Annotated in this window: 101 protein-coding genes, 2 tRNA genes and 3 pseudogenes; 54 read left to right on the top strand and 52 right to left on the bottom strand. The window is 64.5% G+C overall.

The genetic code is table 11. The features are described 5' to 3' along the window. Nucleotides 1–8: 8 nt before the first annotated feature. From H3H39_RS01985 to H3H39_RS01950, 8 genes are all read right to left on the bottom strand, one after another. The gene (locus tag H3H39_RS01985) at nt 9–434 is read right to left on the bottom strand and encodes an organic hydroperoxide resistance protein (protein ID WP_182151573.1); all 426 of its coding nucleotides are present in this window, start codon (nt 432–434) and stop codon (nt 9–11) included. 225 nt (nt 435–659) lie between these two features. Further along, complete coding sequence (locus tag H3H39_RS01980) at nt 660–1,703, bottom strand: histone deacetylase family protein (RefSeq protein ID WP_182151572.1); 1,044 nt, start codon at nt 1,701–1,703, stop codon at nt 660–662. 16 nt (nt 1,704–1,719) lie between these two features. Beyond that, complete coding sequence (gshA, locus tag H3H39_RS01975; RefSeq protein WP_182151571.1) at nt 1,720–3,318, bottom strand: glutamate--cysteine ligase; 1,599 nt, start codon at nt 3,316–3,318, stop codon at nt 1,720–1,722. 237 nt (nt 3,319–3,555) lie between these two features. Further along, nucleotides 3,556–4,386 (bottom strand): peptide chain release factor N(5)-glutamine methyltransferase, encoded by an 831-nt coding sequence (prmC, locus tag H3H39_RS01970; RefSeq protein ID WP_182151570.1) that lies wholly within the window; start codon nt 4,384–4,386, stop codon nt 3,556–3,558. Continuing rightward, nucleotides 4,383–4,856, bottom strand: coding sequence for a disulfide bond formation protein B (locus H3H39_RS01965; RefSeq protein WP_182151569.1), 474 nt, complete (start codon nt 4,854–4,856; stop codon nt 4,383–4,385). Before H3H39_RS01965 ends, prmC begins: the two co-directional genes overlap by 4 nt. 111 nt (nt 4,857–4,967) lie before the next feature. Further along, a complete protein-coding gene (gene prfA, locus H3H39_RS01960) occupies nt 4,968–6,044 on the bottom strand; it encodes a peptide chain release factor 1 (RefSeq protein WP_182151568.1) in 1,077 nt (358 codons plus the stop codon). Between the two features lie 102 nt (nt 6,045–6,146). After that, nucleotides 6,147–7,421: a glutamyl-tRNA reductase gene (gene hemA / locus H3H39_RS01955; RefSeq protein ID WP_182151567.1), complete on the bottom strand. Its 1,275-nt coding sequence runs from the start codon at nt 7,419–7,421 to the stop codon at nt 6,147–6,149. A gap of 94 nt (nt 7,422–7,515) precedes the next feature. Beyond that, nucleotides 7,516–8,223, bottom strand: a complete 708-nt coding sequence (locus tag H3H39_RS01950; RefSeq protein WP_182151566.1) for a response regulator transcription factor — start codon at nt 8,221–8,223, stop codon at nt 7,516–7,518. 241 nt (nt 8,224–8,464) lie between these two features. Here H3H39_RS01950 and H3H39_RS01945 point away from each other — a divergent pair, with 241 nt between their 5' ends. Then, nucleotides 8,465–8,977 (top strand): hypothetical protein, encoded by a 513-nt coding sequence (locus tag H3H39_RS01945; protein WP_182151565.1) that lies wholly within the window; start codon nt 8,465–8,467, stop codon nt 8,975–8,977. A gap of 130 nt (nt 8,978–9,107) precedes the next feature. Here H3H39_RS01945 and minE read toward each other — a convergent pair whose 3' ends face one another. From minE to metE, 4 genes are all read right to left on the bottom strand, one after another. Beyond that, nucleotides 9,108–9,359 (bottom strand): cell division topological specificity factor MinE, encoded by a 252-nt coding sequence (gene minE, locus H3H39_RS01940; RefSeq protein ID WP_173594320.1) that lies wholly within the window; start codon nt 9,357–9,359, stop codon nt 9,108–9,110. 1 nt (nt 9,360) lies between these two features. Beyond that, nucleotides 9,361–10,176: a septum site-determining protein MinD gene (gene minD / locus H3H39_RS01935; RefSeq protein ID WP_182151564.1), complete on the bottom strand. Its 816-nt coding sequence runs from the start codon at nt 10,174–10,176 to the stop codon at nt 9,361–9,363. Nucleotides 10,177–10,204: 28 nt separating this feature from the next. Next, on the bottom strand, nt 10,205–10,987 hold the full coding sequence (gene minC, locus H3H39_RS01930) for a septum site-determining protein MinC (protein WP_182151563.1): 783 nt from the start codon (nt 10,985–10,987) through the stop codon (nt 10,205–10,207). Nucleotides 10,988–11,191: 204 nt separating this feature from the next. Next, nucleotides 11,192–13,525: a 5-methyltetrahydropteroyltriglutamate--homocysteine S-methyltransferase gene (metE, locus tag H3H39_RS01925; RefSeq protein ID WP_182151562.1), complete on the bottom strand. Its 2,334-nt coding sequence runs from the start codon at nt 13,523–13,525 to the stop codon at nt 11,192–11,194. A 109-nt stretch (nt 13,526–13,634) separates the two neighbouring features. On the opposite strand from metE, the gene H3H39_RS01920 reads away from it, so the two are divergent. The 5 genes from H3H39_RS01920 to pip all read left to right on the top strand — a co-directional run bounded on the left by H3H39_RS01920 (nt 13,635) and on the right by pip (nt 18,101). After that, a complete protein-coding gene (locus tag H3H39_RS01920) occupies nt 13,635–14,543 on the top strand; it encodes a LysR family transcriptional regulator (RefSeq protein ID WP_182151561.1) in 909 nt (302 codons plus the stop codon). Between the two features lie 115 nt (nt 14,544–14,658). Then, entirely contained in the window at nt 14,659–14,865 is a 207-nt protein-coding gene (locus H3H39_RS01915) for a hypothetical protein (protein WP_182151560.1), read from the top strand. 172 nt (nt 14,866–15,037) lie between these two features. Beyond that, a complete protein-coding gene (locus H3H39_RS01910; RefSeq protein WP_182151559.1) occupies nt 15,038–16,216 on the top strand; it encodes an acetyl-CoA C-acetyltransferase in 1,179 nt (392 codons plus the stop codon). A gap of 77 nt (nt 16,217–16,293) precedes the next feature. Next, entirely contained in the window at nt 16,294–17,034 is a 741-nt protein-coding gene (gene phbB, locus H3H39_RS01905) for an acetoacetyl-CoA reductase (protein WP_182151558.1), read from the top strand. Between the two features lie 113 nt (nt 17,035–17,147). Beyond that, on the top strand, nt 17,148–18,101 hold the full coding sequence (pip, locus tag H3H39_RS01900) for a prolyl aminopeptidase (protein ID WP_182151557.1): 954 nt from the start codon (nt 17,148–17,150) through the stop codon (nt 18,099–18,101). A gap of 13 nt (nt 18,102–18,114) precedes the next feature. Here pip and H3H39_RS01895 read toward each other — a convergent pair whose 3' ends face one another. Together H3H39_RS01895 and H3H39_RS01890 are read right to left on the bottom strand one after the other, a co-directional pair. Further along, nucleotides 18,115–18,435, bottom strand: a complete 321-nt coding sequence (locus H3H39_RS01895; RefSeq protein ID WP_182151556.1) for a helix-turn-helix domain-containing protein — start codon at nt 18,433–18,435, stop codon at nt 18,115–18,117. Then, nucleotides 18,416–18,762, bottom strand: a pseudogene (locus tag H3H39_RS01890) (type II toxin-antitoxin system RelE/ParE family toxin). Before H3H39_RS01890 ends, H3H39_RS01895 begins: the two are co-directional and overlap by 20 nt. A 154-nt stretch (nt 18,763–18,916) precedes the next feature. Here H3H39_RS01890 and H3H39_RS01885 point away from each other — a divergent pair. Together H3H39_RS01885 and H3H39_RS01880 are read left to right on the top strand one after the other, a co-directional pair. Next, entirely contained in the window at nt 18,917–19,360 is a 444-nt protein-coding gene (locus H3H39_RS01885; RefSeq protein ID WP_182151555.1) for a DUF2721 domain-containing protein, read from the top strand. A gap of 55 nt (nt 19,361–19,415) precedes the next feature. After that, nucleotides 19,416–19,868, top strand: coding sequence for a hypothetical protein (locus H3H39_RS01880; protein WP_182151554.1), 453 nt, complete (start codon nt 19,416–19,418; stop codon nt 19,866–19,868). 114 nt (nt 19,869–19,982) lie between these two features. Here the strand turns inward: H3H39_RS01880 and H3H39_RS01875 are convergent, their stop codons facing one another. Then, nucleotides 19,983–20,549: an SRPBCC family protein gene (locus H3H39_RS01875; protein ID WP_182151553.1), complete on the bottom strand. Its 567-nt coding sequence runs from the start codon at nt 20,547–20,549 to the stop codon at nt 19,983–19,985. Between the two features lie 193 nt (nt 20,550–20,742). On the opposite strand from H3H39_RS01875, the gene H3H39_RS01870 reads away from it, so the two are divergent. Then, nucleotides 20,743–22,779: an NADPH-dependent 2,4-dienoyl-CoA reductase gene (locus H3H39_RS01870; protein WP_182151552.1), complete on the top strand. Its 2,037-nt coding sequence runs from the start codon at nt 20,743–20,745 to the stop codon at nt 22,777–22,779. 107 nt (nt 22,780–22,886) lie between these two features. Here the strand turns inward: H3H39_RS01870 and H3H39_RS01865 are convergent, their stop codons facing one another. Further along, a complete protein-coding gene (locus H3H39_RS01865) occupies nt 22,887–24,008 on the bottom strand; it encodes a beta-ketoacyl-ACP synthase III (protein ID WP_182151551.1) in 1,122 nt (373 codons plus the stop codon). Between the two features lie 150 nt (nt 24,009–24,158). Continuing rightward, nucleotides 24,159–25,607 carry a S41 family peptidase gene (locus tag H3H39_RS01860; RefSeq protein ID WP_182151550.1) on the bottom strand — a complete coding sequence of 483 codons (1,449 nt, stop codon included), beginning with the start codon at nt 25,605–25,607 and terminating at the stop codon, nt 24,159–24,161. A 373-nt stretch (nt 25,608–25,980) separates the two neighbouring features. Between H3H39_RS01860 and H3H39_RS01855 the strand changes: the two genes are divergently transcribed. From H3H39_RS01855 to H3H39_RS01835, 5 genes are all read left to right on the top strand, one after another. Then, a complete protein-coding gene (locus tag H3H39_RS01855; RefSeq protein ID WP_182151549.1) occupies nt 25,981–26,538 on the top strand; it encodes a hypothetical protein in 558 nt (185 codons plus the stop codon). Between the two features lie 168 nt (nt 26,539–26,706). Then, the gene (locus H3H39_RS01850) at nt 26,707–29,004 is read left to right on the top strand and encodes a TonB-dependent receptor plug domain-containing protein (RefSeq protein WP_182151548.1); all 2,298 of its coding nucleotides are present in this window, start codon (nt 26,707–26,709) and stop codon (nt 29,002–29,004) included. Nucleotides 29,005–29,179: 175 nt separating this feature from the next. Then, complete coding sequence (locus tag H3H39_RS01845; RefSeq protein ID WP_311196827.1) at nt 29,180–31,231, top strand: M13 family metallopeptidase; 2,052 nt, start codon at nt 29,180–29,182, stop codon at nt 31,229–31,231. Between the two features lie 183 nt (nt 31,232–31,414). Further along, nucleotides 31,415–33,493 carry a M13 family metallopeptidase gene (locus H3H39_RS01840; protein ID WP_311196826.1) on the top strand — a complete coding sequence of 693 codons (2,079 nt, stop codon included), beginning with the start codon at nt 31,415–31,417 and terminating at the stop codon, nt 33,491–33,493. A gap of 96 nt (nt 33,494–33,589) precedes the next feature. Then, complete coding sequence (locus H3H39_RS01835; protein WP_311196825.1) at nt 33,590–35,662, top strand: M13 family metallopeptidase; 2,073 nt, start codon at nt 33,590–33,592, stop codon at nt 35,660–35,662. 238 nt (nt 35,663–35,900) lie between these two features. Here H3H39_RS01835 and H3H39_RS01830 read toward each other — a convergent pair whose 3' ends face one another. After that, complete coding sequence (locus tag H3H39_RS01830) at nt 35,901–36,461, bottom strand: c-type cytochrome (RefSeq protein ID WP_182151547.1); 561 nt, start codon at nt 36,459–36,461, stop codon at nt 35,901–35,903. Between the two features lie 201 nt (nt 36,462–36,662). Between H3H39_RS01830 and H3H39_RS01825 the strand changes: the two genes are divergently transcribed. Continuing rightward, a tRNA-Arg gene (locus H3H39_RS01825) sits at nt 36,663–36,738 on the top strand. 109 nt (nt 36,739–36,847) lie between these two features. Here H3H39_RS01825 and pdxR (H3H39_RS01820) read toward each other — a convergent pair. Then, a complete protein-coding gene (pdxR, locus tag H3H39_RS01820; RefSeq protein ID WP_182151546.1) occupies nt 36,848–38,377 on the bottom strand; it encodes a MocR-like pyridoxine biosynthesis transcription factor PdxR in 1,530 nt (509 codons plus the stop codon). A gap of 353 nt (nt 38,378–38,730) precedes the next feature. On the opposite strand from pdxR (H3H39_RS01820), the gene H3H39_RS01815 reads away from it, so the two are divergent. The 10 genes from H3H39_RS01815 (at nt 38,731) to H3H39_RS01770 (ending at nt 51,021) form a co-directional block, all read left to right on the top strand. Beyond that, nucleotides 38,731–39,999: a 4-aminobutyrate--2-oxoglutarate transaminase gene (locus H3H39_RS01815; RefSeq protein ID WP_182151545.1), complete on the top strand. Its 1,269-nt coding sequence runs from the start codon at nt 38,731–38,733 to the stop codon at nt 39,997–39,999. 90 nt (nt 40,000–40,089) lie between these two features. Then, entirely contained in the window at nt 40,090–41,208 is a 1,119-nt protein-coding gene (locus H3H39_RS01810) for an ABC transporter ATP-binding protein (protein ID WP_229217852.1), read from the top strand. Between the two features lie 47 nt (nt 41,209–41,255). Continuing rightward, nucleotides 41,256–42,281: an ABC transporter substrate-binding protein gene (locus H3H39_RS01805; protein WP_182151543.1), complete on the top strand. Its 1,026-nt coding sequence runs from the start codon at nt 41,256–41,258 to the stop codon at nt 42,279–42,281. 111 nt (nt 42,282–42,392) lie between these two features. Continuing rightward, nucleotides 42,393–43,673 (top strand): ABC transporter permease, encoded by a 1,281-nt coding sequence (locus H3H39_RS01800; RefSeq protein ID WP_182151542.1) that lies wholly within the window; start codon nt 42,393–42,395, stop codon nt 43,671–43,673. Nucleotides 43,674–43,682: 9 nt separating this feature from the next. Next, the gene (locus H3H39_RS01795) at nt 43,683–44,519 is read left to right on the top strand and encodes an ABC transporter permease (protein WP_182151541.1); all 837 of its coding nucleotides are present in this window, start codon (nt 43,683–43,685) and stop codon (nt 44,517–44,519) included. Nucleotides 44,520–44,662: 143 nt separating this feature from the next. Then, the gene (gabD, locus tag H3H39_RS01790) at nt 44,663–46,135 is read left to right on the top strand and encodes an NADP-dependent succinate-semialdehyde dehydrogenase (RefSeq protein ID WP_182151540.1); all 1,473 of its coding nucleotides are present in this window, start codon (nt 44,663–44,665) and stop codon (nt 46,133–46,135) included. Between the two features lie 73 nt (nt 46,136–46,208). Further along, nucleotides 46,209–47,165 (top strand): porin, encoded by a 957-nt coding sequence (locus H3H39_RS01785; protein ID WP_182151539.1) that lies wholly within the window; start codon nt 46,209–46,211, stop codon nt 47,163–47,165. Between the two features lie 56 nt (nt 47,166–47,221). Next, the gene (locus tag H3H39_RS28605; protein ID WP_182151538.1) at nt 47,222–48,793 is read left to right on the top strand and encodes a methyl-accepting chemotaxis protein; all 1,572 of its coding nucleotides are present in this window, start codon (nt 47,222–47,224) and stop codon (nt 48,791–48,793) included. A 93-nt stretch (nt 48,794–48,886) separates the two neighbouring features. Beyond that, entirely contained in the window at nt 48,887–50,395 is a 1,509-nt protein-coding gene (locus H3H39_RS01775; RefSeq protein WP_182151537.1) for a HAMP domain-containing sensor histidine kinase, read from the top strand. Beyond that, nucleotides 50,392–51,021 carry a response regulator gene (locus H3H39_RS01770; protein WP_182151536.1) on the top strand — a complete coding sequence of 210 codons (630 nt, stop codon included), beginning with the start codon at nt 50,392–50,394 and terminating at the stop codon, nt 51,019–51,021. Before H3H39_RS01775 ends, H3H39_RS01770 begins: the two co-directional genes overlap by 4 nt. Before the next feature lie 30 nt (nt 51,022–51,051). On the opposite strand, the gene H3H39_RS01765 is transcribed toward H3H39_RS01770, so the two are convergent. Beyond that, nucleotides 51,052–51,504: a cupin domain-containing protein gene (locus H3H39_RS01765; RefSeq protein ID WP_182151535.1), complete on the bottom strand. Its 453-nt coding sequence runs from the start codon at nt 51,502–51,504 to the stop codon at nt 51,052–51,054. A gap of 249 nt (nt 51,505–51,753) precedes the next feature. Between H3H39_RS01765 and H3H39_RS01760 the strand changes: the two genes are divergently transcribed. The 3 genes from H3H39_RS01760 (at nt 51,754) to H3H39_RS01750 (ending at nt 53,830) form a co-directional block, all read left to right on the top strand. After that, nucleotides 51,754–52,332, top strand: coding sequence for an SEL1-like repeat protein (locus H3H39_RS01760; protein WP_182151534.1), 579 nt, complete (start codon nt 51,754–51,756; stop codon nt 52,330–52,332). Nucleotides 52,333–52,396: 64 nt separating this feature from the next. Further along, nucleotides 52,397–53,278 carry an RNA polymerase sigma-70 factor gene (locus tag H3H39_RS01755; RefSeq protein WP_182151533.1) on the top strand — a complete coding sequence of 294 codons (882 nt, stop codon included), beginning with the start codon at nt 52,397–52,399 and terminating at the stop codon, nt 53,276–53,278. A gap of 87 nt (nt 53,279–53,365) precedes the next feature. After that, nucleotides 53,366–53,830: a carboxymuconolactone decarboxylase family protein gene (locus H3H39_RS01750; protein WP_182151532.1), complete on the top strand. Its 465-nt coding sequence runs from the start codon at nt 53,366–53,368 to the stop codon at nt 53,828–53,830. Nucleotides 53,831–53,878: 48 nt separating this feature from the next. Here H3H39_RS01750 and H3H39_RS01745 read toward each other — a convergent pair whose 3' ends face one another. The 3 genes from H3H39_RS01745 to pdxR (H3H39_RS01735) all read right to left on the bottom strand — a co-directional run bounded on the left by H3H39_RS01745 (nt 53,879) and on the right by pdxR (H3H39_RS01735) (nt 56,895). Then, entirely contained in the window at nt 53,879–54,541 is a 663-nt protein-coding gene (locus tag H3H39_RS01745) for a hypothetical protein (protein ID WP_229217819.1), read from the bottom strand. A gap of 28 nt (nt 54,542–54,569) precedes the next feature. Beyond that, nucleotides 54,570–55,334, bottom strand: a complete 765-nt coding sequence (locus H3H39_RS01740) for a hypothetical protein (protein ID WP_182151531.1) — start codon at nt 55,332–55,334, stop codon at nt 54,570–54,572. 67 nt (nt 55,335–55,401) lie between these two features. Continuing rightward, nucleotides 55,402–56,895 carry a MocR-like pyridoxine biosynthesis transcription factor PdxR gene (gene pdxR, locus H3H39_RS01735; protein ID WP_182151530.1) on the bottom strand — a complete coding sequence of 498 codons (1,494 nt, stop codon included), beginning with the start codon at nt 56,893–56,895 and terminating at the stop codon, nt 55,402–55,404. A 225-nt stretch (nt 56,896–57,120) separates the two neighbouring features. Here pdxR (H3H39_RS01735) and H3H39_RS01730 point away from each other — a divergent pair, with 225 nt between their 5' ends. Next, nucleotides 57,121–58,533, top strand: a complete 1,413-nt coding sequence (locus tag H3H39_RS01730; protein ID WP_182151529.1) for a glutamine synthetase family protein — start codon at nt 57,121–57,123, stop codon at nt 58,531–58,533. Nucleotides 58,534–58,597: 64 nt separating this feature from the next. Here the strand turns inward: H3H39_RS01730 and H3H39_RS01725 are convergent, their stop codons facing one another. The 4 genes from H3H39_RS01725 to H3H39_RS01710 form a co-directional block, all read right to left on the bottom strand. Next, a complete protein-coding gene (locus H3H39_RS01725; RefSeq protein WP_182151528.1) occupies nt 58,598–59,077 on the bottom strand; it encodes a nucleoside deaminase in 480 nt (159 codons plus the stop codon). Nucleotides 59,078–59,204: 127 nt separating this feature from the next. After that, entirely contained in the window at nt 59,205–60,290 is a 1,086-nt protein-coding gene (locus tag H3H39_RS01720) for a BMP family ABC transporter substrate-binding protein (RefSeq protein ID WP_182151527.1), read from the bottom strand. A gap of 31 nt (nt 60,291–60,321) precedes the next feature. Next, nucleotides 60,322–61,182 (bottom strand): outer envelope protein, encoded by an 861-nt coding sequence (locus tag H3H39_RS01715; RefSeq protein ID WP_182151526.1) that lies wholly within the window; start codon nt 61,180–61,182, stop codon nt 60,322–60,324. 328 nt (nt 61,183–61,510) lie between these two features. After that, the gene (locus H3H39_RS01710) at nt 61,511–62,365 is read right to left on the bottom strand and encodes a GntR family transcriptional regulator (RefSeq protein ID WP_229217817.1); all 855 of its coding nucleotides are present in this window, start codon (nt 62,363–62,365) and stop codon (nt 61,511–61,513) included. Nucleotides 62,366–62,694: 329 nt separating this feature from the next. Here H3H39_RS01710 and H3H39_RS01705 point away from each other — a divergent pair, with 329 nt between their 5' ends. The 5 genes from H3H39_RS01705 (at nt 62,695) to H3H39_RS01685 (ending at nt 68,626) form a co-directional block, all read left to right on the top strand. Beyond that, on the top strand, nt 62,695–64,296 hold the full coding sequence (locus H3H39_RS01705) for an ABC transporter ATP-binding protein (RefSeq protein ID WP_182151525.1): 1,602 nt from the start codon (nt 62,695–62,697) through the stop codon (nt 64,294–64,296). Continuing rightward, nucleotides 64,283–65,392: an ABC transporter permease gene (locus H3H39_RS01700; protein WP_182151524.1), complete on the top strand. Its 1,110-nt coding sequence runs from the start codon at nt 64,283–64,285 to the stop codon at nt 65,390–65,392. Before H3H39_RS01705 ends, H3H39_RS01700 begins: the two co-directional genes overlap by 14 nt. Further along, nucleotides 65,392–66,315 (top strand): ABC transporter permease, encoded by a 924-nt coding sequence (locus H3H39_RS01695; protein WP_182151523.1) that lies wholly within the window; start codon nt 65,392–65,394, stop codon nt 66,313–66,315. The genes H3H39_RS01700 and H3H39_RS01695 overlap by 1 nt, the downstream gene beginning before the upstream one ends. A 274-nt stretch (nt 66,316–66,589) precedes the next feature. Further along, a complete protein-coding gene (locus tag H3H39_RS01690) occupies nt 66,590–68,263 on the top strand; it encodes a methyl-accepting chemotaxis protein (RefSeq protein WP_182151522.1) in 1,674 nt (557 codons plus the stop codon). A gap of 78 nt (nt 68,264–68,341) precedes the next feature. After that, nucleotides 68,342–68,626, top strand: coding sequence for a 2Fe-2S iron-sulfur cluster-binding protein (locus H3H39_RS01685; protein WP_182151521.1), 285 nt, complete (start codon nt 68,342–68,344; stop codon nt 68,624–68,626). Between the two features lie 69 nt (nt 68,627–68,695). Here the strand turns inward: H3H39_RS01685 and H3H39_RS01680 are convergent, their stop codons facing one another. Then, the gene (locus tag H3H39_RS01680) at nt 68,696–69,376 is read right to left on the bottom strand and encodes a GNAT family N-acetyltransferase (protein ID WP_182151520.1); all 681 of its coding nucleotides are present in this window, start codon (nt 69,374–69,376) and stop codon (nt 68,696–68,698) included. Between the two features lie 153 nt (nt 69,377–69,529). Between H3H39_RS01680 and H3H39_RS01675 the strand changes: the two genes are divergently transcribed. After that, nucleotides 69,530–70,945, top strand: a complete 1,416-nt coding sequence (locus H3H39_RS01675) for a hypothetical protein (RefSeq protein WP_182151519.1) — start codon at nt 69,530–69,532, stop codon at nt 70,943–70,945. Here the strand turns inward: H3H39_RS01675 and H3H39_RS01670 are convergent. From H3H39_RS01670 to H3H39_RS01650, 5 genes are all read right to left on the bottom strand, one after another. Then, nucleotides 70,935–71,672, bottom strand: coding sequence for an SDR family oxidoreductase (locus tag H3H39_RS01670; protein ID WP_182151518.1), 738 nt, complete (start codon nt 71,670–71,672; stop codon nt 70,935–70,937). The two genes, H3H39_RS01675 and H3H39_RS01670, sit on opposite strands and share 11 nt — an antisense overlap. After that, nucleotides 71,669–72,979, bottom strand: coding sequence for an FAD-binding oxidoreductase (locus H3H39_RS01665; RefSeq protein ID WP_182151517.1), 1,311 nt, complete (start codon nt 72,977–72,979; stop codon nt 71,669–71,671). Before H3H39_RS01665 ends, H3H39_RS01670 begins: the two co-directional genes overlap by 4 nt. Beyond that, nucleotides 72,976–73,404, bottom strand: coding sequence for a GtrA family protein (locus H3H39_RS01660; protein ID WP_182151516.1), 429 nt, complete (start codon nt 73,402–73,404; stop codon nt 72,976–72,978). Before H3H39_RS01660 ends, H3H39_RS01665 begins: the two co-directional genes overlap by 4 nt. Beyond that, nucleotides 73,401–74,879: a UbiA family prenyltransferase gene (locus tag H3H39_RS01655; RefSeq protein ID WP_182151938.1), complete on the bottom strand. Its 1,479-nt coding sequence runs from the start codon at nt 74,877–74,879 to the stop codon at nt 73,401–73,403. The genes H3H39_RS01660 and H3H39_RS01655 overlap by 4 nt, the downstream gene beginning before the upstream one ends. A gap of 214 nt (nt 74,880–75,093) precedes the next feature. Next, nucleotides 75,094–75,399, bottom strand: coding sequence for a hypothetical protein (locus H3H39_RS01650; protein WP_182151515.1), 306 nt, complete (start codon nt 75,397–75,399; stop codon nt 75,094–75,096). Nucleotides 75,400–75,493: 94 nt separating this feature from the next. Here H3H39_RS01650 and H3H39_RS01645 point away from each other — a divergent pair, with 94 nt between their 5' ends. The 3 genes from H3H39_RS01645 (at nt 75,494) to H3H39_RS01635 (ending at nt 77,964) form a co-directional block, all read left to right on the top strand. Then, on the top strand, nt 75,494–75,763 hold the full coding sequence (locus H3H39_RS01645; protein ID WP_182151514.1) for a ubiquitin family protein: 270 nt from the start codon (nt 75,494–75,496) through the stop codon (nt 75,761–75,763). Nucleotide 75,764: 1 nt separating this feature from the next. Further along, a complete protein-coding gene (locus tag H3H39_RS01640; RefSeq protein ID WP_182151513.1) occupies nt 75,765–76,853 on the top strand; it encodes a WD40/YVTN/BNR-like repeat-containing protein in 1,089 nt (362 codons plus the stop codon). A gap of 91 nt (nt 76,854–76,944) precedes the next feature. Beyond that, the gene (locus H3H39_RS01635; RefSeq protein WP_182151512.1) at nt 76,945–77,964 is read left to right on the top strand and encodes an MBL fold metallo-hydrolase; all 1,020 of its coding nucleotides are present in this window, start codon (nt 76,945–76,947) and stop codon (nt 77,962–77,964) included. A 40-nt stretch (nt 77,965–78,004) separates the two neighbouring features. On the opposite strand, the gene H3H39_RS01630 is transcribed toward H3H39_RS01635, so the two are convergent. Then, on the bottom strand, nt 78,005–78,343 hold the full coding sequence (locus H3H39_RS01630; protein ID WP_311196823.1) for a hypothetical protein: 339 nt from the start codon (nt 78,341–78,343) through the stop codon (nt 78,005–78,007). A 314-nt stretch (nt 78,344–78,657) separates the two neighbouring features. Here H3H39_RS01630 and H3H39_RS01625 point away from each other — a divergent pair, with 314 nt between their 5' ends. Then, nucleotides 78,658–79,671 (top strand): substrate-binding domain-containing protein, encoded by a 1,014-nt coding sequence (locus tag H3H39_RS01625; protein ID WP_182151511.1) that lies wholly within the window; start codon nt 78,658–78,660, stop codon nt 79,669–79,671. Nucleotides 79,672–79,770: 99 nt separating this feature from the next. Here the strand turns inward: H3H39_RS01625 and icmF are convergent, their stop codons facing one another. The 3 genes from icmF to H3H39_RS01610 all read right to left on the bottom strand — a co-directional run bounded on the left by icmF (nt 79,771) and on the right by H3H39_RS01610 (nt 88,031). Beyond that, the gene (gene icmF, locus H3H39_RS01620; RefSeq protein WP_182151510.1) at nt 79,771–83,070 is read right to left on the bottom strand and encodes a fused isobutyryl-CoA mutase/GTPase IcmF; all 3,300 of its coding nucleotides are present in this window, start codon (nt 83,068–83,070) and stop codon (nt 79,771–79,773) included. A 213-nt stretch (nt 83,071–83,283) separates the two neighbouring features. Further along, nucleotides 83,284–86,868, bottom strand: coding sequence for an indolepyruvate ferredoxin oxidoreductase family protein (locus H3H39_RS01615; protein ID WP_182151509.1), 3,585 nt, complete (start codon nt 86,866–86,868; stop codon nt 83,284–83,286). Between the two features lie 227 nt (nt 86,869–87,095). Next, nucleotides 87,096–88,031, bottom strand: a complete 936-nt coding sequence (locus H3H39_RS01610; RefSeq protein ID WP_182151508.1) for a LysR substrate-binding domain-containing protein — start codon at nt 88,029–88,031, stop codon at nt 87,096–87,098. 148 nt (nt 88,032–88,179) lie between these two features. On the opposite strand from H3H39_RS01610, the gene H3H39_RS01605 reads away from it, so the two are divergent. Beyond that, nucleotides 88,180–89,400 (top strand): HD-GYP domain-containing protein, encoded by a 1,221-nt coding sequence (locus H3H39_RS01605; RefSeq protein ID WP_182151507.1) that lies wholly within the window; start codon nt 88,180–88,182, stop codon nt 89,398–89,400. Nucleotides 89,401–89,418: 18 nt separating this feature from the next. Here the strand turns inward: H3H39_RS01605 and H3H39_RS01600 are convergent, their stop codons facing one another. Continuing rightward, the gene (locus H3H39_RS01600) at nt 89,419–90,462 is read right to left on the bottom strand and encodes a GGDEF domain-containing protein (protein WP_182151506.1); all 1,044 of its coding nucleotides are present in this window, start codon (nt 90,460–90,462) and stop codon (nt 89,419–89,421) included. A 499-nt stretch (nt 90,463–90,961) separates the two neighbouring features. Here H3H39_RS01600 and H3H39_RS01595 point away from each other — a divergent pair, with 499 nt between their 5' ends. The 11 genes from H3H39_RS01595 (at nt 90,962) to H3H39_RS01545 (ending at nt 101,265) form a co-directional block, all read left to right on the top strand. Beyond that, nucleotides 90,962–91,150, top strand: a complete 189-nt coding sequence (locus tag H3H39_RS01595) for a Flp family type IVb pilin (protein ID WP_182151505.1) — start codon at nt 90,962–90,964, stop codon at nt 91,148–91,150. 57 nt (nt 91,151–91,207) lie between these two features. Continuing rightward, a complete protein-coding gene (locus H3H39_RS01590) occupies nt 91,208–91,738 on the top strand; it encodes an A24 family peptidase (RefSeq protein ID WP_182151504.1) in 531 nt (176 codons plus the stop codon). A 107-nt stretch (nt 91,739–91,845) separates the two neighbouring features. Beyond that, nucleotides 91,846–93,204 (top strand): DUF8689 domain-containing protein, encoded by a 1,359-nt coding sequence (locus tag H3H39_RS01585; RefSeq protein WP_182151503.1) that lies wholly within the window; start codon nt 91,846–91,848, stop codon nt 93,202–93,204. Further along, nucleotides 93,201–94,058 (top strand): Flp pilus assembly protein CpaB, encoded by an 858-nt coding sequence (gene cpaB, locus H3H39_RS01580; protein ID WP_182151502.1) that lies wholly within the window; start codon nt 93,201–93,203, stop codon nt 94,056–94,058. Before H3H39_RS01585 ends, cpaB begins: the two co-directional genes overlap by 4 nt. Next, a complete protein-coding gene (locus H3H39_RS01575) occupies nt 94,055–95,638 on the top strand; it encodes a type II and III secretion system protein family protein (protein WP_311196822.1) in 1,584 nt (527 codons plus the stop codon). The genes cpaB and H3H39_RS01575 overlap by 4 nt, the downstream gene beginning before the upstream one ends. Before the next feature lie 14 nt (nt 95,639–95,652). Next, nucleotides 95,653–95,958, top strand: coding sequence for a hypothetical protein (locus tag H3H39_RS01570; protein ID WP_229217816.1), 306 nt, complete (start codon nt 95,653–95,655; stop codon nt 95,956–95,958). A 57-nt stretch (nt 95,959–96,015) separates the two neighbouring features. Then, a complete protein-coding gene (locus tag H3H39_RS01565; protein WP_182151501.1) occupies nt 96,016–97,188 on the top strand; it encodes a CpaE/TadZ family protein in 1,173 nt (390 codons plus the stop codon). Nucleotides 97,189–97,213: 25 nt separating this feature from the next. Further along, nucleotides 97,214–98,560: a TadA family conjugal transfer-associated ATPase gene (locus tag H3H39_RS01560; protein ID WP_182151500.1), complete on the top strand. Its 1,347-nt coding sequence runs from the start codon at nt 97,214–97,216 to the stop codon at nt 98,558–98,560. A 9-nt stretch (nt 98,561–98,569) separates the two neighbouring features. Continuing rightward, a complete protein-coding gene (locus H3H39_RS01555; protein WP_182151499.1) occupies nt 98,570–99,547 on the top strand; it encodes a type II secretion system F family protein in 978 nt (325 codons plus the stop codon). Between the two features lie 11 nt (nt 99,548–99,558). Then, on the top strand, nt 99,559–100,500 hold the full coding sequence (locus H3H39_RS01550; RefSeq protein ID WP_182151498.1) for a type II secretion system F family protein: 942 nt from the start codon (nt 99,559–99,561) through the stop codon (nt 100,498–100,500). 15 nt (nt 100,501–100,515) lie between these two features. Further along, complete coding sequence (locus H3H39_RS01545; protein WP_182151497.1) at nt 100,516–101,265, top strand: LytR C-terminal domain-containing protein; 750 nt, start codon at nt 100,516–100,518, stop codon at nt 101,263–101,265. 11 nt (nt 101,266–101,276) lie between these two features. On the opposite strand, the gene H3H39_RS01540 is transcribed toward H3H39_RS01545, so the two are convergent. From H3H39_RS01540 to H3H39_RS01530, 3 genes are read right to left on the bottom strand one after another with little or no spacing between them, the layout of a single operon-like run. Next, nucleotides 101,277–102,035, bottom strand: coding sequence for a GIN domain-containing protein (locus tag H3H39_RS01540; RefSeq protein WP_182151496.1), 759 nt, complete (start codon nt 102,033–102,035; stop codon nt 101,277–101,279). Between the two features lie 40 nt (nt 102,036–102,075). Further along, nucleotides 102,076–102,276: a hypothetical protein gene (locus H3H39_RS01535; protein ID WP_182151495.1), complete on the bottom strand. Its 201-nt coding sequence runs from the start codon at nt 102,274–102,276 to the stop codon at nt 102,076–102,078. Nucleotides 102,277–102,329: 53 nt separating this feature from the next. Then, nucleotides 102,330–102,662 carry a hypothetical protein gene (locus tag H3H39_RS01530; protein WP_182151494.1) on the bottom strand — a complete coding sequence of 111 codons (333 nt, stop codon included), beginning with the start codon at nt 102,660–102,662 and terminating at the stop codon, nt 102,330–102,332. A 35-nt stretch (nt 102,663–102,697) separates the two neighbouring features. Here H3H39_RS01530 and H3H39_RS01525 point away from each other — a divergent pair, with 35 nt between their 5' ends. Then, on the top strand, nt 102,698–105,022 hold the full coding sequence (locus H3H39_RS01525; RefSeq protein ID WP_182151493.1) for a TonB-dependent receptor: 2,325 nt from the start codon (nt 102,698–102,700) through the stop codon (nt 105,020–105,022). Between the two features lie 74 nt (nt 105,023–105,096). Here the strand turns inward: H3H39_RS01525 and H3H39_RS01520 are convergent, their stop codons facing one another. Then, nucleotides 105,097–105,378, bottom strand: a complete 282-nt coding sequence (locus H3H39_RS01520) for a helix-turn-helix domain-containing protein (RefSeq protein ID WP_182151492.1) — start codon at nt 105,376–105,378, stop codon at nt 105,097–105,099. After that, nucleotides 105,375–105,706 (bottom strand): annotated as a pseudogene (locus H3H39_RS01515) (type II toxin-antitoxin system RelE/ParE family toxin). The gene H3H39_RS01520 and the pseudogene H3H39_RS01515 overlap by 4 nt, the downstream one beginning before the upstream one ends. Nucleotides 105,707–106,047: 341 nt before the next feature. Between H3H39_RS01515 and H3H39_RS01510 the strand changes: the two are divergent. Next, complete coding sequence (locus H3H39_RS01510; RefSeq protein ID WP_182151491.1) at nt 106,048–106,812, top strand: ADP-ribosylglycohydrolase family protein; 765 nt, start codon at nt 106,048–106,050, stop codon at nt 106,810–106,812. 288 nt (nt 106,813–107,100) lie between these two features. Here the strand turns inward: H3H39_RS01510 and H3H39_RS01505 are convergent, their stop codons facing one another. After that, nucleotides 107,101–107,424 carry a hypothetical protein gene (locus tag H3H39_RS01505; protein WP_182151490.1) on the bottom strand — a complete coding sequence of 108 codons (324 nt, stop codon included), beginning with the start codon at nt 107,422–107,424 and terminating at the stop codon, nt 107,101–107,103. A gap of 286 nt (nt 107,425–107,710) precedes the next feature. Here H3H39_RS01505 and H3H39_RS28480 point away from each other — a divergent pair. Continuing rightward, nucleotides 107,711–107,836: pseudogene (locus H3H39_RS28480) on the top strand (recombinase family protein); the annotation flags it as partial. A 73-nt stretch (nt 107,837–107,909) separates the two neighbouring features. Here the strand turns inward: H3H39_RS28480 and H3H39_RS01500 are convergent. The 8 genes from H3H39_RS01500 to petA form a co-directional block, all read right to left on the bottom strand. Next, nucleotides 107,910–108,626, bottom strand: a complete 717-nt coding sequence (locus H3H39_RS01500) for a hypothetical protein (protein ID WP_182151489.1) — start codon at nt 108,624–108,626, stop codon at nt 107,910–107,912. Then, on the bottom strand, nt 108,623–109,558 hold the full coding sequence (locus H3H39_RS01495) for a hypothetical protein (RefSeq protein WP_182151488.1): 936 nt from the start codon (nt 109,556–109,558) through the stop codon (nt 108,623–108,625). The genes H3H39_RS01500 and H3H39_RS01495 overlap by 4 nt, the downstream gene beginning before the upstream one ends. A 192-nt stretch (nt 109,559–109,750) precedes the next feature. Then, nucleotides 109,751–109,826: transfer RNA gene (locus tag H3H39_RS01490), tRNA-Thr, on the bottom strand. Nucleotides 109,827–109,852: 26 nt separating this feature from the next. Then, nucleotides 109,853–110,326: a ClpXP protease specificity-enhancing factor gene (locus H3H39_RS01485; RefSeq protein WP_182151487.1), complete on the bottom strand. Its 474-nt coding sequence runs from the start codon at nt 110,324–110,326 to the stop codon at nt 109,853–109,855. Nucleotides 110,327–110,406: 80 nt separating this feature from the next. Further along, nucleotides 110,407–111,018 (bottom strand): glutathione S-transferase N-terminal domain-containing protein, encoded by a 612-nt coding sequence (locus tag H3H39_RS01480; protein WP_017877976.1) that lies wholly within the window; start codon nt 111,016–111,018, stop codon nt 110,407–110,409. 118 nt (nt 111,019–111,136) lie between these two features. Further along, nucleotides 111,137–111,901 (bottom strand): cytochrome c1, encoded by a 765-nt coding sequence (locus H3H39_RS01475; protein WP_182151486.1) that lies wholly within the window; start codon nt 111,899–111,901, stop codon nt 111,137–111,139. A 33-nt stretch (nt 111,902–111,934) separates the two neighbouring features. Continuing rightward, on the bottom strand, nt 111,935–113,347 hold the full coding sequence (locus H3H39_RS01470; RefSeq protein WP_182151485.1) for a cytochrome b: 1,413 nt from the start codon (nt 113,345–113,347) through the stop codon (nt 111,935–111,937). A gap of 1 nt (nt 113,348) precedes the next feature. Beyond that, nucleotides 113,349–113,957: a ubiquinol-cytochrome c reductase iron-sulfur subunit gene (gene petA / locus H3H39_RS01465; RefSeq protein ID WP_182151484.1), complete on the bottom strand. Its 609-nt coding sequence runs from the start codon at nt 113,955–113,957 to the stop codon at nt 113,349–113,351. Nucleotides 113,958–114,118 lie beyond the last annotated feature (161 nt).

The following is a 114,118-nucleotide window of genomic DNA, read 5'->3' as shown; positions in this document are numbered from 1 at the left end:
GGACTGGCTTATACCAGCGTCAGCGTGACGTCGATGTTGCCGCGGGTGGCGTTCGAGTAAGGGCACACGATGTGAGCTGCCGCCACCAGTTGTTCCGCTTGCGCCCGTTCCAGGCCCGGCAGCGAGATTTTCAGTTCCACTTCGATCCCGAAGCCCGTCTCGATGGCGCCGATGCCCACCGTGCCTTCCACCGACACGTCGGCCGGCACAGCGATCTTGTCGCGTCCGCCCACGAATTTCAGGGCGCCGATGAAGCAGGCCGAGTAGCCGGCCGCGAACAGTTGTTCCGGGTTGGTACCGACGGCGCCGGCGCCGCCCAGTTCCTTGGGCGTGGTCAGTTTCACATCCAGCACGCCGTCCGAGGACACGGCACGGCCTTCACGGCCACCGGTGGCTTTGGCGTTGGCACGGTACAGAACTTGTTTGATCGACATGATGATTTCCTTTAGCGAGAGTTAGACTGCGTTCGATTAAATCGTGTACTACTTATTTGCAATATGAAGCGCTGCGCGTCCACCGGTTCAGGCCAGCGTGTCGGCCAGTCCGGGGCAGGTCTGCGTGTTTCAGTGTGATCGCGTCGCCCATGAACACACTATAGATCGTGTGCGATTAAATAGCAAGCGATTTTATTCGGGTTTTTTTCGCGCGCACGGGCACGCCTACAGCGCCGTCTCGAACCCTTCCAGCACGTTGATCACGTTCACGCCCAGTTCCTTGACGGCGTGGCCGCCTTCGAAGATGAAGGCGGTGGGCAGGCCCAGCCAGGCCAGCCGTTCGCCCACCCGCAGGTAGTCGGCGCTGTGCAGCGCGAAGCGCGACGACGGGTCGCCGGCAAAGGTGTCCACCCCCAGCGACACCACCAGCGCGTCGGCGCCAAAGCTGCCCAAGCGGATGCAGGCCGTTTCCAGCGCGGCCATCCAGGCCGTGGCCGTGGTGCCGGCCGGCAGCGGCAGGTTCAGGTTGTAGCCGAGGCCCGCCCCTGCACCCCGTTCGTCCGCGTGGCCCAGATAATAGGGGTAGGCGAAGCGCGGGTCGGCGTGCAGCGAGATGACCAGCACGTCGTCGCGCTGGTAAAAGATGCTCTGGGTGCCGTTGCCGTGGTGGTAGTCCAGGTCCAGGATGGCGACCTTGCGGGCGCCGTCATCGAGCATGTGCTGGGCCGCCAGCGCCGCGTTGTTGAGGAAGCAGTAGCCGCCGTAGAAATCGGCGCCAGCATGGTGGCCCGGCGGGCGGCTCAGCACGAAGGCGCCCCGTTCGCCCAGGCGCAGCGCGTGGGCCGCGTTGACGGCGCAATCGGCGCCGGTCTTGGCCGCGCTCCAGGTGCCGGCCGTGAGCGGGGTGCCGCTGTCCATCGAATACAGGCCCAGTTTGGCGCGGAAATTGTCCGGCTCCACATCCGAACGCAGGGTGCGCACCGGCCACACGGAGGGCACGGCGTCCTGGCCGGCGTTGGCCGGATCGAGCGCCACCCAATCGCTCCACGCGTTGCGCAGGAAGTGCAGGTAGCGCGGCGTGTGGATGCGCTCCAGCGACATCAGCGGCACGCCGTGCGGGGTGACGATGCGGCCCAGGCCGCGCCGCCCCAGCTCGGCCAGCACGGCGTCGACCCGGGCCGGCGCCTCGGCGCAGGGCACGGGCTGGCCGCGCACTACCGCGTCGCGGCCCTGGTGTTGGCTGTGCTGTTCGTTGTAGAAGGTGAGCAAGGCGGTTCCGTGGGCGTCAGTCGCAGTCTGGCGTGGAATGGCACAGGTTGCTGGCGCGGTAGGCCGCCACGTAGTCGTCGAAATTGCCGGTCGAGGTGCGCTCCATTTCCGCCTGCTCGGCCAGCGAGGCCGCTGCCAGGCCGTCGAAATACGCCGCTTCCGCCGCCGTCGGCGCCGGGCTGCGGAAGTGGGCCGCGTGCAGCCGGCTTTGCGCCAGGCCGAACGCGCCGAACGAACCGCCGTGTTCGCGCAGCGCGGCCAGCACGCGGGCCGACGGCGTCAGGTCCGGGTCGGCCAGCTTGCGGGCCGCGTCGGCCAGCGCGGCCGCGTGCTCGGTGCCGCCGTGGCGCTGGTCCAGCAGGGCGGCCACAGGCGCCAGCCGTTCCAGCAGTTGCTGGCCCCACTGTTGCAGGCTGATTTCGCCTTCGCTGTTGTGGAGCATGAGGCCGGGACGGCGGCCTTCCTTGACGGTGCGCGCGAAGTTGTCCGTGTAGCGCGCGCCATCCTGTTCCGAGATGGGGCCGCTTTCCTCCAGTGCGCAGAACAGCAGGAAGGTGTCCAGGAAGCGGCCCGTGGCCAGGCTGATGCCGACCGGCTGGAACGGGTCCACGTCCATGCAGCGCACTTCGATGTATTGCACGCCGCGCGAGCACAGCGCCTGGATCGGACGCTCGCCGGTGCGGATCACGCGCTTGGGGCGGATGGTGGCGTAGTACTCGTTTTCAATCTGCAGCACGTTGGTGCTCAGCTGCACCCATTCGCCATTCTGCTTGGTGCCCAGCTTGGCATACGGTTCGTAGGGCTGGTTGACGGCCTTGGTCAGCGCGGCCACATAACTGTCCAGGCAATTCTCGCGCGGGCTCAGGCCGGACTGGGCGTCGTTCTGGTAACCGAGGTCGCTCATGCGCAGGCTGGTGGCGTAGGGCAGGTACAGCGTGTCGTCCGACAAGCGTTCCAGCTGGTGCGGACGGCCGCGCAGGAAGTTGCTCGACAGCGCGGGCGAGGCGCCGAACAGATACATCAGCAGCCAGCTGTAGCGGCGGAAATTGCGGATCGTGGCCAGGTAGGCTTCCGACTGGTAAGCCATGGCGGACTGGCGCGCCGGCTTGCCTTCCTGCTCGGCCAGCACGCGCCACAAGTTTTCGCTCAGCGAGTAGTTGTAGTGGATGCCGGCGATGCATTGCATGGCCTTGCCGTAGCGTAGCGCCAGGCCGCGCCGGTACACGTGCTTGAGCATGCCCATGTTGGAGCTGCCGTACCAGGCGATGGCGATGTCCTCTTCGGCCGGCAACTGGCAGGGCATGGATTCGCTCCACAGCAATTCGTCGCCCAGCTTGCTGTAGGCGTAGCGGTGGATGCCGTCCAGCTTGTCCAGCGTGGTGGCGATGTCGGCCTCGGCCGGCGTGATGAATTCGAGCAGCGTTTCCGCGTAGTCCGTGGTGATCTGCGGGTGCGTCAGGGCCGAGCCCAGCGCCGCCGGATGGGGCGTGCTGGCCAGGTGGCCGGTGGCGTCCACGCGCAGGGTTTCCCGTTCGATGCCGCGCAAGCCGGTCAGCACCGCGCGGTGCGTGTCCTGTCCCAGCAGGGCCAGACGGCGTGTCAAAAGATTGGACAATTGGATCTTCCTTTCGTGCAGCACACAATGATGGGTGCGAGAGTAACCGAAAACGGCAAACCGCGCCGGGGACTGCCAAAAGCGGTTGGCGCGCCCATGATCGGGATCATGACGCCGCACCGCCATCACTGCAAAGATCGATGTTTATTTTATCAAAGCGCTATCGAAGCGCGCTCAAAGCGGTATTAAATCGCCGTCAAAGCGCCAGTCAATGCGCCATCAAAAGCGCGCACCGCGTCAGGGCGCGCGCCCGCCCGTGACCCGCGCGATGCCGGCCAGGTCGGCCCAGCTTTGCACCTCGGCATATCCTTGAGTACTCAACAATTGCTGTACGGCGGCCGATTGGTCGTAGCCGTGCTCCATCAGCAGCCAGCCTTGCGGCGCCAGATGGCGCGCGGCGCCGGCCACGATGGTGCGCAGGGCCGACAGGCCGTCCGCATGGTCGGTCAGCGCGCCGGCCGGTTCGAAGCGCAAATCGCCTTCGCCCAGGTGGCGGTCGCCGCTGGCGATGTAGGGCGGGTTGGACACGATCAGGTCGAAGCGCTCGTGCGCCAGCGCGCCGTACCAGTCGCTGCGCATGAAGGTGACGCGGGCGCCGTTGGCGTTGGCGTTGCGGCGCGCCACGGCCAGCGCGTCGGCCGACACGTCGAGCGCCGTCACGGCCGCATCGGGCCGGCTGTGGGCCAGCGCGACGGCGATGGCGCCGCTGCCGGTGCCCATGTCGAGCACGCTGCCTTGCGGCGGCAAGCGCTCCAGCGCCAGTTCCACCAGCAATTCCGTTTCCGGGCGGGGGATCAGCACGGCCGGGCTCACTTCAAACGGCAAGCCGAAAAATTCGCGCTGGCCCACCAGGTAAGCCACCGGCTCGCCGGCGAGCCGGCGCTGCACCAGCGCGGCCAGCCGCTGCGCCTCGTCCGCCGTCAACGCCCGTTCCGATTGCGTGATCAAGCCCACGCGCGACAAGCCCAGCGCGTGGCACAGCAAAATGCGGCGGTCCACCGCATCGAGCAGCGGCAGGCGTTGCAGCTCGGCCAGCGTGACGCCGGCCTGGATGGCGGATGTGCTCATGCGCGGCGGCGGCGTACCAGCAGCCAGCCCAGCGCGAGGGCGAACAGGCCGAACCACAGGAACGACCACTGTGGAATGGACAGGCCGAACCACGGCGCCAATGCGTCTTCGCACAAGCCGTCGGCGCGGAACACGGAGGGCAGGTATTGAGCCAGGAAGATCTTGTTGAGCGCCGTTTCCATCGGGTCGATGCCGCACGACAGGCCGGGATGGGCCAGCACCCACAAGTGTTTGCCGGCCGTGCCCAGGCCGCCCAGCGCGCTGGCCAGGCCCAGGCCGGCGCCCAGCACGGGCTTGCCGGACCAGGCGCCCAGCAGGCAGCTGAAGCCCACGCCCAGGAACAGGTAGCGCTGGATCACGCACAGCGGGCAGGGCAGCATGTCCAGCCCGTGTTGCAGGTAGAGCGCGACCCCGATCAGGCCGAAGCAGGCGAAGGCGATGGACAGCAGCAGAGGACGGGGTGAAGTCATAGGGCGGTTCCGTTCGAGTTAGTGGTGGCCGCAGGGTCGAGGCGCCGCGCGGCGCGCTTATTCTCGCACAAAGCATCGCGGGCGGTAGCGGCCGGGGCCGCCTGCTTGACCTTACTCACCCAGCGCCGCCAACTGCTCGGCCTGGTGCTCGGCGGCCAGCGCGTTGGTCAGCTCCGTCAAGTCGCCGTCCATGATGAAGTCCAGCTTGTACAGCGTGAGGTTGATGCGGTGATCCGTCATGCGGCCCTGCGGGAAGTTGTAGGTGCGGATGCGCTCGCTGCGGTCGCCCGAACCGATCAGGCTCTTGCGGGTGGCCGCTTCCTTCGATTGCTGCTCGCGCAGTTGCACGTCCTTGATGCGGGCCGCCAGCACCTTCATCGCCTGCGCCTTGTTCTTGTGCTGGCTACGGTCGTCCTGGCACTCGACCACGATGCCGGTCGGCAGGTGGGTCAGACGCACGGCCGAATCGGTCTTGTTGATGTGCTGGCCGCCGGCGCCCGAAGCGCGGAAGGTGTCGATGCGCAGGTCGGCCGGGTTGATGTTGACGTCTTCCACCTCGTCCGCCTCCGGCATCACGGCCACCGTGCAGGCCGAGGTGTGGATGCGGCCCTGGGTTTCCGTGGCCGGCACCCGTTGCACGCGGTGGCCGCCCGATTCGAACTTGAGCTTGGAATACACGCCATTGCCGATCAGGCGCACGATCACTTCGCGGTAGCCGCCCAGGTCGGACGGCGATTCGGACACCATCTCCACCTGCCAGCGGTTGCGTTCCGCGAAGCGGGTGTACATGCGCAGCAGGTCGCCGGCGAACAGGGCCGATTCGTCGCCGCCGGTGCCGGCGCGGATTTCCAGGAAGATGTTGCGTTCGTCATTGGCATCCTTGGGCAGCAGCATTTTCTGCAGCTCCAGTTCCAGCGCCGCCATGCGGCCCTTGGCCCCTTCGATCTCGTCCTGCGCGAACTCCTTCATGTCGGGATCGGCCAGCATTTCCTGGGCCGCCGCGATGTCGCCGTTGGCGCCCTGGTAATCGTGGTACAGCGCCACCAGCGGGCCCAGCTCCGCGTGTTCGCGCGTCATCTTGCGGTAGCTGTCCATGTTGGCGGTGGCGCCTTCGGACATCAGCAGTTCGTCGAGTTCGACCAGGCGATTGGCCAGTTGGTCCAGCTTGGCCAGCATTGATGGTTTCATAGCGTATGCGTTTCAAGTAATCGGGGTGGGGCCGGCGCGGGGGCCGGGCGGTCGCGGCCGGGGCCGGACGGGGTGCTGCCAGTGGATGCCGCGGCAGGTCCGCTAACGGCGGCCGCGGAACAGCTGGGGCAGCAGCGTGGCGAGCTGGGCCCGCTCGTCGCCCTGGGCGCGGTGCAGCGCCTGCTGCGGCCCGTGCATGAATTTGGCCGTCAGCCCCTTGGACAGGGCTTCCAGCACGGCGTCGATATCCTCGCCCTTGGCCAGCATCTTGCGGGCCCGTTCCAGTTCCAGCTGGCGCAGCGCTTCGCCGCTTTCATGCAGGCTCTGGATCACGGGCACCACGGCGCGGTCGTCGATCCAATGCATGAAGGACTGGACCCGGGTTTCGATGATGGCTTCGGCTTGCGCCACGGCCGCCTGGCGGTTTTCCAGGCCCGTCTGCACCACCTTGCCCAGATCGTCCACCGTGTACAGGAACACGTCGTTCAGGCGCGCCACTTCCGCTTCGATATCGCGCGGCACGGCCAGGTCGACCATGAAGATGGGCTTGTGGCGGCGCGCCTTGATGGCCCGTTCCACCAGCCCCAGCCCGATCAGCGGCAGCGACGAGGCGGTGCAGGAAATGACGATGTCGTACTGGTGCAGCTTGTCGGGCAGTTCGGCCAGCCGGATCGCCTTGCCGCCGAAGCGGTGGGCCAGCACTTCACCGCGCTCCATGGTGCGGTTGGCGATGGTGATGCTTTTCGGATTCTGGGCCGCGAAGTGGGTGGCGCACAGTTCGATCATCTCGCCGGCGCCGATGAACAGCACATGCTGCTCGGCCACCTTGTCGAAGATGCGCTGCGACAGGCGCACGGCGGCCGCCGCCATCGATACGCTGTGGGCGCCGATCTCGGTGGTGCTGCGCACTTCCTTGGCGACGGAAAAACTGCGCTGGAACAGTTGGTGCAGATAGGTGCCCAGGCCGCCGGCCTCGTCGGCCGTGCGGATCGCGTCCTTGATCTGGCCCAGGATCTGGGTTTCGCCCAGCACCATCGAGTCGAGCCCGGAGGCGACCCGGAACGTGTGGCGCACGGCGTCGTGCTGGGGCAGCATGTACAGGTGCGGCCGCAGTTCGCTGTAGTTAAGCTGGTGGAAGTCGGCCAGGAAGTGGGCGCCCGCGTCGAGCGGATTGGGCACCGGGCTGGCCGCGTACAGTTCCGTGCGGTTGCAGGTGGACAGGATGGCCGCCTCGTCGGTGCCGCTGGGGGCGATGCGGTCGAACCACGCGCGCGCCGCCACCACGGCCTGCCCCAACTGGTCAGGGGCGAACGCCAGCCGTTCGCGCAAGGCGACCGGCGCGGTGGTGTGATTGAGGCCGACGGCAAGCAGTTGCATTTCGGAGCGGGACGATAGGTTGTTAGCCGACATTATAGCGTGTTGTACCCCTATTCTGTCCGGGGAGCGCCCCCGTCATCCGCACGAGCTTGATCTAGGCCGTTCGGGCTAGCTCAGGCCCCAGCTTTTCCAGCCGGTAACCATAGCTGTACACGGGCACCAGGCGGTAACCGTTTTCCGGTTTCAATTGCAGCTTGTTGCGCACCCGCGAGACGTGGGTGTCCATGGTGCGCGAGGGCACGGCCGTTTCCCGTATCCACACGGCTTCGTGGATGTAGGCGCGCGACAGGGGCCGCCCGATGTTGCGGAAAAATAACAACGCCAGGTAGAACTCCTTGTGCGTCACGTCCAGCACGATGCCATCCATCAGCAAGCGGCCGGGCCGGGTTTCGAACGTGTATTGGCCGAATTGCAATTGTTCGGCACCGTTCTGGGACGGGTAGGCGCGCCGCAACAGGGCCTGCACCCGGGCCACCAGTTCGCTGCGCCGCAGCGGCTTGATCATGTAGTCGTCGGCGCCGGCGGCCAGGCCGGCCACGATATCGTCCTCGCCCGAGGTGGTGGTGAGGAACAGCATGGGCGCGTTGTCGGGCAGCTTCTCGCGGGCGCGGCGCATGACTTCGGTGCCGCTCAGGTCGGCCACCTGCCAATCCAGGATGAGCATGTCGTAACTGTCCTTGCGCAAGTGATTGAGCAGCTCACGGCTGGTCTGAAAACTATGGCAAGCGTGGCCGGCCGAAGTGAGAACCTGGCAGATCAGATCAGCCTGGCTGCGGTCGTTGTCAAGTACGGCGATTCTCATGGTTGTGCAGGGCGTGTTCGGCCGGCGGCGCCATTGTTCGCCACCCGCCAGTAAATGTTAAGGAGAAGTCACATTGAATATAACAGAGATTTACAAAAATAGTTAGTAAAAAAGCTAAATATTTCCGATTGGATATAGTTATTTTCTGTCCGCGCGTCTCCTGCACCATTACACGGTACACTTACATCACCCTGATTTCAATACGCAACATAGCGGGATGTCAGCCCGGAGGAGGGGCGTGATGGCGAGCAACAATGATACGCAATGGGTGCTGGTGCCCGGCTCGGTCCAGGACATCGCGGCCGTACGCGAGCGTTGCCGGCGCCTGGTGCGGCGGCGCGCCGTGTGGTCGGCCGGCATGGCGGCGGTGCCGATACCGGGCGTGGACGTGGTGTCGGACTTGCGCCTGTTCGCGCTCCTGATCGAGGACGTGAACCAGGAATTCGGCCTCAGCGCCGAGCAGATCGCCCGTTTGCAGCCGCAATGGCGCATGCTGGCCTACGAGGCGGCCGTCGGGGCTGGCGGTATGCTGGTGGGGAAAATCGTCACGCGCGACGTGGTGACGGCGTTGCTGCGGCGCAGCGGCGGCAAGCTGCTGGCGCGCCAGGCGGGCAAGCTGGTGCCCATCGCCGGGCAGCTGGCGTCGGCCGCCATCGGCTTCGCCGTGTTCCGCCAGCTGGGCTACCAGCATGTGGAAGCGTGCGCCGTCGTGGCGCAGCAACTATTGGCCGGCCGCATGGCGGCCGCCAACTAAGAAGTCATTTCAAAAAGCCCATGGCGTCGTTGTGGCGCCTTGCCGTGCGGAACGGCAGTGCCGTTCCCACTGTCTTCGGCTCCACGCCTAGCCACGGTCATGTTGAAACGACTTCTGAGGGGACAGCGACTCAGGCGTCCGGCAGCACCACGTTTACGTCCAGCACCTCCAGGTTGCCCTGGCGGTCCAGCGAGATCTTGATGTCGTCGGCGTTGACCTTGGTGTACTTGGAGATCACCTCGATCAATTCCCGGTGCAGGGCTGGCAGGAAGTCGGGCCCGCCGCGGCCGTTGCGCTCACGCGCGATGATGATCTGCAACCGTTCCTTGGCCGCCGACGCGGTCTTGGGTTTGGACGGGAACAGAAAGGAAAGCAGAGCCATGTCACTTGCCCCCAAAAATGCGCTGCAGCAGGCCGGGCTTTTCGTAGGTGGTGAAACGCAGCGGCAATTGCTGGCCGAGGAAGCGCGCCACCACATCCTCGTAAGCTTCCGCCACGTCCGTACCCTTGAAATGGATGGCCGGGTTACCCTGGTTGGAAGCATGCAATACCGACTCCGACTCGGGAATGATGCCGATCAGGGGAATGCGCAGGATTTCCTGCACGTCCTCATGTGACAGCATCTCGTCCGCCTCGACCCGCTTGGGCGAATAGCGCGTGATCAACAGGTGTTCCTTGACCGGTTCGCCGCCCGTCTGGGCGCGGCGCGACTTGGCCTGGATGATGCCCAGGATGCGGTCCGAATCGCGTACGGACGACACTTCCGGGTTGGTGACGATGATGGCTTCATCGGCGAAGGTGAGCGCCATCAGCGCGCCGTGCTCGATACCGGCCGGCGAATCGCAGATGATGTACTCGAAGCCCATGTTGATGAGCTCGTTGAGCACCTGTTCCACGCCATCTTCCGACAGCGCATCCTTGTCGCGCGTTTGCGACGCGGGCAGGATGAACAGGTTGTCGCAATGCTTGTCCTTGATCAGGGCCTGGGTCAGCGACGCTTCCTGGTTGATCACGTTGATCAGGTCGTACACCACGCGCCGTTCGCAGCCCATGATCAGGTCCAGGTTACGCAGGCCCACGTCGAAGTCGATCACGGCCGTCTTGTGGCCGCGCATGGCCAGCCCCGTCGAGAAGCTGGCGCTGGAAGTCGTCTTACCGACACCGCCCTTACCGGACGTTACAACAATAATTCTTGCCACAAATAATCCTTTTCAGAGAGCCCGGTGCTTAAGCGCGGGATGCGGAGTTGACAGATAGTATATCGATTCGGTCGCCCACCAAGCGAATTTGTGCCGGTACGCGGGAAAACTCGGCCGGGAAACCGTCCTCGAAAGTGCGGTACACGCCAGCGATGGAGAGCAATTCCGGTGCCATGGCCATGGCGAAGATGCGGGCGTCGGCGTTGCCGGAAGCGCCGGCCAGCGCGCGGCCGTTCAAGGTGTTGTAGACATGGATGCTGCCGTCGGCGATGAGTTCGGCGCCATTGTTGACGACGGCCGTGACGATCAGGTCGCAGCCGCGCGCGTAGATGCGCTGGCCGGCCCGCACCGGGGTATCGATGATCAGGGCGCCGGGGCTGACGACGGCCGTGGCTGGCACTGGTGCGGCCACCGGGGCGGGGGCGGGCGCCGGTGCCGGAGCAGGCGCGGCCGGCGTGGCGGCCGGCGCCTCCGCCTCCTTGCGCGGCTTGGCGGCCGTTTCCAGGCTCAGGCCGTGGGCCAGGATGGTGGCCGCCATTTCGGGCGGCGCGTTGCGCACGGCCACCGGATTGAGGCGGTATTTCTTCAGCAGCGCGATGATGCCGTCCCAGTCGATGGCCTCGCCGCCCGCGGGCAGCGCGCCGATGTCGATCACGGTCAAGTCATCTTCGAAAAAGTCGGCCGAGCCGCCCGTCATATCGTTGAGCGCCGCGCCCAGGGCGATGCGGTCCGCGGTGGACAGGATGGCGGACACGGCGACCACGGTGGAAATCTTGATTTCGATGGGCTTCTGGAACAGGCTGTTGGACATGGGCGACAGGGATAGAGTTAGCCCGCGCGCATGCGCAGGCGCACACATTCTACTGTGGAAAGCCCGGAAATGGGAGAGCCGCACAACATCAACAGTGGCTGATGGCGCGGCTTGCGGGGTGGTTGGGCGAAGAATTGGGGGAATTGGAGACGCAACACTATTTTTAGTGTGTTACGTCCCCCTTTTGGCTTGACTGTTTTGGTCTTAGTAGATGGCCTGTTCCTCACGCAACTGGCGGGCGGCGGCCACCATGTTGCGCAGCGCCTCTTCCGTTTCGTGCCAGCCGCGTGTTTTCAGGCCGCAGTCCGGGTTGACCCACAGCTGGTCGGGCGCGATCACGGCGCTGGCCTTGCGCAGCAGGCGCACCATCTGTTGCGTGTCCGGCACCCGGGGCGAGTGGATGTCGTACACGCCCGGGCCGATCTCGTTGGGGTAGCGGAACTGGCCGAAGCCGGCCAGCAACTCCATGTCCGAACGGCTGGTTTCGATCGTGATCACGTCCGCGTCCATGGCCGCGATCTGGGGCAGGATGTCGTTGAACTCGGCGTAGCACATGTGGGTGTGGATCTGGGTGCTGTCCGCCGCCACGGCGGCCGTCAGGCGGAACGCGCCCGTGGCCCAGTCCAGGTACTCATCCCAGCGGGCGCGCCGCAGCGGCAAGCCTTCGCGCAGGGCCGGTTCGTCGATCTGGATGATGGCGATGCCGGCCTGTTCCAGGTCCGCCACCTCGTCGCGGATGGCCAGCGCGATCTGGCGCGCGGTGGTGGCGCGCGGCTGGTCGTTGCGCACGAATGACCATTGCAATATGGTCACCGGCCCCGTCAGCATGCCTTTCATGGGGCGTTCGGTCAGGCGCTGGGCGTGCGCGGTCCAGGCCACCGTCATCGGCTGGGGCCGGGCCACGTCGCCGTAGATCAGCGGCGGCTTGACGCAGCGCGAGCCGTACGATTGCACCCAGCCGTATTGCGTGAAGGCAAAACCGTCCAGTTGTTCGCCGAAATACTCGACCATGTCGTTGCGTTCCGCTTCGCCATGCACCAAAACGTCCAGTCCCAGCTGTTCCTGGCGGTGCACGGCGTCGGCGATATGCGCCAGCATGGTGCGTTCGTAGCTGGCCGCGTCCAGCTGGCCGCGCTTGTGGCTGGCGCGCGCGGCCCGGATCTCGGCCGTCTGCGGGAACGAGCCGATGGTGGTGGTGGGGAAGGCGGGCAGGCCCAGCCGCTCACGTTGCACAGCCTGGCGCTGGGGGAAGGGCGAGGCGCGCTGGTCCGACTGCGGCGCCAGGCTGGCCAGCCGGGCCGCCACGGCGGCGTTGTGGACCCGCGGGCTGGCGTGGCGGCTGGCCACGGCGGAGCGCGCCGCCGCCAGCGCGGCGGTGGTGTCGGCCGCGCCGGCGCCGGCCAGGGTGGCGCGCAGCACGGCCAGCTCGTCCAGTTTTTCCGTGGCGAAGGCCAGCCAGGAACGGATGTCCGGGGCCAGTTGGGTTTCCCGCTCCAGGCTGAACGGCACATGCAGCAGCGAGCACGAGGTGGACAGCCACAGCGCGCCGGCGCGCTTCTCGCGCAGGGGGCGCAGCACGGCCAGCGCCGCGTCGAGGTCGGTGCGCCACACGTTGCGGCCATCGACGATGCCCACCGACAGCACCTTGTGGCCGGGCAGCCAGTCGGCCACGCTGGTCAGTTCGTGGGCGGCGCGTACGCCATCCACGTGCAGGCCGGCCACGGGCAGGCGGCAGGCCAGGCTCAGGTTTTCCTCCAGCGGCGAGAAATAGGTGGCCAGCAGCAGGGACGCGCCGGCCTGGCTCAGTTGCCAGTAAGTGGGCTCGAAAGCGTTGCGCCACGCCGACGGCAAGTCCAGGCCCAGGATGGGTTCGTCGATCTGGACCCAGTCCACGCCCGCGCCCTTCAGTTGCGCCAGCAGGGCGCCGTACACCGGCAGCAGGCTGTCCAGCAGGCTCAGGCGGTCGAAGCTGACTGCCCCTTTTTCCTTGCCCAGCCACAGGAAAGTGAGCGGGCCCAGCAGCACGGCCTTGGCCGGGTGGCCCAGCGCCCTGGCTTCCGCCACTTCCGCCAGCAGGCGCCCGGCATGCAGGGAAAACGCCGTATCGGCCGCGAATTCGGGCACCAAATAGTGGTAGTTGGTGTCAAACCATTTGGTCATCTCCAGCGCCGCGCCTTGCTGGCAGGCATGGCCGTGGCCGCAGTCGGTATGGGCATCGTGTCCCGTGTCGCCGCGCGCCATGGCGAAGTAGCGCTGCAATGCGTCCTGCTCCGGCGTGAAGCCGAAACGGGCCGGCTCGCAGCCCAGCAGCTGGATGTGATTGGCCACGTGGTCGTAGAACGCGAAGTCGCCCACCGTCACGTGGTCCAGGCCGGCCGCGCGCTGCAGTGCCCAGTGGCGGGCGCGCAGTTCACGGCCCGTCTGTTCCAGTTCGGCGGCCGGCGATTCGCCGCGCCAATGGCGCTCCAGCGCCGTCTTCAATTCGCGCGCCGCGCCGATGCGGGGGAAGCCAAGGATGTGAATTTGTAAGTTTGTCATGTTTTGTCATGTGGATTTCATATTGGTGCGATAAAGTGTGCGGCATTCTGGTCTATAATCAAAACGAAAGATTTTGCGGCTTCACATGAAAAAAATTCATATATAGACCATGCTCGAAATACGCCACCTCCGAACCTTGAGCGCCTTGCGCTCCGCGGGCAGCCTGGTGCGTGCGGCCCAGCTGCTGAACCTCACGCAATCGGCCCTGTCGCACCAGATCAAATTGCTGGAAGACCGCTATGGCGGCCCTTTGTTCGAACGCAAGTCGGTGCCGATCGGCTTCACGGCCACGGGCGCGCGCCTGCTCAAGCTGGCCGATATGCTGTTGCCGGAAATCGAACAGGCCGAGCGCGACGTGGCCCGTTTGTCGCAAGGTGACCAGGGCCAGTTGCGGGTGGCGCTGGAATGCCATACCTGTTTCGACTGGCTGATGCCGGTGATGGATGCGTTCCGCCAGCGCTGGCCGGACGTGGAGATCGACCTGGTGTCGGGCTTTCACAGCGAGCCGTCCGAACTGCTGCGCAGCGGCGCGGCCGACCTGGTGATCGGCTCCGACTACAGCCATGAATTCGCCACCTTCCCCCTGTTCCGCTTTGAAATCCTGGTGGTGATGGCGCAGAAACACCGGCTGCAAGCGGTGCGCCGGCTGGCCGCCGCCGACTTCGAGGGCGAGACCTTGATCACCTATCCCGTGCCCGAGGAACGCATCGACCTGATCCGCGAAGTGCTGCGTCCGGCCGGGGTCCATTTCGAGCGCCGCACGGCCGAGCTGACGGTGGCCATCCTGCAACTGGTGGCCAGCCGCCGCGGGGTGGCGGCCTTGCCCAACTGGGCCATCAAGAACTACGTGGATTACGACTATGTGATCGCCAAGCCGGTGGGCGAGCTGGGCTTGTGGAGCGATTTGTTCGTGTCCGTCCCGGAGCCGTTGCGGCAAAAAGCCTATGTGCTGGACTTCGTCAATGTGATACGGGAGCAGTGCGCGGGCAGCCTCGACGGTATCAAATTATTATCGTGACAAATTAGCATCTATTCTTCAAAATGATTAACTCGTTTTGATGCAGATCAACGCGGCCATTTGCATGCCGCCTACGATGCAGGGCTGGGGTCAACAGTGCAAACGAAAGGACATCATGTTTGATATCGCTCAACAATGTACACAGGCTGGCAACGCGTTGCTGGCAGCGCAACTGGCGGCCCTGCGGGCCTACGCGGAAGCCATGCTGGATGGGGGCATGTTGTGCGCCGAGCGTCATGCCGATGTCTACCGCACCACGCTGGCCACTGGCACGGTTGCTGCTAGACAGATTATGTGGGCGCCAGTTGATCCGGTGTGCTAGAAGCGGGCGCCGTCGTGCGGACGAGCGGCGTATCATCGGACCGCAGGCTTGTCGATATGACATCCCACGCGATGTCGAAATGAATTTGTAATTGAGCAACCAGTTGCTTGATGGAGTCCTGAAGTTTGTGGCATAACTAAGCCGTTTACCCCTTGGCGCATTGGAGAAATACATGGAAGACGTAGTGATCGTGGCCGCAGGCCGCACCGCAGTCGGCAAGTTTGGTGGCAGTCTGGCGAAAATCCCCGCATCGGAATTGGGCGCGCATGTGATCAAGGGCTTGCTGGCCAAGACCGGCATTGCGCCAGAACTGATCAGTGAAGCCATCCTGGGACAAGTGTTGACGGCCGCCGTGGGCCAGAACCCGGCCCGTCAGGCCGTGATCAAGGCCGGCCTGCCCAACAGCGTGCCCGCCTACACCATCAACAAGGTGTGCGGCAGCGGCCTGAAGGCCACCCACCTGGCGGCCCAGGCCATCAAGTGCGGCGACGCCAGCATCATCATCGCCGGCGGCCAGGAAAACATGAGCGCCGCACCGCATGCCATGAACGGCTCGCGCGACGGTTTCCGCATGGGCGACGTCAAGATGGTCGACACCATGATCGTGGACGGCCTGTGGGACGTCTACAACCAGTACCATATGGGCATCACGGCCGAGAACGTGGCCAAGAAATACGAGATTTCGCGCACCGAGCAGGATGAGTTCGCGCTGCAGTCGCAGCTGAAGGCGGAAGCGGCGCAAAAAGCCGGCAAGTTCAAGGATGAGATCCTGCCGCTGGAAATCGCCCAGAAGAAGGGCACCATCGTGTTCGACAATGACGAATACGTGAAACCGGGTTCCACCATCGAATCGCTGCAGGGCCTGCGCCCCGCGTTCGCCAAGGACGGCACCGTCACGGCTGGCAACGCCTCCGGCATCAACGATGGCGCCGCCGCCGTGATCATGATGCCCGCCTCGCAAGCCAAGGCGCTGGGCCTGACCCCGCTGGCGCGCGTGAAAGCCTACGCCTCGTCCGGCATCGACCCGTCCGTGATGGGCATGGGCCCCGTGTCGGCCGCCCGCCTGTGCCTGAAAAAGGCTGGCTGGACCCCGCAGGACCTGGACCTGATGGAAATTAACGAAGCGTTCGCGGCCCAGGCCATCGCCGTCAACAAGGAAATGGGCTGGGATACCAGCAAGATCAACGTCAACGGTGGCGCGATCGCCATCGGCCATCCGATCGGCGCGTCCGGCGCCCGCATCCTGGTCACGCTGCTGCACGAAATGGTGCGGCGCGACGCCAAGAAGGGCCTGGCTTCGCTGTGCATCGGCGGCGGCATGGGCGTGGCGCTGGCGGTCGAGCGCGCGTAAGAGATGAGTGGTGAGCGGCCCGCGTACCGCGCGGGCAATGATTTTTATTGTAGTTGTTGAAAACGAGGGGACGAAAAATGGCAAGAGTTGCATTAGTAACGGGCGGCATGGGTGGTCTGGGCGAAGCGGTATGTTTCAAGCTGGCGGCACTGGGCTACACCGTCGTCACAACGTATTCCCCTGGCAATACCAAAGTCAATGACTGGCTGGCCACCACCCGTGATCAGGGCTTCAACTTCAAGGCCTATCCATGCGACGTGGCCGATTACGATTCGGCGGCGGCCTGCGTGGCGGCCATCACCGCGGAAATCGGTCCGGTCGATGTGCTGGTCAACAACGCCGGTATTACGCGCGACATGACGTTCAAGAAGATGGACAAGACCAACTGGGACGCCGTCATGGCCACCAACCTCGATTCCGTGTTCAACATGACCAAGCCGGTGTGCGATGGCATGGTGGAGCGCGGCTGGGGCCGTATCATCAACATTTCCTCCGTCAACGGCCAGAAGGGCGCATTCGGCCAGACCAACTATGCGGCCGCCAAGGCCGGCATGCACGGCTTCACCAAGTCGCTGGCGCTGGAAGTGGCCCGCAAGGGCGTGACCGTCAACACCATCTCGCCAGGCTACATCGGCACCAAGATGGTGATGGAGATCCCGCAGGAAGTGCTGGACACCAAGATCATTCCGCAAATTCCGATGGCCCGCTTGGGCAAGCCGGAAGAAGTGGCTGGCCTGGTGGCCTACCTGTCGTCGGACGAAGCGGCTTTCGTCACCGGCGCCAACATCGCCATCAACGGCGGCCAGCACATGTCCTGACCGGCGTCGTTCGCGACCGCAAAAGCGCTGCCTTCGGGCGGCGCTTTTTTTATGGGCGACGAGCTCAAGTACAATGGGCGTATCACCCGTTTCGCCCACGCAAAGGATACGCCATGCCCGATACGTCGCCCCTGTTCCCGCCCATCACCCCGCGCCGCCAGGGCATGCTGCCGGTCGACGACCTGCACACCATCTACTGGGAGGAAGTGGGCAATCCGGCCGGCGTGCCGGTGATCTTTTTGCACGGCGGCCCCGGCGCCGGCCTGTCGCCGCAACACCGCCGCTTTTTCGATCCCGACCATTACCGCGTGATCCTGTTCGACCAGCGCGGCGCCGGCAAGTCCACCCCGCTGGGCGAATGCCGGGCCAACACCACCCAGTTGCTGGTGGAGGATATCGAACGGCTGCGCGAACTGTTCGGCATCAACCAGTGGCTGGTGTTCGGCGGCTCGTGGGGTTCCACGCTGGCGCTGGCGTACGGCCAGGCCCACCCGCAACGCTGCCTGGGCTTCGTATTGCGCGGCATTTTCCTGTGCACCAAAGCCGAGATCGACTGGTTCATCCATGGCGTGCGGTGGTTCTATCCCGAGTTGTACGAGGAATTCGTGGCGCCGATTCCGCCGGCCGAGCGGGCCAATCTGCTGCAGGCGTACGTGGACCGCATCATGAGCGACGATCCGGATGTGTATTGGCCGGCCGTGCGCGCCTGGAGCCGCTTCGAGGGCCGCCGCGTGTTCCTGCTGCCGCAGCCCGACGAGGCGTCGTCCGACGCACTGGACCTGGGCGTGGGCCGGCTGGAATCGCACTACATGGCCAACCTGGGCTTCTTCACGGACGACCAGCTGATCCGCGACATGGGCCGCATCGCCCATCTGCCGGCCATGATCGTGCAGGGCCGTTACGACGTGATCTGCCCGCCGCTGTCGGCGCACCGCCTGCATGCGGCCTGGCCCGGCGCTGTGCTGGAGATGATCCCGGACGCCGGCCACGGCGCGCTGGAGCAAGGCATCGCGCGCATGCTGGTGGCGGCCACGGAACAGTTCCGCCGCCATGGGCGTTTTGAATAGGCGGGGGCAGGTTTTACAGCACCGCGTCAAGGCCTTTGCGCTCGATCAAGTTGAGCAGCTTCAGCGCTGGGCCGCTCGGTTTCTTGTCGCCCGCTTCCCATTTTTGTACGGTGGACAAACTGATGTTCAGCACAGCGGCGAACACCGCCTGACTGAGACGCACGTGCTCGCGTAGCGATTTGATTTGCTCGGGCGGCATGCTGTCAACGCCGAGATCGCAGAGGGCGTCAAATTCAGCCATGCGTCGCTTGCTTATCCGGCCGGCGCTGTGCAGCCCTTGTGCCGTCTCATGCATCTCGGCCAGAATGCGGCTCTTATGCTTGATTGCTGCCATTACACACCTCCACAATCTCTCCCGCCACCAGCGCGGTCGCCAGTTGGCGATCATCAAGCGTCAGCAATTCTTTCGCCATTTCCTGCAGCACTTTCAATTCATCACTGCTGATATTAGCCCGCTCATTTTTGCCAAATCCGAAGAGAAAGAACCAGCGATCAGCCAATTTGGTGGCCACAATGGTTCTGACTGCACCGCGTTTGCCTTGGCCAGGCAGAGCAATCCGCTTCTTGATGACATGGCCGCCCAAGTCAGCGTCGATAAGCCCACTGGCATCTCGGCGACAGATTTGCACAATGCATCGTCTGTCAGACCCGTCTTCCGCATCCAACGGCTAAAGGTTCGGGTCCTGAACACTTTTCTCATTAATAAATCATACCACTTGGTGCGATAGTTTTCCGATCAAATGGCCGGCCGCCGGTGCCGCCTGCTACACTACAGCCTGCACCACAATCAGTATCGAGGAACCATCATCGCACTCATGAATATACAGATCGGCGACATCGGCCACATCATCCAGCTCTCCATCGCCCCGGTTTTCCTGCTGACGGGCGTGGGCACCTTCCTGATGGTGCTGATCAACCGTTTGGCCCGCATCATCGACCGTTCGCGCGTGCTGGAGGACCGGCTGGACGTGGGTTATAACGATACCTACCTCAACGAACTCGATACCTTGTACCGGCGCTCGCACCTGATCAATGTGTCGATCACGCTGGCCACTTCGTGCGCCTTGCTGATCTGCCTGATCATCGCCATGCTGTTCCTGGACGATATCACCAACCTGCCGCTCGACAAGTACATCGCCGGCATGTTCGTGCTGGCCATGATCTGCCTGATCGTCAGCCTGGTGTCGTTCCTGCGCGAGATCTTTATCGCCTCGGCCGCCATGCGTTCCCACCGCCATGTGCGCCAGCCGGTAAAATAACAAACATGCAGTCCGGCGCCCGCCGCCACCTTCTTACACCGAATCGAATACCATCATGCACGATTATCAACGCCCCCCCACCCTGTACCGCTACGGCGTACGCGAAGACCTGGAACTGGCCCTGAGCCAGGGGCAATTCGTGCTGCGGCCGGCGTCGAATTGCCTGACGCTGAGTTTTTCCCAGGTATGGGACGGCAAGCTGTTCGAACAGTTCAGCGCCGACTGCTGCCTGATCATCCACAACACGGAAGAATTCGGTGAGCGCGTGCACCGCGCCGTGCAGCGTGCCTTGCCCAGCTGGGCGGGCATCGACGGCGCCGTTGAATACGGCACCCGCGCCGCGTTGGGCGCAGCCTTCACCAAGACGGCCCACGAGGCCGACGAGCACGAGTGGATGTTCGCGTGGCGCGCCATGCAAAGCCAGCTCAGTCTCAATCCGGTCTTGATCAAGGTCGGCAGCCTGGAGAATTTCGCCGAACTGCGCGACCGCGACACCTACCTGGCCTAACCGGGTATGCCGCCCGCACCGCAGCCGGCCACGCCGGCCGCCGGCGCTGGCTGCCGCGCTGGTCGCTGCGTTCTTCCCCGCGCTGTTCGCTGACCCGCGCGCGCTGACCTTGAGCTATTCGCGCTTGCTGTCGATGCGCGTGAGCACGGCCGCCATCATGCGTTCGATGTCGTGGCGGATGATCTTGGCGCCCAGGATGCCCGGCACGTAGAAATTCGGCACCAGCCGGCCCGTGTAGATCACCTTGGTGCCGCCCGTCTCCGGCACGGGCACCAGTTCCCAGTGCGATTCGTAGTGCTTCATGTCGCCCGAGATGAGGGCGATGTCGATCGACGTCATCGGCTGCTCGGTGGCGCGCACGATCAGGTGGATGGATTTGGACATGAACAGAAAACGGGCCGTGCCAAATTGTTCAATGATGACTTCATTGCCATTGCGGGCCAATACCTTGCACGACTCCAGGTCGGGCACGAATTCGTCCATCCGCTCGTAATTGGTGAGGATGCGCCAGACCGCCTGCGGCGGCGCCTGCACCGTGCCGGCTGCGTTCACCTCGAACAGGTGCCGCACATCGAGTTCCACCCGGTTGACCGACACTTCCAGCTTGGGTAATTCAAGCTTGGGTGTTTGCGCCATGGCGGGGGCGGCCACACCGAGCATCAGGAACAGAAGGAATCGCATCATCTTTCCAGCGTAAGGTAAAGGGTGGCAGAATACAAGAGTAGTACGTTCTGGTTACAAATCTGTCCCCGCGCCAACCCGTGCCGAGGCGATTCGCCAAGGCGGCTCGCCAAGGCGACCCGTTTAGAACCACGGGTCTAGAGATTTCGGTTGTAATGCCGGCATTTCCTTGTCAACCACTCCAATAACGATAATGACTACTCCAAGCTACCCACACCTGCTGGCCCCCCTCGACCTTGGTTTTACCACGCTGCGCAACCGCGTGATCATGGGCTCCATGCACACGGGGCTGGAGGATCGCTTCTTCAACTTCGGCAAGCTGGCCGCCTACTACCGCGAGCGGGCCCGGGGCGGCGTGGGCCTGATCGTCACGGGCGGCTTCTCGCCCAACCGCGCCGGCTGGCTGCTGCCGTTCGGCGGCACCCTCAACTTCAAAGGTGACGTGTTCAACCACCGCCGCCTGACGGGCGCCGTGCACGAGGAGGGCGGCAAGATACTGATGCAGATCCTGCACGCGGGCCGCTATGGCTACCAGCCGTTCGTGGTGTCGGCCTCGGAGCTGAAATCGCCGATCTCGCCATTCAAGCCGCGCGCGCTGACCGAGGCCGGCATCGAATCGACCATCCGCGACTACGCGCGCTGCGCCCGGCTGGCCAAGGACGCCGGCTACGACGGCGTGGAAGTGATGGGCAGCGAAGGTTATCTGATCAACCAGTTCCTGTGCGCCCGCACCAACCTGCGCACCGACCATTGGGGCGGCAGCATCGAGAACCGCATGCGCTTGCCGGTGGAAATCGTCAAGCGCATCCGCGCCGAAGTGGGCAAGGACTTCATCATCATGTACCGCCACTCGCTGCTCGATCTGGTCGACGGCGGCAACACCTGGGATGACGTGGTGACCGTGGCCAAGGCCTTGCAGCACGCCGGCGTGACCATCATGAACACGGGCTTCGGCTGGCATGAGGCGCGCGTGCCCACCATCGTCACCTCGGTGCCGCGCGCCGCGTTCGCCGGGGTGGCGGGCCGCTTGCGCCGCGAGCTGACCATACCCGTGGTGGCCTCGAACCGCATCAACATGCCGCAGGAGGCGGAAGGCGTGCTGCTGCGCGGCGAGGCGGACCTGGTGTCGATGGCGCGTCCGTTCCTGGCCGATCCGCAGTTCGTGATCAAGGCGGCCGAGGGCCGCGCCGACGAGATCAACACCTGCATCGGCTGCAACCAGGCCTGCCTGGACCACACCTTCGCCAACAAGCGCGCCAGCTGCCTGGTCAATCCGCGCGCGTGCCACGAGACGGAACTGGTGTACGCCAAGGCGGCCACCAAGCGCAAGGTGGCCGTGGTGGGCGCCGGCCCGGCCGGACTCTCCGCCGCCACCGTGGCCGCCGAATGCGGCCACGATGTGACCCTGTTCGATTCCAACCCCGGCATCGGCGGCCAGTTCCGCATCGCCATGCAGATCCCCGGCAAGGAGGAATTCGCCGAGACGGTGCGCTACTTCGGCCGCAAGATCGAGCTGACCGGCGTCAAGCTGCGCCTCGGCGAGCGCGTCACGCGCGAGCAGTTGCTGGCCGGCGGCTATGACGATGTGGTGGTGGCCACCGGCATCAAGGTGCGCCGGCCGCCGATCCCCGGCATCGAACACGCCAAGGTGCTGTCGTATGTGGACGTGTTGCAGAACAAGGCGCCAGTAGGCAAGCGGGTCGCCATCATCGGCGCCGGCGGCATCGGCTTCGACGTCAGCGAATACCTGCTGCACGACACCCGCCATCCGCTGCCGCTGGCGCTCGATGTGTGGGCGCGCGAGTGGGGTGTGGACCTGAAGGGCGACACCTCCGGCGGCCTGGTGCCGGCGCACGCGCCGGAGCCGGTGCGCCAGCTCTATCTGCTGCAGCGCAAGACTTCCAAGCTGGGCGCGGGCCTGGGCAAGACCTCGGGCTGGGTGCATCGCGCCACGCTGGCGCGCGCCGGGGTGGTGATGATCGCCGGGGTGCAGTACGACCGCATCGACGACCATGGTCTGCACATCACGGTGGGCGGCGAACAGCGCCTGCTGGCGGTGGACAATGTGGTGGTGTGCGCAGGCCAGGACAGCCTGACGGAATTGATGCCGACCGGGGAACAGGCCAAGAGCGGTCCGCGCTTCCACAAGATCGGCGGCGCCGCGCTGGCGGCGGAACTGGACGCCAAGCGCGCCATCAAGGAAGGCGCGGAACTGGCCGTACGGCTGTAACGACGCGCCATCACCGCTGGCGGCGCACTGTGCGCCGCCAGTGAGAAGCGGGGTCAGTTCCGGCTATGTGCCAATGGTGGCGCGATGCCGGAACTGACCCCGCTTTTTTACAGCTTGCGCACCACCACGCAGCCGATCGAGTAGCCGGCGCCGAACGAGCAGATCACGCCCAGCTGGCCGGCGGCCAGGTCGTCCGAATGTTTGTGGAAGGCGATGATGGATCCGGCCGACGAGGTGTTGGCGTAGGTGTCCAGGATCACGGGCGCTTCACCGGCTTCGGCGTCGCGGCCCAGCACCATGCGGCTGATCAGCAGATTCATGTTCAGGTTGGCCTGGTGCAGCCAGTAGCGGCTCACCTGCGGCACTTCCAGGCCGGCGCTGGCGATGGTGGTCTTGATCATCTCGGCGGCCATCGGGCACACGTCCTTGAACACCTTGCGCCCCTGCTGGCGGAACAGTTTGTCCGGCTGGCCGATGCCCGCTTCGTCGAAGCGGTTCAGGAAACCGAAGTTGTTGCGGATATTGTTGGAGAATGCCGTCTTGAGCTGGGTCTCCAGGATCTCGAAGCGGTGCGGGCCCTGGGCCGTGGCCGCGTCCTCGATCACCATCGCCGTGCAGGCGTCGCCGAAGATGAAGTGGCTGTCGCGGTCGCGCCAGTTCAGGTGGCCGCTGGTGATTTCCGGATTGAGCACCAGCACGGCGCGCGCCTGGCCGCTCTTGATGGCGGCAACCGCCGTTTGGACGCCGAAGGTGGCCGAGGAGCAGGCCACGTTCATGTCGAAGCCGTAGCCATCGATGCCCAGCGCTTGCTGCACTTCCACCGCCATGGCCGGGTAGGCGCGCTGCATATTGCTGCAGGCGACCAGCACCATGTCGATGTCGGCCGGGCTGCGGCCGGCGCGGTCCAGCGCCTGGCGCGCGGCGGCCACGCAGATTTCCGCTTGCAGCGACAATTCGTCGTCGCCGCGCTCGGGGATGCGCGACACCATGCGTTCGGGATCGAGGATGCCGCTCTTTTCCATCACGAAGCGCGACTTGATGCCGGACGCTTTCTCGATGAAGCCGACGCTGGACATTTCCAGCGCCGTCACGCTGCCGTCGGCGATGGCGGCGGCATGATCGGCGTTGAATTTTTCGGCGTAGGCGTTGAAGCAGGTAACCAGCTCTTCGTTGGAGATCGATTGCGCTGGCGTAAAGAGGCCGGTACCGCTGATGACGGCTTGTTTCATGGTTAAGCTTTCAAATGTGATAATATGGCTGGCGCCACAAGTGAGCAAATTCTACACAATGGCGGGCCGGATCAGCGTATTTTCTAATCGCCCGCTTGATTTTCTAGCGGGCCGCGTGCGCGCGCCGGGGAGGGGCCGGCGCGCCGCTGCTTATTTTTTGCTCAGGTCTTTCTTGACGGTGGGGCTTTCCACCTGCACCAGCTTGGATTCCGTCTTGGCCAGCCGTACCGGCAAGCCTTTCAGGTGGTTCAGCGCCTGGCTCAGCTGGAAGTCATCGGTGCTGCCATATTCCAGCGGCTTGCGCTGCTTTTCCATGGCCATCACGCGCAACTGTTCTTCCAGCTCGTCGCGGTTGGTCTTGGCGCCTTCCTGGTCGCGGTCGTTGCTGAGGTGCTTGTCGAGGTCGGCTTCACGCGTGCGCAGGCTGTTCAGGCCGTCGCCGTCGGCGTTTTCATCGACCAGCAAGTCGGGCGAGATGCCCTTGGCCTGGATCGAGCGGCCGTTGGGCGTGTAGTAGCGGGCCGTGGTCAGCTTGACGGCCGTGTCCGGCGTGAGCTGGCGGATGGTCTGCACCGAACCTTTACCAAACGTCTGGCTGCCGATGATGGCGGCGCGCTTGTAGTCCTGCAGCGCGCCGGCCACGATTTCCGAGGCCGAAGCCGAACCGGTGTTGACCAGCACCGCCATCGGCACCTTCTTGATGGCGTCGGGCAGCTTGGCCAGCGCGTCGCTGTCGTTGCGCAGCGCGTAGTATTCGGGCCGGCCGTAGAAGATCTGCTTGGAGTCGGGCAACTGGCCATTGGTGGAGACGATGGCCGAATCGCGCGGCAGGAACGCGGCCGCCACGCCGATCGCCCCTTGCAGCACGCCGCCCGGGTCGTTGCGCAGGTCCAGCACCAGGCCCTTGATATTGGGGTCTTGCTTGTACAGCTCCACGAGCTTGGCGGCCAGGTCGTCGACTGTCGGTTCCTGGAACTGGGCGATGCGCAGCCAGGCGTAACCGGGCTCGATCAGCCTGCCCTTCACGCTTTTCTGGTGGATTTCCTCGCGCGCGATGGCGAACAGCAGCGGTTCCGTCTCGCCCTTGCGCAACACGGTCAGGTTGACCTTGGTGTGCGGTTCGCCGCGCATTTTTTTCACGGAGTCATCCAGGCTCATGCCTTTGACGGGGGTACCGTCGAGCCGCGTGATCAGGTCGCCCGCCTTGATGCCAGCCCGGTAGGCTGGCGAATCCTCGATCGGCGAGACGATCTTGATGTAGCCATCCTCGCTTTGGCCGATCTCGATGCCGAGGCCGACGAACTTGCCTTGCGAGCCTTCGCGCAGCTCGGCGTAGGCTTTCTTGTCCAGGTAGGCGGAATGGGGATCAAGCGAGGCGACCATGCCGGCGATGGCTTCGGTCAGCAGTTTCTTGTCCTCGACCGGCTCCACGTAGTCCGACTTGATGAGGCCGAACACGTCGGCCAGCTGGCGTAATTCCTCCAGCGGCAGGGCCGGCTCCACGGGCTTTTGCGCCATCGCGGAGAACTGCAGCGAAACGGCGATGCCGGCGATGACACCCAGGCCAATCAGCCCGGTATTCTTGAGTTTCTTGCCCATGTTTCACCTGTCGAATCTATCCATCCGGCGTTGCGGCCGCGCGGTCGGCGCCAGCGTAACGCTACGATTCAGTATAAACCTGATTTCTGGCAAACGTAGTATCCAATGCGTAAGCATTTACACGTTTTTTCACTATCGCCCGTGCGGCCAGCTTAGCAGCATGCAGGAGTGTAAATGTTGCGCCAAACCGGGCTTTGTTTGCGGAGTGTAACGCGCAGGTTGACGACGGTAAGTAATTGTAAGAATCCCTGCCTGCCGGGCACTCGCCGCCTACACTGGACTTGTATTTCTCTCTACCCTGAAGTGGTTCTTTGCCTGCGCCCTAGCCGCAGGCATTTTTTTGCGCAGGCATTTTTTTGTCCCGGGAGTGTTCATGCTGTCCAATTTTCTGCCTTTCCGTTTGCGCCACGTCGGCGCGGCCTTGCTGCTGAGCGCAGCCACCTTGCCGGTCTTCGCCTTGCCCGTGATGGAGCTGCGGGCCGAGGATCTGCTGCCGATGGCGGCCGACCTGAAGACCTCGCTGAACCTGAACGCCAACCAGCAAACGCTGTGGCAGCAGACGGAGGGCAAGACCCGCGCGCTGCTGCGCGAACGTCAGGCGCGCCGCGAACGCTTGCAAACGGCCAGCAAGGCCGGGCTGGATGCGGCCGGCGTCGAGTTGCGCGATCTGGCGGGGGCGATGGATGCGGAAACAGCCACCACGGCCGCCGAGGAAAAACAGTTGCGCGAGTGGTGGTTGGGCGTCAACGATGCGCTGAGCGAGTCGCAGCGCCGCGTGGTGGCCAACTTGCTGGCTGAACAGTTGCTGCGCATGCCAGATAACGGTGGCCACGGCGGCGCCGCGCCGCGCGGCAAGGACGAGGGTGGGGACCACAGTCGCGGCGGTCGTCACAAGCAGGGCGGGGCGGGCATGGGCATGCCAGGCGGCTGATGTGCGCGTGGGAACGGGGCCGCTGGCGGCGGCGCCCGGCCATGTTTCAGCCATGTAGAGGGTGTGTATCGTAAAGTAAAAAACAACTTCCGGCGGCCATGCCGGGATGGCTGAGGCGCTAGAATGCGGGCGCGGATGACTGTTCGCGACGATGCCACCCGATACCTTATGAGCAAACTGCTTCCTTACGCCTGCCTGGCCTTGCTGGGCGCCCTGGCCGATAATGCCGCCCTGGCCCAGAGCCAGAACCCATCCGGCCAGCCGGTGGACGCCAGCGCCACCACGCCTGCCACACCCGCCACACCCGCCACACCCGCGACGTCCACTGCGCCCTCCTCGCGTACTACCACCCAGCCCGCAACCGGGCCGGACGGTCACCCTATCCAGCAAGTGACCGTCAGCGGCGGGCGCGCCAGCGATATGGACGAGCGCCGCCGTGCCACGGCCGGCAAGCAGGTCTACGGCCGCGAGGAACTGGACCGCAACGGCGACACCAGCCTGGCCGACGTGCTCAAGCGCCTGCCCGGCGTCACCATCGGCGGCCGTCCTGGCCGCGGCGGCGATATCCGCATGCGTGGCCTGGGCAGCGGTTACACACAAATCCTTGTCAACGGCGAACGGCCGCCGGCCGGCTTTTCCATGGACAGCCTGTCGCCGGACCAGGTGGAGCGGGTGGAGATCATGCGCGGCCCGGTGGCCGAGCACAGCACGCGCGCCATCGCCGGCACCATCAACATCGTGCTGCGCGACGGCTACCAGCTCAAGGACAAGCAGCTCAAGCTGACCGATACGGTGGAGCAGGGCCGCCACGCGCCCAATGTATCGCTGACCGTGCCGGGCAAGGTGGGCAGCCTGAGCTATCTGCTGACCGGCTCCGTGTTCGAGAACCGCCAGCACGACCACAACAGCATCGCCTACCAGGACACGGACGCCACCGGCACCGTGCTCAAGGACCAGCTGGAAACGGATGAAAGCAACCGCAAGACGCGCGGCATCCACCTGACGCCGCGCCTGTCCTACAAGTTCGAGGGCGGCGACACGCTGAACTTCCAACCCTTCCTGATGAGCATGCGCAGCGATACCTCGGCCACCAGCGTGCTGGACCAGTCGATCGGCCAGCAGGCGCCCGAGTACGCCACGGCCGCCACCCGCGGCCATTCCGATACCACGTTCATGCGTGGCTTCGGCAACTGGGTGCACAAGCTGGAGGGCGCGGCTAAGCTGGACGTCAAATTCGGCTTCGGTCTGGGCCACAGCAGCAGCGACGCGCTGCGCCTGCAGTACGACGGCGCCGGCCAGGAATCGAACCGCTTTACGGACAGCGACAGCACGCGCGACCGCAGCGTCAGCAGCGGCGGCAAGTACAGCACGCCGCTGGGCAAGGATCACTCGCTGGCGGCCGGCTGGGATCTGGAAGCGAGCCACCGCGAGCAGAGCAAGACTTCGCTCGACAAGAACGGCGTGGCCCAGTTCGACGATTCCGGCGACAACCTCAGCGCCGATACCCGCCGCTACGCCGTGTTCGCGCAGGACGAGTGGGACATCAGCTCGCAATGGTCGGGCTATGCCGGCCTGCGCTGGGAAGGCATCACCACCACCAGCCGCCGCGCCAGTGGCGACGTGCACAACACCAGCAGCGTGCTCAGTCCCTTGCTGCATGGTGTGTGGCGTATTCCCGGCCACGAGCGCGACCAGGTGCGCGCCAGCCTGACCAAGAGCTACAAGGCGGCCAACGTGCAGGACCTGATCGCCTTGCCTTATCTGGCACACCCGAACAACGCCACCCATCCCGACCGCATGGGCAATCCCGACCTCAAGCCGGAACTGGCCACGGGACTGGACCTGGCCTATGAACATTACCTGGGCCGCAGCGGCATCGTCAGCGTCAGCGGCTTCGTGCGCGATATCGACAACCTGATCCGCCGCACCCTGAGCAGCTACGACACGCCGCAAGGGCCACATTACGTGTCCACGCCGTCCAACGTGGGCCACGCGCGCACCAGCGGCATCGAGCTGGAGGCCAAGTTCCAATTGGTCGAGTTGTTCGAGGATGCGCCGGCCATCGACCTGCGTTCCAACTACAGCCGCTTCTGGTCCAGCGTGGACGGCATCCCCGGCCCCAACAACCGGCTCGACCAGCAAGCGAAACAGACTGCCAATGTGGGCTTCGATTACCACCTCAAGCAGTGGCCGCTGACGGTGGGCGGCAGCCTCAACTGGACCCCGGCCACGGTGATCCAGACCAGCCTCACCCAGCAGGTGTCGACGGGCCGCAAGCGCGCCTTCGATGCATACGCATTGTGGAAGCTCGACAGCCGCAACCAGCTGCGCATCTCCGCCAGCAATTTGTCGCCGCTGGACAGCCTGAGCGGCAACATCGTCACGGCGCGCGGCGTGACGTCCAGCGCGGACTCGGATTACCAGACCTACACGGCCTGGAGCGTGAAGCTCGAAACCAAGTTCTGATAGCGGGCGCAGCGGTAGCGGCAGCGGCGCGGCGGGCAGGGCAAACAGGGCGCACAGGGCGCACACGGAATTGCGTGCCGTGCCTGCCCGCTCGTGCTACATTGCCGGATTCCGGGCTATCCGTCCGGCCGGCCCCGTGCGAACCCACCGCCCCCATGCCCTACAAGGATTTTTCGTGAAACGACATCTGCTGAGCACCCTGACCATGAGCCTGATAATGACCGCCGCCGGCGCCGCCGAACCGGCCGCCCCCGCCCCCCGCTCCGGCATCGACGTGCAGTACATTGACAGCGCCGTCCGGCCCCAGGATGATTTTTTCCGCTACCTCAACGGCAAGTGGCTGCAGACGACGGAAATCCCGGCCGACAAGGCGAGCTGGGGTTCCTTCATCCAGTTGCGCGAGGCCACGCTACCGCAGTTGCGCGTGCTGATCGAGGCGGCCCAACAAAGCCAGCAAGACAAGGCGGCCCGCAAGCCCGGTTCCGAAGCCCAGAAGATCGCTGACCTGTACGCCAGCTACATGGACGAGCACAAGCTGGACGCGCTGGGCATCAAGCCCCTCGCCGGGGAACTGAATCGTATTCGCAGTATCAAGGACAAGAAAGCGCTGCCGGCCCTGATCGCCCACATGGACGAGATCGGCGCGGTCGCACCGTACGGCATCTACGTGAGCCAGGATGCGCGTGAATCGACCAAATATGCCGTCAGCATCGCGCAAAGTGGCCTGGGCCTGCCGGACCGCGATTACTACCTGAAGAAGGATGACGCCAAGCTGGCCGCCGTGCTGGCCCAGTATGAAACCCATGTGGCCAAGACGCTGGCGCTGGCGGGTGTGAAGGACAGCGCCGCCGCCGCCCACGCCATCGTGGGCCTGGAAACGGCGCTGGCCCAGGTCCAGTGGACCAAGGTCGAGAACCGCGATCCCGTCAAGCGCTACAACAAGGTGCAGATCGATAAGCTGGCCGAGCTGGCGCCCGCCTATGACTGGAAGCACGCGCTGGCGGCGGCCGGCGTGGCCAGCAAGGTCGATTACGTGATCGTCAACCAGCCCAGCTACCTGAGTGGTTTCAACACGGTGCTGGAGCAGACCGACCTGGCCACGTGGAAGTCGTATTTCGAGTGGCAACTGCTGCGCAGCCAGTCACCATACCTGTCCAAGCCCTTCGCCGACGCCAGTTTCGCCTTCTACGGCACCGTGCTGACGGGCGTGACGGAACAGCCGCCGCGCTGGAAGCGGGGCGTGGGTGCGGTGGAAGGCGCGCTGGGCGAGGCGCTGGGCAAGCTGTACGTGGCCCAGTATTTCCCGCCCGAGCGCAAGGCGCGCATGGAGCAGCTGGTGGCCAACCTGCTGGCCTCGTACAAATCGAGCATCGACACCCTGGAATGGATGAGCCCGGCCACCAAGGAGCAGGCCCAGGCCAAGCTGGCCAAGTTCACGCCCAAGATCGGCTACACGTCCAAGTGGCGTGACTACAGTGCGTTGGCCATCATACCGTCCGACCTGTCGGGCAATATGATGCGCGCCTCGGCCTTCGCGTCGCAGCGCATGATCAACAAGCTGGGCAAGCCGATCGACCGCACCGAGTGGGGCATGACGCCGCAGACCATCAACGCGTATTACAGCTCGACCATGAACGAGATCGTGTTCCCGGCCGCCATTTTGCAACCGCCATTCTTCGACGCGGGTGCGGACGATGCCGTCAACTATGGCGCCATCGGCGCCGTGATCGGTCACGAAATCAGCCACGGCTTCGACGACAAGGGTAGCCAGTCCGACGGTGACGGCAACCTGCGCGAATGGTGGACGGCGGAAGACCGCGCCAACTTCAAGGCGCGCACCGACGTGCTGGTGCAGCAGTACGCAAGCTACAGCCCGCTGCCCGGCTACCACGTGAACGGTGCGCTGACGCTGGGCGAGAACATCGCCGACAACTCCGGCCTGGCCATCGCCTACAAGGCCTACAAGTTGTCGCTGAACGGCCAGCCGGCGCCGGTGATCGACGGCCTGACGGGCGACCAGCGCTTCTTCATGGGCTTCGCGCAGGTGTGGCGCAGCAAGATGCGCGAGCCGCAGCAGATCGTGCAGATCAAGACCGACCCGCACTCGCCGGGCCAGTTCCGTGCCAACGGCACCATGGTCAACCAGCCGGGCTTCTATGAAGCGTTCGGCGTGAAACCGGGCGACAAGATGTACCTGGCGCCCGAGCAGCGCGTCATTATTTGGTAAATGCGTATCTGATAACGCGCATCAGGTAAGCGCATCAGGTAAGCGTGCCATGTCATCCCAAAAAAAGACCATGCCGGAGCGATCTTGCATGGTCTTTTTGTTACTAATATCACGATGACATGATACAGTTCTGCCGTGTTACTCATAAAAATTGAAATACGACCACTACCTGGGAGAGAGACTTTGAAAGCTCATGTCATCAGCGCCTGCGCGCTGGCCGTGCTGGCCGGTGCTGGCGTCCCGTGCGCGCAAGCGGAAGACGGGGCCGCGCCGGCGCGGCAGGGAACGGCCGCCATCCGCGCCTCCGGCATCGCCATCGCCAACATGGATCCGTCCGTGCGGGCGCAGGACGATTTCTTCGCCAACCTGAACGGTAAATGGCTGGCCAGCACGGCCATCCCGGCCGACAAGGCCAGCTGGGGCGCGTTCGAAAAACTGGACGACGACACCAAGCCGCAACTGCGCGCCATCATCGAAGCGGCCGCCGCCGACACCAACCGCGCACCGGGTTCGGACGCCCAGCGCATCGGCGACTTCTACGCCAGCTACATGGACGAGGCCAGGCTGGAGCAGCTGGGCCTGGCGCCGCTGCGAGCTGAACTGGACCGCGTGGCCGCCTTGAGCGGCAAGCAGGACATCGCCGCCCTGATCGCCCATTTCAACCGGCTGGGCTTCACGGCGCCATACGCCTACGGTGTGCACCAGGACAACAAGGATTCGACCAAATACGTGGCCGACCTGTACCAGGACGGGCTGGGCCTGCCCGACCGCGACTACTACCTGAAGCCGCACGACGCCAAGCTGGCGTCCACGCTGGCCAAGTACCAGCAGCACGTGGCGCGCATGCTGGCGCTGGCCGGCCATGGCCAAGCGCAGGCGACGGACGAGGCGCGTGCCATCGTGGCGCTGGAAACGGCGATGGCAAAGATCCAGTGGACCAAGGTCGAGCTGCGCGATCCCGTCAAAGCCTACAACAAGGTGGCGCTCGATAAGCTGCCCGCGCTGCTGCCCGGCTACGATTGGAGCGGCTACCTGCAACAGACAGGCTTGGCCGGCAAGGTCGATTACGTGATCGTCAGCCAGCCCAGCTACCTGAAGGGCATGGCCCGCTTGCTGGAACAGACCCCGCTGGCCACCTGGCAAGCTTACTTCCGGTGGCAGGTGATACACGCCAACGCGCCCTACCTGTCGCAAGCGTTCGCCGCCGAGAACTTCGCGTTCTACGGCAAGGTGCTGAGCGATGTGCCGGAGCAGCAGCCGCGCTGGAAGCGGGCCGTGAACGCCACCGACAACGCGCTGGGCGAGAGCCTGGGCAAGTTGTACGTGGCCCAGCACTTCCCGCCCGAGCGCAAGGCGCGCATGGAGCAACTGGTGGCCAACCTGCTGGCCGCCTACCAGCAAAGCATCGCCACCCTGGACTGGATGAGCTCGGCCACCAAGGAACAGGCGCAAGCCAAGCTGGCCAAGTTCACCACCAAGATCGGCTACCCCAACAAGTGGCGCGATTATGCCAAGCTGGTGGTCACGCGTGACGACCTGGTGGGCAACGTGCTGCGCGCCACCGAATTCGCCTATGAGCGCCAGTTGGCCAAGCTGGGCCAACCGATCGACCGCGAGGAATGGGGTATGACGCCGCAAACCGTGAACGCTTATTACAACCCGGAGATGAACGAGATCGTATTCCCGGCCGCCATATTGCAACCGCCGTTCTTCGACGCGGACGCGGACGACGCCGTCAACTATGGCGCCATCGGCGCCGTGATCGGCCACGAGATCAGCCACGGTTTCGACGACCAGGGCGCCCAGTACGACGGCGACGGCAACCTGCGCGACTGGTGGACGGCGGCCGACCACAAGCAGTTCGCGGCCAAGAGCAAGATGCTGGTCCAGCAGTACAGCGCGTTCAGTCCCGTCAAGGGCTACCATGTGAACGGCGCGTTGACCCTGGGCGAAAACATCGCCGACAACTCCGGCATCGCCATCGCCTATAAGGCTTACCAGATCGCGCTGGCCGGCCAGCCGGCGCCTGTGATCGACGGCCTCACGGGCGACCAGCGCTTCTACATGGGTTTTGGCCAGGTATGGCGCAGCAAGATCCGCGACGCCCAGCAGATCGTCTATCTGAAAAGCGACCCGCATTCACCGGACCGCTTCCGCGCGAACGGCACGGTGCGCAACCAGGCGCCGTTCTACGCCGCGTTTGGCGTCAAGCCGGGCGACAAGATGTATTTGCCGCCCAAGCAGCGGGTGAGCATGTGGTAAATCAGTCCGCCCGTGGCCGTGGGCTTGTGATAAAGTCAATGTTGGGCCAAAAGTCCAGGGGCGATCTTTTTCGTTACAAACAATGAGGATATTTCTGTGAAACGTTATCTGTTGAGTGCATTAACTCTGAGCCTGATCGCAGGCTACGCCGGCGCCGCCGACAATACCAAGAACATGAGCGTGGCCACCAGCAAGGCCGCCAGCGGCAAACTGTCGTCGGGCATCGCCACCGAATTCATCGAATCGTCCGTGCGCGCGCAGGACGACTTCTTCACCCACCTGAACGGTAAATGGCTGGCCACCACCGAGATCCCGGCCGACAAATCGAGCTGGGGCACGTTCGCCAAGCTGCGCGACGACATCCAGCCGCAACTGCGCGCCATCATCGAGAACGCCGCCAACGCCAAGAACAAGGTAGCCGGTTCGGACGCCCAGCGCATCGGTGATTTCTACGCCAGCTTCATGGACGAAGCCAAGATCGAACAACTGGGCCTGACCCCGCTGAACGCCGAGCTGGCCAAAGTGGCCGCCCTGAGCGACAAGCAACAGATCCCGGCCCTGATCGCCCACTTCAACCAGCTGGGCTTTGGCGCCCCGCTGAACTTCGGCATCCACCAGGACAACAAGGATTCGACCAAATACGTGGCCGACATCTCGCAATCGGGCCTGGGCTTGCCGGACCGCGACTACTACCTGAAGCTGGACGACGTCAAGATGGCCGACACGCTGGCCAAGTATGAACAACACGTGGCCAAGATGCTGACCTTGACGGGCGACGCCAACGCGGCCGCCAACGCCAAGGCCATCGTCGCGCTGGAAACGGCGCTGGCCAAAGTGCAGTGGACCAAGGTCGAACTGCGCGACCCCATCAAGGGTTACAACAAGGTCGAACTGGCCAAGCTGAGCGGCCTGGCCGCCGGCTTCGACTGGACCACCTGGCTCAACGAAACCGGCATCGCCGGCAAGACCAGCTATGTGATCGTGGGCCAGCCGACCTACGTGCAAGGCTTCAACGACGTGCTGGCGGCCACCCCGCTGGAAACGTGGAAAGCCTACTTCCAGTGGCAAGTGATCCACGCCAACGCGCCTTACCTGAGCAAGGCTTTCGTGGACGAGAACTTCGCCTTCTACGGCACCGTGCTGAGCGGCGTGACGGAAATGCGTCCACGCTGGAAACGCGGCGTGAGCGTGACCGAAGGCGCGCTGGGCGAAACCGTGGGCAAGCTGTATGTGGAGCAGTACTTCCCGGCCGAGCGCAAGGCGCGCATGGAACAGCTGGTGAAGAACCTGCTGGCCACCTACAAGACCAGCATCGACAAGCTGGACTGGATGAGCCCCGTCACCAAGAAGCAGGCGCAAGCCAAGCTGGCCAAGTTCACCACCAAGATCGGTTACCCCAACCACTGGCGCGATTATTCCAAGCTGACCGTGGCGGCCGACGACCTGGTGGGCAACGTACTGCGCTCGAACAAGTTCGACTACGACAAGGAGCTGAACAAGCTGGGCAAGCCGATCGACCGCGAAGAGTGGGGCATGACGCCGCAGACGGTGAACGCCTACTACAACCCGGAAATGAACGAGATCGTGTTCCCGGCCTCCATCCTGCAACCACCGTTCTTTGACGCCAACGCGGACGACGCCGTCAACTACGGCGCCATCGGCGGCGTGATCGGCCACGAGATTAGTCACGGCTTCGACGACCAGGGCGCCCAGTACGACGGCGACGGCAACCTGCGCGACTGGTGGACGGCGGCCGACCACAAGAACTTCGCGGCCAAGACCAAGATGCTGGTGGACCAGTACAGCCAGTTCAGCCCGCTGCCTGGCTACCATGTGAACGGCGAACTGACGCTGGGCGAGAACATCGCCGACAACTCCGGTGTGGCCATCGCGTACAAGGCCTACAAGCTGTCGTTGCACGGCAAGCCAGCACCCGTGATCGACGGCCTGACGGGCGACCAGCGCTTCTTCATGGGCTTCGCGCAAGTGTGGCGCATGAAGATGCGTGAACCGCAGCAGATCGTCCAGATCAAGACCGACCCGCACTCGCCCGGCCAGTTCCGTGCCAACGGCACCATGCGCAACCAGCCCGGCTTCTACAGCGCCTTTGGCGTGAAGAAGGGCGACAAGATGTACCTGGAGCCAAAAGACCGCGTGATCATGTGGTAATCGCCGCCTGAGGCAAAACGAAGGGCCGCTCGCGAGCGGCCCTTTTTCATGGGCGCCCGCATCCGGCTCCGGCCCGAGAGAAAGAGGGGAAGGACCCTCGGGTCCGTCCCCGGCTCAGCACCCGCGCGCACGACCAGCCTCCTTGGGCGGGCTAGTGGCAAGGCGAAAAAAAAACCGCTCGTTTAACGGAGCGGTTTTGATGTGGGCGCCGGACTGGCCGGCGCCGCGAGCGGATCGCTTACTTTGCCGAGGCGGCGGAAGCAGCCGAAGCGCCTTCCGCGGCAGCGGCGGCGGGAGCGGCAGGCTCCTTGAACTTGGCGCCAGCGGCGTTTGCCATGTGCACCACGGCGCGTGCGACTTCCACGTCGTCCAGGTCGGGATTGCCGCCCTTGGCCGGCATGGCGCGGATACCGTCGATAGCGTGCTTGACCAGCGTGTCGTAGCCTTGGGCGATGCGAGGACCCCAGGCGCCGGCATCGCCGAACTTGGGCGAACCGGCCGCGCCGGAACCGTGGCAAGCCGCGCAGACGGCGGTGTAGACGGCTTCGCCAGCTTGCAGTTGTTTAGGACCGCTGGCATCTTTCAGGGTGAAGCCTTCATCGGCGACGGGACGGACACGGGTGGCGACGGATTCGGCCGATTGGCTGTCGGAACCACGGCCGGTCAGCTTGTCGGTGGTCACATATTGCACCAGCAGGACGATACCAAAGATGGTCACCGCGAAAAAGCCGATCACGGCGGCGATCAGTTGCTTGGGGGTCTTGATGGCGGATTCGTGTTCGTTGTGTGCGTCGCTCATGATTTCCTTTTTTTAATTTCGAAGCTGGTTGGCGGTGCGAAGAATTGTCTTTGCGTGTAGCCGTACAAACCCTCGCCAAACGGGCGATTATAGACTCAAAAACTGCCCCTTGGAATCGAAATGCTGCCCAAAACGACACTTTCCATGGACGGACGTGACGAAAGACGGTATCCTTCGTGTCGATTCAGACTTTCCCTCCAAGCGGCTGTAGCTCAGTGGATAGAGTATTGGCCTCCGAAGCCAAGGGTCGTGGGTTCGATCCCCGCCAGCCGCACCATCATTCCCTCTTAAATCAAATACTTAGCGAATAATTGATTTCGCGCACTTCCTGTCGCCTGTACCTGTCAGTGCCGGCTGGCGAGCGTCGCCGCAAGAGGCCGTTTCGCTTACTTCACCCTATCAGCCGGCCCTTGCTCCCGCGGCCAGTGCGATTTGATCACCCGCGCCAGGATGTCGAAGGCGGGGCGGATCTGCTCGTCGGGCACGCAACCGTAGCCCAGCATCAGGCCGCGTTTCGCGGTCGCCGGGTCGCTGTAGTACTTCGACAGCGGTCGCACGATGATGCCCTGCTGACCGGCCGCATCGCAGATCGCGATGTCGTCGCATGCGTCGGGCAAACCCAGCGCCAGATGCAAGCCGGCCTCGCCACCGGTGAAGATGATGCTGTCGTCGAAGTGGAAGGTGATGGCCTCGTGCAGCAGCCGCAGGCGCTCCGCATACACCACCCGCATGCGCCGGATGTGCGAGGCGAAGTGGCCTTCGGTCATGAAGTCGGTCAGGATCGCCTGGGTATAGCTGTGCCCGCAGCGATAGAGTTCTGACAGGCCGGTGGAAAACGATTCGGCCAGCACCGGCGGCACCACCAGGTAGCCAACCCGCAGTCCCGGGAACAGGGTCTTGCTGAACGTCCCCAGATACAACACGCGGTCATGCACATCGAGTCCCTGCAGTGAGGCGATCGGCCGGCTGCCGTAACGGAACTCGCTGTCGTAGTCATCCTCCACGATCCAGCTGTTGTTGGCGGCCGCGTATTCCAGCAGGGCGCGCCGACGGGACAAGCTCATCACCATCCCGAGCGGATATTGGTGCGAGGGCGTGGCGACGATGAAGCGGGGCGGATGCCGCAAATCCTCGGGGCGCAGTTGCAAGCCTTCGCTATCGACGGGAATCGCGACCGTCCGCACCCCGACCGAGCGCAGCACGCTGCGCGTCCCCCAATAGCAGGGATCCTCGACCCATGCATGGTCGCCGTGGTCGCTCAACATGCGCGCCACCAGGTCCAGCGACTGGTGTATCCCCGTGGTGATCAGAATCTGGCTGGCGTCGCAGTTCACCGAACGCGCCACCCGCAGATAGTCGGCGATCGCTTCGCGCAGTGGTAGGTGGCCTGCGCCACTGGAATAGGTCAGCAGTTCGGAGCGCGAACGGCGCCAGTACTTGTTTTGCAGCCGGCTCCATATCTTGTTGGGAAATTGCGTCACGTCCGGCACACCCGGCATGAACGCACCCCATTGCGTCTTGCTGACACCGGCCAGGTCAACCAGCTGCAGGCCGCGCGTTGACAGGCACAGTTCGGCATCCTGACGCGGCCCCGCCGTGGCTGTGGCGGACGCCGCGGTGATGATCTGGTCCGGCTCGGTATTGGCGATGAAGGTGCCGGCGCCCACGCGCGACTCCAGGAAACCTTCGGCCAGCAATTGGTCGTACGCGTAGGTCACCGTGTTGCGCGACATGCTCAATTCCTGCGCCAGGAAGCGGGAGGAGGGCAGTTGCAACCCGGCTGGCAGTGACTGGTCCAGGATCGCCTCCCGGATCACCTGGTAGATCTGCCGGTTGACGGCCTTGCGCATACCGTTGTTTTCGCGGCCGCGATCGATGCGCTGCAACAGGAAATCGGACAGGGACGCGATCCGCATAGTGGCCTTATGGGTAAAACGAAATTGGGGCGCTATTGTAGCGCCACTGGTACAGCGTCATGCGGCCAACCGGCCGTCAATTGTTGCTAAAAAACGTCAATCCACGTTATCTGCCGCAGCCCGCATCACCGTTGTCCTTGCCTCCCGGACGGGCGTGGCATAGGGCCGGTGATGTTTCCGTGGCCTGCAGTCGGAGTCATCGTGCCCGCGTGGCGGTCGCGGCGGCGGCGGCGGCCACGTTCAGCATAGTGGCTCCATGAGAAAAACAAAAGTGGCTCTACGTTGAGGCTCCAGTTCAACACTAAGATTCGCTGTCCTTGTAACACTCTGGTAACAACAATTAAGGTGAATTAATGACGAATAACGAACTTCAACAGCGCAAGAACGCCGCCACCCCACGTGGCGTGGGCGTGATGTGCCAGTTTTACGCCGAGCGCGCGCTGAACGCTGAAATCTGGGACGTGGAGAACCGCCGCTACATCGATTTCGCTGCTGGTATCGCCGTGCTCAACACCGGCCACCGCCATCCAAAGCTGATCGCTGCGATCGAGCAGCAGTTGGGCAAGTTCACCCATACCTGCTACCAGGTGGTGCCTTATGCGGGCTACGTCGAACTGGCCGAGCGCCTGAACGCCCTGACGCCGGGCAACCACGCGAAGAAGACCGCGCTGTTCTCGACCGGCGCCGAAGCGGTGGAAAACGCGATCAAGGTGGCCCGTGCCGCCACCGGTCGCTCGGCCGTGATCGCCTTCGCCGGCGGTTTCCATGGCCGTACCATGATGGGCATGGCACTGACCGGTAAAGTGGTGCCCTACAAGGTCGGTTTCGGCCCCTTCCCGGGCGAGGTCTACCACGCACCGTATCCGGTCGAACTGCATGGCGTCAGCACCGAAGCCTCGCTGGCGGCGTTGCAGACGCTGTTCAAGGCCGATGTCGATCCCAAGCGTGTGGCCGCCATCATCCTGGAGCCAGTGCAGGGCGAGGGTGGTTTCTACGCCGCGCCGCCGGAATTCATGCAGGCGCTGCGCAAGATCTGCGACGAGCACGGCATCCTGCTGATCGTCGATGAAGTGCAGACCGGCTTCGCCCGCACCGGCAAGATGTTCGCCATCGAACACGCTGGCGTGATTCCCGACCTGATGACGCTGGCCAAGAGCCTGGCCGGCGGCATGCCGCTGGCAGCCCTGGTGGGACGCGCCGAGATCATGGATGCGCCCCTGCCGGGCGGGCTGGGCGGCACTTACGCGGGCAATCCGCTGGCGGTCGCCTCCGCGCTGGCGGTGCTGGACGTGCTGCACGACGAGCAACTGGTCGAACGCGCCTGCGTGCTGGGCCAGCGCCTGAAGGACAAACTCAACCAGCTGCGCGAAGTGGTGCCGCAGATCGCTGATGTACGCGGCCTGGGCGCAATGGTGGCGGTCGAATTCGCCCAGCCCGGCAGCGGCGCGCCTGACGCTGAGTTCACCAAGCTGGTCCAGACCCGTGCATTGGCCAAGGGCTTGATCCTGCTGACTTGCGGCGTGCACGGCAACGCGATACGTTTCCTGTTCCCGCTGACCATTGAAGATGCCCTCATGGACGAGGCGCTGGCGATACTGGCTGACGCCTTGCTGGGAAAATAAGAAAAGAATGTCATGCCGGCCTTCCTGGCCGGCATAGTCTACATCTGTGGAGATAAGATTTTGGAAAGCACAACGGTGAAGCGCCCCCCCCTGGCCGCGGTCAGGAACGGCCAGCAAGCGGCGGCCAAGCGCGAGACTCTGGTGGAGTTTCGGGGTGTCAAAAAAACCTACGACGGTGAAAACCTGGTCGTCAAACAGCTCGACCTGAACATCGAACGTGGCGAGTTCCTCACCTTGCTGGGGCCTTCCGGTTCCGGCAAGACCACCTGCCTGATGATGTTGGCCGGATTCGAGTTTCCCACCGGCGGCGAAATCCGCCTCGATGGCAAGCTGCTCAACAAGGTTCCGCCCCACAAGCGCGACATCGGCATGGTGTTCCAGAACTATGCCCTGTTCCCGCACATGACGGTGGGCCAGAACGTGGCTTATCCATTGCAGGTGCGCAAGGTCGATGCCGCCACTCGTGCGGACAAGGTCAAGCGTGCGCTGGACATGGTGCAGATGGGGCAGTTCGCCGACCGTTATCCTGCCCAGTTGTCGGGTGGCCAGCAGCAGCGTATCGCACTGGCGCGGGCACTGGTGTTCGATCCCAAGCTGGTGTTGATGGATGAGCCGTTAGGCGCGCTCGACAAGCAGTTGCGCGAACGCATGCAGATCGAGCTCAAGGATCTGCACCAGCGGCTGGGCGTGACCTTCGTCTACGTGACCCACGATCAGAGCGAGGCGCTCACCATGTCGGACCGGGTCGCCGTGTTCGAGCACGGCATCATCCAGCAGTTGGCGCCGGTCGATCAACTGTATGAACAGCCGGACAACCAGTTCGTGGCCGGTTTCATCGGCGACAACAACCGCTTCCATGGTGTGGTCGAGACGCCCGACAGCGGCCTGTGCCGCCTGCGCATGCAGGATGGTTCGTCGCTGCTCGGCGTCAACGTCAATGGCCTGGGCGCCGGCCACGCGGCCGTCGGCTGCGTCCGTCCCGAACGCATCCGCCTGCTGGCGCGCGGCGCGGCCGCTTCCAATGGCGTGGCGGCGCGCATCACCAGCCTGATCTACTTTGGCGACCATGTGCGGGTCCGTTGTGCGCTGCCGAACGGCGACGAGTGTTTCGTCAAGCTGACCCTGAACGATCCGGCCCTGCCCGGTTTGTCCGAGGGAACGCCGGTGTCGCTCGACATCGAGCCGACGCATTTGCGGGTGTTCATTTAATCGCTGTTCCGTTGTCTCCGAAATCTCTCTCACCTTGAAAGACTGATATGAAAAAAGTGTTTTCCCCTGTCTTGCTGAGCACTCTCCTGGCGGCTGGCGCTGCACATGCCGATGTCACGCTGGTTAATTTTGGCGGCGCCAATGGCGCGGCGCAAAAAGTGGCGTACATCGAACCGTTCCAGAAGACCGGCAAGAAAGTGGTGATGGTCGAATACAACGGCGAATTGTCGAAAATTAAGGCCATGGTCGAAACCCACAACGTGACCTGGGACGTGGTGGAAGTGGAATCGGGCGTGATCGGCCGTGCCTGCGAAGAGGGCCTGATTGAAAAAATGGACCTGGCCAAGATCGCCAAGAAGGCCGACCTGCTGCCGGAAGCGGTGCACGAATGCGGCGTTGGCGCCTTCGTCTGGTCGACCGTGCTGGCCTACAACGCCGACAAGCTGAAGGCGGCGCCCACCAGCTGGGCCGATTTCTGGAACGTCAGCAAGTTTCCCGGCAAGCGCGGCATGCGCAAGGGCGCCCGTTACAACCTGGAATTCGCGCTGATGGCCGATGGCGTGCCGACCAAGGACGTCTACAAGGTACTGGCGACCAAGGCCGGCGTCGACCGCGCCTTCAAGAAGCTGGAAGCACTGCGTCCGCACATCCAATGGTGGGAAGCGGGCGCCCAGCCGGCCCAGTTCCTGGTGGCTGGCGACGTGGTCATGTCGACCGCCTACAACGGCCGGATCGACGCTGCCCAGCGCGAGGGCAAGAACCTGCAGGTGAACTGGAGCGGCGGTATCTATGACCTCGACTACTGGGTGATTCCGAAAGGTTCGCCGAACAAGGCCGAAGCCGAGAAATTCATCGCTTTCGCCAGCACGCCGGAAGCCCAGAAGGTCTACGCCGGCAAGATCGCCTACGGCCCGACCAACAAGAACACGCTCAAGCTGCTGGATGCGAAGACCCTGGCCGGCTTGCCGACCGCGGCGGCGAACGTCAAGGACGCGGTGCAGAACAACCTGCAGTTCTGGACTGACCACGGCGAGGACCTGGAACAGCGCTTCACCGCCTGGGCCGTCAAATAAGTCGTAACAGAATTGGGTGCCGCGGCGGGGCAGCAGTCCGCCACGCGCGGTTGGTCCGCTCGCCCCGGCACCCGTTTTATCCAGCCATTCACTTTTGAAAACGCTCTCGCCATGACTTTTTTGGCCTCCACCGCCCCGCTTTCCATGCCGCTTGCCGAGCCCAGTACGGCCCAGCTCAAGCGCGACCTGCACCGCGCCCTGCTGCGTAAGCGGGTCACGGCCCTGGCGCTGATCGCGCCGCTGGCGGTGTTCCTGCTGCTCACCTTCGTGGTGCCGATCGCCGCGCTGCTGATGCGCTCGGTCGAAAATCCAGAGGTCGCCACCACCTTGCCCCATACGGTGGCCGCGCTGTCCACCTGGGACCGCCATGGCATGCCGCCTGACGCCGCCTACGCGGCACTGGCGGCCGACCTGGAGGCGGCGCATGCCGCCAACACCGGTGGCGCCCTGGCGCGCCGCATGAACGTCGACCTGCCGGGCGCCCGCTCGGTGGTGCTCAAGACCATGCGCGCCACGCCGCTGGTGGACGACGATGGCAAGCCGCTGTCGGGCAGCGCCATCAAGCCGGCCCTGATCGCGCTGGACGAACAGTGGGGCCAACCGGAATTCTGGCAAGTCATCGCCAGCAACGGCGCGCGCTACTCGCCGTATTATCTGCTGGCCTCGCTCGACCTGAAACAGGATGCCTTCGGCCATATCTACCAGGCCGATGCGGACCAATCCGTGTACATCCAGATCTTCGGCCGCACCTTCTGGATCAGCCTGGTCGTCACGGCGTGCACGCTGGTGATCGCCTATCCGCTGGCCTACTGGCTGTCAACCATGCCGGAACGGCGCGCCAACCTGTTCATGATCCTGGTGCTGATCCCGTTCTGGACTTCGGTGCTGGTGCGCATCGCGGCCTGGATCGTGTTGCTGCAATCGGAGGGCCTGGTCAACCAGGCGCTGATGAGCCTGGGCCTGACCAAGGCGCCGCTGGAACTGCTGTTCAACCGCGTCGGCGTGTATGTCTCGATGACCCACATCCTGCTGCCGTTCATGATCCTGCCGCTCTACAGCGTGATGAAATCGATCCCGCCGACCTATGTGCGGGCCGCCGTCTCGCTGGGCAGCCATCCATTCGCCGCGTTCTGGCGCGTGTATGTGCCGCAGACCTATCCCGGCATCGGCGCGGGCGCGCTGCTGGTGTTCATCCTGGCGCTGGGCTACTACATCACGCCGGCGCTGCTGGGTGGACCGAACGAACAGATGGTCAGCTATTACGTGGCTTACTTCACCAACGTGACCATCAACTGGGGCATGGCCTGCGCCCTGGGCGCGCTGCTGTTCGGCGCCACCCTGGTGCTGTACAGCGTGTACCGCCGTTTCGCCAAACTCGAAATCAGTATGTAAGGGACCACCATGAAGACCACTCTGCCATATTTCCCCCCCTATCTGTCGCTGGCTGAACGGGCCTGGTTTTTCCTGTTGCGCGGCTTTAACGGGCTGGTGCTGGTATTCCTGATGGTGCCGGTGCTGGTGATCATACCGCTGTCGTTTTCCGACAGCACTTTCCTGGCCTATCCGATGCCGGGACTGTCGCTGCGCTGGTACCAGAACCTGATCGAGTCGGACGAATGGATGCGCGCCGCGCGCAACAGCTTCATCGTCGCGCCGCTGGCGACGGTGGTGGCGACCGTGCTGGGCACCTTGGCCGCCGTGGGCCTGAACAAAGCCAACTTCCCGGGCAAGGGCTTGCTGATGGCGATCCTGATCGCGCCCATGGTGGTGCCGGTGGTGGTGGTCGGGGTCGGGGTCTACCTGCTGTTCGCCCAGGTCGGCCTGACCGACACCTACGTGGGCCTGGTCGCGGTCCACGCCGCGCTCGGCGCGCCGTTCGTGGTGACCACCGTGTCGGCCACCTTGCAAGGCTTTAACCACAATCTGGTGCGTGCCAGCCTGAGCATGGGAGCTTCGCCGCTGATGACCTTTTTCCGGGTCACGCTGCCGGTGATCGCCCCTGGCCTGATCTCGGGCGCGCTGTTCGCCTTCGCCACCTCGTTCGACGAAGTGGTGATCACCAAGTTCCTGGCTGGTCCCAACCAGGTGACCCTGCCGTTCCAGATGTTCACCGGTATCCGCGAGAACATCAGTCCGACCATCGCGGCGCTGGCGACCATCCTGATCGTGTTTTCCACCGGCTTGCTGCTGGTGCTTGAGTGGCTACGCGGCCGCAATAAGGCCGCCGCCAAATTCTAGCGGCCTGCGGCCGCCCCGACGGGACGTAGGCCGGCCATGCCGGCGGCAGACAACGCGCGGCACGCAGCGCGCGTTGTGGCCCCGCTCGTCCCGTCATCAGTGGCCGCCGCCCCGCTAGCCTGACTATTCCTTGGAGATTTACCATGCTGCAATTAACAGACCCGACTCTGTTGCGTCAACACGCCTATCTGAACGGCGTATGGTGCGCCGCCGACAGCGGCGACACGCTGGACGTGACCAATCCCGCCACCGGCGAACTGCTGGGCACCGTGCCGAAAATGGGCGCGGCGGAAACGGCGCGCGCCATCGCCGCCGCCAATAAGGCCTTCCCCGCCTGGCGCGCCAAGACCGGCAAGGAGCGCGCCGCCATCCTGCGCAAGTGGTACGAGCTGATGCTGGCCAACGCCGACGACCTGGCGCGCATCATGACCGCCGAACAGGGCAAGCCGCTGGCCGAAGCCAAGGGCGAAGTCGGCTACGCCGCCTCGTTCATCGAATGGTTCGCCGAGGAAGCCAAGCGGGTGAGCGGCGATACGCTGCCGTCGCCATGGGCCGACAAGCGCCTGATCGTGACCAAGGAGCCGATCGGCGTGTGCGCCGCCATCACGCCGTGGAACTTCCCGGCCGCGATGATCACCCGCAAGGTGGGTCCGGCGCTGGCCGCCGGCTGCCCGATGATCGTCAAGCCGGCCGAGGCGACGCCGTATTCGGCGCTGGCGCTGGCGGTGCTGGCCGAACGGGCCGGCGTGCCGGCCGGCGTATTCAGCGTGCTGACCGGCGACGCGCGCGCCATCGGCGGCGAAATGACCAGCAACCCGGTGGTGCGCAAGCTGTCCTTCACGGGTTCGACGCAAGTGGGGCGCACGCTGATGGCGCAGTCGGCGTCCACCATCAAGAAGCTGTCGCTGGAACTGGGCGGCAACGCGCCGTTCATCGTGTTCGACGACGCCGACCTGGACGCGGCGGTGGAGGGCGCGCTGATCTCGAAATTCCGCAATGCCGGCCAGACCTGCGTGTGCGCCAACCGCATCTATGTGCAGGACGGGGTCTACGAGGCGTTCGCCGCCAAGCTGGTGGCGGCCGTGGCCGCGCTCAAGGTGGGCGATGGCCGCGAGGCCGGCGTCACGCAAGGCCCGCTGATCGATGCCAAGGCGGTGCGGAAGGTGGAACAGCACGTCGAGGATGCGCTGGCCAAGGGCGGCCGCCTGCTGCTGGGCGGCCGCCGCCACGCGCTCGGCCACAGCTTCTTCGAACCCACCGTGATCGCCGACGTGCACGCCGGGATGCAGGTGGCGACGGAGGAAACCTTCGGCCCGCTGGCGCCGCTGTTCCGCTTCCGCGACGAGGCCGAGGTACTGGCGCAAGCGAACGACACCGAGTTCGGCCTGGCCGCGTACTTCTACGCGCGCGATATCGGCCGGGTGTGGCGCGTGGCCGAGGGGCTGGAGTCCGGCATGGTCGGCATCAATACCGGCTTGATCTCCAACGAAATCGCGCCGTTCGGCGGCGTGAAGCAGTCCGGCCTTGGCCGCGAAGGTTCCAAATACGGCATGGATGACTATCTGGTCATCAAGTACATGTGCCTGGGCGGCATTCAGGCCCAGCCATCGGTGTAGCAGCAAGCAGCAAAGCAGAGCAGGTGTCTCACTATCCAAAGCAGCACTTAACTATCAGAAGAAGGAATACACAGTGAACAAGAACGCAATTGCCGTCGCCATCCTTTTCGCCTGCGCCGGCATGGCCCAAGCCCAGTCCAACGTCTCCATCTACGGCGTGCTCGACGTCGGCCTGATCAAAGGCACCGGCAGCACCCTGCAGGAAGGCAAGGGCGACTTCAACCGCCTCGGTTTCAAGGGCACCGAAGACCTGGGCGATGGCCTGAAAGCCAACTTCCGCCTGGAAATGCGCTTCCTGCCCGACACCGGCACCACCGAAGCGAACGGCCAGCGTCCGCTGTTCCAGGGCCGTTCGTGGGTTGGCCTGTCGGGAGGCTTCGGCGCGATCCGCTTCGGCCGCGACATGACGGCGGTGCAGGATGCGGCTTCGGATTTCGATCCGTTTGGCTTCCAGACCGTGGGCGCGATTGACGCCATCACCGGCAACTACATGTCCGATACCTCGACCGCCTCGTCCGGCAACCGTTTCTCCAATGCCGCGTTCTACAGCACGCCCGTGATGAACGGCTTCCAGGTCAACGTCTCGGTGGCTACCAAGGAACCGCTGAACGGCGTGCCGGTGGTGAAGTCCAATCCTTACTCGATCGCCACCGTCTACACGGGCGGCCCGCTGGCGGCGATGGTGGGCTATGAGCGCAGCACCAACGAAGACACCTTCCTGAGCCTGAACGGCTCCTACAAGGTGGGTGCGGCCAATCTGATGGCGTCCTACTCGCGCTTCAACCGCGTGCTCGGCGTCGATGAGCGCAACTGGCTGGTGGGCGCCGACATCGCCGTGGCGACCGGCGCCATCAAGGTCGGCTATGGCCAGATCAAGCCACAGGGCAGCGGTTCGGATAAACAAACCTCGCTGGGTTACTGGCACACGCTCTCCAAACGCACCATGCTGTACACCGACGTGAGCAGCCGCAAGCCGGCCGCCGGTTCGACCAATAACACGGTCGACGTGGGCATCCATCACACGTTCTGATGGTAGTGGCGGCGGGCCAGGCGGCCCGCCGCCATCGTTCATATTCAAGCAAGGACATGATGAAATTTGCGAATCTCGCCATCGGTACCCGCATGGCCCTGGGCTACGGACTGGTGCTGCTGTTGCTGGCCGGTGTGGCCGCGTCGGGCCTGTATGGCATGGCCCGCTCCAACGCCGCCTTGCAGGACGTGGTCGAGGTCAACGCTGTGCGGATCGCCATGTTGGAACAGATGGAAGGCTCGACCCACGTGGTGGCGCGCGTGATGCGCACCATCGCGCTGCTGTCGGACCAGGCGGCGATGGACGCCGAACGCAAGGAGATCGCGCGTGCGCGCGAGCAGTACACCCGCGCGCAGGCGGCGCTCGAGGCGACGGGGCTGGACCAGGCCGGGCAGGCGTTCGTGGCCAGGATCAAGCGCTATCAGGCGGTGGCGCGGCCGCTCAACGACCAATTCAACGCGATGATGTGGGACGACAAGGATGGCGCGGTGGCTTTGCTGCTGCGGCGCGCCGGTCCGGCGACGGAAACCTGGCGCATGGAAATCGACGCCTTCATCGCCGTGCAGCGCGAGAAAAGCCGGCACGACGCGGAGCAGGCCGCGCTGGCCTACCGCGAGGCGCGCTGGCGGATGCTGGCCTTGAGCGGCATCGCCATCGCGCTGGGCGCTGGCGCCGCGTGGCGCATGACGGGCTCGGTCACGGTGCCCATAGTCACGGCGGTGCGGGTCGCACAATCGGTCGCGCGTGGCGACCTGTCCAGCCACGTCGCGGCGCGCTCGGACGATGAAGCGGGCCAGCTGTTGCGAGCATTGACGGAGATGAACGGCAACCTGGTGCGGATCGTCGCCCAGGTGCGCGGCAGCGCCGACAGCATCGCCACCGCCTCGGCGCAGATCGCCGCCGGCAACCAGGACCTGTCGTCGCGCACCGAACAACAGGCGGGCGAGCTGGAGCAAACGGCCGCCTCGATGGAGGAGTTGACCAGCACCGTCCGCCACAACGCCGACAACGCGCAGCAGGCCAATCAATTGGCGATCGCCGCCTCGCATGTGGCGCAGGAGGGCGGCGCCGTGGTGTCGCGGGTGATCGAGACGATGACGGGCATCCATGCCGCTGCCGGCAAGATTGCCGACATTATCGGTGTGATCGACGGCATCGCGTTCCAGACCAATATCCTGGCCTTGAACGCGGCGGTGGAGGCGGCGCGGGCGGGTGAGCAAGGCCGGGGCTTCGCGGTGGTGGCCGGCGAGGTGCGCAACTTGGCCCAACGGGCCGCCGCGGCGGCCAGGGAGATCAAGGAACTGATCGGCGACTCGCTGTCCAAGGTGGATGCCGGCACGGAGCTGGCCGGCCAGGCCGGCACGACCATGCAGGACGTGGTGGCCAGCATCGCCAGCGTGACTGCCATCATGGCGGAGATCAGCGCCGCCAACCGCGAGCAAGCGATCGGCATCGAACAAGTCAACCTGGCCGTGGTGCGGATGGACCAGAGTACCCAGCAAAACGCGGCACTGGTGGAGCAGGCCACGGCCGCCGCCGGCGCGATGGAGGAGCAGTCCGCCAGGCTGGCGCAGGTGGTCAGCGCGTTCACGCTGCCCCAGCGGCTCGCCCTGGGCGGCTTGTCGTAACCGTTCGGCAGGAACTGCCGATGGCGACGTCGGGCAATTTTCCCGGCGCTTTTGTGGCATGATCGGCACTCCGTCAGCCATCGCTACCCGCCCATGCCCGCCAGCGCACCGCCGCGTCCCCTCGATCTCAAGCGCCAGTTGTTGTTGCGGGTTGGCTGGTTCACGCTGGCGCTGCTGGCGGTGAGCACCACGGCCGCGCTGCTCGAAACACGCCACCGGGTGCGCGGCGACATCGAGCGTACCGGCCCCCTGATCGGCCATTTGATCAGCGACACCGTGGGCCGCAGCGAGAACGCCTACAGCCGCACGCTGGGCGAGGATGACCTGCAGTCGGCGCCGTTGCAACCGATCGCCAAGCTGATCCATGTTTGCGTGCGCCTGACCGACATCTATTCCCATCCGGTGGCCCAGCGCTGTTTCGCCGGCGAGCCGCGCCTGCCGGCCGTGCTGCGCCACATGATGCGCGCCGTGATCGGCGCCGACGCGGTCTACCAGGGCGCGGTCGGGCGCTTTCCCGGCATCGCCATCGGCCAGTTGACCGTCACGCCCGATTACGACCGCGAATTGCTCGACCTGGCCGGCAAACTGGCCCGGCTGCTGGCATTGAGCGCCATGCTGCTGTTGCTGAGTTTTTTCATCTACCGCCCGGTGCGCAACGCGCTGGCGCCGTCGGCCGATATCCTCGACACCCTGTCGCGCATGGAGGCGGGCGACCTGCGCGCGCGCATGCCGGCCTTCGCCCTGATCGAATTGAATCGCATCGGCGCCGCCTTCAACCACTTGCTCGACCGCCTCGACCACACTATCCGGGGCCAGCAACACCTGGCGCATCGGCTGTTGTCGGTGCGCGAGGAGGAACGCGCCCATCTGGCGCGCGAGCTGCATGACGAATTGGGCCAGTACCTGGCCTCGCTCAACGCCGAGGCAGCCTTCGCCCGAGAACTGGCGCAGGAGGGCGTGCCGGCGCTATTGCCCTGCGCCGAATCGATCAGCAGGACCAGTGGCCACATGATGGAGGTGCTGCAGCAAATCCTGCATCGCCTGCGCCCCAGCGGCCTGACGGAATTTGGCCTGCTGCCCAGCCTGCACCAATTGATCGCCGACTGGAATACGCGCAGCCGTGGCCGCACTGTCTTCACGCTCGCGGCCGACGATTTGCCGGCCGACTTGCCCGATGATGTGGGTGTCAGCGTCTACCGCATCGTGCAGGAAAGTCTCACCAACGCCGTGCGCCATGGCCGCGCCACGCGGGTGGACGTCACGCTCGATTGCGGCAACGCCGGGCTGCATCTGGCCATCGGCGATGACGGCCAGGGCGGCGCCTCGCCACGGCTGGTGCCGGCGGCCGCCGGCGCGGACGGCGCCAACGGCACCACGGACACCAACGGCACTTCCTGCACCGCTAGCACCACCGGCACCATCGGCGCCAAGGTCGATGCCGCCGCCGGCACCAGCGGCGGCTACGGCCTGCTCGGCATGGAGGAACGGGTACTGGCCCTGGGCGGCAGCTTGCGGGTGCGCTCCAGCGCCGGCGGCGGCACCATGGTGCGGGTCGAGCTGCCGCTGGCGCAGCCGGTGCGCGCGGGCGAGGTGTTGCCATGATCCGCATCTTCCTGGTCGATGACCATGCCGTGGTACGTGAAGGCTATCGCCGCCTGCTGGAACGCCGTCCCGACCTGCGGGTGGAAGCGGAAGCGGGCAGCGCGGAAGAAGCCTTGCGCCGCTTGCGTGAACTCAGTGTCGATGTCGTCGTGCTCGACTTGTCGCTGCCGGACATGGGGGGCATCGAACTGATCCAGCGCATCGCGCCGCGCCATCCGCAGTTGCGCATGCTGGCCTTTAGCATGCACCGCGATCCCCTGTTCGCCGCGCAGGCCTTGCGCGCGGGTGCGCTGGGCTACGTCACCAAGAGCAGCAGCCCGGACGTGCTGATCGATGCCATCTACCGCATTGCGCGCGGCGAGAAGGTGCTCAGCCCCGACATCGCGCCGGCGATCGCGCTCAGCCTGTTGCAGCGCGAGGCCAATCCGCTCGACGAGCTCAGTCCGCGCGAATTCGAAATCCTGCGCCTGCTGCTCGACGGCCATGGCGCCGAGCAGATCGGCAATACCCTCAACATCAGCCCGAAGACGGTGCAAAACAGCCACTACCAGATCAAGGCCAAGCTGGGGGTGAAAACCGATATCGAGCTGACCCGCCTGGCCGTCCGGCTCAAGCTGATCGCCTGAACCGGACGGGGAAGGGGCCCTGGTTCCGCCTTAGCCGGGAACGGCGGCCAGCTGGGCCTGATACAGCTCGGCCAGCATCGGGAACGTCACCGTGCCCAGCGGCTGGCTGGCGTCGTCGAGCAGCTCGTACAGCAGGTCGTCGGCGTCCGGCCGGATGCTGAACGCGATGATCACATCCTGGTCGCCGCCGCCTTCCCGGTGCGGCCGTTCGCTGGCCGGCGACACGGTGTAGCTGCCGGCCGGGCGAATCTCGCGCAAGCTGCCGTCCGTTTCGTACAGGCGGTGTTCACCCTGTACGACGAAAGTGTGGTTCAGCGCCCGGTGCCGGTGCAGCACGATCTGCCCATGGGCGGGCAACTTGAACAGCACGTCGGCGATGCGGCTTTGCCGGTCCAGATGCAGTATGTGGAAGTGAAATGGCGGCTCGAACTCGCCGAAACGGTTCCAGTGGATGGCGCGGTCGTCGAACTGGTAGCTAGTCATCTGCAATATCTCCTTGGGTTGTGTATGGACTTCAACGCCATTACAACCCGCCACCGGTCCTGGTTCATAGGGGCCTTTGCCCGCATCGGGCTGGGCGTTTTGCCCGTGCCGCCAGGCCGGCTGGCGCCGGGCAGATTGCCCGCCCGCCGACGGGTGGTTCTCCGTGTCGGCGCGCCGTCCGGCTGCCTACACTGGCGACAGATGCGGCGTGAGGCACGCGTCACCAACCACGGAGAGGGATGGACGATCATGAGAATATTGGCGCGACCTGGCCTGCTGGCCCTGGGTTTGAGTGTGAGTCTGGGTTTGAGCGCCGTTGGCGCGCACGGGGAGGACCTGCGCTTTTGCGGCGGCGCGGTGCAGCGATCGGACCTGCCGTCCGACCTGGCCCACGTGGTGGGCGATCAGACGGTGGAGTATGCCGTCGACCAGCCGGCCAGTGCGGTCGTCTGCAGCGCCGGTTACGAGGCGGCGAAGTGTGGCGATTTCACCTCCGCCTACAGGATCTTCGACAAATGCATCGCGGCGGGCTATGTCGGCGCCATGATGTGGAAGGCGTCGGCGCTGGAGAACGGCGCCGGCGGCGCGGCTCCCGATCTGCAAGGCGCGGCCGAACTGGTGCGCCGTGCCGCCGTGAGTGGCGTATCCGGCTACGCCACGCTGGCCAAGCTCGATTATGCCCGCGCGCTCTACCTGGGCAAAGGCGTGCCCAGGGACGAGACGGCGGCGCGCCAGTGGTTCGAGGCGGCGGCCAAAGAGGGTAACCAGGATGCCATCGCCACCCTGCGCGACTGGCCCGCGTCGTCGCCGGCGGCGCCAGTCCGGTAAGCAACCGTCACAAAACGGCTGGCCACTGCGTCTAAGCAGTTCGATCGCTACAATTGGAACTGCCATGACCGCCACCGCCTCCGACCTCGCCACCTTCGCCGCCCTGCGGCCCCGGCTGTTTTCTATCGCCTACCGCATGCTGGGCACGCGCGCCGACGCGGACGACGTGGTGCAGGATGCCTGGCTGCGCTGGCATGGCGCCGACGCCGGCCAGTTGCAGTCGGCCGAGGCCTGGCTGGTGACCGTCACCACCCGCCTGGCCATCGACCGCCTGCGCAGCCGCAAGGCCGAGCGCGAGGCCTATTTCGGCTGGTGGCTGCCGGAGCCATTGGTGGAACTGGATGAGCGTACCCCGGAATCGGCGGCCGAACTGGCCAGCGACGTGTCGGTCGCCTTTCTATGGCTGCTGGAGCGCTTGTCGCCCGAGGAACGGGCCGCCTTCCTGCTGCGCCAGGTGTTCGAGCAGGATTACGCCGACATCGCCGCCATGCTGGAAAAGTCGGAAGCGGCCTGCCGCCAGCTGGTGCACCGCGCGCAAGGCCGGGTGCAGCAGGAACAGCCGCGTTTTGATATCCCCCGCGCCCAGCATCACCAGTTGCTGGGCCAGTTCATGCAGGCCGCCGCCAGCGGCGACCGCGCCGCCATGAAGGCCATGCTGGGCGACGATGTGCAACTGGTCAGCGATGGTGGCGGCAAGGTGGCGTCGTTCGGCCGCATCCTGCGCGGCGCCGGCCGCATCGCCGGCCTGTATTGGTCGCTCGAACATGCCTTCCCGGGCAAGGTCGGCTATCGGCAAGCGCTGGTCAATGGCGAACCGGGGCTGCTGCGTTATGTGGATGGCAAGGTGGAGTCGGCGCAGTCGTTCATCGTCGATGACGGGCGCATCGTGGCCGTGTTCATCATCCGCAATCCGGACAAACTGGCCGCCATCGCGCCGTTGTATTGAGATGGCTGTCACAAACGGCGGGGCGGCCACGTCTTACAGGTGAGGACGGCGCATTGGGCGCCGGCCGCCACCTGGAAAAACATCATCATGAGCCAACCTTCCCGCCTCGCCTTTTTCGAACTGTCCCCGACCTGCCTGCAGGCCATGATCAACCTGTCGGCCACCGTCAAGAAAAGCGCGCTGGGGCCGCGCCTGATCGAGCTGGTGCTGCTGCGCGTGTCGCAGATCAACGGCTGCGGCGTGTGCGTCGACATGCACTGGCGTGACCTGATCCGCCAGGAGGCCGATCCGCGCCATGTGAACGCCGTCGCGGCCTGGCGCGAGGCGCCGTTCTTCAATGCGCGCGAACGCGCCGCCCTGCGCTGGGCCGAAGCGGTGGCGGGCATCCCGCTGCGCACGCCGGACGATGCCGATTTCGCGGAACTGCAGCAACACTTCAGCGATAACGAGATCGCGGAACTGGGGTATGCGATCGCCGTCGTCACGGGCTGGAACCTGCTCAACGTCAGCTTCCGCAACCAGATTCCCTTGAATCCGCCGCCGGGCTTCTGAGCGGCGGGCCGGCCCGCATGGGGGCACGAGCCGGTCTTGTGGTCTGGTCTATTTGTGCTGGTAAGCGGCCAGTTCCCACTGGTCGCGGTTGTAGACGTGGCCCTGCCAGTCCGTGTCCTGGTATTCCAGCTTGACGAAGTTGTTGACGGCCGGCGCGAACCACAGCGTTTCATTCAACTGGCCGCTGCCGCCGTTGGTGCCCACCTGCTCGCCATGGTAATAGCCGGTCACTTCGATCTTCATGGCGTCGAATTCGCCGGCTTGCACCTTGACCTTCTCCCAGCCCAGCGCCTTGCCCTTGAAGCGGTAGCGCCAGCGCTTGCCCTGCGACGTATTTTCGCCGGTCGCATCGCTGCTCCATTCCTTGCCCGGCTCCAGCGGGAAGGCATAGCGCTGGAACGCGGGGTCGAAATGCATGCGGCCACGGTCAATGGGATTGAGTTCGCGGCTGAAGCGCTGTTTGCTCACCAGCGCGCCGCTGGCGGCCCGCTTGATGTCGACCTGGATGCCGCTGTCGTCCACGGCCGTCACTTCCATCCGGTTCAGATTGCCGGGCAGTTTCTTCCAGACGTCGGTGTACTGGTAGGTCCAGCTGTCGCCCACGGCCACCTGGGGCGCGGCGATGGGGGCGTGTTCGTCGGCCGCTGCCCCGTGCATGATGGAGAGGGTCAGGCCAAGACCCAGGACACTGCCGGCTAATAGGCGTTTCATGGTGATCTCCTGGAGGTGGCGGTGGTAATCAGCGGGTGCCGAAGAAACCGGCGGAACTGGTGCGGCTGGCATCGAGCCCGGCGATGAGCAGCTGGCGCTTGCCGTTGTTCAGCATGAAATCGATGCCGATGCCGGCCAGGGTCTGCCCTGGCAGTACGCAGGGCGCGGGGCCGAACGTCATGGTCACGTCGAACACGTTTTTGCCGGAACTGCGCGGCTTGAAGCTGCCGTTGAAGGCGCAGGCGCCGGAAGTGGCCGTAAAGGCGCCCGAGGCGGCGATGGTGAAGGTGCTGGCGAAGCCCCGCAACGAGGTGGTGTTCCAGGTGCCCGCGATATCGCTCAGATTGGCGGCGGCGTTGTAGTCGTAGACGGAAGCGAGCAGCGGCGTGCCGGTGAAATTGACGGTGTTGCTGCCCTCCGTCAGGGTGCCAGTCAGGTTGTTGCTGGCCGTGTAGCTGGCGCTCAGCGTACCGGTCAGCAGCTGGCCGGCGGCGGTGGCGTCCTTGACGTCCGACGCCGTGAAATTGCCGCCGCTGGCGTTGCCATTACCTTGCAGGAAGCCTTCCACGCTGAATGCGCCAGCCACGGTGCTGCCGTAGATCGTGTAAAACTGGTTGTTTTCAAGAATCAGCGTGTTGTGGCTACCGCCATTTGAGAACGTGCCCTGATAGACGCCCTGTGGACTGGCCACCGTGGTGCCACCGGCGACGGTGGTGCCGCCGCCACCGCCACATCCGCCCAGCGCCGTGAGCATGAGAAGAGTCAGAGCTGAAACCGCTGGCTTGATATACATGACGCGTCCTTACGTGAGGTATCGGAGTGGCCGATTATAACGTCTAAATTATCAAAAAAACACTAACTTATTCCAGCAAGTTGGCGATCACGGCGCCCAGTTGGCGCGCCAGCGGCACGATCTGTTCGGCCGTGGTGGCGGCGTAGGACAGCACCAGGCCGCTGCGCCGCGTGCCCAGGCAGTAGCCCGACAGCGGCATCACGCTGATACCGGCATCGGCCGCCGCCTGGGCCACGGCCTGGTCGTCCACCGTGTCGGGCAGGCGCAGCGTGCAGTGCACGCCCACGTCCTCGCCGGTGAAGGCGACCGCGCCGGTCGCGAACCATGGCGCCAGCGCCGCCTTGAGGGTGTCGGTCAGTACCTGGCGCCGCTCGGCGTAGATCAGGCGGGTGCGCCGCAGGTGGCTGTCGTAATGGCCTTCGCGGATGAAGGCGGCCAGCACGGCCTGGCCCACTTGCTCGCCTTCGCGGTACAGGTCGGCCGAGGCGTGCGCGAAGTCGCTGGCCAGCGCCGGCGGCACCACGAAGTAGGCCAGCCGGATGCCGACGAACAGCGTCTTGCTGAAGGTGCCCAGGTAGATCACGCGGTGATTCCGGTCCAGCCCTTGCAGCGATTGCAGCGGGGCCGCGCCGAAACGGTATTCACTGTCGTAGTCGTCCTCCAGCAGCACGCTGTCGTGGCGTTGGGCGAAGTCCAGCCAGTCCTGGCGCCGTTGCAGTGGCATCACGCCGCCCAACGGGAACTGGTGCGACGGCGTCAGGTAGACCAGGCGCGGCGCCGTGCCATCGCCGCTGTTGCCGGGGCAGGGCATGCCCTGTTCATCCACATCCACGGGGCGCAGGCGCAGGCCGTTACCGTCGAACACTTTACTGGCGGCCCAGTGGCCGGGGCTTTCGAACCACACTTCGTCGCCCGTGTCGGCCAGCAGGCGCGCGATCAGGTCCAGCGACTGGCTGGTGCCGTCCGTGATGATCACCTGTTCGGCCTCGCAGCGCACTCCGCGCGAGACGCGCAAATGCTCGGCGATGGCTTGCCGCAGCGCGGGCAGGCCGCCCGGCTCACCCTCCACCAGCGAGGAGGTTTCGGCCTGTTTCCAGTGCCGCTGCTGCAACTGGTTCCACACCTTCAGCGGGAACAACGTGAGGTCATGCACGCCGGGGCAGAACGGGCGCTTGATGTAGTAGCGGTTCAGCGGGTGGGACACGATGCCCCGGCCGCGCGTGGAAAAGGCCGGCCCCGCGGGCGTGGCCGCTTCCTGCCGCGCGCCGGCCACCACGTCCGGCTCGACCCGGCACACATAGGTGCCCGAGCCATGGCCGATGACGACGAAACCTTCATCCTGCAGCGTCTCATAGATGCTGACCACGGTGTTGCGGGCGATGCCCAGTTCCGCCGCCAGCATGCGGGTGGACGGCAACTGCACGGCGGCCGGCAGCGTGCCGTCCAGGATGGCGTTCTGGATCAGGCGCAGGACCAGGTGCTTGCGCGACAGCGTGGGCCAGGCGGCCTGGCCACCGGGCAGCTGCTGGTTCAGCCATTCATGGAGCGGCAGGGAGAACATCGGGTCAGGCGTGCTGCGTAGCGGCGGTGGGCATGGCGGAAGGTGGCCTACGGTTGCTGAGTCAGCCGCCAGCGTGCGGCCGGCGGGGCCTTCCTGTCAAGTGGCGCGGCACCCAACTGGTCCTCCCGAACGGGCGCCCAGTGGTTCTTGTGCGCGGGCGCGTCCCCCCGCTATGCTGGCGCCATCCTGTATCGATTTCAACAACATCAGCCTGGAAAGCCCGCCGTGTCAGCCTATCCAACCATTACCGTCGCCGAACCCTTCCCCGCGCCGCATGCCGGGCATGCCGAAAACGAGGCGCTGCGCGTGTGCCAGTTACGCGACATCCGCACCGTCGAATGCGCGCTGTCGGACCTGGCCTCGGTGGCGCGCGGCAAAATCCAGACCACGGCCGAATTCTCGGAACAGCGGGGCACGCGGCTGCCATCCATCATTTTCGGCACCACCGTGGTGGGCGGCGAGCCGCGCTCCGTGTACGAGGACCTGATCCCCTGCACCTACCCGGACGTGGCCCTCACGCCGGACTGGGCGACTTTCGCGCCCGACCCGCTGATCGCGCACCGCGCCACGGTGCTGTGCGACGTGGGCGGTGGCTTCACCACGCCCAAGGGGATCGCGGTGGAGGCGGCTGCGCTGTCGCCGCGCAGCATCCTCAAGCGCGTGCTCAAGCGCCTGGATGAACGCGGGCTGGCGGCGCTGGTGGCGCCGGAACTGGAATTCTTCCTGGTCGCCATTCCCGGCGCGCGCCACGGCACCAGCCTGCCGCCTGCACCGAGCCCGTTCCATCCGAACGTGCGGGAAAGCTTCATCGACATCTTTTCGCTGGAGCGCACCTCGGCCTTCGAGCCGTTTTTCACCACCCTGTTCGCGGCCTGCCGCGCGCAGCGCATTCCCGTCACCGGTTTTTCGCACGAGGCGGCGGCCTCGCAGTATGAAGTCAATTTCGCGCCCGCGGCGCCGTTGGCCCAGGCCGACGCCGTGTTCCGTTTCAAGCGACTGGCGCGCGACGTGGCGCTGCGCTACGGGTTCGCCGCCACCTTCCTGGCCAAACCCTATGTGGAAGGTCCGGGCTCGGGCATGCATTGGCACATGAGCATGCAGCATCGCGACAGCGGCCGCAACGTGTTCAGCGGCGCCGATGGCGCGGCGTCAGCGGAGTTGCTGGCGTTCGTGGCCGGCATGCAGCGCCACGCATTGGCCACGACGGCCTTGATCGCGCCATATCAGAACTCTTACATGCGTTTCCAGAAGCACGAAGCGGCGCCGGCCGCCGCCAGCTGGGGCCAGGACGACCGCTCGGTGGCGTTCCGCATTCCCGTCTCGAACGCGGCCAACCGCCGCATCGAGAACCGGCTGCCGGGCGCGGACGCCAATCCCTACCTGCTGCTGGCGTCGATGATCGCGGCGGGGCTGGACGGCATGGAACACCAGCTGTCGCCCACGGCCGAACCGGATCCGCTGCCGCTGTCGCTGGACGCGGCCCTGCAGGCGTTCCGCCACGACGACTGGACGCGCGCGCTGTTCGGCGCCCAGTTCGTCGATACCTACGCTGCGCTCAAGGGCCACGAGCTGGCGCAGCGCGAGCAGGCGCCGTCCGGGCTGGAATGGGATATCGCCAACCTGCTGCACCACGCTTGAGCGGGCCCGTTCGCCCGCGCTGATTTCGCTGATTGCGACGCGGGCTTGCCGGCTGGCGGCCGGCTTACCTGTGCCAGAACCCCGCGTGCGCCTGGCGCGCCTCGTCCTCGCGCAGGGGGCCTAGCACTTCCGTGGGCCGCTGGCCGCGCGCGAACACGTCGCGGCAGGGCAGGGAGAGTGTTGGATTTTCCGGGTCGCTGCCCGTCAGTTGCAGCAGGCTGGCCTCGGACAGCGCGTACACCACCCGCCCCACGCCGCTCCAGTAGGTGCCGCCAGCGCACATGGCGCAGGGTTCGGCGCTGGAATAGAGCGTGGCGCCGGCCAGTTCGGTCGGGCTATGGCGCGACGATGCCTGGCGCAGCGCGTTCATTTCCGCGTGCGCCGTGCGGTCGCTGCTGGACGCGTTCATCGCTTCGGAGAGGATGGTGCCGTCGGCGCCCACCACCATGGCGGCGAACGGATGGTGGCCCTCGTCGCGCGAACGCTGGGCCAGGGCCAGGACCTGGGTCAGGAATTGCTGGTCTTGCGGGGTGGCTGTGCTCATGCGTGCTCCTGGGTGGATCCGGCGGGACGTACTGGCCGCCCCGCCGCTTGCGGATGATGCACACATGGTATGCCGGCCATGTGATGTGATATACGGTATAAACGATATATACCGTATATTCAAACCATTACTTCGGAATGCTGCCTTCCACGCCTTGCACGTAGAAATTCATCGACATCAGGTCCTTGAACGGCATCACGGAACCGGCCGCCACCTTGATGGCGCCCGACTGGTCCTTGATCGGACCCTGGAACGGGGTGAACTTGCCGCTGGCGATCAGGGCTTTCTTCTCCTCGAAGGCCTTGGCCGCATCCGGCTTGACGGCCGCGTTCAGGGGCGACATCTTGATCATGCCTTCCTTGATGCCGCCGTGGATGTCGGTCGGCTTCCAGGTGCCGGCCATCACGGCCTTGGCGGTGTCGGTGTAGTAGCCGCCCCAGTTGTTGGTGGCGGCCGTCAGGTGCGCCTTGGGTGCGAACTTGAGCATGTCGGAATCCCAGCCAAACGCGTAGATGCCTTTTTCCTGCGCCACTTGCAGCGTGGCCGGCGAATCCGTGTTCTGGTTCAGCACGTCCGCGCCCTGGGCGATCATGGTTTCGGCGGCCTGGCGTTCCTTGGCCGGGTCATACCACGAGTTAACCCAGATCACCTTGGTCTTGATGGCCGGGTTCACGCTTTGCGCGCCCAGCGTGAAGGCGTTCACGTTGCGGATCACTTCCGGAATCGGGAACGAGGCCACCACGCCCAGGATGTTGGACTTGGTCATCTTGCCGGCCACGACGCCCAGCAGGTAGGCGCCTTCGTAGATCCGGGTTTCATAGGTGCCCATGTTCTTGCCCGTCTTGAAGCCGGTGGCGTGTTCGAACACCACGTTGGGGAAGGCCTTGGCCACTTTTTCCGTCGGGTTCATGTAGCCGAACGAGGTGGTGAAGATCAGCTTGTTGCCATCGGCGGCCAGCTTGCGGATCACGCGCTCGGCGTCCGCGCCTTCCGGCACGTTTTCCACGAAGGTGGTCTTGACCTTGTCGCCCAGTTCCTTTTCCATGGCCAGCCGGCCCTGGTCGTGGGCATAGGTCCAGCCGGCGTCGCCGACCGGGCCCACGTACACGAAGCCGATCTTGAGCGGTTCGGCCGCTTGCGCGGGCGCGGCGGCGGCCAGGCCCAGGGTGGCCGCCAGGGAGGCATAGGCCAGCAGAGTACGACGTTTCATCATGGCGTTTCCTGTTCTAGAGTGAGGACGGGGATCAGAAATGGTACTCGGCGCGGATCATCGGGGTTTTTGCCGTGGCGCCTGGGTTGTTGTGGTCCGAGTTGCCGAACTTGTTCTTCCAGTATTGGTACTCGACGCCGACCTTGAACACGTTCTTGCCCGAACCCATGGCCGCGCCCACATCGTACATCAGCTGCATGTCGATGTTGGTTTCCGTGGCCGTGTCGCCGCCGAATTCATCCTTGCCCTTGGTGCCGATGAAGTTGGCAAAGCCTTCGAACGACAGCGGAATGGCGGTGCCGATCGGGATGCCCCAGGCGGCCGTCAGCATTGGGTGGGTCTTGTAGCGGTAGCGGTCCACCGCCGTGTTGCTATAGCCGTTGTAGGGCGCGTTGCTTTCCCACAGGGCCAGCAGGCTGACGTTGAGGAAACCGGGCACGTCGAGCATCAGGGTGGGGCCGGCCACCAGCATGCGCTTCTTGGAGTTGTAGCCGGCGTCAGTCTTGCTGTTGAAGTCAAAACCAGCCGTCAGGCCGACGCCGCGCACGGGGCCGAAGGCGTAGTTGGCGCCCGTCACCTTGCCCAGGTCCAGCGTGTGGCGGTACAGGACGTAGGCTTCGTGCGCGCCCGTCTTGGCGCCCACCGACGATGGGTCCTTGTCGTCCGACATCAGCAGGTCGGCGCTGACGAAGTTGGTGCCGTACTTGTAGCCGCTCACACTGGTCAGGTTGACGATGCTCTTGCTGATGTCCTGGTTGTTGAACGGCTCGGCGAATTTGGTGCCGTAGCGGTAGCTGAGCGAGGTGTCGCTCCAGTCGGCCGCCTGGGCGGCGGTGCAGGCGCTGGCGGCGAGCAGGGCGAGGATGGCGGTGCGTTTGTATGGCTGTGGCTTCATGCGGACTCCTGGAACTGAGGTTAACGAAATCGGACGGCAGGGATGATACCGGTTGTGTCGCGGTTTGAATCCAATCGTTGGCGCTAATTGGATTCAATTCTTGATTGAGTGAACTAGCAAATAGTAGGCCAGAGTGTCATCGAAATGAAATAAATGCTGCATTTCGTTATGCCCATTGTGGTTTTTACGTCATGCCGTGTGGCCCGCCGGGGCAGGCCAGGACTGGCTTTCCGCCTCGCGATCGGGCGCGGCGCGCACCATGGATGGGCGGTTGGGCGCGCCACGCCACACCGTGGTGCGGACTCCGCGCAGGTGTATGCAATCGGACTTAGAAACCCGACAACGCTTCGGCCAGGTTGATCTTGCGTTCCGGTTCGCCCAGCCGCAGCCGGCCTTCGATTTCCAGCAGGTGGTGTTCGATCAGGGCCGTCGCTTCGGCCACCTTGCGCTGTTCGATCAGGGACATCAAGTCCTGGTGCTCGTCGTTCTCGCACATGGCCGCGCCGGGGCTTTCATACAGGGCGATGATGAGCGAGCAGCGCGACACCAGCTCCGACATGAAGCGCAGCAACACCTGGTTGCCGGCCAGTTCGGCCAGCAGGATGTGGAATTCGCCGCCCAGCCGTATCCAGCTGGCGCGGTCGCCCGTGTGGCGGGCCTGGTCTTCCGCCTCCAGCGCGGCGCGGATCTGCTGCAGCGAAGCGGGGGTGGCGTTGCGGATCACCAGCGGCACGATCTCGCGCTCCACGGCGCGGCGCGCGGCGAAGATGTCGCGCGCCTCCTCCGGCGTGGGCGAGGCGATCACGGCGCCGCGGTTGGGGCGCAGCTCGATGATGTGGTCGTGCGCCAGCCGTTGCAGGGCCTTGCGCACGGTGGTGCGGCTGACCTGATACAAGTCGCAGAAATCCGCTTCGCCCAAATGGGTGCCGGGCGGCAGCCGGTGGCTCATGACGGCGTTCACGACAGCCCGGTAGATGCGCAGGTCGACGGCCGTGGTGCCGCGCTTGAGGCGGGCGGCGGGCGCGGACGCCGCCGTGGTTGCGCCCGCGGTGGTGCCCGTGGCGCCTGTCGCGGCCATGCCGGTGGCGGTAACGGCCGCCGTGCCAGTGGCGACCGCCGGTTCGGCCGGCGCGCCGGCTTTGCGCTTGCCCGCTGGACGGGGCGCGGGGGTGAGGCTGCTCATGTGTCATTCTCCTGTAGCGTGCGCGGGCCAGGCCCGGCGCAGGTTGTCTGCGCCATGTAAAGCAGGATTCGTGCTCATATTGTGTACGAAAGTGGCCACGATTTGGTGGCGGGTGGATACAATTTCGCACGTTTGTGGTGAATCCGCACGCCCTATATAGTGCGTTTTTGCCCACAGGCTGCGCAAAAAAAGTGCGTGCAGTCATGCATGAGAGCGTATGCTTTTAACCATCGCGCGCAGAGGGCCTGCCGCCGGGCGGTGGCACGGAGCTTGCGTAGTTCGATGACGATGCTCACAAGCATTTGTATACAACATGGAGGTTCCGCCCAATGAATGACACCGCCGCCCCGGCCACGGCGCCGCGCCACGAGCCGCGCTTGCAGCTGCGGGGCATTTCCAAGATTTATCCATCCGTGGTCGCCAACGCCGAAGTGGACTTGACGGTGATGCCGGGCGAGATACATGCCGTGCTGGGCGAGAACGGCGCCGGCAAGAGCACGCTGATGAAGATCATCTACGGCGTGACCAAACCGGACGCGGGCCAGATCCAATGGGAAGGGCGGGAAGTGGCGATCCACTCGCCGCACGACGCGCGCAAGCTGGGCATCGGCATGGTGTTCCAGCATTTCGCGCTGTTCGAAACGCTGACGGTGGCGCAGAACATTTCGCTGGCGCTGGACGAGAAGGTGTCGCCGGAAGAGCTGGCGCCCCGCATCCGCAGCGTGTCCGAACAATATGGCTTGCCGCTGGACCCGCAGCGGCTGGTGCACAGCATGTCCGTGGGCGAGCGCCAGCGGGTCGAGATCGTGCGCTGCCTGCTGCAGTCGCCGCGACTGCTGATCATGGATGAACCGACCTCGGTGCTGACCCCGGACGCCGTGCTCAAGCTGTTCGAATCGCTGCGCCGGCTGGCGGCCGAAGGCATGAGCATCCTCTACATCAGCCACAAGCTCGACGAGATCCAGTCGCTGTGCGACAAGGCCACCGTGCTGCGCGCGGGGCGCGTGTCCGGCACCGCCAACCCGAAAGAGGAAAGCGCCCGTTCGCTGGCCGAACTGATGATAGGCCGCGAGCTGCCCACCTGCCGCCATCTGCCGCGCGCGCCCGGTGAAGTACGGCTGGCCATCGAACACTTGAACGTGGCCAGCGACGACCCGTTCGGCGTGCATTTGCAGGACATCAGCCTGGAGCTGCGCAGCGGCGAGATCGTCGGCATCGCCGGCATTTCCGGCAACGGCCAGCAGGAACTGTTGAAAGCCATCTCCGGCGAACGCCTGCTGGCCCAAGGCGACGCGATCCGCATGCAGGGCCAGCCCGTGGGCCGGCTCAACGCGGCCCAGCGCCGCCAGCTGGGCCTGGGCTTCGTGCCCGAGGAACGGCTGGGGCGGGGCGCCGCGCCGGCCCTGTCGCTGGCCGACAACGCGCTGCTCACCGGTTACATTCCGGCCGGCGGGGCCGGCATGGTCAGGCGCGGCCTGATCCAGTTCGGCGCCGTGCGCACGTTCGCGCGCGAAGTGATCGCGCGCTTCAAGGTCAAGTGCGGCGGGGAGGCGTCGGCCGCCGCCAGCCTGTCGGGCGGTAACCTGCAAAAATTCATCGTCGGGCGCGAGATCATGCTGGCGCCCAAGGTGGTGGTGTTCGCCCAGCCAACCTGGGGCGTGGACATCGGCGCGGCCATGTTGATCCGCCAGGCCATCATCGACTTGCGCGACCAGGGCGCGGCCGTGCTGGTGCTGTCGGAGGAACTGGACGAACTGTTCCAGATGAGCGACCGGCTGGCCGTGCTGGCCCAAGGGCGCTTGTCGCGTGCCGTGCCGGCCGCCTCCACCACCATCCACCAGATCGGCGTGTGGATGAGCGGCGACTTCGATCACGTCGACCCGCCCGCCGACCAACCCGCACCAGGAGCTGCCCACCATGTCACGGCTTGAATTACGTCCCGAACCCTCGCGCGCCATGATGCTGGCCTCGCCGCTGATCGCGGCGCTGGCCATGCTGGCCACCGGCTCCGTGCTGTTCTCCTTGCTGGGGCAGGACCCGCTGCACGCCTTCTTCGTTTATTTCATCAAACCCGCCACCACGCTGTATGGCGTGGGCGAGCTGCTGCTCAAGGCTACCCCGCTGATCCTGTGCGGCGTGGGCTTGGCGCTCGGTTTCCGCGCCAACGTGGCCAACATCGGCGCCGACGGCCAACTGACGGTGGGCGCCATCGCGGCCGGCGCCGTGGCCCTGTATTTCGACGACGTGCAGGCCGGCTGGCTGCTGCCGCTGATGGTGGTGGCCGGCGCGCTGGGCGGCATGGCGTGGGCCGCCATCCCCGCGCTGCTGCGCACCCGTTTCAACACCAGTGAAATCCTGGTCAGCCTGATGCTGGTCTATGTGGCTTACCTGTTGCTGAGCTACCTGGTGCACGGCCCGTTGCGCGATCCGGCCGGCTTCAATTTCCCCCAGTCGAAAATGTTCCAGGACGCGGCCATGCTGCCGCTGCTGGTGGAAGGCTTGCGCGTGAACGCGGCGTTCCCGCTGTCGCTGCTGGTGGCGGCCGGTGCCTGGTTCTTCTGCGCCCGCACTTTCGCCGGCTACCGCATGCAGGTCAGCGGCATGGCGCCGGCAGCCGCCGCCTATGCCGGTTTCAGCGAACCGCGCAATGTGTGGGTGGCGTTCATGATCAGCGGCGCGCTGGCCGGTATCGCCGGCGTGGGCGAAGTGGCGGGGCCGCTGGGCCAGCTGCAACCGTCCGTGTCGCCCGGCTATGGCTTCGCCGCCATCATCGTCGCCTACGTGGGCCGCTTGCATCCGCTGGGCGTGCTGCTGTCGGCGCTGCTGATGTCGCTGCTCTACATCGGCGGTGAGACGGCCCAGATCGAGCTGCAACTGCCGTCGGCCATCACGGGCCTGTTCCAGGGCTTGCTGTTGTTCTACCTGCTGGCGGCCGACCTGTTCATCCATTACCGCTTCAAGCCGCGCCACCGCGTGCTGCCCCCCGTGGCCGCCGCCGCACCCACCCCAACCGGAGAGACTGCCTGATGAATACCGAGTTGTTGATCGCCTTCCTGGCCAGCACGGCCGGCGCTGCCACGCCGCTGATCCTGGCTTCCATGGGCGAACTGGTGACGGAGCGCTCCGGCGTGCTCAATCTGGGCCTGGAAGGCATGATGCTGGTGGGCGCCGTGAGCGGTTTCGCCGTCACCCTGGGCACCGGCAGCATGACGCTGGGCTTGCTGGCCGCGATGGCGGTGGGCATGGCGCTGGCGCTGATCTTCGGCTTCCTGGTGCTGACGCTGCAAACCAACCAGGTGGCCACCGGCCTGGCCCTGACCTTGTTCGGGGTGGGTTTGTCGGCCTTCATGGGCCGTGGCCTGGTGGGGCAAACCATCGCGCCGCTGCCGCACCTGCATTTCCCCGTCCTGTCGGAATTGCCGTTCGTGGGGCCGCTGCTGTTCCGCTTCGATATCATGGTGTACGGCTCGGTGGCGCTGGTGGCCGTGGTGGGCTGGATGCTGGCCCGCACCCGTCTGGGCTTGCTGATCCGTGCCGTGGGCGAGTCGCCCGACAGCGCCCACGCCATCGGTTTCCCCGTGATCGGGCTGCGCTACGGCGCCGTGCTGTTCGGCGGCGCCATGGCCGGCCTGGGCGGCGCCTACCTGTCGATGGCGCTCACTCCCATGTGGGTGGAGGGCATGACGGCGGGACGCGGCTGGATCGCGCTGGCGCAAGTGGTGTTCGCCACCTGGAAGCCGCGTGGCGTGCTGGTGGGAGCCTACCTGTTCGGCGGCGTGACGGTGCTGCAGTTCCACGGCCAGGGTATGGGCATCGCCGTGCCGTCCGAGTTCCTGTCCATGCTGCCTTACCTGGCCACCATCGTGGTGCTGGTGATCATTTGCCGCAATCCGCAAACCATCCTGCTCAACAAGCCCATGTCGCTGGGCCAGAACTTCCGCGCCGACTGACCGCGCTGTGGTGGGCGCGCGACGCCCGCCCCGCACGCCAGCCAGGCCCGCCCCATGCCCGCCCCCCTGTGGCGGGCATTATTTTTTTCTGCTCGCAATAATTGGAGATAATTGTTGCGATAGATACTGAATATACTAAATCCATAGTTACGGCAGGTATCTCAGCCGGGCGGGCCAGATTGCCCGCGCAACGTGTAAGGCGACCCCCGACCCCGGCTCGCGGCTCCGATGTGCTTCCCTTTTGCCTGACGGTTCTTCCACGAGGAATACGACAATGCGCAACAACACGCCGATCACCGAACACGAGTACCTGCTGGACGATGACAAGACCATCGTTTCGACCACGGATTTGCAGGGCAATATCAACTACGCCAATCCCTATTTCATCGAGGTGAGCGGCTTCACGGCAGCGGAGCTGATGGGCGCGCCGCAGAATATCGTGCGCCATCCGGACATGCCGGTGGAGGCGTTCGCCGACCTGTGGGCCACCATCAAGGGCGGCATGCCGTGGACCGGGATGGTCAAGAACCGCTGCAAGAACGGCGACTTTTACTGGGTGCTGGCCAATGTGACGCCCGTGATCGAGCACGGCAAGCCGGTCGGCTACATGTCCGTGCGCAGCAAACCCAGCCGCCAGCAGGTGGCCGAGGCCGACGCGCTGTACCGTCAGTTCAAGGCCGGCAATCCGCGGCGGCTGCGTATCATCAACGGCCGCGCCGTATCGACCGGCGTGCTGGCACGGCTGCGGGCGCTCTCCAGGTTGTCGTTCAGCGGCCACATCGCGCTCAACGCCAGCTTCATGACGGCCATGATGGCGCTGTTCGCCGTCGCCTTCTGGCAAGTCGATGGCACCACCACGGATGGCACGCGCTTGGCGCTGACGGTGGCGGCCGGGGTGGCGGCGGCCGTGATGCTGCTGTTCTGGCGCAGCCTGCAGCGCACCGTGGCCGATCCCCTGCGGCGCGCCACCAGCGCGGCCCGCAAGATGGCCGGCGGCGACCTGACGGGCGTGATCGAGGTGCCGCGCGACGACGAGATGGGCCAGTTGCTGGCCGCGCTGCGCCAGACCAATGTCAACCTGCACAGCATCATTGGCGACGTGCGCCGCAATTTCGACGAGATCACGCTGGCCACGGGGGAAATCGCGACCGGCAATATGGACCTGTCGGGCCGCACGGAGTCGCAGGCGTCGAGCCTGCAGCAGACGGCGGCCAGCATGGAGCAGCTCACCACCAACCTCCAGCAAAGCGCCAGCAGCGTGGCCAGCGCCAACGAACTGGCGGGGCGCGCCTCCAAGGTGGCCGAGCATGGCGGCGAAATCGTCGAGCGCGTGGTGCACACGATGGACGAGATCAGCGCCTCGTCGCGCAAGATCCAGGACATCATCGGCCTGATCGACGGCATCGCGTTCCAGACCAATATCCTGGCCCTGAACGCGGCGGTGGAGGCGGCCCGCGCCGGCGAGGAAGGGCGCGGTTTCGCCGTGGTGGCGGGCGAGGTGCGCACCCTGGCCCAGCGCGCGGCCACGGCGGCCCACGAGATCAAGGAGCTGATCGACCTGTCCATCACCAAGGTCAACGCGGGGGCGGAGCTGACCAGTAGCGCCGGCGCCACCATGCATGAAGTGATCGCGTCCGTGTGCCAGGTGACGCAGGTGATGGACGAGATTTCCACCGCCACCCGCGAGCAGAGCCACGGCATCGGCCAGGTCAACCTGGCGGTGATCCAGATCGACGATTTGACGCAGCAGAACGCGGCGCTGGTGGAGCAGGCCGCTGCCGCCGCCGGCAATCTGGCGCAGCAGGCGCAGCATGTGGCGCAGGCCATGGCCGTGTTCAAGCTGCAGGCTGCGCGCGCGGCCGCCGCCGGCCACCAACCGCCGCCCCGGCACCGTGTGCCGCCACGGCCGCACGGCCCGGCGAAGCAGCAGGTGCGTCAACTGGCCTAGTAGCCTGGTACGCTGCGCGCCGTTTGCCCTTATCATGTCGCTTCAACGACAACGGGGCGGTACGGGATGGATACGGCGATGCGGCGGATCACGCTGGAAGGCAAGGGTTGGCAATTCGACGCGGGGCCGGACACCACGCTGCTGGTGGCGGCCGAGCAAGCCGGCATCCGGCTGCCCAGCTCCTGCCGCAACGGCACGTGCCGCACCTGCCTGTGCCAGTTGCGCGGCGGCAGCGTGCGCTATCGGATCGAATGGCCGGGCCTCAGCCTGGATGAGAAACGGGAGGGCTACATCCTGCCCTGCGTGGCGCTGGCTGAGACGGACCTGAGCATCCTCGCCCCGGCGGCCAAAAAGATCGCCTGACGCGTTCTCGCCAGCGTGGGCGCGCGTGAGCCGGTGCCCGCCGCTGTCCGCGGCTGTCCGCCGTTGTCCTTAACCAGTCCTGGCCACCACCCGTACCACCGTCTGCCGGTGATCCGCGAAGCCCATGCGCAGGTAGAGCTGGTGGGCCGCATCGTTGGCCGCCATCACATGCAGGAAGGACTGTTCATCGCGCAGCATGTGGCGCCGGATCAGCTTATCCATCAGGCGCCGCGCCAGGCCCCGGCCCTGGTAATCGGGATCGGTGCACACGCCGCTGATTTCGCGCAGGCCCTGGGCGCAGGTGCGCTCGCCGGCCATGGCGATCAGGCGTTCGCCATCAAAATACCCGTAGTAGTCGCCCAGTTCGATGGTGCGCGGGCCGAACGGACCGGGTTTGGTCAGCGCGGCCAGCGCCACCGCCTGTTCCACATGCTGCGGTCCCAGCGCGATGGCGTCCGGCGCTTCGTCCGTGGCGGGCAGGGCGCCGCGCCACACCATGCAGATCATCATCGCCTCCACTTCCACCGTCCAGCCGGCCGGCGCGGCGCCGGACCAGCCGGCGCAGTAGAAACGTTCGCCCGGCGCGCAGAACGGCGCCAGCGCGGCGAAGTCGGGTTGCTCGGGGACGGCGAAGCCGATGATGGGGGAAAAGCCGGGCGCGTAGCGGCGCGCGGCGCCGGCGCCGGTGGCGAACTGCGCCTGCGGCCCGTTCAGGGTGTACCAGAAAATATTGTCGAGTTGATCAAGCATGGCCGGTCCGGACGCGATCGTGGGGCACCAGTGTACACCGGCGCCGGCTGGCGCACCGCTAGGGCAATCCAGACGACTAAGGTATGATGCGTGGTATTTAAAGCATGCATGCTGATTTGCCATGTTGGCTGCATGTGGCACGACCTGTGAACCATGAAAAAATACGCGATTCCCTCCATTCTGCTCATTTACTGCGTGTGTGCCCTGGGGCTGTTTTCCCTGTGGCGCGATGCCAATTTCAACGGCGTGACGGGCGACGAGCCCCATTACCTGATCATGGCCAACGGCCTGGCGCAACATGGCGCGTTGGAGCAGACCGTACCTTACACGGAGGCGTTCCTGCCGTCGGGGCGGGAGAAATTCGGCATTCCACCCCAGAGCGCCAAGTTTTCGCCGGAGAACATGCACACCATCGTGGGCCAGCATGGCCACTTCAATATGCACAACCTGGGCCTGCCTTTGCTGCTGGCCATGCCGTTCGCGGCCGGCGGCATCGTGGGCGCCAAGCTGTTCATGATGTTGTGCGGCGCGCTGGCTGTCCTGCTGTGCTGGCATGTCAGCGGCGTGTTCGCCGCCAACCGCCTGCACCGCTGGCTGGCCGTGTGCGCCACCTGCATCGCCATGCCGCTGGTGCCGGCGGCGAACCAGGTCTATCCCGACCTGCTGGCCGGCGTGCTGGCGCTATTGGGCCTGTACTGGTTCAGCACCACGCAGGTGGCGCGTGGCCGCGGCGCCGAACTGGCGTTGGCCGTCGCCGTCGCCTATCTGCCCTGGCTGCAGATCAAGTTCGGCCCCACCTGCGCGGCGATCGTGCTGGCGGTGGTGGCCAGGATCTACCGCGACAGTGGCGACCTGCGGCGCATCGCCAGGATATTGGCCGTGGCTGGCGTTTCCTGCCTGCTGCTGGTCACATACAATTTTTACGCATACGGCAAACTGTCGGGCCCCTATCTGGCGGACGCGATCGAAGCCAGCAAGACCAGCGTGATGGTCATGCTGGGGCTGTTGTTCGACCAGAACCAGGGCTTGCTGATGCTGAACCCGATCAACCTGGTGGGCTTGCTGGCCATCGGCTGGCTATATCGCGCCCAGCGTGCGCTGGCGCTGCTGTGGAGTATCGTGTTCCTGTCGCTGATCGTGCCCAATGGCCTGCACCCGAACTGGTATGGCGGCTGGTGCTTCTCCGGCCGCTTCGGCTGGGCGGGCGCCATCGTGTTCCTGATGCCGACGCTGTATGGCTTGCTTGAAATCGCCCGCCGCAAGGCCAGGCTGTTCTACGCGATGGTGGGCTTGTCGGTGCTGGTGCAGGGCTGGCTGTTCTACCAATACGGCTTCAGGCTGGTCAGCATGTACAACCGCGACGCCACCACCCCGTTCGCCGGCTATTCCATGCTGTATGGGCCGGTGCACGCCTGGCTGCCGGCGCTCTACGATGTGCGCTGGGCCGCCGGCTATGCGCCCAACTATGCCTGGCTGGGCGCGGGCGCCATGCTGCTGGCGGCGGGTTTCCTGCGCCAGCGGCACGCGACCCGCGTGGCGGGTCCGGCGCTGGAGGGCGTTACAGCTTGAGTTTCTTGAAGACGCGCTCGGGCACCAGCCGGATCACGGTCATGATGCCCAGCCAGAACCAGGGCGTATAGAGCACGTCGCGGCGCTTGTCGACGGCCGTCACGATGGCGCTGGCCACCGCTTCCGGCTTGGCCCACAGCGGGCCTTGCTGGATGTGGGCCGTCATCGGGGTGTCGACGAAGCCGGGCTTGATGGTCAGCACCTGTACCCCGGCGCCATGCAGACGGTTGCGCAAGCCTTGCAGGAAGATGGTGAGCGCGCCCTTGGCCGTGCCATACACATAGTTGGACTGTCGGCCGCGGTCGCCGGCCACGGAACTGATCACGGCCAGCGTGCCGTGGCGTTGCGCTTCAAAGCGGTTGGCCAGCAAGGTCAGTAACGAGATCACGCTGATGGCGTTGGTGTTCAATTCCCGCAAGGTGGCGGCGAAGTCCTGCTGGCACGCCTGTTGGTCGCCCAGCGTGCCGTGCGCGATCAGCACGGTATCGAGCCCGTCGAGCGCGCTGGAAGCGGCCTCGATGGCGGCCGGGTGCGATCCGAACTGGTTCACGTCCAGCACGCCGCATGCGGCCACGGCGGCGCCGCGCAGGCGCAGGTCAGCGGCCAGCGCATCCAGGCGTTCCTCGTTGCGCCCCAGCAGATACAGGCGGTGGCCCTGGGCCGCCCACACGCGGGCGGCCGCTTCGGCGATGGCGGAGGTGGCGCCAATGATCAAGATTTTCTTCATAACAGTCCTAGACGACGGGATTGGAGCGAGGCGAAATGGCCGTGCGCATGCCAGTCGGCGCGCACTTGTTCGAATCGCTGCCAGTGAGGGTAGCTGTGGCGGAAGGTGGCCGCGCTCATGCGCGCGTCCTTGGCCAGGTACAGGCGGCCGCCGTGGCCGAGCACGATGGGGTCGAGCCGCTCGAGCAGCGCGAACACGGCCGGTTCGGCCTTGAAGTCCAACGCCAGCGTGTAGCCCTCGGTGGGGAACGACAGGTAATTGGCGTTGGCCGGGCCGAACGTCTTGAGCACGGCCAGGAAGGAACCGCGGCCCGAGTCGGCGATCGCGCTCAGCACTTCGCGCATGGCGGCCACCCCGGCCTGCTTGGGCAGCACGAACTGGTATTGCAGGAAGCCGGCCTTGCCGTACAGGCGGTTCCAGCCCGCCAGCGCATCCAGCGGATAAAAGAAGGGTTCAAACGGGATGCGGCGCGTGCTGTGGCGCCGCCACGCGCGGTGGTAATACAGCGCGTTGAAGGCGCCGATGCTGGCCCGGTTCAGCAGGCCGGCCGGCATGTCGAGCGGTACCGGCAGCGCCCCCCCGTCGCGCACGGCCAGCGCGCCGTCCGGCGCGTGCTCGCCCAGCATCAGCAAGGAGCGCCCCAGGCGCGCGCCGCGCGCCAGGCAATCGATCCAGGCCACGGAATAGGTGCTGGCGCGGTGCTGTTCGAACGCCGCCAGCGTCGCTTCCAGGTTGGCGGTCTTGATGGTGGTTTCGATCACCTCGCTCGAACGCACCGGCTTCAGTTGCACGGTGGCGGCCACGATCACGCCGGTCAGGCCCATGCCGCCGCAGGTGGCGTGGAACAGTTCGGGGTGCGCGGTGGGCGAGGTGGTCACCCGCTCGCCGTTGCCCAGCACGAGCTCCAGGGCGCGCACGTGGTCGCAGAAGGTGCCGTCCAGGTGGTGATTCTTGCCATGCACGTCGCTGGCGATGGCGCCGCCCACCGTCACGTGGCGGGTGCCCGGCGTGACCGGCGGAAACCAGCCTTGCGGCACGAACACGCGCAGCAGGGTGTCGAGCGTGACGCCGGCGGCGCAGCGCAGCAGGCCGGTGGCGGGATCGAACGCCAGCAGGTGGTCGAGCTGGCGCATGGCCATCACGTGCGGCGCCAGCGCGCTGTCGCCATAGGCGCGGCCCTGGCCACGGGCGATCAGGGCGCCACCGGCGCCGTCGCGCAACTGCTGCGCACATTGGCTGGCCGTCAGGGGCAGCAGCAGTTGCGCGTCCTGTCGCGGATAGCGTCCCCAGCCTGCGAGCGGCGTCACGCGGCCTCCGCCAACGCGGTGCGGGGGATGAAGACGTAGCGTTTGTCCAGTTGGTATTTGATGATGTTGCCGATGACGAGGCCGACAGCGCCACCCGTATAGCGCATCAGGTCGGTGCCGCAGGCATATTGAAAGCCGTATTCTACGCCCCAGAACACGGCCGTGGTGAACACGCCCATGAAGCTGTACAGCACGAACACGGCGCCATCGTGCGCCAGGTTGTCCGGCTGGAAGCGGAAGATATAGCGCTTCTCCAGCGCGTACTTGACGGGCAGGCCGGCGGCCGTGCCGAACAGGATGGACAACGGGATCGCATAGGGGCCATGGTAGGCGGCGATGACGGCGGCCTGGCAGGCCAGGTTGACGGCGATGGCGAGCGCGGCCGAAAGGGCGTACAGCGACGCCAGGCGGGCGATGCCGTTCATGGCAGCGTCCTGGCCAGCACGAATACGGCGCCGAACAGCGCGCCGATCAGCCAGCTGGCGCGGTCCTTGAGCGCGAACACGATGGGGTCGTCGTGCATTTGCCCGCGGTGGGCGATCAGCCAGGCGCGCGAGATCCAGTACAGCAGCAGCGGGCAGGCCAGCCAGATCAGGGTGGGCGTGCCATACAGGCTGGCCGTATGGCTGTCCTGGATGTAGAACGCCAGCACCAGCACCGCCATGTAGCCGGCGTTGCTGCCCAGGCTGGACACCAGTTCCAGGTCTTGCGGGTCATAGCCACGGCCGCGCAAGGTGCGGGCCTGGCCCGCTTCGCGCGCCGCGCGCAATTCGCTGTAGCGCTTGATGAAGGCCAGGCTGAGGAAGGTGAACATGGAAAACGCCAGCAGCCAGAACGACAGCGGCACCGCCACCGCATAGGCGCCGGCGATGATGCGCAAGGTGTACAAGGCGGCCAGGGCCAGCACGTCCACCATCGGCATTCGCTTGAGGCGGAACGAGTAGCTCACCGTCAGCACGAAATAGGCGGCCAGCGCGGCGCTGAAGCGCGGCGGCAGCCATAGCGCGGCCAGGCCGAAACCGGCGGCCAGCAGCAACGGCCAGGCCAGCCATCCCGTGAGCAGGCTCAATTGGCCGGACGCGAACGGCCGGTGCCGCTTGCGCCGGTGATGGCGGTCGTCTTCGACGTCGACCAGGTCGTTGAGCAGATACACGCTGGAGGCGCACAGGCCGAACACGACCAAGGCCAGCAGCGCCCGCAGCACGCTGGCGCCGTCGCCATACTGATGGGCGGCCAGCAGCGGTACCAGCACCAGCAGGTTCTTCATCCATTGATGGGGGCGCATGGCGCGCAGCAAGCCGGCCGCCGGCGCCGGTTTGCCATCATCTAGCACGCGGCCCAGGTTGCCATTGCGGCGGCTGTGCGCGATCAGGCGGGCCGAGCGGCTCACGACGTGGGCCCGGGCCGCCGCCCGCCAGATGGCCAGGTCGGGCCAGTCGTTGCCGACATACTCGAAGCGGCCCGCGCCGAAGCGGGCGATCAGCGCGTCGCGCTTGGCTTGCGATTTCAGGTTGGTCACGCCGTCCGAGGCCAGCACTTCGTCGAACAGGCCCAGGTGGGCCGCCACGCGCTCGGCCAGCTCCCGGTCGCTGGCCGTGGCCAGCACCAGATGGCGGCCCCGGCGCTTTTCCTCGCCCAGCCAGCGCAGCAGTTCCTCGTTATACGGTTGGGTCGCCACGTCCACCTGGGTGGCCTGGGCCAGGCGCGCCTTCAAGGTGGGCCGGCCCGCCGCCAGCCAGGCCAGCAAGCGCAAGCCGCGCCACGGCTGGGTGACCAGGAAATCGTTGGCCGTTTCGGCCAGCATATCGGTCTTGATCAGGGTGCCGTCCAGGTCGACGACCAGCGGCAAGCCGGCCGCGTCTCGCGCGGCGGGCGCCTGGACTTGCGGGCTTGCATTCATGGGATGGGGGGTGCGGGCCGGTACGGCGCAGCGCAGCGCACCGGCAGGGCAAGGCCGTACCGGCACGCGCCGGAGTCACCTGGCCAACGCAAATAAGTTAAGTCACGGCAATCATAACATTCGAATAATTACAAAACAAGCACTCTTGCCGTTCCTTTTATTTATGTTGGGCGGGGCATGCCGGGCGCTGCCGGCGCCGCCTCGGCGGCGGCGCTCACTCCCCCTTGCGCAGGCGGCTCAGCAAGGCCGCCGTGCTGTCGCTCAGGGGCAGGCCGTGGCGGCGCAGCAGCTGGACATTGAGGACCATGTTTTCCAGCACCAGCTTGGCGGCCACGGCCAGCAGGGTCAGCTGCTTGTCCTCCTCGCTGAAGTTGTCCATCGCGTCGGCCATCTCGCACAGGTGGTTGGCGATCAGGGCGCGCAAGTCATGTTCGTCGAACGGCAGGTCGGCGAAATCGATCGGGTCTTCCTGCTCCACTTCCTCCATCAGCAATTCCAGTTGTTGCGGGGTAATCGACATGACGCGCTCCGGTGGTTGGCACGCTTCAATTGTAGACCGGGCGCGGCGCGAACCGCGTTAGAATCGATGCTTCGATGGCGAAACGATCACGGCGATGGCGCATCTGATCTTTACCCAGCAACTGGCCCGCTTCCTGCCCGTGCCCGAGGTGGACACGCCCGCGTCCAGCCTGCGCGGCGCGCTGGACGACGCCTTTGCCGGCCAGCCCCGTTTGCGCGGCTATGTGCTCGACGAGCAGGGCCACTTGCGGGAAAACGTCGTCATCTTCATCGACGGCCAGCGCACGCGCGAGCGCCAGCGGCTGGACGATGCCCTGCGTCCCGAGTCCCGGGTCTACATCCTGCAAGCGTTATCCGGAGGTTGACATGGCTGCACGCGCCTTTCTTGGTACCCGCAAGGGTTTGTTCGAACTGGCGCCCGTGAATGGCGTGTGGCAGCTGGGCGCCAGCCATTTCCTGGGCGATCCCGTCTCCATGGTGCTGGCGGACGCGCGCGACGGCGCGCTGTACGCGGCGCTCAACCTGGGCCACTTCGGCACCAAGCTGCACCGGCTCGACGCGGGCGCCGACACGTGGACGGAAGTGGGCGTGCCCGCCTATCCACCCAAGCCGGAGGACAGCCAGGACCAGGTGGAATGGAAGCTCAAGCAGATCTGGTCGCTGGCGGCCGGCGGCGCCGATGAACCGGGCGTGTTGTGGGCCGGCACCTTGCCCGGCGGCTTGTTCCGTTCGGCCGACCGCGGCGCGAGCTGGCAACTGGTGGAGGCGCTGTGGAACGTGCCGGAGCGCAGCCAGTGGTTCGGCGGCGGCTACGACGTGCCGGGCATCCACAGCATCTGCGTCGATCCGCGCGATAGCCGTTCGGTGCTGGTGGGTATTTCCTGCGGCGGGGCCTGGCTGACGACGGACGGCGGCGCCAGCTGGACGCTGCGGGGCAAGGGCATGAACGCGGCCTACATGCCGCCGGAACTGGCCGACAACCAGGCCGTGCAGGACCCGCACCGCATCGTGCGCTGCCCGGGCGCACCCGATATCTTGTGGTGCCAGCATCATTGCGGCATCTGGCGCAGCACCGACAATGGCGCGCTGTGGACGGAAGTGAAAACGGCGCCGCTATCGCATTTCGGTTTCGCCGTGGCGGTCCACCCGGCCGATGGCGACACAGCCTGGTTCGTGCCGGCCGAAGCCGACCAGCGCCGCATTCCGCCCGGCGCGGCCTTGTCCGTCACGCGCACCACGGACGGTGGCCAGACGGCGGCGGCCCTGCGCAGCGGCTTGCCGCAGGAACATTGCTACGACCTGATCTACCGCCACGGGCTGGCCGTCAACGACGATGGCAAGACCTTGCTGATGGGCTCGACGACGGGCGGCGTCTGGCTGTCGGCCAACGGCGGCGAGCACTGGCAAACCATCGGTGTCAACCTGCCGCCCGTGTACGCGGTGGCGTTCGGCTGAACGCTGCTCCCGGTCCGGCGCGCTTGCAGTTGGACCGGGTGCCCCAACATAGCGACGATACCCCTATCCGGGCGCTGCGGCGCCAACCGACATGACCACAGCTACCACCGGCCTCAACGCCACGCTGAGCAAGTATCACCAGAAAGACGGCAAGTACCGCAATCCGGCCCGCATGCGCAAGGGGGGCTTGCTGAAAAGCCTGGGTATCGTGCTGCGTTTCCTGTTCGCCAAGCCGGCCAACACGGTGCCCAGCAAGCCGCTGCCCGTCCACGCGCTCAGTGCCGAACAATTGTTTGACGCTGAAGACAATAGTTTGTTCCGGCTCGGCCATTCGACCTTGCTGCTCAAGCTGGGCGGCCAGTTCTGGCTGACCGACCCCGTGTTCTCCGAGCGGGCCTCGCCCGTGCAGTGGGCCGGGCCGCAGCGTTTCCACGCGCCGCCCATCACCATCGCCGACCTGCCGCCCATCCACGGGGTGATCCTGTCACACGACCATTACGACCACCTGGACAAGGCCGCCGTGCTGGCGCTGGCCGAGCGCACCACGCACTTCGTGGCGCCGCTGGGCGTGGGCGACACACTGGTCAGCTGGGGCATCCCGGCCAGCAAGGTGCATCAGCTGGACTGGTGGCAAAGCAAGCATCTGGACGGGGTGAAGCTGGTGGCTACGCCGGCCCAGCACTTTTCAGGGCGGAGCATGTTCGATGGCAATAGCACGCTGTGGTCGTCCTGGGTCATTGAAACGGCCCATACCCGCATCTTTTTCAGTGGCGATAGCGGTTATTTCAAAGGATTCAAGGAGATAGGGGATATCTACGGCCCGTTCGACCTGACCATGATCGAGACGGGGGCCTACGACCCGCAATGGCCGGACGTCCACATGCAGCCGGAGGAAAGCTTGCAGGCCCACGTGGATTTGCGCGGCAAGGTGCTCTTGCCGATTCATAACGGCACCTTCGACCTGGCCCTGCATGCGTGGCACGAACCGTTCGAGCGCATCGTGGCGCTGGCGCGCGAGCGTGGCTTGCCCATCGCCATGCCCGCGATCGGCAAGGCGCTCAGCCTGACCGCGCCGGAGGCGGCCGAACATTGGTGGTTGCACGCCAAATAGGGCGCCGTCACCGGACGCCCCCGGGCGCGCGCGGCGTCCGTCAGGCGACGGTGTTGATGAATTTGCCGATGGTCTGGCCCAGCGTGTTCACTTGTGGCTTGGCGGCCGTCAGGGCGGCTGGCAGCGCTTGCTGGGAGGGGGCCGGTTTCTCGATCGCGTTGTCGATACGGACCGGGGTGGCCGCTTTCAACGCCGGCTGGGATGCCTGGCGGCTTTGCTGCTGGGTGTCGCTGAGCTGCTGCTTGTCCTTGGTCAGCTGGTTCTGGCTTTGTTCCAGCCGGCTGGCATCCTGGTTCACGCGCGACTGATCCTGCTGCACCAGCTGTTGAGCCTGTGCGACGGATGCCTGCAGCGCGCTGACGGACGTAAGGGTAGCCACTTCGATCACCTCAAAACGGAAATCGACAGCGAAAATTCAGGCATGCGTAGGCGCAATCGCTATCAATCTTGTACAGTTCAAGCGTAGGCCAAAACTGGGCCGGATGCCAGTAGTATCTGCCAAAACAGCTTGCTTGTCACCTTGTCACTCTGCGCCCTGGCCTGCCGGCGCGCGGAAGGTGGCCCCGCCGGCACCCGCGCCAGCCGCGCTATCGTCTTGATTATGTTGCATTTTTTCAAGTGTGGGGTAGGGAAGGGGGCGGAAAAGATTGATGATTAAGCTATAATCCCAGGTCAACACGGAACGACGCAGGTATGAATCTCAAGAGTTTGGCCCATCTGTTGGGTATGTCCAAGACAACGGTGAGCCGCGCGCTGAATGGCTATCCCGAAGTGAACCGCCGCACCCGTGAGCGGGTGCTGAAGGCGGCCAAGGAAGCCGGCTACCAGGCCAATCCCATGGCCCGCAGCCTGGCGCTGGGGCGGACCAATGTATTCGGCATCATTTATCCGCTCGCGCCCAGCGACCTGGGCGACCCCATGTTCCTGGACGTGGTGGGCGGCATGTCGGAGGCGCTGGAGCTGAAAGGCCAGAACCTGATCATCGCGCCCGTGTCGCCCCAGAACGAGCAACGTTCCTACGAGCAAGTGGTGGGCGGGCGCCGGGTGGATGGGCTGGTGGTGGCGCGCACGCTGGTGCGCGACGAGCGCATCGCCTTCCTGAGCAAGGTGGGCTTCCCGTTCGTCGCCCATGGCCGCACGGAGCTCGACACGCCCTATGCCTGGTTCGATTACGACCACGATGCCGGCATGCGGCTGGCCGTGCGGCATCTGCTGGCCCACGGCCACCAGCGCATCGCCATGCTGAGCGCACCGCTGGAACTCAATTTCGCCCGCGAACGCCAGGCCAGCCTGCTGGCCATCCTGGCCGAGGCCGGGTTGACGCCCGACCCGCGCCACCTGATCGCCAACACGCTGGACCGCCGCAGCGGCCACCACGCCATGCTGCAGCTGCTGGCCTGTTCGCCGCGGCCGACGGCCGTGATCGTGGACAATCACCTGTCCGGCGTGGGCGCCGTAAGGGCGCTGGTGGACGCCGGCATCGCGATCGGCAAGGAAATATCCATCATCGTGTGGGGCAACATGCCCGATACGCTGGCCCGTTCCGATGTGACCATCATCGACCAGCCGGACCCGCGCCGCGCCGGCGAACGCATGATAGAAATGCTGCTGGCGCTGACCGACGGCACGCCGGCGGAGGAGCTGCAGGAGATGTGGCAGCCGGTGCTGGTACACGGGTCCACTGTGGGGCCGCGCCCGGCGTCGTAAATAAAACCGGGGCAGCAAATCGGGACGGACCCCAATTTTCGCATAGCGGAAATTGGGGTCCGTCCCGATTTGCTGCCCCGGTCTGATTGCGCTGGGTGCTTACATATTGCGGCGGTACTGGCCGCCCACTTCGAACAGCGCGGTGGTGATCTGGCCCAGCGAGCAGACGCGCACGGCGTCCATCAGCTTGTCGAACACGTTGGCGTTGTCGATGGCGGCTTGCTGCAGCGCGGCCAGCGCGGCTGGCGCGGCGGCTGCGTTGCGGGTGTGGAAGTCCTCCAAACGGGTGAGCTGCGACTGCTTTTCATCGTCCGTGGAACGGGCCAGTTCGATCTTCTGCGGCGCGTCGCTGGCCTTCGGATTGCGGAAGGTGTTGACGCCGATGATGGGCAACGTGCCGTCGTGCTTCTGGTGCTCGTACAGCAGCGACTCTTCCTGGATCTTGCCGCGCTGGTAGCCCGTCTCCATGGCGCCCAGCACGCCGCCCCGTTCGGCGATGCGTTCGAACTCCTGCAGCACGGCTTCCTCCACCAGGTCGGTCAGCTCGTCGATGATGAACGAGCCCTGGTTCGGGTTCTCATTCTTGGCCAGGCCCCATTCGCGGTTGATGATCAACTGGATCGCCAGCGCGCGGCGCACGGATTCGTCGGTCGGCGTGGTGATGGCTTCGTCGTAGGCGTTGGTGTGCAGCGAGTTGCAGTTGTCGTAGATGGCGATCAGCGCCTGCAGCGTGGTGCGGATATCGTTGAAGTCGATCTCCTGCGCGTGCAGCGAGCGGCCCGAGGTCTGCACGTGGTACTTGAGCTTCTGGCTGCGGTCGTTGGCGCCGTACTTGTCGCGCATGGCCACCGCCCACAGGCGGCGCGCCACCCGGCCCAGCACCGTGTATTCCGGGTCCATGCCGTTGGAGAAGAAGAACGACAGGTTGGGCGCGAAATCGTCGATGTGCATGCCGCGCGCCAGATAGGCTTCCACGAAGGTGAAGCCGTTCGACAGCGTGAACGCCAGTTGCGAAATCGGGTTGGCGCCCGCTTCGGCGATGTGGTAGCCGGAGATCGACACCGAGTAGAAGTTGCGCACCTGATGGTGCACGAAGTATTCCTGGATGTCGCCCATCACCTTGAGCGAGAACTCGGTGGAGAAGATGCAGGTGTTCTGGCCCTGGTCTTCCTTGAGGATGTCGGCCTGCACCGTGCCGCGCACGTTCTGCAGCACCCAGGCGCGGATCTTGACCGCTTCGTCGGCGCTTGGTTCGCGCTGGTTCTCGGCCTTGAACTTGTCGACCTGCTGGTCGATGGCGGTGTTCATGAACATGGCCAGGATGGTGGGCGCCGGGCCGTTGATGGTCATCGACACCGAGGTGCTGGGGCTGCACAGGTTGAAGCCGTCGTACAGCACTTTCATGTCGTCCAGCGTGGCGATCGACACGCCCGAGTTACCCACCTTGCCGTAGATGTCGGGGCGGACGGCGGGATCGGCGCCGTACAGCGTGACGGAATCGAACGCGGTCGACAGGCGCTTGGCGTCCATGCCGGTGGACACCAGCTTGAAGCGGCGGTTGGTGCGGAAGGCGTCGCCTTCGCCGGCGAACATGCGGGTCGGGTCTTCGCCTTCGCGCTTGAAGGCGAACACGCCGGCCGTAAACGGGAATGAGCCGGGCACGTTTTCCAGCATCAGGAAGCGCAGCACTTCGCCGTGGTCTTCATAGCGGGGCAGGGCCACCTTGCGGATCTTGGTGCCCGACAGCGTGTGCTGGACCAGACGGGTGCGCAGCTCCTTGTCGCGGATCTTGACCACGTAGTCGTCGCCCGCGTAGGCCTGTTGCAGGTCGGGCCACTGGGCCAGCAGCTTCTTGGCGCCGGCGTCCATGGCGCTGTCGCGCTCGGAGATCAGTTCATCGAAATCGGCGCCCAGGTTCGCGCTCTTCTTGGCGGCGGCCAGCATGCGTTTCGATTCCGTCAGTTGCTGGCGTTCGCGCGCCAGCGTGACCTGCTTGCCGGTGAACTTGTGGTAGCCGCGCACGGTGTCGGCGATTTCGGCCAGGTAGCGGGCGCGCGCCGGCGGCACGATCACATGCTTGCCGCTGGAGTATTTGATGTCGACGGCGGCCAGCTTGCCCGGCTTGGCCTGCAGGCCGAACTGGGCCAGTTTGGGCAGCAAGCCTTGATACAGGGCCGTGACGCCGTCGTCGTTGAAGCGCGACGCCTGGGTGCCGTACACCGGCATGTCGTCCGGACGCTTGGCCCACAGCTCGCGGTTGCGCTGGTACTGCTTGGCCACGTCGCGCAGCGCGTCCTGCGCGCCCTTGCGGTCGAATTTGTTGATGGCGATGAAGTCGGCGAAATCGAGCATGTCGATTTTTTCCAGCTGCGAGGCGGCGCCGAATTCGGGCGTCATCACGTACATGGACACGTCCACATGCGGCACGATGGCCGCGTCGCCCTGGCCGATGCCTGAGGTTTCCACGATCACCAGGTCGAACCCGGCCACCTTGCAGGCGGCGATCACGTCCGGCAGCGCCTGCGAAATCTCGGAACCCGCCTCGCGCGTGGCCAAGGAACGCATGAACACGCGCGATTGGCCGGCCCACGGGTTGATGGCGTTCATGCGGATGCGGTCGCCCAGCAGCGCGCCGCCGGACTTGCGGCGCGACGGATCGATCGAGATCACGGCGATGTTGAGCGCGTCGCCCTGGTCCAGGCGGATGCGGCGGATCAGTTCATCCGTCAGCGACGATTTGCCGGCGCCGCCCGTGCCCGTGATGCCCAGCGTGGGCACGCCCAGGCCCACGGCCGCGTCCAGCAATTCGGCGCGCAGCGCGGGCGCGGCCTTGTCGTTTTCCAGCGCCGTGATCAGCTGCGCCAGCGGCCGGTGGCGCTGGGCGATGTCGCCTTCCTTGAGCGGCGCCAGCGAGGTGGGCGAATACTGCGACAGGTCGATATCGCACTGCTGCACCATCCACTGGATCATGCCCACCAGGCCCATGCGCTGGCCGTCTTCCGGGCTGAAGATGCGGGTCACGCCGTAGGCATGCAGGTCCGCGATCTCGTCGGGCACGATCACGCCGCCGCCACCGCCGAACACCTTGATGTGGGCGCCGCCGCGCTGGCGCAGCAGGTCGATCATGTACTTGAAATATTCAACGTGGCCACCCTGGTAGCTGGAGATGGCGATGCCTTGCACGTCTTCGGCCAGGGCCGCCGTCACCACTTCGTCGACCGAGCGGTTGTGGCCCAGGTGGACCACTTCCACGCCGTTGGACTGCAGGATGCGGCGCATGATGTTGATCGAGGCGTCGTGGCCATCGAACAGGGAGGCGGCGGTGACGAAGCGTACCTTGTTGGCCAGCTTGGGCTGTTCCGGCACGGCGGCGATTTTCGGAGCGGAGAGGTCGTTCATGGGTGTCCTTGTAGTTCTGGGCGCGAGGCGTGGTCTGGCGGTGCTCAAATTATATGACGTTTACGTTAACGTCAAGTCAAGCGAATTCGCTGGCTTGCCGTTGGCTTGTATGACGCCAGCCACGCCCCGGCCGGGGTGTTGTCTGGTGGCGGCGGGCCGGCCTTAATTCCCGGGCAAGATTGCCTGGGGCAGGGGCCGGCCCGCCCGGTGAGGTCAGGCCGCGTGCTGGTGGCCGCCGTCGAGCACGCCCATCAGGCGCGCCTTCTCGGCGTGGAACAGGGCCACGGCTTTTTCCTTCACATGGCCGAAGCCGCGCACTTTCTCCGGCAGCGCGGCCAGCGCCACGGCCGTCTCGTAATTCTCGGCCGTCAGCCTGGCCAGGATGGCGGCCGTCATGTCACGGTATTCCGCGATCAGGGCACGCTCCATCTTACGCTCTTCCGTGTAGCCGAAGATATCGAACATGCCGCCGCGCAGGCCCTTGGCCTTGGCCAGCAGCTGGAATGCGCGCCACATCCAGGAACCGAATTGCGCCTTCACCAGGTGGCCCTTGGCATCCTTTTTCGCCAGCAGCGGCGGCGCCAGGTTGAACTTGAGCGTGAAGTCGCCTTCGAACTGCTGCTGGAGCTGCTCGACGAAGCGGCCGTCCGTGTACAGGCGCGCCACTTCGTATTCATCCTTGTACGACATCAGCTTGAAATAGGACTTGGCCACGGCCGTGGCCAGCTTGTTGCCCAGGCCGAGCGCCGTTTCCCTGGCGCGCACCTGCGCCACCAGCTCCTCGTAACCGGCTGCGTAGGCCGCGTCCTGGTAGTCGGTGAGGAACTGGACGCGGCGCTTGATGACCGTTTCCAGGCTTTGCGGCATTTGCACCACCACGGCCTGGGTCGGCGTGGCGACTTTTTCCACGCGTTTGAAGTCGACGGCGGCGCGCCGGCCCCACAGGAAGCTGCGCTGGTTGGCGGCGATGCCGACACCATTCAATTCGATGGCGCGCAGCAGCGATGCCTCATTCAGCGGCACGCGGCCTTTCTGCCACGCGTAACCGAGCATGAACAGGTTGGCGGCGATCGAGTCGCCCATCAGCGCCGTGGCCAGCTTGGTGGCGTTGATGAAATCGGCGCTGTGGTACTGCTCGGCGCCCACGGATTCGCTGATCAGCGCGCGCACTTCGTCCACCGGATATTGCCAGTCGGCGTTCTGGGCGAAGGTGCCGGGCGGCTGCTCGTGCAGGTTGATGACGGCCATGGTGCGGCCCGGACGCATCTTGGAGACGGCGTCGGCGGCGCCGGCCGTCAGCATGTCGCAACCGAGGACCAGGTCCGCCTCGCCGGTGGCGATGCGCTGGGCGCGCAGGTGGGCCGGGGTGCGGGCGATCTTCACATGCGAAGTGACGGAGCCGTTTTTCTGCGACATGCCCGTCATGTCCAGCACCGACGCGCCCTTGCCTTCCAGGTGGGCGGCCATGCCCATCAGCGCGCCCACGGTGATCACGCCGGTGCCGCCGATGCCGTTGATGAGGATGTTGTACGGTTGCTCGCAGTCGGGCAGGGCGGGCACGGGCAGCGGGCCGAAGCCGTCGTCCGCCGCATCCTTGCTGACGCCGGTCCTGGTTTTCTTCAGCGTGCCGCCTTCCACCGTCACGAAGCTGGGGCAGAAGCCCTTCACGCACGAGTAGTCCTTGTTGCAGGACGACTGGTCGATGGTGCGCTTGCGGCCGAATTCCGTTTCCTTGGGCAGGATGGAGGTGCAGTTGGACTGGATGCCGCAGTCGCCGCAGCCTTCGCACACGGCTTCGTTGATCACCATGCGCTTGGCGGGGTCGGGGAACTCGCCCTTCTTGCGGCGGCGGCGCTTCTCGGCCGCGCAGGTCTGGTCATAGATCAGCACCGACACGCCTTGCAGTTCACGCAGTTCGCGCTGCACGGCGTCCATCTCCTTGCGGTCGTGCAGGCTGACGATGGTGGGCAGGGCCGAGCGGTCCGTGTAGCGGCTCAGGTCTTCCGTCACCAGCGCTATTCGCTTTACCCCCTCCGCGGCCATCTGCTGGGCGATCATGGGCACGGACGTGATGCCGTCCACCGGCTGGCCGCCCGTCATGGCCACGGCGTCGTTGTACAGGATCTTGTAGGTCATGTTGACCTTGGCCGCCACGGCCGCGCGGATGGCCAGGTAGCCGGAGTGGAAATAGGTGCCGTCGCCCAGGTTCTGGAATACGTGCGGCAGCTTGGAGAACGCGGCCTGGCCGATCCACGGCGCGCCTTCGCCGCCCATGTGGGTGGTCAGTTTGTTGTGCTCGGGGTAGATCGAGGTGGCCATCACGTGGCAGCCGATGCCGGCCAGCGCCAGGCTGCCGTCGGGCACCTTGGTCGAGGTGTTGTGGGGGCAGCCGGAGCAGTAGAAGGCGGGGCGGAACGGGGTGTGGATGGCTTTCTTGAGGACGGCGTCCTTGGCGTCCAGGAAGGCCAGGCGGGCCTTGATGTGGTCGCAGGTGACGGGGTCCGAGATCAGGCGCGACACCCGGCTGGCGATCACGCGCGCCACTTGCGACACGGAGAAGTCGGCCTTGGAGGTCAGCAGCCATTCGCCGCGCGGGGCCACCCATTCGCCCTTTTCATCGAACTTGCCGATCACGCGCGGGCGCACGTCGTCGCGCCAGTTGTACAGCTGTTCCTTGAGCTGGTATTCGACGATCTGGCGTTTTTCCTCCACCACCAGGATCTCGTCCAGGCCTTGCGCGAATTCGCGCACGCTGTCCGGCTCCAGCGGCCACGGCATGGCCACCTTGAACAGGCGCAGGCCGACCTTGGCCGCCATGTCCTCGTCGATGCCCAGGTCCTGCAACGCTTCCAGCACGTCCAGGTAGGACTTGCCGGAGGCGATGATGCCCAGCTTGGCGTCCGGGCTGGTGATGGTGGTGTGGTTGAGCTTGTTCTCGCGGGCGTAGGCCAGCGCCGCATAGATCTTGTAATCCTGCATCAGCGCTTCCTGGTTGCGCGCTTGCTGGCCCAGCGGAATGCTGGACAGGCGCGCGTTCAGGCCGCCTTCGGGCATCTGGAAGTCTTGCGGGATCTTGCATTCGACGCGGAACGGGTCGGCGTCCACCGAGGCCGACGATTCCACCGTGTCGGCCAGCGCCTTGAACGCGACGGTGCAGCCGGAGAAGCGCGACATGGCCCAGCCGTGCAAGCCCAGGTCCAGGTATTCCTGCACGTTGCATGGGTACAGCACGGGGATCATGGAAGCGGAGAACAGGTGGTCGGACTGGTGCGGCAGGGTGGACGAATAGGCGCCATGGTCGTCGCCGGCCACCAGCAGCACGCCGCCGTGCTTGGCCGTGCCGGCATGGTTCATGTGCTTGAAGACGTCGCCGCAGCGGTCCACGCCGGGGCCCTTGCCGTACCACATGGCGAACACGCCGTCGTACTTGGCTTCACCGATCAGGTCCACCTGCTGCGAGCCCCACACGGCTGTCGCGGCCAGGTCCTCGTTGACGCCGGGCACGAACTGAACGTGGTGGCCGGCCAGGTGCGGTTGCGCCTTCCACAGGTTTTCATCGAGGCCGCCCAGCGGCGAGCCGCGGTAGCCGGAAATGAAACCGGCCGTGTTCAGGCCGGCGGCCTGGTCGCGCAGGCGCTGCATCATGGGCAGGCGCACGAGGGCCTGGATGCCGGACAGGAAGATATCGCCTTGGGTGGCCGTGTATTTGTCGTCGAGGGTGACGCTGGTGAGGCGGTCGGTGGCGGTCGCTGCGACGCCGGTGGACGTGGCAGGGCCGGTGGCCGTGGTATCAGGCATGGTGTGTTGTCTCCGTGGTATCAGATCGTGCCCGGTCTGTGGGAACGCCGGGTAGGCGCACCATGGTCGGGCCATTGGCCGCCTGTTATGGCGGCGAAGCGGCTATTTCAGGTTTGAAAATTCGCTTCGCGCCCAGTGTAGGGCTTAGTTGACGTTAACGGAAATAGCGTTTCTGGATGGGGGTATAAGAAAAAATGATGGCCGACCCGGGGTGTCGGTCTCCTGCCTTACTGGGACAGCGGGCGGGCGCCCAGCCAGGTGCCGCTGGCGCACAGCTCGGCCGCCACTTGCACGGCCAGCCGGCTGACGGCCGCCGCCGCGTTGGTGAGCGGTATGTTTTTTGATGCGCACAACACCACCGTGCGCGAGATGGCGGGGTGGTGGATGCGGTAGCTGCGCATGGTGCCCCGTTCCAGTTCGTCCAGCACGGGCGCCACGGGCAGGATGGTGGCGCCCATGTCGGCCAGGATAGCGGATTTTAAAATAGCGATCGAGTTGATCTCGATGACGTCACCCGGCGTCAGGCCCGCCGTGCGGGCCACGGTTTCGATCCGCGGCCGCACGCCATGTTGCAGCCCGGGCAAGATCAACGGCGCGGCCAGCGCCTGCGCCAGCGTGATGGCGGCGCCGTCCGGCGCGCAGGCGGCGTCGGCCCGGCAAATGAAGCGCAGTTCCTCTTCCGCCAGCGCGGTGCAGGCGAACGGCGTCAATTGGCCATCGTCGAACAGCACGGCCAGGTTGACCCGGCCCGATTTGAGCTGTTCGCTCAAGTTGCCCGTCAATTCCTCCGTCAGTTGCAGCGTTATTTCTGGATAATGTCTACGAGCGGCCATCAGCAGCGGCAGCGCCAGCGCGCCCGAGATGCTGTGTGGCAGCCCCAGGGTGACGCTGCCGGACGGGCGCGTGGCCGATTGCGTCACGGCCGACTTGGCGTCGGCCACTTGCTTGAGGATCGCTTGCGCATGTTGGTAGAACACCTTGCCCGCATCCGTGCTGAGCACGCCCTGGGCCGTGCGGTGCAGCAACTGCGCCTCCAGTTCCTGCTCCAGCTGGCGCAGTTGCTGGGTCAGGGCCGGTTGCGCCACGTGCAGCACCAGCGCGGCGCGCGACAGCGAGCCGTGGTCGACGATGGCGACAAAATAGCGGAGTTGGCGCAATTCCATGGAACTTACGGGCGCAAGTGTTGTAGGTTGTGTAAAAAACCGGTGGCAAAAACTGCCGGAAAGGCAAATGATAGTCCTGGACAGAAACTATTTGTTATACTCATTCTAACTCTTCTTGCCCTTCCAGCTATCTTCGTGAGCGTTTTGTATGTTTAAGAAAGTCGATTCCTCACAGCTGAAAGTGGGCATGTACATCCATGATCTCAGTTGCGACTGGATGACCCATCCGTTCATCCGCAACCGTTTCCTGATCAGCAGCGAAGACGAGATCCGCAAGATCATCCAGTCCGGTATCCACGACGTCGTGATCGACAGTGACAAGGGACTGGACGTGGTCAACGCGCCCACGCTGGCCGAGGCGCAGGCGGAAACGGAACGCGAGCTGGTGGAACTGGCGGCCAAGCCGGTGGTGGTGACGCGGGTATCGCTGGGCGAGGAAATGGCGCGCGCGACCCAGATCCGGCATCAGGCGTCGACCCTGGTGCGCACCGTGATGCGCGATGCCCGGCTGGGCAAGGCGATCGAGCTGGACCAGGTGCAGCCGGTGGTGCAGAACATCACGGAATCGATCCTGCGCAATCCGGGCGCGCTGGTCGGTTTGCTGCGCATCAAGACCAAGGACGATTACACTTTCCTCCACTCCGTGAGCGTGTGCGCGCTGCTGGTGGCGTTTTGCCGCTCGCGCGGCATGGATGCGGAACTCACCCACCAGGCCGGCCTGGGCGGTTTGCTGCACGACACGGGCAAGGCGCTGGTGCCGGACGCCATCCTGAACAAGCCGGGTCCGCTGACGGACGAGGAATTCGCCATCATCAAGCGCCATCCCAAGGATGGTTACGACATCCTGCTGCAGTCGCCGGAAGTGGGACCGATTCCGCTCGACATCACGCTGCACCACCACGAACGCCGTGACGGCAGCGGTTACCCCGACAAGCAGGCCGGCGACGGGATCAGCGAATTGGCGCAGATGGCCGCGATTGTCGACGTTTATGATGCGATCACGGCCGATCGTTGCTATCACAAGGGCATGTCGGCGGCCGCGGCCTTGCGCAAGATTTATGAGTGGAGCAAATTCCACTTCAATCCCACCTATGCGCAGGAATTCATGCGTTGCGTGGGGATATATCCGGTCGGCACCATGGTGCTGCTGGAATCGGGCCGGCTGGGGGTGGTGATCGAACCGCACGAGACCAATCTGCTGGCGCCCAAGGTCAATGTATTCTTCAATACCAAGCAAAATCTCTACATCAAGCCGGAAACCCTCGACTTGTCGCGCGGACTGGGCTTTGGTGGCGGCGACAAGATCGTCGGCCACGAATCGCCGTCCAAGTGGAAAGTCGACCCCATGCGCTTTCTCACGCTGGCCTGACGCTGACGCGCCCCGGCGTCAGAAGAATTCGGCCGTATCGTTCGATTCTATGGTTTGCAGCAAGCCGCCTTCGACCAGTTCGTCGTAGTGGCAGGCCAGGTTGCGGCCGTGGCTCTTGGCGTAGTACAGGGCCTGGTCGGCCTTGCCCAGGATGATGACAGGCGCTTCCACCGCGCTGATGCTGACGAAGCCGACGCTGACGGTGACCCGGCCCACTTGCGGGAATTCGTGTGATTCCACGTTGACGCGGAAGCGGTCGATGATCTTCTTGACATTGTCGAGCGTCGTCGAGCGCAGCAGCACGACGAATTCTTCGCCGCCGAAACGGAACACCCGGTCCTGGGCCCGGAACGAGGACGTCATCAGGTTGGCGATCAGGATCAGCACTTCATCGCCATACAAGTGGCCGAAGCGGTCGTTGACATGCTTGAAATGGTCGACGTCGACCACGGCCAGCCACTGCTTGTCCTGGTCCTGGTGGTGGCGCCGCTCCGGCTCGCCGGGCAGGGTCAGTGCATCCGGTTCCGGGCTGGCGGCCAGCATCTTGGCGAGCTGGTCGTCGAAAGTTTTGCGGTTGAGCAAGCCCGTCAGCGAATCGCGTTCGCTGTAGTCGAGCAGGTTCTGGAAATTGCGGTAGACGCTGACGATGCCGCCGATCACGTGGATGGTGTCGCTGGTGTAGGGCGTGGGATTGACGATTTCCAGGCAGGTGTCGGCCTTGTCGCCCAGCCAGATGGGCAGCCACAGCGTGTGTTCGCCGGCCGCGTTGGCCTCGTCGGCGCTCGCTTCGTGGCGCGCGATGCAGGCCGCCAGCGCGGGGAAGCTGCTGATCGGTTCACCGGGGCTGCCGGGGTCGGGATTGTCCACCATCTTGGCGGGCAAGCCGGCCGTGATGATGGCGCGCGGACGCACGAACAGCTGGCCGCGCACTTGCGCCAGCGACAAGACCCGGGTCTGAGTGGCATGGGCGAGTTCCTGCACCGCCGAGATCACGGAGATGTCGAGCATCGTGTGATCGCGGTGGCCGGTCATGTCCACCATGTGTTTCAGTAGGGAATCCATGTTCGTCTCTGGAAAATTGTCACACAACTATTGTGTCTCGCCACATTTCGTTCACGTCTATCAAGCTTCAGCGCGGTGTGTTTTTTGATAGTCAGGCGCACTGTGAAACGATTGCACGGGGCCTTTCCAAAGAACAGCTAAGCAGGATAATAGCTTTTTGCAATCTAGGCAATTCATGTGTGCGAAAAAAAACATTTCTCACGATTCCATGCATCTTTTTCCCGACACCGCGGCCGGCCGTCGCCTGTGCCAGCGTACTCGCGGGAAAACTCGAGCAGTTTGACATAAGCCAGCTTCCGCGTGTGCATGCTGCTGAAATTTTCCGCACAACATGCAAATAATTCCACATGGAAAGCTTGCACCAAGTCAACTCTCAAAGTGCTACGGACCCTATAGTGAACGCAATGGCACGGTAATGATAGATGGAAACGAAAGTTTCTTTATGTCATGTATATCCTGCGCCAGGGGTAGGTATGTCAATCACTTTTGGGAGTCTGTCATGAATGCAATGATCGCGGCAGCGAAGCGGTTTGTCAGGGATGAGGCGGGGATCACGGCCATCGAGTATGGCTTGATCGCGGCGGTGATGGCGGTGGTCGCGGTGGCCGCCGGTACGGCGATGAAGGCGCCGCTGGAGGCCGTCTTCACCGGTATCGGCACCAAGTTGACCAGCGCTAACACTCCTTGAGCCTCAGCGTCCTCCCGGGCTGGCCATGCCGGGAGGACTACCGTGAAGGTCGACGCCATGCAATCCGCCCTCGCTTTGATCCTTGTGTGTATGGTCGCTCAGGCGGCGCTGACGGACCTGTCCGTGCGCCGTATCCCCAACCTGCTGGTGCTGAGCGGCCTGTTGATGGCGCTGTTGTTGCACCTGCTGGGCGGCACGCACTGGGCGCCCGTGACCGACTGGCTGGCCGGTACGCTGGCCGGTTTTTTTCTCTATTTACCGCTATACCTGGCGCGCGGCATGGCCGCCGGCGACGTCAAGCTGCTGGCCATGGTGGGCGCGTTCACGGGACCGCAAGGCGCGTTGATCGTCGGCCTGCTGTCCTGCCTGATCGGCGGCTTGATGGCGCTGGCGCTGTTGTTGTACGGCGGCCGCTGGCGTGACGGCTGGCGCAATCTGGCCACGCTGTGCAAGCCCTTGTTGCTGCGCCTGACCGGGGTGCCGCTGCAGCCGGTGCCCCTGCCGCCCGGCGCCAGCGTGGGCGGCATGCCGTACGGCCTGGCCATTGCCCTGGGCACCGTGGGCTATGTGTTGTGGGGACCAGCCTGACGCGCCATCCACGGCTTGTCGCGGATCAACGCCGAGCCCGCCCCCATCGCTAGAATCAATTGCTCGTGGGAACAATCTTGCGAGCCAGACAGATTGAGGAGGACATCATGTCCGAACTTGAACAGCAAGTGTCCACCGCCGACGACCTGCCGCTGCTGCCGCCCCAGCCCAAATCGGTGCGGGAGACGGGGCTGGAGCAAGCGTTGCTGGTGGAACTGATCGCCAAGTGCCTGTATGTCGGTGGCCGCACCCATCTGCCCATCCTGACGGGCAAGTTGCGCCTGTCCATCAACGTGCTGCGCGAGACGCTGGACTTCATGCTGGCCGAACAGCTGGCCGAAGTGGCGTGGCGCGGCGAATCCGACCTCGACGTGCAATACCAGCTGACCACGGTGGGTAAGCAGCGCGCGGCCGCGTGGCAGGAGCGCTGCCCGTACGCGGGCCCGGCGCCCGTCACGCTGGACGCCTACCGCGCCATGGTCGAGCAGCAGGCCGCGCTGCTGCCGCCCGTCACGGCCGAGGACCTGGCGCTGGAGGTGGCGGACGATCATCTGGCGCCGGCCATGCATGGCTTGCTGGGGGCGGCCATGTATTCGGGCCGCTCCATCCTGCTGTATGGACTGCCGGGCAGCGGCAAGACCTGGCTGGCGCGCAAGCTGGGGCGCCTGCTGCAAGGCCTGGTGGCCGTGCCGCACGCGGTGGCGGTGGGGCAGGACATCATCCAGCTGTACGACGCGGCCGTGCACCTGCCGCCACCGCCACGGCTGGCCATGCGGGTACGCCAGGCGCAGGAGCGGCGCAGCTGCGATTTGCGCTGGATGCTGTGCCAGCGGCCGCTGGTGTCGCTGGGCGCGGAGCTGAGCGCCGACATGCTGGAGCCGCAGAGGGATGCCACCAGCGGCAGCTACCGCGCGCCGCCCCATTTCAAGGCCAACAATGGCTTGCTGGTGGTGGACGACCTGGGGCGCCAGCGCATGCCGGCCGCCGAGGTGCTCAACCGCTACCTGGGCCCGCTCGATGCCGGCTGTGACCAGGTCACGCTGCAGGGCGGCCACAAGTTCGCCGCGCCGTTCCGGCTGCTGTTGATGTTCGCCACCAACCGGCCGCCCGAGCACCTGCTGGACCCGGCCGCCTTGCGCCGCCTGGCTTACAAGATCGAAGTGGGTGCGCTGAGCGAGGCGCGCTACCGCAGCCTGTTCCGCGAACTGTGCGACGGCGCGGCCGTGGCGCGCGACGAGACGGCGCTCGACTATCTGATCGAACAACTGCACGCGGGCAGCGGCGAACCGCTGCTGGCCAGCTACCCGCGCGATATCCTGGCCCGCATCGCCGATTTCGCGGGCTTCGCCGGCGAGCCGCCGCGGCTGACGGTGGCTGCGCTGGACCAGGCCTGGATCAGCATGTTCGCCGCCTGCGGTGGCGCCGCCGACAGTGAAAACACCATCCTGTGCGAGAAAATAGCATGAAGCACCGGCGCGCCATATTGATGCTGGGGCTGGCCGTGCTGCTGGGGCTGGGGGCCGTGGCCATGGCCTCGCGCTGGCTGCTGCACAGGGCTGCAAGTGGCGGCAACAAGATCGTGGTGGCCGCCGCCGACGTCAACCTGGGACAGCGCCTGGCGCCGGAGCTGATCAAGCTGGCGGACTGGCCGGCCGACAGCCTGCCCCGTGGCGCCGTGCGCGATCCGGCCAAGCTCAGCGGCCGGGTGCTCAAGAACAGTGTGCTGCGGGGCGAGCCGCTGACGGAAACCAAGCTGGCGCCGGCCGGCACCCTGGGCGGCTTGTCGGCCCTGATCACCGAGGGCAAGCGCGCCATCACCGTGCGCGTGAACGACGTGGTGGGGGTGGCCGGCTTCACCTTGCCCGGCAACTTCGTCGACATCATCGTCTATACCCAGAGCGAAAGCGCGGCCGGCCGCGAGCAGGGGATTTCCAAAATCGTGCTGGAACGGATCCTGGTGCTGGCCGTGGCGCAGGAGGTGGGGCGCGATGAAACCAAGCCGCGCGTGGTCAACGCCGTCACGCTGGAGGTGACGCCGGAGCAGGCCGAGAAACTGGACCTGGCGCGCAGCGTGGGCACGCTGTCGCTGGTGCTGCGTAACCAGGTCGATCCGAAGCCGGGCGTGACGGCAGGCGCCACCAAGACTTCCCTGCTGGGCCAGCACGCGCCGCCGGGGCCGGTGCCGGCCGACGTGGTGGCCGCCACGCCGCCGGCCGTGCCCGTCATGCGCGCGGACCTGGCGCCGCCAGCGCCGCGCCGGACGTCACGCCACTGCATCGCCGCCATCGACGGCTTGCGCAGCACGCAGGAGTGCCTGTGAACGCGCCGCGCAAGATGGTGGCGTGGGTGGCGCGGGCGGCCGGCATGCTGGCATGCGTGCTGCTGCTGGCCGCCAGCGCCGCCGCCAGCGCCGCCGCGCCGGCGGCCGGCGGCCTGCCGCAGGCCGACATGGGGCCGGCGGTCGCCGCGCTGGCGTCGGTGCGCGCCGGCGCTGCACCTGCGGCGGCGGCGGCGCGCCAGGAGGCGCAATTGCGCTGCACGGGCGAGGCGGCCACGCCAGGCCAGCTCTCGCTCCAGTTGGGCAAGTCCACCCTGATGCGCTTGCCCGAGGCGGTGGCGGCGCGCGCCGTCGGCAACCCGGCCGTGGTGCAGGCGATGCTGGTGTCGCCCGACACGCTGTACCTGGCGGGGGTGGATGTCGGCAGCACCAACCTGATCGTGCAGGGCCGCAGCGGCGCCTGCAACGTGGTCGACGTGACGGTGGGGATCGATCCGGCCGCGCTGCAAACGACACTGGCCGCGCTGCTGCCGCAGGAGCGCGACATCCGCGTCAGCGCGGCGGCCGATACGCTGGTGCTGAGCGGGACGGTGAACGATGGCGCCACCCTGGCCCACGTGCTGGAACTGGCGGCGGCCTACGTGCGCCGGCCGGCGCAGGCGCTGGCCAGCGGCCGGGGCGAGGCGGCGGGCGGCCCGGCCGCACCGGCCACCTCCGCCGCACCGGCGGCGGCCGGCGGCGGCACGCTCCGCATCGTCAACCTGCTGGGCGTGAGCGCGCCGCAGCAGGTGATGCTGGAAGTGAAGATCGCGGAAGTCTCCAAGACCCTGCTCGACAGGCTGGAAGCGGGCGCCACCTTGCGCTTCGCGTCCGGCAGCTGGAGCGCCAAGCTGCTGTCGAATTTCCTGAGCGGCACCGCCAGGGGCATGGTCGATGCGAGCAAGTCGAACGGCAGCCAGTTCACGGTGGAGGCGGAAAAGCAGGATGGCCTGGTACGCATCCTGGCCGAGCCGACGGTGATGGCCATCAGTGGCCAGGAAGGCAGTTTCCTGGCCGGCGGCAAGATCTTCATCCCGGTGGCGCAGGACAACAACAAGGTCACGCTGGAGGAAAAGGAATTCGGCGTCGGCCTGCGTTTCACCCCCACCGTGCTGGCCGGCGGCCGCATCAATTTGCGGGTGGCGCCGGAAGTGTCGGAGCTGTCGCGCGACGGGGTGGGCATTTCGGCGGCCGGCTTCTCGAGCGGCGCCATCCTGCCGCTGATCACCACGCGGCGCGCCGCCACCACAGTGGAACTGATGGATGGCCAGAGCTTCGCCATCGGTGGCCTGATCAAGAGCAACCAGGTCAGCAACATCCATGGCTTGCCCGTGCTGGGTGAACTGCCGGTGCTGGGGGCGCTGTTCCGCAGCACGGACTTCCAGCATGACCGCACCGAACTGCTGTTTGTCGTCACGGCCCGCCTGGTCAAGCCGCTGCCGTTCAACTATGCCTTACCGACGGACAGCATCACGACGCCGGGCCGGGCCGAACTGTTCCTGGGCGGCCGCATGGAAGGCAAGCCGCCCGCGCCGGCCAGCGCCGCGCGCGCCGCGCAGGACCGTCAAGTCGAATCGAAATGAACGGAGGCTGGCCCATGTTCCCCGCTATCTCATCCCGCGCCGGCGCACGGCTGGCCAGGTGCCTGGCCGTCTGGTTGGGCGTCAGTTTGCTGTCGGCCTGCGCCGCCACCACGCCCGATTGGGACCAGCGCTTCGGCCAAGCCGCGCGCGCCACGCTGGCGCAGCAGGTGCTGCATCCGGAGGCGGCGCGCAACGCCGACCCGGTGGCCGGCATGGATGGGCGCGCCGCCAATGCGGCCCATGCGCGCTATCAAAAATCGTTCGCCGAGCCCAAGCCGCAGCCAGCCAGTTTCACCATCGGCGTGAGCGGCGGCCAATGACGTACCTGCCCGCCCTGGCGCGGGCGGGCATCCCAACGACGATGTGAAGGAACCGGAATGAAAGCGCTGATGATTAGCCGCGACAGTCTGCTGCATGCGGAAATCGCCGCCCAGGGGTCGGCCCGCATGCCGCCCGTGCAGCTGGTGGCGTCCCGCAATGGCTTGCGCGACGCGGTGGAACGGTTGATGCCGGCGCCGCCCGAGCTGGTGATTTTCGATGCCAGCGAAGTGGCGCCCGGCGAGGCGGAGCTGGTCGAACGGCTGAGCAAGCATTATCCGTCGGCTTCGTTCCTCCTCCTCACCCGCGAGGCCCAGCAGGACTTGCTGATCCGCGCCATGCGGGCCGGCATGCGCGAGGTGCTGCAACTGCCGCTGGTGCACCGCGCGTTCCATGAGACGATGGACCGGATCGAAGTGGCGGCCGGCGTCAGCCATATGCGCGACGGCAAAGTGCTGGCCTTCATCTCCTGCAAGGGCGGCAGCGGCGCCACCTTCCTGTCCACCAATTTCGGCTATGCGCTGGCGGCGCTGGCCGAACGCAAGGTGCTGCTGATCGACTTGCACGGCCAGTTCGGCGACGCTACGCTGTATGTATCGGACCAGAAGCCGAGCATGACGCTGTCCGATATCTGCGCCCAGATCGCGCGCATGGACGGCGCCTTCCTCGATTCCTGCCTGGTGCATGTGGCCTCCAACTTCGGCGTGCTGGCGGCGGCCGACGATCCCAATCACCTGGTCGACATGAAGCCGGAACACATGGACACCATCCTGCGCGTGGCGCGCCAGCATTACGACTTCATCGTGCTCGACGTGGGACGCCAGATCGACGCCATCTCGCTGCGCGCGCTGGACCAGGCCGATGCCATCTACCCGGTGCTGCAACTGGCGCTGCCCGATATCCGCGATGGCCGCCGCCTGCTCGACATCTTCCGCTCGCTCGGCTACCCGGCCGAGCGCACCCGCCTGATCGTCAACCGCTACGAGAAGGGCGGCAAGCTGCGGCTGGCCGACCTGGAACACGCGCTGGGGGCGGAAGTGGTGCACGCGGTGCCCAACGATTACATCTCGGCCACCGATTCCGTCAACCAGGGCATCCCCGTGCTGCAGCTGTCGCGCAGCAGCGCCGTGGCGCGCAGCCTGGCCGACCTGGTGGAACTGGTCACGGCGCGCCGTATTTCCGAAAGCAAGGGGCTGTTCGACCGCCTGTTCGGGCGCAGCGAGGCGGAGTAGGGCACATCACCGGAAGGAGAGCGACATGAGTCTACGCGAACGCCTGGCCATGGCCGACGAGCCCAGGGCCAACCACGGCGGCCCGCCGGCGCTGGCCGCCAGCGCTTACCTGGAACTGAAAAAGCGCATGCACCAGACCATCCTGGACCGCATCGACCTGGAGCGCCTCAAGCGGCTCACGCCGGAGCAGTTCAAGCACGAGCTGGCGCTGCTGGTCCAGCGCATCATCGAGGATGAACGCATCGCGCTCAACCAGAATGAGCGCCACAGCCTGGTGCTCGACATCCAGCACGAGATGCTCGGTTTCGGGCCGCTGGAACCGTTGCTGGCCGATCCCGGCGTGTCCGACATCCTCGTCAACACGTGCGACAAGGTGTACGTGGAGCGCGCCGGACGGCTGGAGCTGACCGAGGTGAGCTTCCACGACAACACCCACCTGATGAAGATCATCGAGAAGATCGTCTCGCGCGTGGGGCGGCGGGTGGACGAATCGAGCCCCATGGTGGACGCGCGGCTGCCGGATGGCTCGCGCGTGAACGCCATCATTCCGCCGCTGGCCGTGGATGGCCCGATCCTGTCGATCCGCCGCTTCGCCGCCAATCCGCTCACCGTGCTGCGCCTGCTCGAATACAAAAGCCTGACGCCGCCCATGGTGCAGGTGCTGCAGGCGCTGGGCCAGGCCAAGGTCAACATCCTGATTTCGGGCGGCACGGGCAGCGGCAAGACCACCTTGCTCAACGTGCTGTCGGGCTTCATTCCGGCCAGCGAGCGCATCGTCACCATCGAGGATGCGGCCGAGCTGCAACTGCGCCAGCCCCACGTGGTGCGGCTGGAAACGCGGCCGCCCAACATCGAAGGCAAGGGCGAGGTCAACCAGCGCTCGCTGGTGCGCAACGCGCTGCGCATGCGGCCCGACCGCATCATCCTGGGTGAGGTGCGCGGCGGGGAGGCGCTCGACATGCTGCAAGCGATGAATACGGGCCACGAAGGCTCGCTGGCGACGATCCACTCCAACACCCCGCGCGACGCCCTGTCGCGGCTGGAGAATATGGTGGGCATGGCCGGCGTGCACCTGACGCCGCGCGCCGTGCGCCAGCAGATCTGCTCGGCCGTGACGGTGGTGCTGCAGGTGTCGCGCCTGACGGACGGCACCCGCAAGCTGGTCAGCCTGCAGGAGATCACCGGCATGGAGGGCGAGGTGGTGGCCATGCACGAGATCTTCCACTTCGAGCAGACCGGGGTCGACGCGACGGGCAAGGTGCTGGGGCAGTTCTATGCGACCGGCGTGCGGCCGCGCTTCGCGGACCGGTTGCGCATGTTCGGGGTGCCGGTGGCGGACGCCGTGTTCGATCCGGACCGGGTGTTTGAATAGGAGACGGCGATGGACATGTTCATGACCGGCTTCGCGGTGTTGCTGTTCGCCGCCGTGATCCTGGCGATCGAAGGCAGCTGGCTGTGGTGGTCCGGCAGCCATGGCGGCGGCGCGCGCCGCATCGCCCAGCGGCTGCGGCTGATGGCGGGCGGCGCGGCCGGCAACGCGCAACAGCTCAGCATCCTCAAACAGCGCCGCTACGCCAAGGCGCCGGCGCTGGAGCGGCTGCTGCGGCGCGTGCCGCAACTGGCGGCGCTGGACCGGCTGCTGTCGCAGGCCGGCCTGTCGTGGAGCGTGGCGCAGTTCCTGGGCGGGACGGCCTCGACTTCGCTGGCCGGGATGGTGCTGCCGCTGTTCTGGGACTTGCCGCTGCCGGCCATGCTGGTGGCGCTGGCGGCGGGACTGCTGCTGCCGGGTGGCCTGGCGCTGCGCGCCCGCGCGGCACGGCTGAAGAAGATCGAACAGCAGTTGCCGGAAGCGGCCGACTTCCTCGGCCGCGCGCTGCGCGCCGGTCATTCGTTCGCCAACGTGCTGCAGATGGCCGGTGATGAGATGCCCGACCCGATCGCCGCGGAATTCCGTTTCGCCCACCGGGAAATCAATTACGGCGTACCGATGAACGAAGCGTTGCACAACCTGGCCACGCGGGTGCCGCTGACGGACTTGCGTTACCTGGTGATCGCAGTGCTGATCCAGCGCGAATCGGGCGGCAACCTGGCCGAGATCCTGGGCAGCATCAGCCGCCTGATTCGGGCCCGCCTCAAGCTGCTGGGCCAGGTGCGCGTGATGTCGGCCGAAGGCAGGCTGTCGGCCTGGATCCTGGGCCTGTTGCCGATCGGTGTGCTGCTGGTGATGACGCTGTTGAACCCGGAGTATGTGCGGCCCCTGTGGCACGATCCGACGGGGGTGCGGCTGATGTGGTGGGCCGGTGGCGTCAGCATGCTGGGCGTGTTCTGGATGCGCAGCCTGATCCACATACGGGTGTGAAGGAGAGCGACATGGACGGCGGGCAGATACTGTTTCTGGTGATCGTATTCGCGGTGGTGGTGGCGTTGGTGCTGCTGGCCGTGCTGATGTTTTCGTCGGTGCCGTTGCGCCAGCGGCTGGGCAGTTTCATCGCACCGCCGCCAGTCGAGGTGCAGGACGACCATGGCTGGATCGAGCGGGTCGCCAAAGTGGCGCTGCCGTTCATGAAGTTGTCGTTGCCGGAGGAGGGCTGGGAAAAGAATCCGCTGCGCACGCGCTTCATGAACGCGGGCTGGCGCAACGCCAACGCGCCCACCCTGTATTTCGGCGCCAAGACAGTGCTGGCGCTGGGCGTGCCGACGCTGATGGCCGTGCTGGGTGCGGCCGCGCTCGATAGCGTGCCGCACAACGGCTTTCTGTTGATGCTGCTGTCGGGCGCGAGCCTGGGCTACTACAGCCCGAGCGTGGTGCTGGCGCGGGCCGCCGCGCGCCGCCAGCGCGAGATCTTCGAGAACTTCCCGGATGGCCTGGACCTGCTCACCGTGTGCGTGGAAGCGGGCTTGAGCCTGGAACGGGCGCTGGCCAAGGTGGCCGGCGAAATTCATATCAAGAGCGTGTCCCTGGCCCAGGAGCTGCAGTTGGTCTTGATGGAGATGCGGGCCGGCTTCAGCAAGGAAAAGGCGCTGCGCAACCTGGCCCTGCGCAGCGGGGTGGAGGATGTCGACACGCTGGTGGCGATGCTGATCCAGTCCGAGCGCTTCGGCACCAGCATGGGCGACTCGCTGCGAGTGCATTCGGACAACCTGCGCCACAAGCGCAGCCTGGCGGCCGAGGAGGCGGCGGCCAAGATCGGGCTCAAGCTGCTGTTTCCGCTAATCTTCTGCATCTTTCCCACCTTGATGCTGGTGTTGTTGGGGCCCGCCGCCATGCAGATCGCGCGCGTGCTGCTGCCTACGCTGTCGAGTACATCTTAATCGAGGGAGTCGAGCATGCGAGCCGTAATCCGTTTGTTGAGCGCCACCTGTGCCGGCACGGCGCTGCTGGCCTGTGGCAGCGTTGGTGTGGCGCCGCCGCCCGCGCCAGCGGCCTATCCGCTGGCCGACGAAGGCGAGCAGCTGGTCACCGCACTGGAACAGGCTTGCCTGCGCGATCCCTTGAACCCTGGCCATTGGGAACACCTGGCGCAAGCGCTGGAGCGGCAGGGGCAAGGAGCACGGGCGGCGTTGATGCGCAGGCAGGCGCAGTCGTTGCGGGCCCATGACGCAGCGAGCGACTATGCGCTGCTGGCCGGAGAGAGCGCGGCGCCGGCGGCTGCCCGCACGCCGCGCACCGAAGTGGTCGCCATTGGCGGTGCGATGGTGCAATTGCGGCGCGTGGTGGCGGGCGCACCGCCCGCCTCGCCGTCACCAGCATCGCCAGCGCTGGCGGAAGGCAACCTTCCCGTGCGGCTGGAGATCAGCAACGGCAATGGCGTGACCGGCATGGCGGCGGCGCTGGCGCGTACCATGCGCGGCGACGACGTGAAGGTGGTACGGCTGACGAATGTGCGGCCTTACGCGGTGCCCGTGAGCCGGATTGAATACCAGGTGGATCAGCAGGCGGCGGCCCAGGCGCTGGCGGCCCGGCTGGGCATGACGGCATCGGCGCCCCTCGAGGGCCCGCAGCGCGCGGAAGTGCGCATCGTGCTGGGGCGGGATATGCTCAGTGCCGCCGTGCTGCGGCAGCGCTACTTGAAGTAGGACGCAGCGGCTTATTCCCAGTGCAGGCTGCCCATGCCGCGCGCGCTGGCCTGGCGGTTGGCCGGATTGCCGTAGACGGTGGCTGAACCCAGTCCCGTCAAATTCATGTTGGCGCTATCCTTGGCGAACACACGCGCGCTGCCAAGACCTGTCAGGCTGACATCGACGCTGTTGGCCTCCAGCTGGCGCGCGTCGAGACTGCCCACGCCGCTCAAGCTGGCGTGCAGCTTCTTGGCCTGGCCGTGGACATGCATGCTGCCCGCACCGCGCAGGTTCAGGTCCATATTGTCGCTGCTGCCCGCGTCGAGGTTGATGCTGCCCGCGCCGCCCAGCTTGACGGTCACATTGCGGTACTGCGACTTGGCGTTGACGGCGCCCGCGCCATCGAGCGCCAGGCGCAGTGTATCGCCGCTGAAGCCGGTGATCTCGGCGGCGCCCACGCCGCTCGATACCAGTTCATGCAGGTTGGGCAGGGTCAGTTCCGCGCGCAGTTCCGTCTTGCCGATGCGCACGCCGCGCAGCTCGGTACCGATGTGCAGGCTGTCGCCATGCTGTTCCACCACCACCTTGGGCAAATAGCGCGGGTCGCCGTAGATGGTGAGCGCAGCCGGCCCCTGTTTCACGTGCAGATTGATCACGCCATCGAGGTTGATGTTGACGGTGCGCGCATCGACCGCGCGCTGCTCGCTGGCCACCTCAGCGGCCAGCGCGGTATGGGCTCCGCTGCACAGTGCCGTGGCCAGCAATGCCGCACGCAAGATTCGTTTCATGTTGATGCTCCCGTCGTCGTGATGTGGAGATGGCGTGCGCTTAGTTGCCCAGCGCTGCTTTCTGTTCGGCCGTCAGGCGCTTGGCGCTGATGGTCACCACTTGCATGGGGGCGCTGTCGACCTTGGCCACGGCGTGCGCTGCCGCGTGGTGCGCGGGGACGGCGGCGGTAGCCAGGCTGGTGCCGGCGATCAGCACGGTGGCGATGATGAAGATGGCTTCCATGTTTTTGGCGATGTTCATTTTGAGGCTCCTTGGGTTGGTGCTGCGTTTGAATGTGTGCTGCGATGAGTGAACTATAGGCAGGGCCGGTCCATGCCACCACCGGGATGCGACGAACTGCGTTTTTTGCGGGCCAGAATGCCGATGGCAAGCGGGAAGCGTGGTGCCGTTTGGCCGCGGGGACGGTGCTCGCCATCCGCCACATGTCGATCAGATGGTCGGCCGGTTATGGCGTGTTCGTGCTGTGCTGCATCGCGCTGTCCCGGCAAACGCCGTGGCAGGTTTTTTGCTTGTGTTGCAAGCAAGGTGATCTCGATGGAAAAGATGAAAAAACGCCACACTTGCTGGCATTTTTTTGCCTTTCTTGCACTGAATCGTGCACCATGCGGGAGCGCAGATGTATTCATATAGAGCAACCTTGCCACTCTTGGAAAGATTTCGCATGAAAATACGCAGAAAAGTCCTCGTCGTCGCCGTGGCGGCCACCCTGGCCGCGCCGGCCTGGTCGCAAAACGTACAGTCCGACCAGATCGAAGTCGTCAAAGTCACCGCCCAAAAGCGCAAGGAAGATCCCAGCAAGGTGGCGATGAGCATCAGCGCCGTCACCGGCGCCCAACTGCAGAACGAACACGTCACCGACATCACCGACCTGACCCGCGTGGTGCCCAACGTCTCCTTCACGGCCGCCACCGGCAACGGCGGGGCCGGACCGGGCACGTCGAATATCGAAATCCGCGGCATCAGCTCGGCGGCCGGCGCGGCCACGGTGGGCATCTATTTGGGCGAAGTGCCGGTCACGGTGGGTAACGTCTACACCATGGGCAACATCGAACCCAAGTTCTTCGACCTGGACCGGGTGGAAGTGCTGCGCGGTCCACAGGCCACGCTGTACGGCGCCGGCTCCATGGGCGGCACCATCAAGTTCGTACCCAACGAACCGGATTTGAAGGAACGCGAATTCACCACCTACACGGAAGCGTCCAGCACCAAGGGTGGCAGCATGAATTACGCAGCCAACATCGTCGGCAACTTCCCGCTGGTGAAGGATGAACTGGCGCTGCGCATCGGCGCCCAGGTGCAGCACACGGGCGGCTTCATCAACCAGGTCGACGGCGCCGGCAATACGCTGGCCAACAACATCAACAAGATCGACGACCAGGAATTGCGCGTGGCGCTCAAGTGGATGCCGAGCCGCGATCTCACCGTGTCGCCTTCGGTCTACTATCAGAGAGTCAATGCCAAGGATATCGCCGCCTTCAACCTGGAGTTGCCGCGCTATCAGGCGCAAAAGCAGGTGCGCGAGCCGTCCAATGACGTCCTGTTCGCGCCCAGCGTGACCGTCAACTGGGATATGGGCGCGGCCGACCTCACGGCCAGCACCAGCTATTTCCAGCGCAAGTTCGACCGCACGCAGAACGGTTCGGCCTACAACAGTTATTCGCTGTCGACCTTCCTGACCTCGGTGGCCGATGGCGGCACCGCGCCGCAGGAGTTGATCGATGGCGTGGCGGCGCTGCCGTCGGCCGTGTACCTGAACAATCAGGTGCGCCAGATCGCGCAGGAAGTGCGGTTGGCCTCCAAGCCATATGACGCGGCCGTGTCGCCGTGGACCTGGCTGGCCGGCGCCTATTACGCCAACCAGCACACCAACGTCACCGAGAATGACCCTATCTTCGGCGTCAACGCGTTATTCCAGCAGTTCGGCCTGAGCACGTCGGACCCGGACGTCTTGCCCGGCGCGTTCCCGAACGACTTCCCGAACGATAACTCATTCTCCGGCAACTTCCACTATCGCGAACGACAGGGCTCGGTGTTTGGCGAGGCCAATTACTACTTCACGCCGGCCGTGCACGCCACTGTGGGCGCGCGCTACCTGAAAGCCATCTCGACCCTGTCCCAGCTCAACGGCAACTATCTGGCCGGCGCAGGCAGCAACGGCGGCGGCGAACAGTCGTCCAAGGCGTTCACGCCGAAATACGCGCTGACGTGGGAGATCGATCCCAGCAACACGGTCTACACCAGCGTGGCCAAGGGCTTCCGCCTGGGCGGCTCCAACGTCTACGTACCGCCCACCACCTGCGGCCAGGATCTGGCGGCTAATGGCATCTCGGCCGCCCCCGGCACCTACGCATCGGACAGCCTGTGGAGTTACGAGGTTGGCAACAAATCGCGCTTTTTGGGCGGCCGCCTGACTGTCAACGCCGACCTGTTCTACGTGAAGTGGAAGAATATCCAGCAGGGTGTGTATCTGCCGACCTGCGCCTACACCTACAACGCCAACGCGGGCGATGCGACCAGCAAGGGCTTCGAGTTCGAGATCAAGGGCAAGCCGATGGCTGGCCTGACCTTGAGCGCGTCGGGCGGCTATGTGAAGGCGGAACTGTCGAACGATATCGGACTGCAGTCTGGCATCGTGGGCGCGCATGAGGGCGCGCCTATCCAGGGCGTGCCGAAGTACAACGCGGCCGTCAATGCGCAATACAACTTCGCCGTGGGCGAGCGCGGCGCGTTCGTGATGGGGGGCATGCAGTGGGTGGGTTCCAGCCACGGCTCGCTCGATCCGGACCAGACTGACTATCTGCGACCGGCCTATCACACGGTCGACCTGAGCGCGGGGATCAGCTTTGACCGCGTCAGCCTCACCGTGTTCGTCAAAAATGCGCTGGACGAGGATACGCTGATCCAGCATCCGCAGGTGGCGTCGATTGTGCAGGGTTACCGGGTGAATCCGCGCAGCATTGGGATGAGTTTGTCGAGCAAGTTCTGACGTTCAGTTCCCAGTTTGCTTGGGGCCGATCACGTAAGCGGTCGGCCTTTTTTCTGCCAACTGGCAATTACATATCAGGTCGCATCCAGCAATTGCATTTCGACACGCAGGCCGGCGGCAGCGGCCATGTTCACCAGCGCATCGATGGCGAACAAATTGATCTTGCCACGCATCAGATCCGAGACGCGCGGCTGGGTAACACCGAAGACTTTGGCCGCATCGGCTTGGCTCAGGCCGGCGCGCGTGATGTAACTCTTGAGCTGGACCATCAACTGAGAGCGGATTTTCATGTTCTCCGCCTCCTCCGTGGTGTCTTCAATGGCATCCCAGACGCTTGCAAAACGTTGCTCGGTCATTTTCCCAACTCCTGCTTTAAATTTCGGTAGCGTTGTCGTGCCAAATCGATGTCGTGTTTGCTGGTCTGTTCGGTTTTCTTCAGTGCAACACGTAGATCGCGTCGGCAAATTTCGCTACATAGACGACCCGGAATTCGCCAGACTCATCCCGAATTCGTATTTCCTTGATGCCAGGGCCAATGATACCCATGGGTTTCCAATCGTCAGGGTCGTTCCCATTTTGCACTAGATCAATTTGATGGCCCGCCTCACGCTTCGCTGCCAGCGGAAACGCGCGCAAATCGTCCAGAGAACTGCCGCAAAACGCTACTGGCTTTGGATCGGTCATACTTCAAATATACAAAAATTTGTATAAGCATGCAATGATGATCCGCAAATAAAAAATGCCTCACGTGCAAGACACGTAAGGCATTGTTTTTACTGATAATTTCTGGTGCGACTGCCGGTATCACATCACACTATGAAAATTTGAGAAAAATTCGATAAATACCAACACAAATACCAACAAAAAATAGATCTGCTGCCCTTGTTGTAAGAGTGTCATACCCGGCAGTGCACGCATTGCAACCAAGCCTGACTCTACAATTGATTTTGGTAACCAGTAGTTGACGTTTTTTCAATCAGCATTTAGTCTACGGTCACCTTCCCCTGACTTGCACAAGGCTGTTTATGTACGGAGCGTTACTTGGCGATCTTATAGGGTCGCCCTGGGAGTTCAACCGAATCAAGCACGATCGATTTGAGATGTTTTCGGCACAGTGCGCATTCACCGACGACACGATCATGACCGTTGCCGTCGCCGATTCTTTGTTACATAACGTCGATCCTGCCGCGTCAATGCGTGCTTGGGCCCAGCGGGTTAAGCCGCAGCGTGGCGGTTATGGCGCAATTTTTTGGGTATGGTTAAACAACCCCGACGACGAGCCATACGGGAGCGCCGGCAACGGTGGCGCGATGCGCGTATCGGCAGCAGGCATGTTAGGCAGCACACTAGATGATGTGTTAGCTAAGGCCACCATGGTCACCGCCTGCACTCATGACCATCACATCGGACTGAACGCTGCCAAGGCAACCGCCCACGCGATATGGATGGCAAAGAATCACGCGACGCAAAATCAGATCAGAGTAGCGCTAGAAGATGCATATGGCTACGATTTGTCGCGACCTTACGAGGTAGTGCAGCGCGAGTGCTTCCATTCTGAGCTAGCTATTCCTTCGGTGCCCGAAGCGATTACATGTGCGCTGCAGTCCACATCATTCGAAGATTGCATGCGTAAGGTAGTTGCGTTAGGTGGCGATTCCGATACCCAGGCTGCAATCGCGGGCCCAATCGCTGAAATGCTTTGGGGGATTCCGGAAGAGTATATGTTCGAGTTGCGCGCGCGCATTCCGGCACATATGCTCAATATCATCGATGCTATATATATAGCCTGACAGAATAGCTGTGACGAACATTTCACAGTGCATATCGAAGCTCATGCATGTTTCATTGCACAATTGCTGACGTCTCAAAAGGGGCCGGCGACAGCGAACTTGGGTTACGCCCCATTTACCTGTAAGGATCGTTTGCTATGCATCGAATCGCTTCTGGTGAGGAATGTATTGCTGCAGCTGAAATCGTAGCGAGATATGCGGCTTTTACGGGTATTGAGCTACATGCCACGAACGCCGGCAAGCCCCGTGAGGGTTCTTCAAGGTAGGCTAGCGCTGCCCATAAGTTGATCAATCGTCAGGCGCTTCTGAGCTGATAAACGATGAAACCAGGTTGACGCCGATAGCAATACTTATTGCTGGGAATATATTGACCCAAATACTTGCACCCTCCGTCCAAAATTTCATCTGCCTATTTGATACATGGCCGACCGAGGGCGCAGTCGAGGCGAGTGCCTGTAGTGTTCCGTCCAACGCAAAAAAAGCCACGCCAAGCAATATTAATAGTAATCCACAACAGAATGAACCGACCTGCCATGACTTATAGTTGCTGGCAAGCGAGCCAAGAATCGCGAGTTGGAAAATCCCCATCCCCACACCAATTCGATTTGGCATAGAGTCGTTTACTCCTGGGACCATGAGGATAATAGGAGCGATTTAATAATGTGCCCACCAAAATAGTAAAGAATTTTCGATTGCCATGCTCCATTCGAGACTCCATGTAAAAGCACTTAATGTATTCGATAATTCAATATTCTGTTGTTAGGAAGCATTATTTATTACGCTCCGTCAGATTGCACTGTTTTTGTTCTCTGTCAGGCGTGTAGTACGCGATGGTTGGACAGGCAAAATTACCACCGACTGAGCCGAGAGGAAATGAAAGACGCTAGGCCGGCCATCGAAGACTACGGCCGAGCAGCGCGCCGCCATCGTCGCTAAGTACGCCGCAGGCGAAAGCGTCAGCGCTTTGGCTCGTATGTATGATGTTTCGCGGGTAAATATTCTAGGGGTTGTGAAGCTCTTGTAACTGAGGAAGTATGAAAACTGCAATAAAAAAAGGCCTCAGCTTCAACGCTTTGGCCTTTTTCAGCAATCACTGACTATGCTGATGCAGCTTCAGTATAGAATTTCTTCCGACGTTCTTTAACAATGGCAGGAACATACCTGTTCTTTTCGTGCTGGTTTCCTAGACCTAAAAGCTCATATAAGGAACCGCCAATGCCTGGGAGAACGTTCTCGCCATCCTTGTCTTTTTCAGTATCAGTAACGAAATGGACGTACTCAAATTTGGAACTAATGTCCAAAGGAAATTCTTTAGCTAAGCGCTGCTCGGCGCCCAATAGCATAACTGGCGATGCGACAATGATTCGCGAAGGTTGAGCAAACGAAACCACGCGAGTTAAGTTTGTCTTCACTACACAAGCGCCCGAGATGATGGACTTCACCATAATAAAGATGGAATCTTTGGTATTGAAATCTTCTTTATACTGGCGACCAATGGGAGAGAGTGAAACACCATCTTGCCTGATTTTGTCATTCCATAGGCAAACAAAGTGTACGCGTTCTCCAAAACCGTCTTTTTCCAGCTCTTCTATTAAGCCGCGCCCAAGGAAGTCGGCGTCTTCAACTGTGCATACAACACAAATATCTAAAGTGTCGGACTTCTCTAGCTTGGAAACAATGCCGGCCCCCAAATGTCTACCGATTTGCAGCATCTGATCGCGGTACTTAGGTGGATTGTTTTGGATAGTATGAAGCTCATCCACCAGCTTTTGAGCCACGGGGTCTTTTTTAGAAAAATCGGTAAAAGTTCTCATGGGAGAAGCTCCTCAAAGCCGTCGAATGTCGTTGGAGCCACTTGCTCAACGTTCTCTTGAAATTGAACGAATTGTGGGTCTCGACAACTAAATGGCAATACGCCGGTCATCCCAAATCCCGACCAGCTAAAAAACCCCTTGCTAACATCGTACGTCAATCCTGCTATTTGAGCAAGAATGCTTACAAACTGTGCACGTAGTGTGGCGGGCTCGTCTATCAGACCCTCAACCCGGAGAAGACTAGGTACGCAACCATTTGCCGACCGCAATATGGCGTCAATGCTTGCACCCTCTGGATTGTTCATGCAGCCAATAATCAGTACGCCGAGAACTCCGGTCAACTCATCCTTAGTCGGTGCACTCGACTTGGAGAGGGCAATTAGCGGTCCATGCAATGCTTCATTTTCCAGCACCAGGCGATTCAAAGAATCGCTATACGGAAAATAGACTGCGGATGAGTGCGCCGAAATTTGAGCAGGCATAGATGCCTGCATGGCAGCAACTTGCTCAGTGCTCGACATCACTAAAGTCGTACGCGGGTCCACCTGACGCTCGTGGGTGGCTAAGGTGTATTGATAATGGAAATCAGTAGAAATCGGATGGTCACCCGCGGTCCAGGAGATATTTGCCACGTTCTTGAGTTGATAATACTCAGTTTTTTGCGGGCTGCTAAGAACTGCGTCATCCACAAAACCACGTGTCTGTCCTCCTAAAAAAGGCCAGTGAGTCACCGGATTTGCAAAATGTGATGCCGCAATCTCTGCAACCTTATGTGCGATAAAGAAGTCCTCATAACGAGTACCTTTTTTCCCACTGGCACCTCCACGCTGCTTATTCTGCGCGTAGATAGCTGCAGCTTCACCCAAGCACGCAATAATTGACGCATTGGAATTGAGCGGTGCAGAAGGTACAGCTCGCAGAACTTGTTGCATGGGCTTCCTTACTTGTCTTGGGGCAATTATGTCACTAACTGCTAACGTGCGCTATTTTTTCAACGGCCAACAATAAAATAACACGTTGTGTAAAAGCCTACACAGTGCCCACATGGCGGATACGCAGGCTGCAAATGCAACAAAGGATTGCGACCAAATCAGTCGCAACCCTTTGTTTTTACTGCTAATTTCTGGTGCCGACTGCCGGTTTCGAACTGGCCACCTGATGATTACAAATCAACTGCTCTACCAAATGAGCTAAGTCGGCGAAACTTGTACGGTGCGGATTATAGCTTATTTAATTCGCGTGAGGGTGGGGCGGCCACCCTTTTTGGGCGGGTCGGTATCGTCGTCCGGCGCGCTGGTGGTAACGCTGTCGGGCTCGCTCTGGGCCGATGGCACGGCGGCCAGCGACGGTGCAGACGGGGCCGCTTCCGGCGCCGCTTCGCTATAACCGAGCTGGGTCTCGAACGCCATGCCCTGGCCATTCTCGTTGGCGTAGATGGCCATCACATTGTTGACCGGGACGAAGATTTCACGCGATACGCCGCCAAAGCGGGCGTGGAAACGGATGCTGTCGTTGTCCATCTTGAGGCCGGAGGTGGCGCCGAAACTGATGTTGAGGACGATCTCGCCCTTCTTCACATATTCCATCGGTACCGTGGTCGCGCCATCGACCTTGACGGCCAGATACGGGGTGTAGCCGCTATCGGTGCACCATTCGTAGATGGCGCGCAGCATGTAGGGCTTGGTTGAAATTTCGGACATGATGAGTCAGCAGTAAAACGCGGCGCGCCGCCGCTGTGGGCCGCGGCGCGCCAATACTTCAATTGAGGCGGTCGGCGCGATTAACGGCGCATGACCTTTTCCGACGGGGTCAGCGCTTCGATGTAGGCGGGACGCGAGAAGATGCGCTCGGCGTACTTCATCAGCGGCGCGGCCGTCTTCGACAGTTCGATGCCGTAGTGATCCAGGCGCCACAGCAGCGGGGCCACGGCCACGTCCAGCATCGAGAACTCGTCGCCCAGCATGTACTTGTTCTTCAGGAACAGCGGCGCCAGCGTCGTCAGGCGGTCGCGGATTTCCGCGCGGGCCTTGTCGTGGCTCTTGTCGTTGCCCTTGGCGCGTTCGCTTTCCAGCACATGCACGTGGACGAACAGTTCTTTTTCGAAGTTGAACAGCATCAGACGGGCACGGGCGCGCATCAGCGGGTCGGCCGGCATCAGTTGCGGGTGCGGGAAGCGCTCGTCGATGTACTCATTGATGATGTTCGATTCGTACAGGATCAGTTCGCGCTCGACCAGGATCGGTACCTGGCCATACGGGTTCATGGTCGAAATGTCTTCCGGCTTGTTGAACAGGTCGACGTCGCGCACTTCGAAGTCCATGCCTTTTTCAAACAGGACCAGGCGGCAGCGCTGGGAAAATGGGCAGGTCGTGCCCGAATAGAGAACCATCATTTTTATAGTTCCTTAGAAACAAAGAGGGTGAATCCGTCAAAACGGATCACCCTGGATCGCCCGCCAACGCGGGCCACACAAACACATGCGCCGCCACACGCGGCGGCGGCGCACAATCTTATTTGACTTCTTTCCAGTAGGAAGCGTTCAAGCGCCATGCCAGCAGGGCGAACAGCGACATGAACAGGACCACCGCCACGCCGAGGCGCTTGCGGGTACCTTGGGCAGGTTCAGCCATCCATTCCATGTAGCCTACCAGATCGGCGACGGCCGTATCATACTCGATCTTGGACAGCTTGCCCGGCGTGACTTGCTCGAAGCCGGCGAAATGGTGCACTTTCTTGCCTGGTTCATGCGGATCGTCCACCTCTTCCATCTTGGCCGTCTGCGCGCCTTGCAATTCCCACAACACGTGCGGCATGGCCACATTGGCCAGCACCAGGTTGTTCCAGCCGGTGGGGCGGGTGTCATCCTTGTAGAAGGTGCGCAGGTAGGTGTACAGATAGTCGCCGCCGGTGCCGGCGCCCGACGCCTTGGCGCGGGCGATCACGGACAGGTCGGGCGGCACCACGCCGAACCATGCTTTCGCATCTTTGGCCTGCATGGTGGTGGTCATCATGTCGCCCACTTTTTCCCCGGTGAACAGCAGGTTGGCCTTGATCTGGTCTTCCGTCAGGCCCAGGTCCTTCAGGCGGTTGTAGCGCATGGAGGAGGCGTTGTGGCAGTTCAGGCAATAGTTGACGAACAGCTTGGCGCCGTTTTGCAGGGCGGCCATGTTGTTGGAACGGTCAGGCGCCTTGTCCAGCGGATAGCCACCTTCGTTGGCCAGTGCCAGGCCTGGCAGCAATGCCAGGATCGCGAGCAGTTTCTTCGTGAAATTCATGTAATGTCCTTTGAGTGCTGAGCGTGGGTCGGCTTAGTGCGCGTGGAACGTCACACGGTCCGGCACTTTCTTGAAGCTACCCATGGTGCTCCACCACGGCATCAGCAGGAAGAAGCTGAAGTAGAACAGCGTGCACACTTGCGCAACCATGGTCTTGGTTTCCGTCGGCGGCTGGGTACCCAGGTAGCCCAGGGTCAGGAACGACAGACCGAACAGCAGGTATACATATTTGTGCCAGTCAGGACGGTAGCGGATCGATTTCACCGGCGAGTGGTCCAGCCATGGCAGGAACGCCAGGATCACGACCGAACCGCCGAAGAACACCACACCCCAGAACTTCGCGTCCAGCACCTGCGGCAGCATGCCGATGATGGCCAGCAGCGCGATACCGGCGATGGCCGCCTTGACCTTGCTTGGCAGGCTGGACTTGAGCCACACGAACGACACATAGGCCGCGGTGCCGAACATCAGCACGTACATGAAGTCAGCCGTGGTGGCGCGCAGCACCGAGTAGAACGGCGTGAAGTACCAGGTAGGCGCGATGTGCAGCGGGGTCTTGAGCGAGTCGCCTGGCAGGAAGTTGTTGTACTCCAGGAAGTAGCCGCCCATTTCCGGCGCGAAGAACACCACGGCGCTGAAGATGGTCAGGAACACGGACACGCCGAACAGGTCGTGCACGGTGTAGTACGGATGCGATGGGATGGAATCGACTGGATGGCCGTCCGGACCCAGGTTTTCCTTCACTTCGATGCCGTCCGGGTTGCTCGAACCGATTTCGTGCAGCGCGATCAGGTGAGCGGCGACCAGGCCCAGCAGGACCAGTGGAATGGCGATCACGTGGAATGCGAAGAAGCGGTTCAGGGTGGCGTCGGACACCACGTAGTCACCACGGATCCACAGCGACAGGTCTGGGCCGATGAAGGGGATGGCGCCAAACAGGTTGACGATCACTTGCGCGCCCCAGTACGACATCTGGCCCCATGGCAGCAGGTAGCCGAAGAACGCTTCGGCCATCAGGCACAGGAAGATGGCGAAACCGAACAGCCAGATCAGTTCACGTGGCTTGCGGTAGGAACCGTACATCAGGCCGCGCGTCATGTGCAGGTAGACGATGATGAAGAACGACGAAGCGCCGGTCGAGTGCATATAGCGCACCAGCCAGCCCCACGGTACTTCACGCATGATGTATTCGACCGAACCGAAGGCCAGCGCGGCGTCCGGCTTGTAGTGCATGGTCAGGAAGATACCGGTGACGATCTGCAGCACCAGCACCAGCATGGCCAGCGAACCGAAGATGTACCAGAAGTTGAAGTTTTTCGGCGCGTAGTACTTGCCCCATTGGTCGTTCCACAGCTTGGTCAGCGGGAAGCGGTCGTCGACCCAGCCCAGCGCCTTTTGCGCGGCCGGTGCGTCGGCGGGGAATTTGGTTTCTTTAAATGCCGCCATATTATGCCTCGCCCTTTTCGTCTTTACCGATGACCAGCTTGGTGTCGCTCAGGTACATATGGCGCGGCACTTGCAGGTTGTCCGGTGCGGGTTTGTTCTTGAACACGCGGCCGGCCATGTCGAAGGTCGAACCGTGGCATGGGCACAGGAAGCCGCCAGCCCAGTCGTCCGGCAGCGATGGCTGCGGACCGGGGGTGAACTTGGACGATGGCGAGCAACCGAGGTGGGTGCAAATGCCGACCGCCACCAGGATTTCCGGCTTGATCGAACGGTGTTCGTTGCGCGCATACTCGGGCGTGAATTCGGCCGGGTTACGTTTCGATTCGGCGTCCGCCACCTTGCCGTCGGTCTGCTTGAGCGAGGCGATCATTTCCGGCGTGCGCTTGAGGATCCACACGGGCTTGCCGCGCCATTCCACTGTTTTCATCTCGCCCGGATTGAGGGTGGAGATATCCACTTCCACCGGCGCGCCAGCGGCTTTCGCCCGCTCCGACGGCTGGAAGGTACTTACCAAGGCTCCTGCGGTGCCTACACCGACCACACTGCCCGCCGCACACGTGGCGACGAGCAAGCCACGTCGGCCGGAATCGACCTGCTTTTCGTTACTCATACAAACCCCAATCAAGTCAAAATGCGAACAAAACGCGAAATCTTTACGATGCGCTAATATAGGCGCTAGCAACCTTAAATTATATGTGAACCGTGTTGCGAGTTAAAGCAAAAACCTTTCCCAGACCGTAAGTGAAATCAAGCCAGGGCCACTCAAGGCTT

The organism is Rugamonas apoptosis, from assembly GCF_014042355.1.
GTDB lineage: Bacteria > Pseudomonadota > Gammaproteobacteria > Burkholderiales > Burkholderiaceae_D > Rugamonas > Rugamonas apoptosis.
The sequence above is the reverse complement of the archived record's forward strand: the minus strand, read 5'-3'. Positions and strand labels throughout refer to the sequence as shown.

Bases quoted from the DNA above. Each gene is read 5' to 3' on its own strand.
- H3H39_RS01985 (WP_182151573.1), bottom strand. From the start codon at position 434: ATGTCGATCAAACAAGTTCTGTACCGTGCCAACGCCAAAGCCACCGGT.
- prmC (WP_182151570.1), bottom strand. From the start codon at position 4,386: ATGAGCACATCCGCCATCCAGGCCGGCGTCACGCTGGCCGAGCTGCAA.
- H3H39_RS01965 (WP_182151569.1), bottom strand. From the start codon at position 4,856: ATGACTTCACCCCGTCCTCTGCTGCTGTCCATCGCCTTCGCCTGCTTC.
- prfA (WP_182151568.1), bottom strand. From the start codon at position 6,044: ATGAAACCATCAATGCTGGCCAAGCTGGACCAACTGGCCAATCGCCTG.
- hemA (WP_182151567.1), bottom strand. From the start codon at position 7,421: ATGCAACTGCTTGCCGTCGGCCTCAATCACACCACCGCGCCGGTCGCC.
- H3H39_RS01950 (WP_182151566.1), bottom strand. From the start codon at position 8,223: ATGAGAATCGCCGTACTTGACAACGACCGCAGCCAGGCTGATCTGATC.
- H3H39_RS01945 (WP_182151565.1), top strand. From the start codon at position 8,465: ATGGCGAGCAACAATGATACGCAATGGGTGCTGGTGCCCGGCTCGGTC.
- minE (WP_173594320.1), bottom strand. From the start codon at position 9,359: ATGGCTCTGCTTTCCTTTCTGTTCCCGTCCAAACCCAAGACCGCGTCG.
- minC (WP_182151563.1), bottom strand. From the start codon at position 10,987: ATGTCCAACAGCCTGTTCCAGAAGCCCATCGAAATCAAGATTTCCACC.
- metE (WP_182151562.1), bottom strand. From the start codon at position 13,525: ATGACAAACTTACAAATTCACATCCTTGGCTTCCCCCGCATCGGCGCG.
- H3H39_RS01920 (WP_182151561.1), top strand. From the start codon at position 13,635: ATGCTCGAAATACGCCACCTCCGAACCTTGAGCGCCTTGCGCTCCGCG.
- H3H39_RS01915 (WP_182151560.1), top strand. From the start codon at position 14,659: ATGTTTGATATCGCTCAACAATGTACACAGGCTGGCAACGCGTTGCTG.
- H3H39_RS01910 (WP_182151559.1), top strand. From the start codon at position 15,038: ATGGAAGACGTAGTGATCGTGGCCGCAGGCCGCACCGCAGTCGGCAAG.
- phbB (WP_182151558.1), top strand. From the start codon at position 16,294: ATGGCAAGAGTTGCATTAGTAACGGGCGGCATGGGTGGTCTGGGCGAA.
- pip (WP_182151557.1), top strand. From the start codon at position 17,148: ATGCCCGATACGTCGCCCCTGTTCCCGCCCATCACCCCGCGCCGCCAG.
- H3H39_RS01895 (WP_182151556.1), bottom strand. From the start codon at position 18,435: ATGGCAGCAATCAAGCATAAGAGCCGCATTCTGGCCGAGATGCATGAG.
- H3H39_RS01885 (WP_182151555.1), top strand. From the start codon at position 18,917: ATGAATATACAGATCGGCGACATCGGCCACATCATCCAGCTCTCCATC.
- H3H39_RS01880 (WP_182151554.1), top strand. From the start codon at position 19,416: ATGCACGATTATCAACGCCCCCCCACCCTGTACCGCTACGGCGTACGC.
- H3H39_RS01875 (WP_182151553.1), bottom strand. From the start codon at position 20,549: ATGCGATTCCTTCTGTTCCTGATGCTCGGTGTGGCCGCCCCCGCCATG.
- H3H39_RS01870 (WP_182151552.1), top strand. From the start codon at position 20,743: ATGACTACTCCAAGCTACCCACACCTGCTGGCCCCCCTCGACCTTGGT.
- H3H39_RS01865 (WP_182151551.1), bottom strand. From the start codon at position 24,008: ATGAAACAAGCCGTCATCAGCGGTACCGGCCTCTTTACGCCAGCGCAA.
- H3H39_RS01860 (WP_182151550.1), bottom strand. From the start codon at position 25,607: ATGGGCAAGAAACTCAAGAATACCGGGCTGATTGGCCTGGGTGTCATC.
- H3H39_RS01855 (WP_182151549.1), top strand. From the start codon at position 25,981: ATGCTGTCCAATTTTCTGCCTTTCCGTTTGCGCCACGTCGGCGCGGCC.
- H3H39_RS01850 (WP_182151548.1), top strand. From the start codon at position 26,707: ATGAGCAAACTGCTTCCTTACGCCTGCCTGGCCTTGCTGGGCGCCCTG.
- H3H39_RS01830 (WP_182151547.1), bottom strand. From the start codon at position 36,461: ATGAGCGACGCACACAACGAACACGAATCCGCCATCAAGACCCCCAAG.
- pdxR (WP_182151546.1), bottom strand. From the start codon at position 38,377: ATGCGGATCGCGTCCCTGTCCGATTTCCTGTTGCAGCGCATCGATCGC.
- H3H39_RS01815 (WP_182151545.1), top strand. From the start codon at position 38,731: ATGACGAATAACGAACTTCAACAGCGCAAGAACGCCGCCACCCCACGT.
- H3H39_RS01805 (WP_182151543.1), top strand. From the start codon at position 41,256: ATGAAAAAAGTGTTTTCCCCTGTCTTGCTGAGCACTCTCCTGGCGGCT.
- H3H39_RS01800 (WP_182151542.1), top strand. From the start codon at position 42,393: ATGACTTTTTTGGCCTCCACCGCCCCGCTTTCCATGCCGCTTGCCGAG.
- H3H39_RS01795 (WP_182151541.1), top strand. From the start codon at position 43,683: ATGAAGACCACTCTGCCATATTTCCCCCCCTATCTGTCGCTGGCTGAA.
- gabD (WP_182151540.1), top strand. From the start codon at position 44,663: ATGCTGCAATTAACAGACCCGACTCTGTTGCGTCAACACGCCTATCTG.
- H3H39_RS28605 (WP_182151538.1), top strand. From the start codon at position 47,222: ATGATGAAATTTGCGAATCTCGCCATCGGTACCCGCATGGCCCTGGGC.
- H3H39_RS01775 (WP_182151537.1), top strand. From the start codon at position 48,887: ATGCCCGCCAGCGCACCGCCGCGTCCCCTCGATCTCAAGCGCCAGTTG.
- H3H39_RS01770 (WP_182151536.1), top strand. From the start codon at position 50,392: ATGATCCGCATCTTCCTGGTCGATGACCATGCCGTGGTACGTGAAGGC.
- H3H39_RS01765 (WP_182151535.1), bottom strand. From the start codon at position 51,504: ATGACTAGCTACCAGTTCGACGACCGCGCCATCCACTGGAACCGTTTC.
- H3H39_RS01760 (WP_182151534.1), top strand. From the start codon at position 51,754: ATGAGAATATTGGCGCGACCTGGCCTGCTGGCCCTGGGTTTGAGTGTG.
- H3H39_RS01755 (WP_182151533.1), top strand. From the start codon at position 52,397: ATGACCGCCACCGCCTCCGACCTCGCCACCTTCGCCGCCCTGCGGCCC.
- H3H39_RS01750 (WP_182151532.1), top strand. From the start codon at position 53,366: ATGAGCCAACCTTCCCGCCTCGCCTTTTTCGAACTGTCCCCGACCTGC.
- H3H39_RS01745 (WP_229217819.1), bottom strand. From the start codon at position 54,541: ATGAAACGCCTATTAGCCGGCAGTGTCCTGGGTCTTGGCCTGACCCTC.
- H3H39_RS01740 (WP_182151531.1), bottom strand. From the start codon at position 55,334: ATGTATATCAAGCCAGCGGTTTCAGCTCTGACTCTTCTCATGCTCACG.
- pdxR (WP_182151530.1), bottom strand. From the start codon at position 56,895: ATGTTCTCCCTGCCGCTCCATGAATGGCTGAACCAGCAGCTGCCCGGT.
- H3H39_RS01725 (WP_182151528.1), bottom strand. From the start codon at position 59,077: ATGAGCACAGCCACCCCGCAAGACCAGCAATTCCTGACCCAGGTCCTG.
- H3H39_RS01720 (WP_182151527.1), bottom strand. From the start codon at position 60,290: ATGATGAAACGTCGTACTCTGCTGGCCTATGCCTCCCTGGCGGCCACC.
- H3H39_RS01715 (WP_182151526.1), bottom strand. From the start codon at position 61,182: ATGAAGCCACAGCCATACAAACGCACCGCCATCCTCGCCCTGCTCGCC.
- H3H39_RS01710 (WP_229217817.1), bottom strand. From the start codon at position 62,365: ATGAGCAGCCTCACCCCCGCGCCCCGTCCAGCGGGCAAGCGCAAAGCC.
- H3H39_RS01705 (WP_182151525.1), top strand. From the start codon at position 62,695: ATGAATGACACCGCCGCCCCGGCCACGGCGCCGCGCCACGAGCCGCGC.
- H3H39_RS01700 (WP_182151524.1), top strand. From the start codon at position 64,283: ATGTCACGGCTTGAATTACGTCCCGAACCCTCGCGCGCCATGATGCTG.
- H3H39_RS01695 (WP_182151523.1), top strand. From the start codon at position 65,392: ATGAATACCGAGTTGTTGATCGCCTTCCTGGCCAGCACGGCCGGCGCT.
- H3H39_RS01690 (WP_182151522.1), top strand. From the start codon at position 66,590: ATGCGCAACAACACGCCGATCACCGAACACGAGTACCTGCTGGACGAT.
- H3H39_RS01685 (WP_182151521.1), top strand. From the start codon at position 68,342: ATGCGGCGGATCACGCTGGAAGGCAAGGGTTGGCAATTCGACGCGGGG.
- H3H39_RS01680 (WP_182151520.1), bottom strand. From the start codon at position 69,376: ATGCTTGATCAACTCGACAATATTTTCTGGTACACCCTGAACGGGCCG.
- H3H39_RS01675 (WP_182151519.1), top strand. From the start codon at position 69,530: ATGAAAAAATACGCGATTCCCTCCATTCTGCTCATTTACTGCGTGTGT.
- H3H39_RS01670 (WP_182151518.1), bottom strand. From the start codon at position 71,672: ATGAAGAAAATCTTGATCATTGGCGCCACCTCCGCCATCGCCGAAGCG.
- H3H39_RS01660 (WP_182151516.1), bottom strand. From the start codon at position 73,404: ATGAACGGCATCGCCCGCCTGGCGTCGCTGTACGCCCTTTCGGCCGCG.
- H3H39_RS01655 (WP_182151938.1), bottom strand. From the start codon at position 74,879: ATGAATGCAAGCCCGCAAGTCCAGGCGCCCGCCGCGCGAGACGCGGCC.
- H3H39_RS01650 (WP_182151515.1), bottom strand. From the start codon at position 75,399: ATGTCGATTACCCCGCAACAACTGGAATTGCTGATGGAGGAAGTGGAG.
- H3H39_RS01645 (WP_182151514.1), top strand. From the start codon at position 75,494: ATGGCGCATCTGATCTTTACCCAGCAACTGGCCCGCTTCCTGCCCGTG.
- H3H39_RS01640 (WP_182151513.1), top strand. From the start codon at position 75,765: ATGGCTGCACGCGCCTTTCTTGGTACCCGCAAGGGTTTGTTCGAACTG.
- H3H39_RS01635 (WP_182151512.1), top strand. From the start codon at position 76,945: ATGACCACAGCTACCACCGGCCTCAACGCCACGCTGAGCAAGTATCAC.
- H3H39_RS01625 (WP_182151511.1), top strand. From the start codon at position 78,658: ATGAATCTCAAGAGTTTGGCCCATCTGTTGGGTATGTCCAAGACAACG.
- icmF (WP_182151510.1), bottom strand. From the start codon at position 83,070: ATGAACGACCTCTCCGCTCCGAAAATCGCCGCCGTGCCGGAACAGCCC.
- H3H39_RS01615 (WP_182151509.1), bottom strand. From the start codon at position 86,868: ATGCCTGATACCACGGCCACCGGCCCTGCCACGTCCACCGGCGTCGCA.
- H3H39_RS01610 (WP_182151508.1), bottom strand. From the start codon at position 88,031: ATGGAATTGCGCCAACTCCGCTATTTTGTCGCCATCGTCGACCACGGC.
- H3H39_RS01605 (WP_182151507.1), top strand. From the start codon at position 88,180: ATGTTTAAGAAAGTCGATTCCTCACAGCTGAAAGTGGGCATGTACATC.
- H3H39_RS01600 (WP_182151506.1), bottom strand. From the start codon at position 90,462: ATGGATTCCCTACTGAAACACATGGTGGACATGACCGGCCACCGCGAT.
- H3H39_RS01595 (WP_182151505.1), top strand. From the start codon at position 90,962: ATGAATGCAATGATCGCGGCAGCGAAGCGGTTTGTCAGGGATGAGGCG.
- H3H39_RS01590 (WP_182151504.1), top strand. From the start codon at position 91,208: ATGCAATCCGCCCTCGCTTTGATCCTTGTGTGTATGGTCGCTCAGGCG.
- H3H39_RS01585 (WP_182151503.1), top strand. From the start codon at position 91,846: ATGTCCGAACTTGAACAGCAAGTGTCCACCGCCGACGACCTGCCGCTG.
- cpaB (WP_182151502.1), top strand. From the start codon at position 93,201: ATGAAGCACCGGCGCGCCATATTGATGCTGGGGCTGGCCGTGCTGCTG.
- H3H39_RS01570 (WP_229217816.1), top strand. From the start codon at position 95,653: ATGTTCCCCGCTATCTCATCCCGCGCCGGCGCACGGCTGGCCAGGTGC.
- H3H39_RS01565 (WP_182151501.1), top strand. From the start codon at position 96,016: ATGAAAGCGCTGATGATTAGCCGCGACAGTCTGCTGCATGCGGAAATC.
- H3H39_RS01560 (WP_182151500.1), top strand. From the start codon at position 97,214: ATGAGTCTACGCGAACGCCTGGCCATGGCCGACGAGCCCAGGGCCAAC.
- H3H39_RS01555 (WP_182151499.1), top strand. From the start codon at position 98,570: ATGGACATGTTCATGACCGGCTTCGCGGTGTTGCTGTTCGCCGCCGTG.
- H3H39_RS01550 (WP_182151498.1), top strand. From the start codon at position 99,559: ATGGACGGCGGGCAGATACTGTTTCTGGTGATCGTATTCGCGGTGGTG.
- H3H39_RS01545 (WP_182151497.1), top strand. From the start codon at position 100,516: ATGCGAGCCGTAATCCGTTTGTTGAGCGCCACCTGTGCCGGCACGGCG.
- H3H39_RS01540 (WP_182151496.1), bottom strand. From the start codon at position 102,035: ATGAAACGAATCTTGCGTGCGGCATTGCTGGCCACGGCACTGTGCAGC.
- H3H39_RS01535 (WP_182151495.1), bottom strand. From the start codon at position 102,276: ATGAACATCGCCAAAAACATGGAAGCCATCTTCATCATCGCCACCGTG.
- H3H39_RS01530 (WP_182151494.1), bottom strand. From the start codon at position 102,662: ATGAATACATCTGCGCTCCCGCATGGTGCACGATTCAGTGCAAGAAAG.
- H3H39_RS01525 (WP_182151493.1), top strand. From the start codon at position 102,698: ATGAAAATACGCAGAAAAGTCCTCGTCGTCGCCGTGGCGGCCACCCTG.
- H3H39_RS01520 (WP_182151492.1), bottom strand. From the start codon at position 105,378: ATGACCGAGCAACGTTTTGCAAGCGTCTGGGATGCCATTGAAGACACC.
- H3H39_RS01510 (WP_182151491.1), top strand. From the start codon at position 106,048: ATGTACGGAGCGTTACTTGGCGATCTTATAGGGTCGCCCTGGGAGTTC.
- H3H39_RS01505 (WP_182151490.1), bottom strand. From the start codon at position 107,424: ATGCCAAATCGAATTGGTGTGGGGATGGGGATTTTCCAACTCGCGATT.
- H3H39_RS01500 (WP_182151489.1), bottom strand. From the start codon at position 108,626: ATGAGAACTTTTACCGATTTTTCTAAAAAAGACCCCGTGGCTCAAAAG.
- H3H39_RS01495 (WP_182151488.1), bottom strand. From the start codon at position 109,558: ATGCAACAAGTTCTGCGAGCTGTACCTTCTGCACCGCTCAATTCCAAT.
- H3H39_RS01485 (WP_182151487.1), bottom strand. From the start codon at position 110,326: ATGTCCGAAATTTCAACCAAGCCCTACATGCTGCGCGCCATCTACGAA.
- H3H39_RS01480 (WP_017877976.1), bottom strand. From the start codon at position 111,018: ATGATGGTTCTCTATTCGGGCACGACCTGCCCATTTTCCCAGCGCTGC.
- H3H39_RS01475 (WP_182151486.1), bottom strand. From the start codon at position 111,901: ATGAATTTCACGAAGAAACTGCTCGCGATCCTGGCATTGCTGCCAGGC.
- H3H39_RS01470 (WP_182151485.1), bottom strand. From the start codon at position 113,347: ATGGCGGCATTTAAAGAAACCAAATTCCCCGCCGACGCACCGGCCGCG.
- petA (WP_182151484.1), bottom strand. From the start codon at position 113,957: ATGAGTAACGAAAAGCAGGTCGATTCCGGCCGACGTGGCTTGCTCGTC.